The 115,343-nt window shown below is 34.1% G+C and carries 97 protein-coding genes, 2 tRNA genes and 1 other RNA gene (1 of these 100 running past the window's edge); 54 read left to right on the top strand and 46 right to left on the bottom strand.

From position 1 onward, the window contains the following. A protein-coding gene (locus V7S76_RS09320; protein WP_459509823.1) for an ammonium transporter crosses the window boundary here: on the bottom strand, positions 1–549 show its 5' portion. It extends 705 nt beyond the left edge of the window; only the first 549 of its 1,254 coding nucleotides appear in the window; it begins with the start codon at positions 547–549; its stop codon lies beyond the left edge, outside the window. Between the two features lie 113 nt (positions 550–662). Between V7S76_RS09320 and V7S76_RS09315 the strand changes: the two genes are divergently transcribed. The 3 genes from V7S76_RS09315 to V7S76_RS09305 all read left to right on the top strand — a co-directional run bounded on the left by V7S76_RS09315 (position 663) and on the right by V7S76_RS09305 (position 4,140). After that, a complete protein-coding gene (locus tag V7S76_RS09315; RefSeq protein WP_459509822.1) occupies positions 663–2,573 on the top strand; it encodes a beta-N-acetylhexosaminidase in 1,911 nt (636 codons plus the stop codon). A gap of 36 nt (positions 2,574–2,609) precedes the next feature. Then, complete coding sequence (locus V7S76_RS09310) at positions 2,610–3,386, top strand: carboxylesterase family protein (protein ID WP_459509821.1); 777 nt, start codon at positions 2,610–2,612, stop codon at positions 3,384–3,386. A gap of 103 nt (positions 3,387–3,489) precedes the next feature. Beyond that, on the top strand, positions 3,490–4,140 hold the full coding sequence (locus V7S76_RS09305) for a DNA/RNA non-specific endonuclease (protein ID WP_459509819.1): 651 nt from the start codon (positions 3,490–3,492) through the stop codon (positions 4,138–4,140). A 70-nt stretch (positions 4,141–4,210) separates the two neighbouring features. Here V7S76_RS09305 and V7S76_RS09300 read toward each other — a convergent pair whose 3' ends face one another. After that, the gene (locus V7S76_RS09300) at positions 4,211–6,097 is read right to left on the bottom strand and encodes a glycoside hydrolase family 88 protein (RefSeq protein WP_459509818.1); all 1,887 of its coding nucleotides are present in this window, start codon (positions 6,095–6,097) and stop codon (positions 4,211–4,213) included. Between the two features lies 1 nt (position 6,098). Continuing rightward, the gene (gene kduI, locus V7S76_RS09295; protein WP_459509817.1) at positions 6,099–6,929 is read right to left on the bottom strand and encodes a 5-dehydro-4-deoxy-D-glucuronate isomerase; all 831 of its coding nucleotides are present in this window, start codon (positions 6,927–6,929) and stop codon (positions 6,099–6,101) included. 74 nt (positions 6,930–7,003) lie between these two features. Here kduI and V7S76_RS09290 point away from each other — a divergent pair, with 74 nt between their 5' ends. The 9 genes from V7S76_RS09290 (at position 7,004) to V7S76_RS09250 (ending at position 15,998) form a co-directional block, all read left to right on the top strand. Then, complete coding sequence (locus V7S76_RS09290) at positions 7,004–7,852, top strand: hypothetical protein (RefSeq protein WP_459509816.1); 849 nt, start codon at positions 7,004–7,006, stop codon at positions 7,850–7,852. Beyond that, positions 7,849–8,613 carry a tRNA (adenosine(37)-N6)-dimethylallyltransferase gene (locus tag V7S76_RS09285; RefSeq protein ID WP_459509815.1) on the top strand — a complete coding sequence of 255 codons (765 nt, stop codon included), beginning with the start codon at positions 7,849–7,851 and terminating at the stop codon, positions 8,611–8,613. Before V7S76_RS09290 ends, V7S76_RS09285 begins: the two co-directional genes overlap by 4 nt. Positions 8,614–8,679: 66 nt before the next feature. After that, positions 8,680–8,764 (top strand) — tRNA-Ser (locus V7S76_RS09280). 669 nt (positions 8,765–9,433) lie between these two features. Beyond that, on the top strand, positions 9,434–10,105 hold the full coding sequence (rsmI, locus tag V7S76_RS09275) for a 16S rRNA (cytidine(1402)-2'-O)-methyltransferase (protein WP_459509814.1): 672 nt from the start codon (positions 9,434–9,436) through the stop codon (positions 10,103–10,105). Next, the gene (locus V7S76_RS09270; RefSeq protein ID WP_459509813.1) at positions 10,105–11,247 is read left to right on the top strand and encodes a lipoprotein N-acyltransferase Lnb domain-containing protein; all 1,143 of its coding nucleotides are present in this window, start codon (positions 10,105–10,107) and stop codon (positions 11,245–11,247) included. Before rsmI ends, V7S76_RS09270 begins: the two co-directional genes overlap by 1 nt. A 32-nt stretch (positions 11,248–11,279) precedes the next feature. Continuing rightward, complete coding sequence (locus tag V7S76_RS09265; protein WP_459509812.1) at positions 11,280–13,493, top strand: carbohydrate binding family 9 domain-containing protein; 2,214 nt, start codon at positions 11,280–11,282, stop codon at positions 13,491–13,493. A gap of 1 nt (position 13,494) precedes the next feature. Then, complete coding sequence (locus V7S76_RS09260; RefSeq protein WP_459509811.1) at positions 13,495–14,517, top strand: threonine aldolase family protein; 1,023 nt, start codon at positions 13,495–13,497, stop codon at positions 14,515–14,517. Positions 14,518–14,559: 42 nt separating this feature from the next. After that, the gene (gene rhaM, locus V7S76_RS09255) at positions 14,560–14,874 is read left to right on the top strand and encodes an L-rhamnose mutarotase (protein WP_459509810.1); all 315 of its coding nucleotides are present in this window, start codon (positions 14,560–14,562) and stop codon (positions 14,872–14,874) included. A 2-nt stretch (positions 14,875–14,876) separates the two neighbouring features. Then, the gene (locus tag V7S76_RS09250) at positions 14,877–15,998 is read left to right on the top strand and encodes a glycoside hydrolase family 88/105 protein (protein ID WP_459509869.1); all 1,122 of its coding nucleotides are present in this window, start codon (positions 14,877–14,879) and stop codon (positions 15,996–15,998) included. A gap of 588 nt (positions 15,999–16,586) precedes the next feature. Here the strand turns inward: V7S76_RS09250 and V7S76_RS09245 are convergent. Next, positions 16,587–17,552 carry a 3-keto-disaccharide hydrolase gene (locus tag V7S76_RS09245; RefSeq protein WP_459509809.1) on the bottom strand — a complete coding sequence of 322 codons (966 nt, stop codon included), beginning with the start codon at positions 17,550–17,552 and terminating at the stop codon, positions 16,587–16,589. Between the two features lie 239 nt (positions 17,553–17,791). On the opposite strand from V7S76_RS09245, the gene V7S76_RS09240 reads away from it, so the two are divergent. Continuing rightward, on the top strand, positions 17,792–18,556 hold the full coding sequence (locus tag V7S76_RS09240) for a hypothetical protein (protein WP_459509808.1): 765 nt from the start codon (positions 17,792–17,794) through the stop codon (positions 18,554–18,556). Between the two features lie 324 nt (positions 18,557–18,880). On the opposite strand, the gene ssrA is transcribed toward V7S76_RS09240, so the two are convergent. Together ssrA and V7S76_RS09230 are read right to left on the bottom strand one after the other, a co-directional pair. After that, positions 18,881–19,248, bottom strand: a transfer-messenger RNA (tmRNA) gene (ssrA, locus tag V7S76_RS09235). Positions 19,249–19,363: 115 nt separating this feature from the next. Then, on the bottom strand, positions 19,364–19,828 hold the full coding sequence (locus V7S76_RS09230) for an Lrp/AsnC family transcriptional regulator (RefSeq protein ID WP_459509807.1): 465 nt from the start codon (positions 19,826–19,828) through the stop codon (positions 19,364–19,366). Between the two features lie 225 nt (positions 19,829–20,053). Between V7S76_RS09230 and ald the strand changes: the two genes are divergently transcribed. Continuing rightward, complete coding sequence (ald, locus tag V7S76_RS09225) at positions 20,054–21,139, top strand: alanine dehydrogenase (RefSeq protein WP_459509806.1); 1,086 nt, start codon at positions 20,054–20,056, stop codon at positions 21,137–21,139. Positions 21,140–21,494: 355 nt separating this feature from the next. Here the strand turns inward: ald and V7S76_RS09220 are convergent, their stop codons facing one another. Genes V7S76_RS09220 through V7S76_RS09210 form a run of 3 tightly spaced genes read right to left on the bottom strand, consistent with a single transcriptional unit; the run spans position 21,495 to position 25,421 of the window. Further along, positions 21,495–22,802, bottom strand: coding sequence for a TolC family protein (locus V7S76_RS09220; protein WP_459509805.1), 1,308 nt, complete (start codon positions 22,800–22,802; stop codon positions 21,495–21,497). A gap of 2 nt (positions 22,803–22,804) precedes the next feature. After that, positions 22,805–24,388 (bottom strand): DHA2 family efflux MFS transporter permease subunit, encoded by a 1,584-nt coding sequence (locus V7S76_RS09215; RefSeq protein ID WP_459509804.1) that lies wholly within the window; start codon positions 24,386–24,388, stop codon positions 22,805–22,807. Between the two features lie 4 nt (positions 24,389–24,392). Further along, positions 24,393–25,421 carry an HlyD family secretion protein gene (locus tag V7S76_RS09210; protein WP_459509803.1) on the bottom strand — a complete coding sequence of 343 codons (1,029 nt, stop codon included), beginning with the start codon at positions 25,419–25,421 and terminating at the stop codon, positions 24,393–24,395. A 102-nt stretch (positions 25,422–25,523) separates the two neighbouring features. Between V7S76_RS09210 and V7S76_RS09205 the strand changes: the two genes are divergently transcribed. Further along, positions 25,524–26,018 (top strand): MarR family winged helix-turn-helix transcriptional regulator, encoded by a 495-nt coding sequence (locus V7S76_RS09205; protein WP_459509802.1) that lies wholly within the window; start codon positions 25,524–25,526, stop codon positions 26,016–26,018. Here V7S76_RS09205 and V7S76_RS09200 read toward each other — a convergent pair whose 3' ends face one another. The 4 genes from V7S76_RS09200 to alaS are packed head-to-tail and all read right to left on the bottom strand — an operon-like array spanning position 26,019 to position 31,684. Further along, positions 26,019–27,449 (bottom strand): ATP-dependent DNA helicase, encoded by a 1,431-nt coding sequence (locus V7S76_RS09200; protein ID WP_459509801.1) that lies wholly within the window; start codon positions 27,447–27,449, stop codon positions 26,019–26,021. Between the two features lie 18 nt (positions 27,450–27,467). Continuing rightward, positions 27,468–28,067, bottom strand: a complete 600-nt coding sequence (locus V7S76_RS09195; protein WP_459509800.1) for an aminotransferase class IV — start codon at positions 28,065–28,067, stop codon at positions 27,468–27,470. Position 28,068: 1 nt separating this feature from the next. Continuing rightward, positions 28,069–29,046: an aminodeoxychorismate synthase component I gene (locus tag V7S76_RS09190; protein WP_459509799.1), complete on the bottom strand. Its 978-nt coding sequence runs from the start codon at positions 29,044–29,046 to the stop codon at positions 28,069–28,071. 1 nt (position 29,047) lies between these two features. Further along, entirely contained in the window at positions 29,048–31,684 is a 2,637-nt protein-coding gene (gene alaS, locus V7S76_RS09185) for an alanine--tRNA ligase (RefSeq protein WP_459509798.1), read from the bottom strand. 126 nt (positions 31,685–31,810) lie between these two features. On the opposite strand from alaS, the gene V7S76_RS09180 reads away from it, so the two are divergent. Together V7S76_RS09180 and dprA are read left to right on the top strand one after the other, a co-directional pair. After that, the gene (locus tag V7S76_RS09180) at positions 31,811–32,137 is read left to right on the top strand and encodes a MerR family transcriptional regulator (protein WP_459509797.1); all 327 of its coding nucleotides are present in this window, start codon (positions 31,811–31,813) and stop codon (positions 32,135–32,137) included. A gap of 30 nt (positions 32,138–32,167) precedes the next feature. Further along, positions 32,168–33,280, top strand: coding sequence for a DNA-processing protein DprA (dprA, locus tag V7S76_RS09175; protein WP_459509796.1), 1,113 nt, complete (start codon positions 32,168–32,170; stop codon positions 33,278–33,280). Between the two features lies 1 nt (position 33,281). Here the strand turns inward: dprA and pyrE are convergent, their stop codons facing one another. Then, positions 33,282–33,920: an orotate phosphoribosyltransferase gene (gene pyrE / locus V7S76_RS09170; protein WP_459509795.1), complete on the bottom strand. Its 639-nt coding sequence runs from the start codon at positions 33,918–33,920 to the stop codon at positions 33,282–33,284. A gap of 99 nt (positions 33,921–34,019) precedes the next feature. Between pyrE and V7S76_RS09165 the strand changes: the two genes are divergently transcribed. After that, entirely contained in the window at positions 34,020–34,697 is a 678-nt protein-coding gene (locus tag V7S76_RS09165; protein WP_459509794.1) for an NUDIX hydrolase, read from the top strand. On the opposite strand, the gene coaD is transcribed toward V7S76_RS09165, so the two are convergent. Continuing rightward, positions 34,694–35,155 (bottom strand): pantetheine-phosphate adenylyltransferase, encoded by a 462-nt coding sequence (gene coaD / locus V7S76_RS09160; protein ID WP_459509793.1) that lies wholly within the window; start codon positions 35,153–35,155, stop codon positions 34,694–34,696. The genes V7S76_RS09165 and coaD overlap by 4 nt on opposite strands. Further along, positions 35,152–35,886, bottom strand: a complete 735-nt coding sequence (locus V7S76_RS09155) for a DUF3822 family protein (protein ID WP_459509792.1) — start codon at positions 35,884–35,886, stop codon at positions 35,152–35,154. Before V7S76_RS09155 ends, coaD begins: the two co-directional genes overlap by 4 nt. 124 nt (positions 35,887–36,010) lie before the next feature. On the opposite strand from V7S76_RS09155, the gene V7S76_RS09150 reads away from it, so the two are divergent. Beyond that, positions 36,011–37,627, top strand: coding sequence for an ABC-F family ATP-binding cassette domain-containing protein (locus tag V7S76_RS09150; RefSeq protein ID WP_459509791.1), 1,617 nt, complete (start codon positions 36,011–36,013; stop codon positions 37,625–37,627). Positions 37,628–37,749: 122 nt separating this feature from the next. Here V7S76_RS09150 and V7S76_RS09145 read toward each other — a convergent pair whose 3' ends face one another. From V7S76_RS09145 to queA, 7 genes are all read right to left on the bottom strand, one after another. Next, entirely contained in the window at positions 37,750–38,565 is an 816-nt protein-coding gene (locus V7S76_RS09145) for a M48 family metallopeptidase (RefSeq protein ID WP_459509790.1), read from the bottom strand. A 116-nt stretch (positions 38,566–38,681) separates the two neighbouring features. Then, a complete protein-coding gene (locus V7S76_RS09140) occupies positions 38,682–40,304 on the bottom strand; it encodes an NADP-dependent glyceraldehyde-3-phosphate dehydrogenase (protein WP_459509789.1) in 1,623 nt (540 codons plus the stop codon). Between the two features lie 114 nt (positions 40,305–40,418). Continuing rightward, on the bottom strand, positions 40,419–40,616 hold the full coding sequence (locus tag V7S76_RS09135; RefSeq protein ID WP_459509788.1) for a hypothetical protein: 198 nt from the start codon (positions 40,614–40,616) through the stop codon (positions 40,419–40,421). Continuing rightward, entirely contained in the window at positions 40,606–41,793 is a 1,188-nt protein-coding gene (locus V7S76_RS09130; RefSeq protein ID WP_459509787.1) for an MFS transporter, read from the bottom strand. Before V7S76_RS09130 ends, V7S76_RS09135 begins: the two co-directional genes overlap by 11 nt. A gap of 3 nt (positions 41,794–41,796) precedes the next feature. Further along, a complete protein-coding gene (locus V7S76_RS09125) occupies positions 41,797–44,163 on the bottom strand; it encodes an efflux RND transporter permease subunit (RefSeq protein WP_459509786.1) in 2,367 nt (788 codons plus the stop codon). 4 nt (positions 44,164–44,167) lie between these two features. Beyond that, positions 44,168–44,854: a 2-C-methyl-D-erythritol 4-phosphate cytidylyltransferase gene (locus tag V7S76_RS09120; RefSeq protein ID WP_459509785.1), complete on the bottom strand. Its 687-nt coding sequence runs from the start codon at positions 44,852–44,854 to the stop codon at positions 44,168–44,170. A 20-nt stretch (positions 44,855–44,874) separates the two neighbouring features. Then, on the bottom strand, positions 44,875–45,927 hold the full coding sequence (gene queA, locus V7S76_RS09115; RefSeq protein WP_459509784.1) for a tRNA preQ1(34) S-adenosylmethionine ribosyltransferase-isomerase QueA: 1,053 nt from the start codon (positions 45,925–45,927) through the stop codon (positions 44,875–44,877). Positions 45,928–46,103: 176 nt separating this feature from the next. Here queA and V7S76_RS09110 point away from each other — a divergent pair, with 176 nt between their 5' ends. Beyond that, the gene (locus V7S76_RS09110) at positions 46,104–47,405 is read left to right on the top strand and encodes a cryptochrome/photolyase family protein (protein ID WP_459509783.1); all 1,302 of its coding nucleotides are present in this window, start codon (positions 46,104–46,106) and stop codon (positions 47,403–47,405) included. Here the strand turns inward: V7S76_RS09110 and V7S76_RS09105 are convergent. Further along, positions 47,402–48,181, bottom strand: a complete 780-nt coding sequence (locus V7S76_RS09105; protein ID WP_459509782.1) for a DUF3108 domain-containing protein — start codon at positions 48,179–48,181, stop codon at positions 47,402–47,404. The genes V7S76_RS09110 and V7S76_RS09105 overlap by 4 nt on opposite strands. A 140-nt stretch (positions 48,182–48,321) precedes the next feature. Here V7S76_RS09105 and recA point away from each other — a divergent pair, with 140 nt between their 5' ends. Further along, a complete protein-coding gene (gene recA / locus V7S76_RS09100) occupies positions 48,322–49,383 on the top strand; it encodes a recombinase RecA (RefSeq protein WP_459509781.1) in 1,062 nt (353 codons plus the stop codon). Positions 49,384–49,428: 45 nt separating this feature from the next. On the opposite strand, the gene dnaA is transcribed toward recA, so the two are convergent. Beyond that, positions 49,429–50,844: a chromosomal replication initiator protein DnaA gene (gene dnaA / locus V7S76_RS09095; RefSeq protein WP_459509780.1), complete on the bottom strand. Its 1,416-nt coding sequence runs from the start codon at positions 50,842–50,844 to the stop codon at positions 49,429–49,431. Between the two features lie 424 nt (positions 50,845–51,268). After that, on the bottom strand, positions 51,269–52,123 hold the full coding sequence (locus V7S76_RS09090; protein ID WP_459509779.1) for a diacylglycerol/lipid kinase family protein: 855 nt from the start codon (positions 52,121–52,123) through the stop codon (positions 51,269–51,271). Between the two features lie 57 nt (positions 52,124–52,180). Here V7S76_RS09090 and V7S76_RS09085 point away from each other — a divergent pair, with 57 nt between their 5' ends. After that, positions 52,181–52,585, top strand: coding sequence for a MaoC family dehydratase (locus V7S76_RS09085; RefSeq protein WP_459509778.1), 405 nt, complete (start codon positions 52,181–52,183; stop codon positions 52,583–52,585). A 51-nt stretch (positions 52,586–52,636) separates the two neighbouring features. Here V7S76_RS09085 and V7S76_RS09080 read toward each other — a convergent pair whose 3' ends face one another. Then, positions 52,637–52,816, bottom strand: a complete 180-nt coding sequence (locus tag V7S76_RS09080; protein ID WP_459509777.1) for a histone H1 — start codon at positions 52,814–52,816, stop codon at positions 52,637–52,639. A 173-nt stretch (positions 52,817–52,989) separates the two neighbouring features. Further along, positions 52,990–54,228, bottom strand: coding sequence for an aminotransferase class I/II-fold pyridoxal phosphate-dependent enzyme (locus V7S76_RS09075; RefSeq protein WP_459509776.1), 1,239 nt, complete (start codon positions 54,226–54,228; stop codon positions 52,990–52,992). Positions 54,229–54,365: 137 nt separating this feature from the next. Here V7S76_RS09075 and ggt point away from each other — a divergent pair, with 137 nt between their 5' ends. After that, positions 54,366–56,057, top strand: coding sequence for a gamma-glutamyltransferase (ggt, locus tag V7S76_RS09070; RefSeq protein ID WP_459509775.1), 1,692 nt, complete (start codon positions 54,366–54,368; stop codon positions 56,055–56,057). Here ggt and V7S76_RS09065 read toward each other — a convergent pair. Together V7S76_RS09065 and V7S76_RS09060 are read right to left on the bottom strand one after the other, a co-directional pair. Then, positions 56,051–56,752, bottom strand: a complete 702-nt coding sequence (locus V7S76_RS09065; RefSeq protein ID WP_459509774.1) for a VIT1/CCC1 transporter family protein — start codon at positions 56,750–56,752, stop codon at positions 56,051–56,053. The genes ggt and V7S76_RS09065 overlap by 7 nt on opposite strands. A 6-nt stretch (positions 56,753–56,758) precedes the next feature. Continuing rightward, positions 56,759–58,345, bottom strand: coding sequence for a peptide MFS transporter (locus tag V7S76_RS09060; protein WP_459509773.1), 1,587 nt, complete (start codon positions 58,343–58,345; stop codon positions 56,759–56,761). A gap of 177 nt (positions 58,346–58,522) precedes the next feature. Between V7S76_RS09060 and V7S76_RS09055 the strand changes: the two genes are divergently transcribed. From V7S76_RS09055 to lepB, 6 genes are all read left to right on the top strand, one after another. Beyond that, a complete protein-coding gene (locus V7S76_RS09055) occupies positions 58,523–59,305 on the top strand; it encodes a ParA family protein (RefSeq protein ID WP_459509772.1) in 783 nt (260 codons plus the stop codon). A 9-nt stretch (positions 59,306–59,314) separates the two neighbouring features. Then, entirely contained in the window at positions 59,315–60,241 is a 927-nt protein-coding gene (locus V7S76_RS09050) for a ParB/RepB/Spo0J family partition protein (RefSeq protein ID WP_459509771.1), read from the top strand. A 119-nt stretch (positions 60,242–60,360) separates the two neighbouring features. Next, positions 60,361–60,921, top strand: a complete 561-nt coding sequence (locus V7S76_RS09045) for a DUF5683 domain-containing protein (RefSeq protein WP_459509770.1) — start codon at positions 60,361–60,363, stop codon at positions 60,919–60,921. Positions 60,922–60,924: 3 nt separating this feature from the next. Beyond that, positions 60,925–61,644, top strand: coding sequence for a 4-hydroxy-tetrahydrodipicolinate reductase (gene dapB, locus V7S76_RS09040; RefSeq protein WP_459509769.1), 720 nt, complete (start codon positions 60,925–60,927; stop codon positions 61,642–61,644). Positions 61,645–61,646: 2 nt separating this feature from the next. Further along, positions 61,647–62,438 carry a phytanoyl-CoA dioxygenase family protein gene (locus tag V7S76_RS09035; protein ID WP_459509768.1) on the top strand — a complete coding sequence of 264 codons (792 nt, stop codon included), beginning with the start codon at positions 61,647–61,649 and terminating at the stop codon, positions 62,436–62,438. Beyond that, positions 62,438–63,580: a signal peptidase I gene (gene lepB, locus V7S76_RS09030; protein ID WP_459509767.1), complete on the top strand. Its 1,143-nt coding sequence runs from the start codon at positions 62,438–62,440 to the stop codon at positions 63,578–63,580. The genes V7S76_RS09035 and lepB overlap by 1 nt, the downstream gene beginning before the upstream one ends. On the opposite strand, the gene V7S76_RS09025 is transcribed toward lepB, so the two are convergent. Both V7S76_RS09025 and V7S76_RS09020 read right to left on the bottom strand, forming a co-directional pair. Then, positions 63,577–64,758, bottom strand: a complete 1,182-nt coding sequence (locus tag V7S76_RS09025; protein ID WP_459509766.1) for a class I SAM-dependent rRNA methyltransferase — start codon at positions 64,756–64,758, stop codon at positions 63,577–63,579. The genes lepB and V7S76_RS09025 overlap by 4 nt on opposite strands. Before the next feature lie 18 nt (positions 64,759–64,776). Then, a complete protein-coding gene (locus tag V7S76_RS09020; protein ID WP_459509765.1) occupies positions 64,777–65,652 on the bottom strand; it encodes a zinc dependent phospholipase C family protein in 876 nt (291 codons plus the stop codon). An 87-nt stretch (positions 65,653–65,739) separates the two neighbouring features. Here V7S76_RS09020 and rpsT point away from each other — a divergent pair, with 87 nt between their 5' ends. Both rpsT and radC read left to right on the top strand, forming a co-directional pair. Next, positions 65,740–65,997, top strand: coding sequence for a 30S ribosomal protein S20 (rpsT, locus tag V7S76_RS09015; RefSeq protein ID WP_459509764.1), 258 nt, complete (start codon positions 65,740–65,742; stop codon positions 65,995–65,997). Between the two features lie 86 nt (positions 65,998–66,083). Then, positions 66,084–66,788: a RadC family protein gene (gene radC, locus V7S76_RS09010; RefSeq protein ID WP_459509763.1), complete on the top strand. Its 705-nt coding sequence runs from the start codon at positions 66,084–66,086 to the stop codon at positions 66,786–66,788. 153 nt (positions 66,789–66,941) lie between these two features. Here the strand turns inward: radC and hisB are convergent, their stop codons facing one another. Next, positions 66,942–68,054: a bifunctional histidinol-phosphatase/imidazoleglycerol-phosphate dehydratase HisB gene (hisB, locus tag V7S76_RS09005; RefSeq protein WP_459509762.1), complete on the bottom strand. Its 1,113-nt coding sequence runs from the start codon at positions 68,052–68,054 to the stop codon at positions 66,942–66,944. A gap of 111 nt (positions 68,055–68,165) precedes the next feature. On the opposite strand from hisB, the gene V7S76_RS09000 reads away from it, so the two are divergent. The 4 genes from V7S76_RS09000 (at position 68,166) to V7S76_RS08985 (ending at position 75,683) form a co-directional block, all read left to right on the top strand. Next, the gene (locus V7S76_RS09000; protein WP_459509761.1) at positions 68,166–69,413 is read left to right on the top strand and encodes a hypothetical protein; all 1,248 of its coding nucleotides are present in this window, start codon (positions 68,166–68,168) and stop codon (positions 69,411–69,413) included. Between the two features lie 191 nt (positions 69,414–69,604). Further along, a complete protein-coding gene (locus tag V7S76_RS08995) occupies positions 69,605–71,407 on the top strand; it encodes a DEAD/DEAH box helicase (protein WP_459509760.1) in 1,803 nt (600 codons plus the stop codon). Positions 71,408–71,509: 102 nt separating this feature from the next. Then, the gene (locus V7S76_RS08990; RefSeq protein WP_459509759.1) at positions 71,510–74,221 is read left to right on the top strand and encodes a PSD1 and planctomycete cytochrome C domain-containing protein; all 2,712 of its coding nucleotides are present in this window, start codon (positions 71,510–71,512) and stop codon (positions 74,219–74,221) included. 4 nt (positions 74,222–74,225) lie between these two features. Continuing rightward, positions 74,226–75,683 (top strand): DUF1501 domain-containing protein, encoded by a 1,458-nt coding sequence (locus V7S76_RS08985; RefSeq protein ID WP_459509758.1) that lies wholly within the window; start codon positions 74,226–74,228, stop codon positions 75,681–75,683. Here the strand turns inward: V7S76_RS08985 and V7S76_RS08980 are convergent. Further along, a complete protein-coding gene (locus tag V7S76_RS08980; protein ID WP_459509757.1) occupies positions 75,675–76,094 on the bottom strand; it encodes a hypothetical protein in 420 nt (139 codons plus the stop codon). The two genes, V7S76_RS08985 and V7S76_RS08980, sit on opposite strands and share 9 nt — an antisense overlap. Before the next feature lie 32 nt (positions 76,095–76,126). Next, positions 76,127–76,513, bottom strand: a complete 387-nt coding sequence (gene apaG, locus V7S76_RS08975; protein WP_459509756.1) for a Co2+/Mg2+ efflux protein ApaG — start codon at positions 76,511–76,513, stop codon at positions 76,127–76,129. Positions 76,514–76,540: 27 nt separating this feature from the next. Here apaG and ung point away from each other — a divergent pair, with 27 nt between their 5' ends. Further along, complete coding sequence (gene ung, locus V7S76_RS08970) at positions 76,541–77,224, top strand: uracil-DNA glycosylase (RefSeq protein WP_459509754.1); 684 nt, start codon at positions 76,541–76,543, stop codon at positions 77,222–77,224. Here ung and V7S76_RS08965 read toward each other — a convergent pair. Continuing rightward, positions 77,221–77,517 carry a DUF4286 family protein gene (locus V7S76_RS08965; RefSeq protein ID WP_459509753.1) on the bottom strand — a complete coding sequence of 99 codons (297 nt, stop codon included), beginning with the start codon at positions 77,515–77,517 and terminating at the stop codon, positions 77,221–77,223. The genes ung and V7S76_RS08965 overlap by 4 nt on opposite strands. Continuing rightward, positions 77,514–80,477 carry an FAD-binding and (Fe-S)-binding domain-containing protein gene (locus V7S76_RS08960; protein ID WP_459509752.1) on the bottom strand — a complete coding sequence of 988 codons (2,964 nt, stop codon included), beginning with the start codon at positions 80,475–80,477 and terminating at the stop codon, positions 77,514–77,516. Before V7S76_RS08960 ends, V7S76_RS08965 begins: the two co-directional genes overlap by 4 nt. 140 nt (positions 80,478–80,617) lie before the next feature. On the opposite strand from V7S76_RS08960, the gene V7S76_RS08955 reads away from it, so the two are divergent. After that, entirely contained in the window at positions 80,618–81,865 is a 1,248-nt protein-coding gene (locus tag V7S76_RS08955; protein ID WP_459509751.1) for an ABC transporter permease, read from the top strand. 54 nt (positions 81,866–81,919) lie between these two features. Here the strand turns inward: V7S76_RS08955 and mdh are convergent, their stop codons facing one another. After that, positions 81,920–82,855: a malate dehydrogenase gene (gene mdh, locus V7S76_RS08950; RefSeq protein WP_459509750.1), complete on the bottom strand. Its 936-nt coding sequence runs from the start codon at positions 82,853–82,855 to the stop codon at positions 81,920–81,922. A 158-nt stretch (positions 82,856–83,013) separates the two neighbouring features. Between mdh and V7S76_RS08945 the strand changes: the two genes are divergently transcribed. From V7S76_RS08945 to V7S76_RS08895, 11 genes are all read left to right on the top strand, one after another. Beyond that, positions 83,014–83,436 (top strand): YkvA family protein, encoded by a 423-nt coding sequence (locus V7S76_RS08945; RefSeq protein WP_459509749.1) that lies wholly within the window; start codon positions 83,014–83,016, stop codon positions 83,434–83,436. 58 nt (positions 83,437–83,494) lie between these two features. After that, positions 83,495–83,701 carry a Sec-independent protein translocase subunit TatA/TatB gene (locus V7S76_RS08940; protein WP_459509748.1) on the top strand — a complete coding sequence of 69 codons (207 nt, stop codon included), beginning with the start codon at positions 83,495–83,497 and terminating at the stop codon, positions 83,699–83,701. Positions 83,702–83,781: 80 nt separating this feature from the next. Beyond that, entirely contained in the window at positions 83,782–85,182 is a 1,401-nt protein-coding gene (gatA, locus tag V7S76_RS08935; RefSeq protein WP_459509747.1) for an Asp-tRNA(Asn)/Glu-tRNA(Gln) amidotransferase subunit GatA, read from the top strand. Between the two features lie 3 nt (positions 85,183–85,185). Continuing rightward, entirely contained in the window at positions 85,186–86,616 is a 1,431-nt protein-coding gene (locus V7S76_RS08930) for a lytic transglycosylase domain-containing protein (RefSeq protein ID WP_459509746.1), read from the top strand. Position 86,617: 1 nt separating this feature from the next. Then, the gene (gene ruvA, locus V7S76_RS08925) at positions 86,618–87,205 is read left to right on the top strand and encodes a Holliday junction branch migration protein RuvA (RefSeq protein WP_459509745.1); all 588 of its coding nucleotides are present in this window, start codon (positions 86,618–86,620) and stop codon (positions 87,203–87,205) included. A gap of 107 nt (positions 87,206–87,312) precedes the next feature. Beyond that, positions 87,313–94,389, top strand: a complete 7,077-nt coding sequence (sov, locus tag V7S76_RS08920; protein WP_459509744.1) for a T9SS outer membrane translocon Sov/SprA — start codon at positions 87,313–87,315, stop codon at positions 94,387–94,389. A gap of 71 nt (positions 94,390–94,460) precedes the next feature. Next, positions 94,461–94,841, top strand: coding sequence for a glycine cleavage system protein GcvH (gcvH, locus tag V7S76_RS08915; protein ID WP_459509743.1), 381 nt, complete (start codon positions 94,461–94,463; stop codon positions 94,839–94,841). Between the two features lie 50 nt (positions 94,842–94,891). Further along, positions 94,892–96,187 (top strand): dihydroorotase, encoded by a 1,296-nt coding sequence (locus V7S76_RS08910; RefSeq protein WP_459509742.1) that lies wholly within the window; start codon positions 94,892–94,894, stop codon positions 96,185–96,187. 5 nt (positions 96,188–96,192) lie between these two features. Then, entirely contained in the window at positions 96,193–96,708 is a 516-nt protein-coding gene (locus V7S76_RS08905) for a hypothetical protein (RefSeq protein ID WP_459509741.1), read from the top strand. Between the two features lie 2 nt (positions 96,709–96,710). After that, entirely contained in the window at positions 96,711–97,256 is a 546-nt protein-coding gene (locus V7S76_RS08900; protein WP_459509740.1) for a DUF4199 domain-containing protein, read from the top strand. A gap of 2 nt (positions 97,257–97,258) precedes the next feature. Further along, positions 97,259–97,972, top strand: a complete 714-nt coding sequence (locus tag V7S76_RS08895) for an ABC transporter permease (protein WP_459509739.1) — start codon at positions 97,259–97,261, stop codon at positions 97,970–97,972. Positions 97,973–97,976: 4 nt separating this feature from the next. Here V7S76_RS08895 and V7S76_RS08890 read toward each other — a convergent pair whose 3' ends face one another. The 8 genes from V7S76_RS08890 to V7S76_RS08855 all read right to left on the bottom strand — a co-directional run bounded on the left by V7S76_RS08890 (position 97,977) and on the right by V7S76_RS08855 (position 107,552). After that, entirely contained in the window at positions 97,977–98,591 is a 615-nt protein-coding gene (locus V7S76_RS08890; RefSeq protein WP_459509738.1) for an ABC transporter ATP-binding protein, read from the bottom strand. 6 nt (positions 98,592–98,597) lie between these two features. After that, entirely contained in the window at positions 98,598–99,368 is a 771-nt protein-coding gene (gene lpxA, locus V7S76_RS08885; RefSeq protein ID WP_459509737.1) for an acyl-ACP--UDP-N-acetylglucosamine O-acyltransferase, read from the bottom strand. A gap of 9 nt (positions 99,369–99,377) precedes the next feature. After that, on the bottom strand, positions 99,378–100,772 hold the full coding sequence (locus tag V7S76_RS08880) for a bifunctional UDP-3-O-[3-hydroxymyristoyl] N-acetylglucosamine deacetylase/3-hydroxyacyl-ACP dehydratase (RefSeq protein ID WP_459509736.1): 1,395 nt from the start codon (positions 100,770–100,772) through the stop codon (positions 99,378–99,380). 19 nt (positions 100,773–100,791) lie between these two features. Continuing rightward, the gene (gene lpxD, locus V7S76_RS08875) at positions 100,792–101,808 is read right to left on the bottom strand and encodes a UDP-3-O-(3-hydroxymyristoyl)glucosamine N-acyltransferase (RefSeq protein WP_459509735.1); all 1,017 of its coding nucleotides are present in this window, start codon (positions 101,806–101,808) and stop codon (positions 100,792–100,794) included. Between the two features lie 27 nt (positions 101,809–101,835). Further along, a complete protein-coding gene (locus tag V7S76_RS08870; RefSeq protein ID WP_459509734.1) occupies positions 101,836–103,095 on the bottom strand; it encodes an HD domain-containing protein in 1,260 nt (419 codons plus the stop codon). Between the two features lie 30 nt (positions 103,096–103,125). Further along, a complete protein-coding gene (locus V7S76_RS08865) occupies positions 103,126–104,556 on the bottom strand; it encodes a DUF1501 domain-containing protein (RefSeq protein ID WP_459509733.1) in 1,431 nt (476 codons plus the stop codon). 14 nt (positions 104,557–104,570) lie between these two features. After that, a complete protein-coding gene (locus V7S76_RS08860; protein ID WP_459509732.1) occupies positions 104,571–107,378 on the bottom strand; it encodes a DUF1549 domain-containing protein in 2,808 nt (935 codons plus the stop codon). Positions 107,379–107,478: 100 nt separating this feature from the next. Further along, positions 107,479–107,552, bottom strand: a tRNA-Ile gene (locus V7S76_RS08855). 386 nt (positions 107,553–107,938) lie between these two features. Here V7S76_RS08855 and rhaT point away from each other — a divergent pair. From rhaT to leuB, 6 genes are all read left to right on the top strand, one after another. After that, positions 107,939–108,991 carry an L-rhamnose/proton symporter RhaT gene (gene rhaT / locus V7S76_RS08850; protein WP_459509731.1) on the top strand — a complete coding sequence of 351 codons (1,053 nt, stop codon included), beginning with the start codon at positions 107,939–107,941 and terminating at the stop codon, positions 108,989–108,991. Then, on the top strand, positions 108,992–110,023 hold the full coding sequence (locus tag V7S76_RS08845; protein ID WP_459509730.1) for a GntR family transcriptional regulator: 1,032 nt from the start codon (positions 108,992–108,994) through the stop codon (positions 110,021–110,023). Between the two features lie 155 nt (positions 110,024–110,178). Next, on the top strand, positions 110,179–111,582 hold the full coding sequence (gene leuC, locus V7S76_RS08840) for a 3-isopropylmalate dehydratase large subunit (RefSeq protein WP_459509728.1): 1,404 nt from the start codon (positions 110,179–110,181) through the stop codon (positions 111,580–111,582). 21 nt (positions 111,583–111,603) lie between these two features. Beyond that, positions 111,604–112,194: a 3-isopropylmalate dehydratase small subunit gene (gene leuD, locus V7S76_RS08835; protein ID WP_459509727.1), complete on the top strand. Its 591-nt coding sequence runs from the start codon at positions 111,604–111,606 to the stop codon at positions 112,192–112,194. A 25-nt stretch (positions 112,195–112,219) separates the two neighbouring features. Further along, the gene (locus V7S76_RS08830) at positions 112,220–113,716 is read left to right on the top strand and encodes an alpha-isopropylmalate synthase regulatory domain-containing protein (RefSeq protein ID WP_459509726.1); all 1,497 of its coding nucleotides are present in this window, start codon (positions 112,220–112,222) and stop codon (positions 113,714–113,716) included. Positions 113,717–113,729: 13 nt separating this feature from the next. Continuing rightward, complete coding sequence (gene leuB, locus V7S76_RS08825) at positions 113,730–114,803, top strand: 3-isopropylmalate dehydrogenase (RefSeq protein WP_459509725.1); 1,074 nt, start codon at positions 113,730–113,732, stop codon at positions 114,801–114,803. Positions 114,804–115,343 lie beyond the last annotated feature (540 nt).

Below are 115,343 nucleotides of genomic sequence, written 5' to 3'. Positions count from 1 at the left end.
TAAAGCCGCAAAGCCACCCATGGCGTGAACAGCTGCAGAACCTGCAAAATCATTAAAACCTCTCATAGCTAACCAACCATGTGGATTCCATACCCAATTGGCTGCCAAAGGATACATGAATGCACAAAATATACAAACATAAACTGCGTAAGACCACATTTTCATTCGTTCTGCAACACCACCAGAAACGATGGAAATAGCTGCGATCGCAAATCCCATTTGAATGAACCAAAATAAAGAATTAGAAATGGTAAGGCCTAAACCTAAATCGCCTGACATGATACCTGTATCAAAGGCAAACCATCCATTGGATTGTCCATAGGCAATTCCAAATCCCACCATGTAAAAGGCAATTCCTCCAAACATGATATCAATCATTACTTTGGCTATAATACTTACAGCGTTTTTGGAACGGACAAATCCAGCTTCTAATAGGGCAAATCCACCTTCCATTTGAAAAATTAATGCGGCACAAAGCGCAACCCAGACAGTATCGATGGCATGGGTTAGTTCAGCTTGCTGGTTGGCAAGACTCAAAGACTCGTTCATGGTTTTGTTTCTTAAAGTATAAAAATGCTTTCAATCGCAAAAATAAGTAAGCATTTGGAATTTTTCACATTTTAATGGAACTTTAATTCGTTAACAAACTATTTAAATCTGAAATGAAACTTAAAAAACTATCTTTCCTTGGCTTATTATTGATTTCTACCTTCACATTTGCCCAAGAACCCGCTTTAATTCCTATTCCTGTTTCAGCAGAATATCCTTCAGGAACCTATACATTACCTAAAAGTCTCATAATTTCTGCACCTCAAAATAAAAATTTGGAGGCTGCTTATGAATTATTGAATCAAAAGTTGGGTACCAATGCTGGAATAAAAATACAATGGCTTTTGGGAGCAGGCAATCAAGCTCAACTTGCTAATATTAAGTTGGAATTAAACAATAAATCTTCCAATCAATTGGGAAAAGAAGGTTATCAATTGACAGTAAATGCTCAAGGTGTTCAAATTAAAGCGAATGAACCAGTAGGTTTATTTTATGGTATTCAAACACTAACTCAGTTACTACCCAAAGAATTAGGCAGTAAAACCATAAAAACGAAAATCGCTGTAAAAATTCCATTTGCTAAAATCACGGATTATCCAAAGTTTGTTTGGAGAGGAATGATGTTTGATGTTTCTCGTCACTTTTTTACCAAAGCTGAGGTAAAACAGTTCATTGATGAAATGGCAGAGTATAAATACAATATTTTGCATTTTCATTTAACGGATGATGAAGGCTGGCGTGTAGAAATTAAGGCTTTTCCCAATTTGACAAAAAAAGGAGCGTTTAATGTTAAAAAAGTTGGTCGTTTTACGGAATTTTCTAAACCAGAACCCAGTGAACCAAGAAATTATGGCGGTTTTTATACCCAAGAGGATTTAAAGGAATTGATTCAATATGCAAAAGCTCGGTTTATTGAAATAATGCCAGAGGTAGATGTTCCAGGACATTCCATGGCAGCCATCGCCTCCTATCCAGAATTATCTTGTACGCCAGAAGCAGTGAATTACCAAGTAATTTCCGGAGAACCATTTATTGATTGGTCTACTGATCATGCAATTGCCTTGCAAGACAATACATTATGCCCCGCCAATGAAAAAGTATATACTTTTTTAGATAAAGTATTTGGCGAAATAGCTGCCATTTTTCCTTTCGAATACATGCATATTGGTGGAGATGAATGTCCCAAAAATTATTGGGAGAAAAATCCTCAAATTTTAGCCATGATGAAACAAGAAGGTTTGAAAAATACACAAGAGGTTCAGGCTTTTTTCACCAGACGTTTATCTAAAATTGTGGCTTCCAAAGGGAAAAAAATGATGGGATGGGATGAGATTTTAGAAGGGGGAGGTTTACCACAGAGTACTGCTGTAATGTCTTGGAGAGGAGAGGTAGGTGGAATACAAGCTGCTAAAGATGGTCATGAAGTAGTTATGACTCCGAATAATCACGTATATGTTGATTTAATGCAAGGTGATATTGCCATAGAACCTCAAGTGTATAAAACAGTGCGGTTAAAGGATTCCTATGATTTTAATCCCACCCCTGCAGGCATCAATGAAAAATTTGTCAAAGGTGGACAGGCTAATTTATGGTCAGAACAATTATTTAACTATCGACATTTACAATACATGGTTTATCCACGTTCCTTTGCGATAGCTGAACGTTTATGGTCTCCTAGGGAAAGAACAGATTGGAATGGATTCATTGATCGTGTGGAATCTCATTTTGAGCGTTTTGATGCAGCAGAGAAAAAATATGCCCCAAGTATGTATGAGCCTAAAATATCCTTTAGTAAAAATGCTAATAATGAGATTTCTGTCGAATTGACTCCTGAAATATCAAATGTAACTTTCCATTACAGTTTTGATAATTCGTATCCTGACAAATTTTATCCCGCAGCAGTAGGAAAAGTTATTGTACCAAAAGATGCAGAGCGGATCCGAATCATTTCCATTAAAAATGGGAAACAAGTAGGTCGTTTCATTTCTGTCCCCCGAGCAGATATGATTCAAAGAAGTAAATAATATATTCCCTTTCAAAAGAATTTATTAATAGAAATCATGAAAAAGATATTTTTAGTTTTTGTTTTTAGTTTAATTACCATTTATTCTATGTGGGCTCAATTTGAAAAGAAAGAGTTTGTTACAAAAGAGGGAAATATATTGATGTATCAAATCCTTTATCCAGAGAATTACAACCCAAAGAACAAGTATCCCGTATTTTTATTATTACATGGTGCTGGAGAAAGGGGTAATGATAATGTTGCCCAATTGACTCATGGTTCAAAATTGTTTTTGAATGAAGATAATCGAAAGAAATATCCAGCGATTGTGATTTTTCCACAATGTCCAAAAGATAATTTTTGGGCAAGTATCAAGATTGATCGTGGTGTAAAATCACCATATTCGTTTGATTTTATTTACAATGAAAAGCTGAATTGGCCTACTCAGGCGGCAGTTGATTTGGTAAAAAGCTTGGTTAAAGAAAATAAAGCTGATAAAAAGCGATTGTACATTGCAGGTTTATCCATGGGAGGTATGGGAACCATGGAAGTGGTTTCTCGCTATCCTAAAATGTTTGCTGCAGCTGGTCCAATTTGTGGTGGTGCCGATTTGAATTTTGTTAATAAATATGCCCATAAGCTCCCTTTTTGGGTATTTCATGGAGATGCTGATATGGTGGTACCTGTGGAGAATTCTCGCAAATTAGTTGAAGCACTCCAACTAGCGAAAGGCGATGTCAAATATTCCGAATATCCTAAAGTCAATCATAACTCTTGGGACAATGCTTTTGCTGAGCCTGACTTTTTAGGATGGTTTTTTAGTAAGAAAAGGTAAGGAAAAGAGAAAAGAGGAGAGAGAAAAGAGAAAAGAGAAAAGAGAAAAGAGAAAAGAGAAAAGAGGAGAGAGAAAAGAGATAAATGCGATTAAATATTAAACCATGATTTTTCAATTTGTATTACTTTTATTCCTTCAAATTTTACCTTCAGGGATTAAAAATATTACAAGTGCTAGTACAGCATCAACTTCCAATTATTTAGTCGTAAAGAAAGGTTACGTTATGTCATATAATGGAAATGATGCTCGTGCGAATTGGGTAGGATGGACGCTTTCTTATTCAGATTTAGGTGGGGCAGAAAGAAGTAATCGTTTTAGGGAGGATAAAGATTTGCCGACATCATTTAAGAAATCGGATGCTGATGACTATCGTCAATCAGGTTATGATCGTGGTCATTTGTGTAATTCGGAAGATCGAAGTTCTAGTGATTATCTCAATGAAGAGACATTTTTAATGTCGAATATGCTTCCCCAGACTCCACAATTGAATCGTGGTCCTTGGAAAAGATTAGAAGAATACTGTAGAAAGTTGGCTAGGAGAGGTCAAAAATTAACCATCTATGCGGGAGGAATTGGGCGTTTGGGAAGAGGTGGGGAGGTAATTATACCATCTCACTGCTGGAAAGTGGTTATTTCAACAGAAAAAATGTGGTGTATTCTTATCCCCAATGAACATAATTTACATCCCAATTGGCAAACTTATTCCATCCCTTTGAAAGAATTGGAGAAGCTCATGGGAGGAAAGTTTTTGTAGGGTTGAACTATCCGATTTCTTCTCTCTTCTCTCTTCTCTCTTCTCTCTTCTCTCTTCTCTCTTCTCTCTTCTATTTCTTCAACATATAAATCGCTAATTTTTTAGCTGCAAGGAAGTTTTCATACTCCAATGGAGTTCTACGGTTATTGGTGTATTCATTATACAACCATGGATCACCCAATGCATATACTTTTCCTTTGCCTACCATCGCAACTGCCATAACGGAATGTCCTTGATGATTAACCAAAGATTTTGCTGAACCTGATAATTTTAATGTGGTAATTTCTTTGATATAAACTTTATTAATTGGCTCAAATACTTCATTGCCTTTTGGTATGAGTACTGTTCCTTGATCCCAATTTTTACCTTGTACAAAATTTAGATTCGGCGCCACAAATTCGATTCCAAATCGCTTAGCTAATTCATTGAATCGAGGTATTTCACAATTGGTTGTGTCATTAGCTAATAATATTAAATGCCCTCCATTTTTCACCCAAACTTCAATTTCATCAGCTGCCTTAGCTGTCATGTAATTTGGTTTACTTGTTTCTTTATAGGAATCTGGATCAACAATGATATAAACCGCTGCACCTTTTAAATTTTGTTGGGTTGGTGAGGATCCTAAGCTATCAATTTTCGCTCCTAATTGTTGCCATTGTTGTCCCCAAAGCCAAAAACCAGAATCTTTTCTATCTTCCCATGTATAATGAAATCTTTCGGATTTACCGTCTTTGGTTTTGCGATATTCATGATTGAAATAATAATCCAATACAACTTTTTTACCTTTACCGATGGATAATTCCTTTGCTATTTCCATTTCCAAAGATGCTAAAATATAAGGTCCAACACCTTTTAAATCATCTTTTTTTAAGGGTTCACTAAGGTAATATTCATAACTTCCATCTCGGTAAGGAGTACCACCCAATCCACCAACACTCACCGTTTTTTCCAAATGAATGTTGCCTTCAGCGTCTTTTGAAATAAATTCCTTGTTAATTCCTTGATATGCTTTTTGTGCGGCTAGTAGGAATTTTTGAGATAAATAACCTTTTCTTACTCCTTTGGCAAAGGAATAAACAAACATATTTGCACAAGAGGCCTCAAAATAATTGCCTTTTCTTCCTGGGAAATTGGGAACTTGATACCATAAACCCGTTTTCGCATCTTGGATTTTCAATAATGCTTCACTTAATCTATTTAATTGACTGATTAGAATGTTTCTTTTTGGATGGTTTTCTGGCATATAATCCAATACATCTACCAAAGCCATTTGATACCATCCCATGGATCTACCCCAGAAATTAGGCGAATGGCCATTTTCTTTGTTGGCCCAAGGTTGAACTTTTGCATAGTCAAAAGCATGGAACAATAAACCTGTTTTAGGCTCGATGCTACCTTTCCACATTAATTCAAATTGCTTTACTATGTCATCCCAATTATTTTCGTTGAAAATATTTCCATATTCAGCATAAAAAGGCTCAAGCATGTACAATCCATCCAACCACATTTGATTGGGATATCTATCTTTGTGCCAAAATCCACCTTCTTTCGTCCTTGGCTGAGTTTTAATTTGCTCTCTTAATTTTTGGGCCGCTAATTTATACTTTTCATCCGCTATTTCTTGATAAAGAAAAAGCAAGGCACGTCCTGTTGTAATATTATCAGAATTGAATTCCGATGCTTTATAAGTTCTGATATTCCCTTTATCATCCACAAACGTTTGGATGTTTTTCTTGATGTAATCAAAATATTTGGCATCACCTGTTCGAATATAAACCTGCTCCAATGCTTTCAAAAATAAACCTTGCTCGTAATCCCAATTCGCTGGTTTACCTGTTTTTACTTGGATAGAATCAGCATGGATTTTCATCATGGATTCTGCCATTAAAACAGAATTTTGTGCCGTGCAGATGGCAGATAAACATAATAGGTTTAGTAACAAGATGTATTTTTTCATTTTATCTTAATTCAGTGATTTCCGAAAATTCCATGTCAGTGTAATCTTTATTTTCTCCAGCCATTCCCCATATAAAGGAATAATTTTTTGTTCCACAACCGCTATGAACCGACCATGGTGGAGAAATAATCGCTTGGTGATTTTGCATCCAAATGTGTTTCGTTTCTTGAGGTTGGCCCATTAAATGCATAACACTATGCGCAGGATCTACATCAAAATATAAATAGGCTTCCATCCGTCTGTCGTGAACATGGGCTGGCATGGTGTTCCATACGGACCCTGGCTCTAAAATGGTTAATCCCATCACCAATTGGCATGATTGTATACCTTCATTATGAATATATTTATAAATGGTTCGGTGATTGGAAGTTTCTAAGCTACCTAATGTTACCGTGATAACATCTTTTTTGGCTAAATGCGTGTTTGGAAATTGGGCATGAGCAGGAGAGGATAAAATATAAAATAAAGCGGGATTTTCTTTGGATAAAGATTCAAATACTACTTTTTGAGTACCTTTTCCTAGATAAACGGCATCTAGTTTATCAACAATAAACTCCTCATTTTCAGTACTTATTTTTCCTTTTCCCCCTACATTGATAATCCCTATCTCTCTTCTTTCTAAGAAGTAATTGGCCTTTAATTTATCTGGATTGGGTAATTCTAAAGCTAAATTGACTGGCTTGGCCCCACCAATGATCATTCGATCGTAAATGGTATAAGTTAATTCAATGCTATCAGCATGAAAGATATTTTCAATTAAAAATTGATCTCTTATTTCTTGGTTAGTAAAAGTGGAAACCTCTCTGCTACTCGCCTCAAATCTATAATTCATATTCATATAATTTTTATTTTTAAAGATGAATAAATCCATTTTCTACTCATTAAAATTTATCTTTGAATCTATTTATGGAAATCAAAGAACACCCATTTTATCAGGTTTTGCATCAACAATTAGCAGAATTAGGATTTTATCCTTATCCTGATTCAATGGTATTTTTCCCTATTTGGTTCAATGAGGAAAAACAAATCTTTATTCAAGGTGTCGCTTTAAGTGATTTTTCCAATCGAAAAAATACACTTTCACCAGTTATTTGGCAGGAATTGATGTTAACGAATCGCCAAAAATTTTCCAAGTATATGTGTATTTGGGAGGACAACTGGCTCCATCGTAGAGATTTTATTAAAATGTATCTTCATCAATTATTGCACGGAACATTTTCCATTTTTGCACGTGATTTGAAAGTTGGAATTATCCCTCAGAATGTAGCGAATGAATTTTTAAATATGTCTCATATTTTAGGTGATGCTAAAGGTAAAACCTACTTGGGATTATTTGTTCCTCCACATCGTCAATTTCGAGGAATTAAAAGTTCGATTGAATTCGAGGGAAACCCATTGGTTGGAGTGGCTGTTTTTGGGAAAACATTGGTGATGAAGGACAAAAAATATGTAGGTCAACAATCAACCGAATTGGTTCGCTTCGCTTCATTGCCTGGCACTCGTATCGTGGGTGGTATTACCAAAGCTTTACGATTTTATCAAAAAGCTTTTTTGGTAGATAATATTATGACCTATGTGGATTTGGAATGGAATGATGGACATGGATTTTTAGGAATGGGATTTGAAATGGAATCCCTTACTAATCCATTGTTATTTAGCGTCAATGATTTGAAACATCGTAGTTTGGTTGAAAATTGGTATGTTGCCGATGCATGTAATGCAGGTAATTTGAAATTAAGGTATGAATTGAAATGAAGCAAAATCCATTGATTGTTATTCTAGGTCCTACTGCAAGCGGGAAAACAAATTTAGCTGTTCAATTGGCCCAACGATTGAACGGTGAAATTATATCTGCAGATTCGCGACAAATTTATCGAGGTTTAGATATTGGTACAGGTAAAGATTTACGGGAATATATGGTGAATGATTGCATCATCCAACATCATTTGATTGATATTTTAGATATTGGTCAACCTTATTCGGTAGCACATTTTAAGTCGGATGCCATTCAGGCCATTAATGCAGCGGCTCAAAAATCTAAATGGCCGATTCTCTGCGGTGGAACGGGATTATACATAGATGCACTTCTTTCCAATTATGAATTTTCTCATACACCTGATTTTTTAGAAGAAAATCAATCCCTAAATCGACCATTTCATGTTTTTGGTTTAAATCCTTCCGTAGAACTTCGAAGAGAAAAATGTTCGATTCGTTTGATGCAACGTATAGAAGAAGGTTTAATCAAAGAAGTTGAAGATTTATTAGTCCAAGGAGTGAGTGCCGAAGATTTAAAATGGTTGGGTTTGGAATATAAGTGGATTGTTAATTACCTAGAAGGTCAATATGGTTGGGATGAATTTAAAAATGGTTTGGAAATATCCATTCATCAATTCGCTAAAAGGCAAATGACATTTTTCAGGAAAATGGAAAGGTCGGGAATTGATATTCAGTGGGTTCCGTATGATTTAAGCCTTCAAGACCGATTGGATTGGCTCATTTCAAAAATTATTTTTTAAGGATTTTTACGCAAAAGGTTGCATAAAATGAAAAATCACCTTACTTTTGCAATCTCATTACGAGACAGAGAGTTGGCAGAGTGGTCGATTGCGGCAGTCTTGAAAACTGTTGACTGTTACAGGTCCGGGGGTTCGAATCCCTCACTCTCTACATAAGCGCATCATTCGATGCGCTTTTTTTGTTTAATCAAACTTAATCATTTTTTGTTGTTACCATTCCGTACTGATAATTGTTGCGATTTAAACGGACATTTGAGAACAGAAATCAAAAACATTGTGTAATGGTAATGATTAATGGATTAAGATATAATACATCGTGGATGGAATCCAGAAAATCAATTAAATGATATACTTTATCAGTTTCTTGTTTGGAAATTGGCCTTAGAATTTTTAGGGGAAGCAGATCCCTTTACCCCCTGCAATTTACCGATTTAGAAATTAAGTTTATTGATAAAATGAATCATGAACCCTTTGGTGTTTTTACAAGTATTTATGATCATTTTTGAAAAAAACTGAAAAATGCCATAAATTATTTTTAGATTTTTACTTCATAGGATCGATGTAATTTACTGATTCAAATATACATTGGCATATTTTTTACAAAAAAAGCAAATATTTATTTCATTTAATCCAAGGCAGTCGATCCATTGAACTATCCGTCCGATTTTTTAAGTTTTCAACTCTTTTCTCTAACTCTGAATCACTTCCTTTCTGCAAATGTTAAGGTTCCAAATTCAAGAACGATGATTTGGATATGGAAATTCGACAATTTAACTTTTGAATCTCATTAATAATTACTAATTAATAATTATTTTTGTTCATGAAGCTTTTCCTTGTTCCAACTCCAATCGGTAATTTAGAAGATATTACATTACGTGCTATTCGCATATTAGGAGAGGTGGACGCCGTTTTGGCTGAGGATACTCGCAATACAGGAAAACTATTGAAGCATTTAGAAATTTCTAAACCTTTGTATGCACATCATTCACACAATGAACATGCAGGAGTTCAAGGAGTTGTCAAAATGTTGGAAGCTGGAAAGAAATTAGCATTGGTTTCTGATGCGGGAACTCCAGGGATTTCTGATCCAGGATATTTATTGGTAAAAGCTTGTTTGGCGAAAGGCATTGAAATTGAAAGTTTACCGGGTCCAACAGCTTTTGTTCCTGCTTTAGTGAATTCGGGTTTTCCAACCGATAGATTTATATTTGAAGGTTTTTTACCTCACAAAAAAGGTCGTCAAACCCGATTTAAAAATTTGGCTGAAGAGGAGAGAACCATTGTTTTGTATGAATCTCCACATCGAATCATCAAAACCTTGGAACAAATCATCGAATTTATTGGTCCAGAAAGACAAGTTTTGGTAGCTAGAGAAATCACAAAATTGCACGAACAAATGCACAGAGGATCAGCAGAGGAAGTTTTAAAGCAATTTCAAACTCAACCAGATAAAGTTAGAGGTGAAATGGTGGTGGTAATTGAAGGGAAATAATGAAAAAAATCTATCTTTTTATTTTCTTGTTCATTCAAACAAGTTTTTTGTTTGCTCAATTGAGTGAACAGTCGAGTATTTCATTGGTAACCGTAGCGTCAGGAACTGAATTGTATAGCAAATTTGGTCACAGCATGATCCTGATTCAAGATCCAGTCTTAGGTGTAGATAAGGCCTATAGTTATGGTACGTTCGATTTTGCTACCGACAATTTTTATTGGAAATTTTTGAAGGGAACCTTGCCCTATACCATCTCATTTAACAAATTTGAAGATGTAGCCAATTATTATGCCAATTATGAGCAAAGAACTTTGGTTGCACAAAACTTAAATCTTAGTTTAACTCAAAAAAATAGTATCTATCAAAGGTTAGAAACCAATTTATTGCCACAAAATAAGGAGTATCAGTATAAGTTTTTTTATGATAATTGTTCTTCTCGAATCAGAGATGTCTTCGTCAAAGAAAAGTTGATTCATGTACCTTGGAACAAGTTGGATTCACTTCAGAATTTGTCTTACCGGCAATGGATGAATAAATATTTGCCAGCCAACAATTGGGTGACTTTTGGAATGAATCTAGCATTAGGAGCAAGGTCAGATGTAAAAGCGGATGCGAATCAATCTTGCTACCTTCCCGATAATTTATTTTATGCCTTAAATTTTGCTAAAAATGGTGAAACGCCTTTGGTTAATTCGGTAGACCCTATATACGATGCACCATTGCAAAATCATGCTTCCATAAACTTTAGTGGACCTGTATTTGTATTAGGGGTATTAATTTTATTGTTACTAGGACTTTCAATAATCAAATGGAGGTTTTTGCCCCTATTGGATTATGTCCTATTCTCCATTTATGGGGTATTTTCTTGGTTGATTTTCTTTTTGGCAACATGTACGAATCATGAAGTGATGTCATGGAATGCTTCCATTTTGATGCTTTTTCCATTGAATTTTCCTTTGGTATTCTGGTTTGCAAAAAACAAGGATTCATTAATTTGGAAGAGATATTTACGAATCATTTTTATTATATCATCCGTTGGGTTTGTTTTAGCAAGCTTCTTTTTTTGGGGATTGTTTTTGGTAGGAGCCCCCATTATGATTCGTTTGTATTTTCTTAGTATCTCTAAACCTGTTCATGGATAATCAGGTGTAATCTACTTTTTTTTTAATAAATAATGCTTCATTTCTTAAAATTTCCTCTTTTAGCCACTTTCTTTTTGTTTAGCTATTGTACTTTTAGTCAAGACGTGTTCGCACCTTTGAAAAATAAACCTGAAATTCAAATGACTCCAATCGAGAGTAGTTTAACAATTGATGGAAGAATGTCTGAAAGTGAATGGAACCTAGCAAAACCCATTTTGTTGAATTATCAGGTGGAACCTTTTCAGGGAAATAATGCAAGCTTCAAAACAGAGGTAAGGATATTGGGTAATAAGCAATATTTATATGTTTCCGCCATAAATTACGATACTATCGGTAAGAAAAAATTCCGATCTCCGAATTTAAAGCGCGATTATGATTTCGGCAGTAATGACCTTTTTGGAATAGCCATCGATGGATTTAAAGACAAAAGAAATGCGATTGTTTTGCAATCAAATGCCTATGGAGTCCAAAGGGATTTGTTATCTTTTGATGATCGCCAGTTTGATATCGATTGGGATGGTTTATACAAGGTTCGGACGCAACGAACGGATTCATCATGGGTAGTAGAATTTGCTATTCCTTGGCAAACTTTACGTTATCCTAAATCTAGTTCAAATTCTAATCAAGATTGGGGACTCAACTTTTTTAGATTAAGACGTTCTTCCAATGAATTAAGTGTTTGGTCGCCACATCCAAGAGCATTTAGTCCCTTAAGGATGGATTATGCCGGTGTTTTAAAGTCAATTAATCCTCCAAAAACATCTTCAACCAACCTTCGAATAGTTCCATATTCTATTTTATCGAGAGATAAAGACAATGGGAGCGAAGTAGGATTTAAGGAATTTTCTTCAATTAAGTTCGGTGGTGAAATTAAATGGGCAATCAATCCGAATAATATACTTGATTTGACTGTGAATACAGATTTTGCGCAAGCAGATGTCGACCTTCAGGTAAATAATGTTAGTAGATTCTCGGTTTTTTTTCCTGAAAGGAGACAATTTTTTTTAGAAAATGCGTCACTTTTTGGATCTGGACTTGAACCTGTTGATGAGGTGTTAGGCGGATCTATGGTTATTCAACCTTTTTTTAGTCGAACCATTGGTTTAGATGCCAATGTTCAACCCATTCAAATTAAAGGAGGTGCTCGATATGTACATCGATCTGATGCACAAAACTTTGGTGCTATTTTAGTTCAACAAGGGGCTGGAGATGGAGTTGATTATACCAATTTTGGTGTCGGAAGGTTTTCGCAAAATTTTGGAAAACAAAATCGTTTGGGTGGAATTTTAACCTATAAACAAAATCCTTTGCAAACTCAATCCACTTCTTCGATGGATGCATTCGTACGTTTTTCGGATGTACTTTCTTATTCTGGAATGGTTAGTCTTACCCAAGATTCTCAAACAGGAAATGCTGCATTGGCCCAATATAACCAGTTTTTTTATCGGACGAATCAATTAAACGCCTACTGGACGCAAACTACAGTAAACAAAGATTATCTGCCGGCCATGGGTTTTGTTTCTCGAACCAATATTTTGTCAAATTCTCAAGGCGGCTATTATAATCTCCGAAAAAATTGGTTTCCGAAATGGATAAGGAGTGTGGAACCTGGGGTTTATACGGAATTTTACCATAGTTTGACTTCCTCTCAATTAGTAGAACGTAAAATATTGTTTACTCCGTTTTGGTCAAATTTACAAAATGGCGGGATTATTGGAATTTATGGCGAGTCAAGTTTCCAAAACTTAGAAGAAAAATTTAGTCCTTTAAATATTCCTATTGAAAAAGGAGAGTACCATTATTTTAGACAAGGAATTGTTATTTCTACCGATCGAAGTAAGAAGTATTCCTTTTTAGGAACCTATGATTTTGGTGGTTTTTATAATGGATATTCTAATTATTATAATTTGAAATTCAATTTTGCACCTATTCCTCATGTGAATGTTGGATTTACCTACGATCGCAATGAATTTAAGGGCGTTGGAATACAAAAAGAAGATAAGAATGTAGATTTATTTATGATTGAATCTCGATTAGCATTGAATCCAAGGGTGCAATTAATTGGATTTTATCAGCAAAACACTTTGAACGATTTACATGTTTTAAATATTCGATTTTCTTATGAATATCAACCACTATCTTTTATTTATATTGTTTTTAATGAATCTGATTATTCGGGTTCCGATGCTACTTTGCAAAAACAAAGTCGCCTTTTAAGTAAAATATCCTTTCTAAAACAATTTTAATATGCAAACAATAGAACTTCGTAGTGACACCTTTACATTACCGACGCAAGGAATGAAAGAGGCGATGTTTTCTGCGCCTTTGGGTGATGATGTTTTTGGAGAAGATCCAAGTATTTTGGCTTTGGAAGAAAAAGTTGCCAAATTATTTGGGATGCAAGCAGCCTTGTTTTGTGCTTCAGGTACAATGACCAATCAAATAGCTATTTCAGTGCATGTCTCTAAGGGACAAGAAGTTATATGCGATGAATTATCGCATATTTATTTATATGAAGGAGGTGGTATCATGGCCAATTCAGGCGCCTCCGTTAAACTTCTAAAAGGTGATTTAGGACGATTAAGTAAATCGCAAATAGAAGCTGCTATTTCACCGGATGATATTCACGCATGCGAGAGTGCTTTGGTAAGTTTGGAAAATACAGTGAACAAAGGAGGAGGAAGTTATTATTCAAGTGAAACCTTAACAGAAATTTCGCAATTTTGTCGTTCTAAGATGATTCCTTTACATTTAGATGGCGCACGAATCTTTAATGCCATGGCGGAAAGTGGACAAACACCTTTGCAATTTGGGCAATGGTTTGATTCGATTTCCGTATGTTTATCCAAAGGTTTAGGCGCACCTGTGGGTTCAGTTTTATTGGGTTCAACCAGCTTTATCAAAAAAGCGAAACGTGTTCGGAAAAGATTTGGGGGTGGTTGGCGCCAAGCCGGATTATTGGCAGCTGCTGGAATATATGCCTTGGACCATCATGTTGTAAGGCTAAAAGAAGATCATATCCGCGCAAAAAAAATAGCTGAAATTTGTTCGACCTTAAATTGGGTAGATTCAATTTTACCCGTTTCTACCAATATTGTGATAATCCGTTTAAATGAGGGGATCAATGCAGTTGATCAAGTACAAAAATTGGCTCATCAAGGGATAAAATGTGCTCCGTTTGGTATTGGATATATTCGATTTGTGACTCATTTGAATTTTGATGATGAACAATTGGATGCTTTTGAAAAACAAATCCAATTTGTTGAATAGTAGAATAGTATGAAAAAATGCTTTTGTATAAAATTCTATTTTATGCAAAGGAAAGCGTTTAAAATGTTTCTTATTCCTGGAAACGAACAAGAATACGTACGTCGTCATGATGAAATTTGGCCTGAACTTTCCCAATTATTGAAGGAGGTAGGTATTTGTCATTATTCCATATTTCTCGATCGAGAAACCTCTATTTTATTTGCCTATTTGGAATCAGAGGATTTGTCGAAATTAGAAAAACTACCAGATCAAGAAGTGATGAAAAAGTGGTGGGCCTATATGAAAGACATCATGTTAGGCAATCCCGATAATTCACCTGTATCTGTTGATTTAGAAGATATGTTTTATTTAGCCTAATGATGAAGAAATTATATATACTCCTAATATTAGCACTTTCTTTGCCCGCTATGTTATCGGCTCAATTTGATAAAAATGGATCTTTAATAAAAATGCATTTGGCAAAAACATATTTTCAACAAAAATGGCCTGATGTAGGTAAAATGATTCCAAGACCTGACCGCATTAGACCTTCAAATATTTGGACAAGAGCGGTATTTTATGAAGGTTTAATGGAATTGTATAAAATTGATCCCAAATCGGAAGACTTAAATTACATGGTCGATTGGGGAGAATTCCATCATTGGGGTTTACGAGATGGAGCGATAAAAACCCGAAATGCCGATAATCAGGCATGCGGGCAAGTCTATTTGGATTTGTTTTTGATGCAAAAGGATTCTGTCAGGATTAAACCCATCAAGGATAATATTGATAATATGCTTTTAAGCGATAAAGCCAATGATTGGTCATGGGTTGATTGTTTACAAATGGCTATGCCTGTATTTTCACGTTTAGGGACATTATTTAATGATCCTCGTTATTACGAGAAAATGTATGATTTATATGCCTATACCAAGAATAAACATGGGGTAAATGGTTTATATAACGCAGCTGATGGTTTGTGGTGGAGAGACAAAGATTTTGTTCCACCATATAAAGAGCCCAATGGTCAAAATTGTTATTGGTCAAGAGGGAATGGTTGGGTGTATGCCGCTTTGGTGAGAACCTTAGAAACCATGCCGAAAGATGCTCCTCATAGAGCGGAGTATGTAGCGGATTATTTAGCTATGACCAATGCTTTAATTCCATTGCAAAGAAAAGATGGTTTTTGGAATGTCAGTTTGAAAGATGAATCCAATTATGGTGGTCCAGAAGTGACAGGAACCGCTTTGTTTGTTTACGGTATGGCATGGGGAGTCAACAATGGATTATTGCCTTCAAAGAAATATAAAAAGTTGATCAATAAAACTTGGGGAGCTTTACTAACAACGGTCCATGATAATGGATTCTTGGGCTTTGTACAAGGAACAGGTAAAGAACCTAAAGAATCTCAGCCTGTCACTTTTGATTCAGTTCCTGATTTTGAAGATTTTGGATTAGGTTGTTTCTTATTAGCAGGAGTGGAGACGGTAAGGATGAACTAAATAGGTAAAAGGTAATAGGTAAAAGGTAATAGTGTTTAGTTATTAGGTAAATTAAAAACTAAATACTAGTCACTAAACACTGATAACTGAACAGTAACAACTACACACTTCCATTATCGCATTGCCATTTATTGGCTAATTTATTTTTCATGGCATTTCTTTTTTTGAAAAAAAAGAAACAAAAAAATTATTAGTTGCAAGTTAATCCTAGACGAATCAATTTAATTATGAAGTATGAATTATGAATTATGAGCCTGTTTTAGAATTCATAACTCATAATTCATACCTCATAATTTCTTTCGTTTCTTTCGTCGGATTAACCGCAAATTCATTTATAGGACCTAAAAAGAATAATTAGCGTCCACCGATCTCGGTTACTGGACTTGGCGAAGTATTGAAGCTAAAAGCGGTAATTTAGAGATTAATAATTGGAAATTTCAACCCTTAATTCGCAATAATAGGTAAAAGGTTATACCTAATATCTAATACCTAATACCTATTACCTAATACCTTTTACCTTTTACCTATTACCTATTACCTTTTACCTTTTACCTATTACCTTTTACCTCTTACCTTTTACCTATAACCCTATTTCCCTGGTGTTAACACAATATTTCTGTACTCTACCGGTCCATGATCTCCTTGAATCATGATAGGACCTGGTTCTCCTTCATTACTGTCGATTGCGCCTCCGGTGATTCCTGGAATTTCTTGTTTGTTAATAATGGTAATGCCATTACAAACAACTGTAACCAAACGGCCAACCAATGTAATGTCATAACTTTGCCATTCGCCTGCTTTCTTCGCTGGATTTACCAAAGGCTTGATAAAACCGTATAATGCACCTAATTGATCTTTAACAGGTTCCATTCCATAGCTATCAGAAACTTGTACTTCATAACGGCCGCGTAAATAAACCCCACTGTTGCTATCTTCTGGGTAACGGAATTCAATGTGTAATTTAAAATCCTTGAAAGTATCGGTTGTACGAATATTAGACCCTGATTTTGGACTTGTTAATACGCCATCTTTAACTATCCATTGATTAGTAGTTCCCATCGCTTCCCAGCCTGTTAAATCTTTACCGTTGAATATTTTAACAGCTTTCCCCCAGGTTGGTTCGTTTAATGAAATTAATTTAGGTGAACGAACACCCACCCATGTCAAAGTTTGACCTCTAGGTGTAGTCATTGTTCCAGTTAATTGATCACCTGAAAGTGTTCCTTCTACTTTTAAATCTGTTTCAGAAGGTTCCCATTGTGGAGGAATAGAAAAGGATATTTTGTTATCAGTTACATTGATTTTAGAGATGGGTCTTGCACTTCCGCCATCTCCAACAAAATGACCCACAAATGTCTTTAAACCTGAATGACTAATTTCTAACCAAGATGGAGATTTTTTGGTCCCATTATTGATGGTGATATCCCAACGACCTTCCACAGGTTTAGGACCATATTTCTGTTGAGCATTTGCTGTAAAATTGGAGATCAAAAGGGAAGCAAATAAAAGAGTTGTTCCTTTTAAAATGGAATTGTTAAAGTAAGATTTTTTCATAATTAATTGATTTGATAATCTTCAAAGATAAATAAAACATTGAATTATGCTATGATGATTCGGGATTTCATTTTTTGAAAAAAAAACTCAAAGATTAACCTTTATAATTATTAAATCGAATTAGGCATATCAATTCACATAAATTTGATAAATTCAGAAGATATTATATTTTCTGGAATTCTAACTGATTTTTATGATTAACATAAAATGAAATATTATAAAAATTAAATTTTATATAAATGGCTAGGGTAGCGGTTCTATTAAGAGGACACTTTTTTAAAGTAAATTATTATTCAATAGGCTCATCTCCTGGTTATAGAATTGTTGATTCAAGAAGCAACCTGAGTTCAATTAAGAGAAATATAATTCTTCCTTTAGAATCATTTTATGAAATTGATTTATATGGCATTACATATCCAAGTTTTTTTTCTACTTATTTAGTCAAAAGTTTAACCTTTAAAAAATTAATATTCATCAATAAAAAATACAATCTAACACAGCAGGATAATATTTTAATGGGATTGGATCTAATAATAAATTCTGGAATTAATTACGATTTTATGGTTATTTCAAGATTTGATTTGAAATTAAAAAAAAGTATTTCAGATTTTAATTTAAATTATTCTAAAGTTAATCTTACATGGAGAGAAACTTTCGAATTATGGGAATCTCAAAAAAGAGTTGGAGATTGTTTTCATGTTGTTCCAGGTAAATATATTGAGTCTTTCAAAAATGCAATTCAGTTAGCTCCAAGTAAATCCGACTTTCATCAAATATTTATTGATTTATCTGATAGTATAGGTGCTTCAAACATTGAATTTATGGCTAATGGCTATCATGATTCCAATAGTGATAAAGTGGCAAATCCTATCTATGAATTAATTCGTGGTTCGAATAGCATTGTGATAAATCTTATTTCATTCATTTCTATAAAATTACTTTCATTCTTGAAATACATATATAGATTTTTTAGAAATTTATTCAAATCACTCGTGTCTAGTTAAATTAAGTTGATGTTCAATTGGATAGGATTTTTGTCTTTGACAGCTTGTTAAAAGGTGTTTTCAAAAAGCTATCCCTCCATTGATTTGATACAGAATATTTAGTGATTGATGAACAGGTCGAAATTGTATAAGAAGGTAAAATAGGTAAAATGTTGCAGATGGGTTATGTACCCCATTGCACATTAAAAACAATTTAACCAAATTTTATACCCCACTTGAAAAGAGACTTAAAATTGAGATAATTTCAGATTTATTATAAATGTATACTAATGCTAAATTAAAAAATCCTTAACTATTTGAAAATCAAAAGTTAAGGATTTGAATTGGTGGAGTCGGAGGGATTCGAACCCTCGTCCAAACCTAGCAACCAGCAGCTTTCTACACGTTTATTTGCTTTTAATTTTCGATCAAAATCAGGCCAGCAACCAGCCAAAATTTCAACTTATCCTCTGGGTACTAACAAGCAGTTAGAGAAATTCTACTTATCGACTCTGCATGTCGACGCTCAGATGCCCTCCTCGGCAGAGTTTGGAAGAGGCTGAACGATGGCACTTGGTTAGTCTATCAGACTAAGCAGCCATGGCATACGAAGTATTGCCAGTTGTGTTTCGAAGGTTTTTTTAACAGGAAATACCTACAACTCCCGACGTGCTTACAACCGATCTAATAAGCTGTCAAAACCGGTCGACCCCAAATAAAGTATGATTTATGAATTACGAGTTATGAATTTTCTTAAATTACTTACTCTCCTTACTATAAATCAAAAACAAAATTACAATACTTAACTCATAATTCATAACTCATAATTCATATCGGTAATTCCGTAGTCTGCTTAATTTCATCCATCACAAATAAACTGTTAATATGGGCGATTGATGGCAAAACAGCTAATTTTTCTTGGTAAAATCGATTGTAACTCTCAACATCCGCACTAAGAACATTTAAGTAATAATCAAAATTTCCTGAAACCAAATGACAAGAGATTACTTCCGGATATTCTTTAATAGCTTCTTCAAATGCTTTGAAATTTTGTCTATTTTGCTTTTCTAAGGTTACTTGGCAATGTACCAAAAGTCCTAAATTCAATTTCTTTCTGCTAAGTAAGGCAACTTGCCCTAAAATATATCCTTCTTGCTCCATATTACGTATTCTATCGTGTGTAGGGCTCAATGAAAGGTTAACTTTACTAGCAATTTCCTTTAGTGTAATCTGACTATTCGACTGTAGAATCTTTAAAATCTTATAATCAAGGCTATCTAAATGTAATTTCATGTCAATAATATTTTCGGATAATCAGTATTTAAATACCAATGATAAGAAAAATTTTCTGTTTTTTGTTATTTCATGCTCATATATTTCTTATTTATACCTTTATTACACTATTTTTTTTGGTTTAATACTATATTTGCAAAGTATTATACTTCATCAAAGGTAACGGCCAGCGAAATTTTTCGTTGGTCGTTCTTTTTTACACTCATCTAACAAACTTCTACTAATATGAAAATAGGTATCCCTAAAGAGATAAAAAATCTCGAATTCCGAGTAGGTATGACTCCAGCAGGTGTTGATTCTCTAATTAAAAATGGGCATCAAGTATTTGTTCAAAAAGACGCAGGTGTAGGATCAGGATTCTCGGATACGGTCTATCAAAGTGTCGGGGCTATCATTTTAGATTCTGCTAGTGAAGTTTATCAAAATGCAGATATGATCGTCAAGGTTAAAGAACCTTTGGCAGCAGAATTTGTATTTATTCGTCCTGGTCAAATTTTATTTACCTATTTTCATTTTGCTGCTTCGAAAGAATTGACAGAAGCCATGATTCAAACAAAAGCTGTTTGCATTGCTTATGAAACCGTAGAGCTGCCAGACCATTCTTTGCCCTTGCTGACGCCTATGTCGGAAGTAGCTGGTCGAATGGCCATTCAAGTGGGTGCCTATTATTTAGGAAAACCTCAAGGTGGTAAAGGCAAAATGTTGGGTGGAGTTCCTGGTGTTCGTCCTGCGAATGTATTAATTTTAGGTGGGGGAGTAGTTGGAACTCAGGCAGCTAAAATGGCCGCAGGTTTAGGTGCTAATGTAACTATTTTGGATACCAATTTAGCTCGATTACGGCATTTGAATGAAACCTTACCTTCCAATGTAACAACTCAATTTTCTACACAATTTGCTATTCAAGAGCATTTACCCACGACTGATTTAATCATTGGTGCTGTTTTATTACATGGAGCAAAGGCTCCTCATTTAATTAAGAAAGATGACCTTGTCAAAATGGCTCCCGGGACCGTGTTGGTAGATGTGGCAGTTGATCAAGGAGGTTGTATGGAAACTTGTCGACCAACCACCCACCAAGACCCTATCTTTTTCGTAGATAATGTTTTACATTACTGTGTAGCAAACATGCCTGGAGCCGTACCACAAACATCTACCGCAGCATTGACGCAAGCTACTTTGCCTTATGTTCAATTAATAGCGAATAAAGGTTGGGAATCGGCCTGTGAAAGCAATGCTTCGTTAAATAAAGGTCTTACAATTGAAAATGGCAGATTATTAGACACAAAATTAGCGGTAGAATTTAACTTGTAATGCGAATTAAGAGTTAGAACTTTTAATAAAATTTCTTTTCGTGCTGCTCTTTGTTACAGCCTTTAAAAACTTGGCTTCGTGAACCTCAGCCACTGTTTGTTATCACGAAAACGTTTATGCTGAAAGCTAAATAATTTCGACATTAACAGGTAGAAAATAAGTTTTTTTTTGTTTCTTTTTTTTCTAAAAAAAAGTAATACTATGGAAAAAGAATTAGCCAATAAATGGCAATAAAATATCGACTATTGAGATATTATCGCATATTATAACTCTTAATTCGCATTTCTAATTAATTACGATTTCCGGTATTTCAAAAGGCAATTGAAATTTTCAATTGCCTTTTTCTTGAAGTTTGTTACCAAATTTTGATGCCTTGAATTTTTAATATTTCTAATTGATTTATTTTCATTAGATATTCATATTGTGTCGCAATTAACTCCGCTTCTTCTACCGTATTTTGTACTTGATCCAATTCAATTTTACGAATAAAACCTTCTTTAAATTTATTCTCTGCTAATTTTAAGGCATATTTCGATTGCTCCACTACTTTTTTCTGACTTTCATATTTCTGTGAATTGGTCGAAAGAACTGTTTTGGCTTGCGAAAAGGAATTGCTTAATTTTTCCTGCGTGTCTTGTAATTGCAATTGTATTCGCTCTTGCTGAATTTTTGCTATACTAGTTTGTTTGGCTCCTCTTTTACCTGAATAAATGGGAATATTTAATTTTATTCCAAGCATGGAATTTAATTTAAAATCATCAGCAAAATCCGGGGTTTCACCATTGATTCTTGGGACAAATCCATTCCTAATTCCTAAGCTAGCAATTCCAGAAATGGAGGGTAAATTGGAACTTTGAGCTAATTCAATTTCTTTTTTAGAAATAGCTTCTTGTGCACTTAATTGTTCAATTTCTATATTATCATTTATCGATAATTCATTGTTTGTACTATTTCCCTTTAGAAACGATTGATTATTGTGCAAATAAGGAGCTGCATTTTGACCTAGTAGCGTACTTAAATAATCGGTTATTAGTTTAATTTGACTATCTACCTCTACTATTTTTATTTGTTGATTTTGAACACGTACCTGCTGACTAATTTGATCATATTCCAACGCAGCACCTAATTTTACTTGATTCGCAATGATACTAAACTGACTTTCAAATCGATTTAATTGAGATTTTTGAACGTCAAGAACTTTGTATAAGTATTGAATCTGATAGTATAACTGGGCAATTTGAAATCCTAAATTAAATTCTTGTTGTTCAATTTGTGCTTTGGTTAAATTGCTTTCTAACCTAGTTTTTTCTACAGCTAAAGCGTTTTTACCCCAATCATAAATGGTATGGCTTGCAACAAATTGGGAATTATAATTCATGTTTGGTTGAAACTGAAGGACGGATGTACCCGTTGGACTTGCAAAACTAGCTTTGGAAACAGGATCCATTCGTACAATTCCTATTTCGGCTCCAACGGTTGGCTTACCATACGATTCTTGAATTTGGGTTTTTAAATCTCCAATGGCAAGTAAGTTTTTCTGACTTTTTAGGCTAGGTGAATATTGTAGAATGCCTTTTATTAAATTCGACAATTCTTTGTTTTCTTGCGCTTTTAAGGTTAAAGTGCTGAAAACCAGTAAAATAAAAATGGTAAATTTATTCATAATTAATGAGCCTCTTCGGCTGCTTTATTTAATTTATCTAATTCTGCCTGACTTTTTTTAGGTGTTTTTATTAAAAATAAAAAGGGTAGGATTAATACGAAAATGATGGAAACCAATCTGAAGGTGTCCAAATAGGCCAAATAATAAGCTTGTTTGGTTACGGCCAAATCAATAGATTTAAATGCAGCCGCGCTTGCTTGATAGGCATCACCTGTTTTTTGCATGATGGTTTGACTAATTCCATTCCATCTCATTTGAAACAATGGATTTTCTGCTTGAACATTCGCTAATAAATCATTTCGATGTTGGGCCGCTCTTTGAGTAGCGTAATTATTGGCAACAGCGATTCCAAATGCTCCTCCGAGTTGACGGATCATATTGGTTAATGAAATGCCTGACGCAAATTCATTGGGTTTTAATCCGGCAACCGCTTGATTAATCAATGGCATTTGTAAAAATGCTACTCCAATAACTCGAAGCATTTGCATAGGGAAAAAATCCCAGCGCCCCATGTCTGTGGTCGATTGTCCACCAACAAATCCAAAAACGATATAGATCAATATTCCGGATGCCATAAATGGCAAAGGTTTTCCACCTTTGGATAGATATTTTCCAATCATTGGAAAGATTAATACCCCTAAAAAGGTAGGATACATTAAGGATAATCCGGTTTCTGTAGGAGTAAGGCCATTGATTCGTTGTACCATGATAGGATAAACAAACACTGAGGTAAATAATCCAAATCCTCCAACCAAGGTAAAAATAGAACTCATGGTGAAAGTTTGATTACCAAAAATTTTCAAGTTCACCACCGGATGTTCCGTTGTTAATTCTCGCCAAATAAAAAGGGCGGTACCAAGTACAAAACCTATGGCGCAAAGCGTAATTACCCTCGAGTCAAACCAATCTTCACTTTCCCCTTTCTCCAAAAAGTACTGCAAAGTTCCCACTGCCAAACTTAAAAGTATAATTCCTATGTAATCTATCTGTATCGATTTTCGATTGGTTCCTTCTCCTGGTTTTTTCTCAATGTACGCAATGGTTAATATCGTTGCGATGATACAAATGGGAATATTAACAAAAAAGATATCTGACCATTTGAAATTATCGACCAAGTAACCTCCTAAAACAGGTCCTAAGGAGGGTCCTAAAATGATTCCCATACCAAAAAAACCAGACGCCATAGGTCTTTCCTCTGGTTCAAATGCATCAAATAAAATGGCTTGTGAGGTAGATAATAAGGCACCTCCACCAATACCTTGCACAAATCGCCAAAAAACTAATTCCCATAATGTTTCACTGGTTCCACAAAAATAGGATGCAATGCCAAACAAAATCATCGAACCTAGATAGTAATTTTTTCTTCCAAAATACTCGCCTAAAAAGCCGGTCATTGGAATAATAATTACGTTGGCGATGGCATAAGATGTAATTACCCATGCGATATCCTCTATCGTGGCACCTAGGGAACCTGAAATTTGATTCAATGCAACATTGACAATCGTTGTATCTAGCAATTCCATTACTGCAGCAGTAATGGTGGTAATGACAATGATGAATTTTGCAAATCCTTTAGGACGAGACATTTTCTTAGTTTATCGGTGCGGAAACTTCTAATGATAAGCCGGCTTTTAATAAATGCTTCACTTTATCATAATTTAAGATTTCAATTTTTACTGGAATTCGCTGAGAAACCTTGACAAAATTTCCGGATGAATTATCAGGAGGTAATAAGGTAGTTTTAGCTCCGGTAGATTCCGAGATGGAAACAATTTTCCCTTCAAGTTTTTCGTTCGGAAATGCATCAATTTTGATTTCTACCATTCCTCCAATTTTCAATTTACCTACTTGAGTTTCTTTATAATTCGCTACAACCCAGTATTTGCTATCATCCACCAAGGTCATTAAAGGTTGTGAAATCTGTATAAATTGACCCGGTTCAACAGCCTTTTTGCCAATTTTCCCATTTTGTGGTGCCATGATGTTGGCATAACTTAATTTTAATTTTTGTTGCGCAATCTTTACATTTTTGACTTTGATAGTCGATTCAGCTCGATGTAAATTGGCTACTAAAATGGCCAATTTCGATTGATTACTAACTAAATCAGCCTCAGCTCCTTGTAATTTTATTTCTGCAAGTTCTGCCAAATCTTTGTTTTCAAGATATTGTTGGTGCGTTACCGCCTTTTCTTTTTCTAATTCTTGATAATGGGTTAAATCCCTCTGTGTTTTATCTTTCTGTTGGACAGCTGCTTTCACTTGCGATTTTTGAGCCAAAATACTTTTTTCAAAACTGATTAAATTGGCTTTTGCATTTTCAACATCTGTTTTAGCTTGCTCTAAATCTGCTTCCAACTCCTCTAAGGCTAATTTTCCTTCCTCCACATCTATTTCTACTAAAACTTGCCCTTTTTTTACTTCTTCATAGTCGTTGACATAAACATTTTTGACATAACCAGCAATTCTAGGAAGAACCGGAACAAAGTAAGCTTCTATTTGAGCATTATCTGTATCCTCATGGGTACTTGCGTATTTATATTTATTAAAGCCATAAAAAGCCCCGATGAGTAAGACTATTCCAAATATGATTTTAGGAAGGTGTTTTTTGGGTTGTGACATAGATTCATTTTTAGGATAGCAAAGAAACGAATGAATTCAAATAAAGTCAAGTAACTTGACTAATTTATTACAATGTTTTACATTTGTTTTTTATTTCTTTATATGGAAAGCTCAGAGTCAGAAAATATTAATTTCATTTTAGCTCGTTTAGTAGTTAAAACCTACCGAATTATACAAACCCTTAATGGCGGTTTTTTACGGGATAATGGGTATGATAATTTTAAAATTGGCCATATTGGTGTAATGATGCATGTGACTACTAATGGAACTACTGCGGCAGAATTATGTAAAATTGTAGGGATATCCAAGCAGGCGATGAGTGAATTAATAAAGGAATTAATCAAAAAGAATTTTTTAGAATTAAAATCAAATCCCAAAGACTTAAGGTCACATTTACTTCACAAGACAAAGCAAGGTGATGACTTTTTAGAAGTATTAATGCTAAGTAGAAAATTCATCGATCAAGAATTTTCGACTATTTTGACAGAGGATAAATTAATTCTATTGAAAGAATTATTATTCGAAGTGGTAGATCATTTTGATAAGCATTCCAATCATATAACCTTGAATGAATCAATCATTAAAGCAAAATTATAATTAGAAAAACCGTTCATGAAAATTGACTAAAAAGATTTCGTGAGTCGCGCGGGTAATGGCCGTATATAACCAACGAATGTATTCTTGATCAATTTGTTCTTCTTTCAGATAACCTTGGTCCACAAAAACCGCTTTCCATTGTCCACCTTGCGACTTGTGACAAGTCAAAGCATAAGCAAATTTCACTTGTAATGCATTTAGATAGGGATCTTTTTTGATCGCTTCCATGCGTTCTTTTTTCTTAGGAATATGTTGGTAATCTTCGCAAACTGAGTCGTATAATTTCTTATTGGACTCTTTATTCAATGCTGATTCACTCGAATGCAATGTTTCTAGTAATATTTTGGCTTCAATGGGAGGATGATCTTCGTAATCGCAGAGTCGAAGTGAAACCTGCATGAATCGGTGACCATGGATTTCTTCCTCTTTTTTAATTTTCATTACCTCAACAAAATCTCCATTGGCTAAAAATCCTGCTGGTGAATCTTCTTCCAGCCAATGATAATTATTTCTAACAATCATTAATAAATCGCCAGAAGAAATTTCATCCTCTTGGTAAAGAATATTTCTTCGAACAAATTCATTGAAAATAACGGCACTTTTATTCGATCTAGTTAGCAAAATGGTATCTTCTTTGCCAAATTTTCGATACGCATATTGCATTCCGTCCTCCACTTTTTCACCCGTCATTTTATAGAAATCTTTGAAGGATTTGGTATTGAATTTAATTTGATTGGAATTCGTCAAAAGTAAATTTCTCAACTGAGTGGCATTAAATAATATTCCAGAATGCAAATCCTGTCTCATTACATCAATTAATTCATGGTCTTTAACTTCGATGTGAAATTCTGAACTAATATAATCTTTGGACAAAGCAGGTGATAGGCTTTTGCCTACCGGAGGTAATTGTGCGGTATCACCAACAAAAATGATTTTGTTTCCAGTATGTCCATTTTCTGGATTCGTAAACACATATTCTATCAAATCGGTTAATAAACTATTTTGACCGAAATCGGCCTCATCCGTAATCATGGATGCTTCATCAATGATAAATATGGTGTTTGTCGCATAATTATTCATCCGCTGAAAGGCCAAACTTCCTGTATGTGGATTGTTAACTTGTCGGTAGATCTTTTTATGAATGGTTAAGGCCTTTTTCTTGGCATAATTGGCCATCACTTTAGCTGCTCGTCCAGTAGGAGCTAGTAATTGAGTTTTGTATCCAAAACTCGGTAATATTTTAATTAATGTAGAAATAACCGTTGTTTTACCCGTTCCAGCATATCCTTTGATCACAAAAACCAAAGGATCAAATTCATTGGTATTAATGATAAAATCATTTAATTTTTTGAAAAGTTCCACTTGAGAGGCGGTTGGCTCAAAAGGAAATTTTTGATGTAATAAAAAGGATGGACTTTTGGCTGGATTCATTGTTGTATTTAGCCAAAATTACAAAATTGACTCTGAAATCAATAGGGATTTTTCGAAGCTTAATGGCCTAAATACGTTAATCAAGCATATATGCGAATAGGAGGGTAAATCTTGTATAAAAATATCAAGTTCTTGGATTTTATTTTCATCAATTAACCTCCTACGTGTTGTCCCATTTAACATGGGTTGTTTAGGTGTAAACCAAATTGAATCTTTCAGAAATGCTAAATTTCCAATTGTACAATCTTTGATTAAACCATTTTGAGTAAAAATGACTTCATCTACCTCTTTATTTTGAATCAAAATTTCCGAAAAATAACTTCGATCCTCCCATTTATAGGTATAATCGTATTCACCTAATTCAACCGTTTTTAAGCGCTGTATGTTTTTTTCTTGATAAGGAAGTATTTCTGTTTTTAACCATTGATTTTCGTAAATGATTCTAGCCCTATATTTTCCAAAATTGGGTAAGTCCAAGTTAGAAAATAATTGATCAATTTGTAAAATAGGTTCATTGGTATAAAAATCTTCAAATACATCATTGATTCGCATTTGGTGGTATTCCAAATGTTGTGCTTGGCCATTTTCAATAAAGACTGTTTCTAGAAATGAAAACATATTAAAACGGTAAATAAACTTTTTGAATCAATTCCTGGTATTCTTTTTCTACTTCAGAAAATATGGTAATTCCACCTCCGGATTTAAAAACTAAATCTTGATCTTTTTTTTCAATCATCCGAATCATGACGCCAGAATCAAATTCCTTTCCATCAAAATAACCCATTATTCCGGTATAAAACCCACGTTTATAATCTTCCACATCTTCTATGATATTCAGAGTTTTGGCCTTAGGCGCTCCTGTAATCGACCCTGCTGGCAACAATTGATTCAAAATACTTCCAATTTTTCCTTCATATTCAGGTAAAAGTTTCCCAATAATAGCGGAAGACATTTGATATAAATCCCCATCATGTGTTTTGACGGTTTCGATGTATTTGTATTTTTCGACTTTTATAGGAAATGCTACACGACTAAGATCATTTCTGATTAAATCTACAATGGTGGCATGTTCCGCTTGCTCTTTGGCATCAGCTATTAATTCTTCTTTCGCGGATTCTGTAACCATTCGGGTTCCTTTCATCGGAAAAGAACTTATTTGATGGTTTTTATTAATTTTAATAAAACATTCTGGTGAAAAAACCACCATTGAATCAGGGATTAATAATTTGTAGCTGGCTTGGGCGTAGTCAAATAGTTGAATTAAACTTAAATTACAAGCTATCGGTGTTTCGGCAGTTAGGTTGACTAAGAAAGAATTTCCTCTTTTTAATTCAGATTGAACCTTTGAGAATTTTTCTTGATACTGATTGAATGGAAGGGGGAATTTATCAAACAAATAAGCTGGAGCTTTTTCCTCTTTAGTGGAAGAATTAAAAGCAACTTGAATGCCTAAATCTTGGGCTTCTGAAATACTTCCCGCCCACGCTTTTTCACCAGTATAGTCAATGAAACAAAGAAAGGATTTACCTGAAATTCCCCATTCATCCAACTGTGGATAGAGCTTTTCAAAGCTAATGAAAGGAATTTCAGGATTCATTTTAGATATAATTTTTGGCCAACTCCAACACTGTTGGTAATCCTTTTGGATTTTGACCTCCGGCTGTTGCCAAAAATGCTTGTCCACCTCCACCACCTTGAACAACTTTAGCTAAATCTCGAATGATTTGTCCAGCATTTAATCCTTTTTCATCCACTAAATTTTTCGAAATAGCTAAAGCTAAACTAGCTTTTCCATCGATTTCGGATACGAGTAAACAAAACATGCTGTCTTGTGAATTTTGCAAATCAAAGGTTAAATTCTTCAACAAATCCGCCGATGGTACTTCTACTTGCTCTATTAAGAAGTTTATTCCATGTTGTAATTGAATTTTACTTGACAATTCATCTTTTAAGGCATTGATTTCTTTGGCCTGATACGCAGCAATATTTTTTTGAAGGCTGGAATTCGATTCTATTAAAGTTGAAATCGCTTTTACTACATCTTTCGGTGATTTTAGCAATTCATTGATTTGATTCAATAAATCTTCTTGTTCACTTAATAATTGATAAGCTCGTTGGGAGGTAATTGCCTCAATTCTTCGTACACCTGTCGCTACTGAACTTTCTGAAATTATTTTGAACAATCCGATTTCTCCGGTCGATGGCACATGAGTACCTCCGCAAAGTTCAACTGAAAAATCTTTATCAAATGTGATAACACGAACAAAATCGCCATATTTTTCACCAAATAATGCCATAGCACCTTTTTCTTTTGCTTGTGCAATGGGTACATTTCTTTCTTCTAATAAAGGAATATTGGCAGCAATCTTTTGATTAACAATTTGCTCGATTTGCTTTAATTCTTCATTGCTTACTTTCTGAAAATGAGAAAAATCAAAGCGAAGAATTTCCTCATTGACCAAACTTCCTTTTTGAGCTACATGCGAACCTAACACTTCTTGTAACGCTGCTTGCATCAAGTGTGTTGAACTATGATTATGGGTAATCGTCCTTCTTCTTTCTTGGTTAATGCTTGCAACAATTTCCTCTTCATCTGCTACATTTTCAATTTGAGCATCAGTCACCCAATGAACAATCAAATCGTTTTCTTTTTTTGTATCTGTTATTTGAATTGAAATACCAGATTGTTTAAAATATAAAATACCTGTATCACCCACTTGTCCTCCCGATTCTGCATAAAAAGGAGTTGTTTCCAAGACAACTTTATATTGAATACCAGCTTTATTTTGAACTTTTTGATATTTTGTAATTTGTGTAAGACTTTGGTTTTCATCGTAACCTACAAATTTCACCTCATCACTTTCCCTTACAATGACCCAATCTTCTGCGCTGGCGCCTGCATCTTTTCTTGAACGAGTTTTTTGAGCTAATAAGGCTTTATTAAATCCTGGTTCATCGATATCCATGCCATTTTCTCGGGCAATTAAAGCGGTTAAATCGATTGGGAATCCATAAGTGTCATTTAACTCAAAAACATCATCACCGGAAAGAATTAATTCATTTTTTGATTTTGTAGCTTCCATTAATTTATCCAAGCGAATTAAACCGGTGGATAATGTTCTTAGGAATGATACTTCTTCTTCGTAAATAACTTTTGCGACAAAAGCTTCTTGAGAAATTAGTTCATCAAAAACACCTTTAAATTGTTGTGCTAAAAGCGGTACAATGCTGTGTAAAAATGGTTCTTTAAATCCTAAATAAGTATATCCATACCTGACTGCGCGGCGTAAAATTCTGCGGATAACATAACCTGCTTTTGCATTAGATGGTAATTGTCCATCTGCAATACAGAACGCAATAGCACGAATATGGTCAGCAATAACTCGTAAGGAAATATCTGCCCATTTGTCATCTCCGTATTTTTTACCACATTTTTCTGCAATGAATTGAATCGTTCCTTGGAAAACATCGGTGTCATAGTTGGATTGTTTGCCTTGTATAGCCATACAAAGTCGCTCAAAACCCATTCCGGTATCCACGTGCTTGGAGGGCAATGGAACCAATGAACCATCCGCCATACGTTCAAATTGCATGAAAACATTGTTCCAAATTTCCACAACTTGCGGGTGATCGGCATTCACCAATGATTTACCTGATATTCGATCTACTTCTTCTTGATTTCTTAAGTCAATATGAATTTCAGAACATGGACCACATGGCCCAGTTTCTCCCATTTCCCAGAAATTATCTTTTTTGTTACCAAAAATGATTCTTTCTTCTCCAACTATATTTTTCCAAATATCAAATGCTTCTTGATCGAACGGAACTCCATCTTGTTCATTTCCTTCAAATACAGACACATAGATTCGATCTTTGGGTAATTGAAAAACCTCCGTTAATAGTTCCCAAGACCAGTTCAAAGCTTCTTTTTTGAAATAATCGCCAAATGACCAGTTTCCCAACATTTCGAACATCGTATGATGATAGGTATCGAAACCTACATCTTCTAAATCGTTGTGTTTTCCCGAAACTCTTAAACATTTTTGCGTGTCAGCGATTCGATTGGATGGAGGTGTACCATTGCCTAAGAAAAAATCCTTAAACTGAGCCATACCTGAATTATTAAATAATAGGGTAGGGTCATTTTTTGCCACTAATGGAGCGGAAGGTACGATAAGGTGTCCTTTGGATTTGAAAAAATCTAAAAACTTCTGGCGGATCTCCGGTGAGGTCATTGTGTAATGTTTGAAAAAATGGGTAAATTCGATAGTTCCTATCCATTTTTGAGCAATAGGATTACAAAATTAGTTTATTTTATCCGAATTCTTGATTTTAGCGGCTTTCAAAATTTATTTTCTTGTATGGAATTTGACAAACAATATTATTTAATTTCTGAAGTAGCGAATCTATTTCATATCAAGACTTCTAAAATTCGTTATTGGGAAACCCAATTTCCCCACTTAGCTCCTAAAAGACGTTCCAGTGGTATTCGGAAATATACGCCATCCGATATTGAGAAATTACAAATTGTCTATGATTTAATCGACAAAAAAGGTTTGACCATTGAAGGTGCTAAATTAGCTATCAACAACAAAGGGGTACCCAAAAATGAAAATTCGGAGTTGATTTATCAGTTAACTGAAATTCGTGATTTTTTACAAGTTATTCGCAATGATTTAACTGAATAATGTGATAGATTCGGGCATTAAATTCTAACGATGCCTTCCACTGATCAAAACAAAATTTTACAAATTGCTTTAACATTAATTCCACAATTAGGAGATGTTACCGCTCGTCGATTAATTTCCTATGTAGGTTCTCCAGAGGAAATATTTAAAACTTCTTCTCGATTACTACAAAAAATTCCAAACATTGGAGAAATTTTAAGTAGAGAAATTAAGCAAAAGGAATATTTATGCAGGGCTGAAGAAATTTATACGGATTGTATAAAGAACAAGGTTTTTGTTAATTTTTATCAGGATTATTCCTATCCAGTGCGACTCAAACATTTGTATGATTCTCCTTTACTTTTATACGTAAAAGGAATAAACGACTTGAATCAAGATAAATTGTTGGCTATTGTCGGTACCAGAAAAGCAACAGATTATGGAAAGAAAATCACTAAAGATATTGTTGTCGAATCCATAGGGCAAGATGTGACATTTATATCAGGTTTAGCATATGGAATTGACATTTGTATGCATCAGATATGTATCGATAATCATATACCCAATATTGCTATTCTAGCTGGTGGTTTTGATTTTATTTATCCGTTTGCCCATAAAAAGTATATTCAACAAATCATGGAAAATGGAGCTATTGTATCCGAACATCCGATTCATCAAAAACCAGACTCAAGGTATTTTCCGTTAAGAAATCGAATCATTGCAGGTATGTCGGACGCAACAATTGTGGTGGAAGCTGCCAAAAAAGGGGGTGCACTAATAACGGCAGAATATGCCAATAACTACCACAGAGAGGTTTATGCAGTGCCAGGAAATTTAGATAAATGTTTTTCAGAAGGTTGTAATATGTTGATTTCCAAGCATCAAGCGAATATTTATACGAATTGGAATGATTTATCGCTTAATTTAAATTGGAAATTAGCTAATAACGCTTCCATCCAAAAAAACTTACTTTTAAACTATGACCGATTTACAGAGTTGGAATCCTCTATATTGGCTCAATTGCATCAAAATAATGAATTACCATTGGATGAATTGGCATGGAAAGTGCAAAAATCAGTGTCTGAAATAGCTGTAATTTTGTTGAACTTGGAATTTCAAGGTGTCGTTAAAGCTATTCCAGGACATCGTTATCGATTGAATTGATTTATTTTTTCCATTCAGATGGATTAATTCTCCAATCTTGAAGTGTAACTAATTGAGTTTCGGTGACATAATTTAATTTAACCGCTTCTTCAATTAAGGAATCATAATTGCTAAGTGTATAGAATGGAATATTGGCTTTTTTGAAATTTTCATCTGCTATTTCAAATCCGTATGAAAAGATAGCCACCATGCCTAATACTTCGATTCCTTCATTTATTAAAGCTTCTGCAGCCTTTAAGGAGCTTCCACCAGTGCTAATTAAATCCTCAATTAGAACAACTTTTTGTCCTTTGTTCACTTTTCCTTCAATTTGATTACCCATCCCATGTTTTTTGGGTTCAGGACGAACGTAGCAAAAGGGTAAATCGAGGTAATCTGCAACTAATGCGCCTTGTGCGATGCCGGCTGTTGCTACTCCCGCAATACAATCCACTTGTGGAAAATAGGCTTTTACTGCAGCCGACAAACAATTTTTGATATAGGTTCTAACTTCAGGAAAAGATAGTGAAATACGATTGTCACAATAAATGGGTGAGTTCCAGCCAGATGCCCATTTGAAAGGTTCATCAGGTCTTAATTGTATTGCTTTAATATTTAATAAATGGTTCGCAACCTCTTGTGATATTGAAATATTTTCCATGAACATCTAATTGTTAATTTATCTTCACAAAAATAGTCTATTCAGTTTATCTTTCATTATTTAATTCTATTTTTGCCTACTTTTATTGAAAATTCACCCATGGTATTATTTATAGACGATCGTCCAATTCGATTTATTAGCGTTTCAAAGAAAAAACCTTTATCCCATGATGAAGATTTTGATTTGATTCTAGATGCTCGTCTTGACGTAGTCAAGGTGGAAAATTTCAAAGGTCATACTTGTTTACTCAATATCAATCTCGATCAAATTGAAAAATTGATCAATCATTTACATACCAAAAAGGATTTGAAATTTAACTCCTTGTATGTTTTGGTGAAAGATAAAAAGGATTTTAAAGACAAAATTTGTAGTCTATATTCTGTTATTGAAGCTGCAGGTGGGGTTGTTGTCAATCCAGATAAAAAAGTACTTTGGATTTATCGCTTGGGAAAATGGGATTTACCAAAAGGTAAATTGGAAAAATTGGAAAAATTCAAAAAGGCTGCTGTTCGAGAAGTTGAAGAAGAATGCAATGTTAAAGCCGAATTAATTCAAAAACTTTGTACCACATTTCATACCTACACACATAAGAATCAACGAATTTTAAAGAAGACCAAATGGTATTTGATGAACTCAAATGCTGTTGAAACTTTAATTCCACAAAAAGAGGAGGGAATCGAAAAAGTCGAATGGTTGTCTAAATCTGAAATGAATAAAGCTCTTACTAATACGTATAGCTCTATTCGGCATGTCATTCAAAATTTCGAATTACTTTAAATCTCTAATTGGTAAGGTAAATATTCATCAATACTCGTTCCATATCGATGTAAATCGCGTATGATGGTCGAACTAATAGGAGCTAAATGAGGTGAAGTTATTAAAAATACCGTTTCTAATTCGTTATTAATGTGCCTATTTACTTGTGAAATAGAGTTTTCATATTCAAAATCGGTTGTATTTCTCAATCCTCTGATGATAAATTTGGCTCCTACTTCTTTGGCAACGGTTGCTGTCAAATTTTGATAAGTAACTACCTGAACAGGCATTCCTTCAAACGTTTTTTCGATGCTTTTTTTCATTTTGTCCAAAGAAAAATAGCGAGCCTTACTGGAATTCTGACCAATTCCAATGATTATCTCATCAAATAAGGGCAATGCTCTTAGAACAATGTCTTCATGTCCTTTGGTAAATGGATCAAATGAGCCTGGGAAAAAGGCTGTTTTTTTTGCTTTCATTTCAATGAAATTGGAATCTTTAAATCGATTAAAGATTGAATTAAAGTGTTGTTTTTACAATCAGGTCCAGAAATTTGAAGTAAATCATTGGTCCAAACTAATTCAAAGGCTTCTCTGACGGAATGTAGATAAAAGGCTAATTCGATAGATGAATGATATGCGAAAATATTTGCTATTTGAAGCTTGCCATTTTTACGACAAATGATAAAGGCAAACTTTTGATGAATCAGGTAAATGTTTAATTGGCTTCTCAAGAATCGATTGTGACTATTGATTAGATTGGCCAAAATATGTTGATAGTTTATTTTTGCCAAAGGAAACCTAAATGCAAAAAAATCTTTCCATCGACTGTCAACTAAAAACACAAAATCAGATTCCTCTTTTTTGCATTCTTGCGAATGGACTTCTTTTCCAATTAATTCTTTTGATCCTATGGCTTTTTCTAAATAGCTCATTCGGAAAAGGTCTGAATTGTATTCAGAAGGAATTAATAAAAAATACGAGTGGATTACCTCGATATGTATTTCAACTATATTTTTTTTTGATATGTTATTTTTAATCAGAAATTGATCAAAATCTTGTAGTTGATTCCATAATAATGTTGCAGGATTTATTTCAATTTGCTCTTGCCATTGGGTAGAATTATTCACAATGGAAATGCCATCATTTGTAACTTGCAGGAACAAATGAGCACTATTTGGATGATCTAATTTAGGATTTTCTTCTTCCAATTTAATTTGAATAATTTCTCTAGAGCTCGAATTTGCAAAAAAAATGTGGTAAAGGAATATATTTTTTGATTTTTTTCTAGCGCCAAATTGAGTAATTTTGCACCTTAAATTTTAAAATACGTTTATGCTGCAGGTTTCAAATGTTTCCCTTCGCTTTGGTAAGAGAGTTTTGTTCGAGGAAGTAAATATCAAATTTACAGAAGGAAATTGTTATGGTTTGATTGGAGCGAATGGAGCTGGTAAATCAACATTTTTAAAGATCCTTTCTGGTGAAATAGAATCTCAAACAGGTTCAGTTTCCATGAATCCGGGTGAAAGGATGTCTATTTTGAAGCAAAATCATTTTGAATTTGAAGATTTTCCGGTTTTACAAACAGTCATTATGGGCAATAAACGTCTGTATGATTTAATGTTGGAAAAGGACGCCATCTACATGAAGGAGGATTTTACGGAGGAGGATGGAAATAAAGCCGCGGATCTTGAAGCTGAATTTGCAGAATTAAATGGTTGGGAAGCTGAATCTGAAGCTGCTACGCTCTTGAGTGGATTAGGTATCAAAGAAGATACCCATTACACTTTACTAAAAGATCTAAACGGTTCAGAGAAAGTGAAAGTACTTTTAGCTCAAGCATTATTTGGTAGTCCGGATATTTTATTGTTAGATGAGCCAACCAATAACTTGGATATTGATTCCATTTTATGGTTAGAAGGATATTTACAGAATTTTAAAAATACGGTTATTGTTGTATCTCACGATAGACATTTCTTGGATAACGTTTGTACGCATATTGCGGATTTAGATTTTGGTAAAATTCAATTGTACGGTGGTACGTACACTTTTTGGTATGAGTCATCTCAGTTGGCTGCTAGACAAAGATCTGATCAGAATAAAAAAACAGACGAAAAACGAAAAGAATTGGAAGAGTTTATTCGCCGTTTTTCTGCTAACGTGGCGAAATCCAAACAAGCAACTTCTCGTCAAAAAATGTTGGATAAATTACAAGTGGAGGATATTAAACCTTCTTCTAGAAAATACCCATTCATTAATTTTAAGCCCGAACGAGAAGCAGGTGATCAATTGTTGAGTGTAGAAAATTTATCAGCATCCACCGATGAAGGAGTGGTCCTTTTTTCTAATTTATCGTTTACAATTAATAAAGGAGATAAAGTGGCATTTTTAGCGAAGGATTCCTTAGCAATTACAGCTTTATTTGATATTTTGATGGGAGAAAGAAAGTCTAATTCTGGTGAATTTAAATGGGGAGTAACTACCACCCAAACCTATTTGCCGAATGATAATGCATCTTATTTTGAAGATGCGTCTTTGAATTTAGTGGATTGGTTGAGACAATATTCAACAGAAAAAGACGAGAGTTTTATTCGTGGATTTTTAGGCCGAATGTTATTTTCAGGTGATGAAGCATTGAAAAAATGTACAGTTATTTCAGGAGGAGAAAAGCAACGTTGTATGTTTTCAAGAATGATGCTTTCCGGTGCTAATGTGTTGTTGTTTGATGAACCAACCAATCACTTGGACTTGGAATCTATCACAGCCTTAAATAATGGAATGATTGAATTCAATGGCACTATGTTATTTACCTGCCATGATCATCAATTAACCAATACAGTGGCTAATCGTGTCATTGAATTAGGTTCTAAATCCAATTTGGATAAATTAATGACCTATGATGAGTTTATTACTGATTCTTCGGTTAAAAGTCAACGATTAGCATTGAAGTAAAAATATTTGGACTGAAGTCATTAAAAAGAGGTAAATGAAACGAGTACTAACTCTCATCATTTACCTCTTTTACCTAATACCTAATACCTATTACCTATTACCTATTACCCATTACCTTTTACCTATTTCAAATTAATTCCTAATTTCTTAGCCTCTTCTCTCGCTTGAGGAATTAATGCTTTAATGTTGCTAATCCGAGTTTCATGCGAAGGGTGGGTGCTTAAAAATTCGGGAGGTGCTTGTTCATTGGCACTACCCTTATTCATCCTTTCCCAAAATGAAACCGCTTCGTCCGGATTATATCCTGCTACCGCTAATAAAGTTAGTCCAATTTTATCAGCCTCCGATTCATGACTTCTGCTGAATGGCAACATTATTCCAATATTGGTACCGATTCCATAATATTCTTGCCACGTTTTTTGTGTAGTGGTGTCTTTGCTGGCAGTCGCTAGGCCAATTGCCATAGCACCATATTGTTGGTAGGTACTCGCTTTCATTCTTTGTCCACCATGGTTAGCTAGTGCATGTGCAATTTCGTGACCCATTACGGTTGCAATACCAGCCTCATTTTGGCAAATAGGAAGAATCCCTGTGTAAAAAACAATTTTTCCTCCTGGCATGCACCATGCATTCACAGACTTGTCATCTACTAATTTACTTTCCCATTTATATTCTTTTAGGTAATCCGGATGCCCGTGTTTACTCAACCATAATTGAGCAGCATTGACTAATTTTTCTCTCACTTTATCTATTGACTTAGACTCCTTTGTGTTTTTGATAACTTTTGCTTCGGATAGAAATTTATCGTATTCTTGAAAAGTGAGTGGGAATAGATCTTGATTGTTTACCCCTAAGGTTTTTTGTCCGGTAAATGGATTTAAAGTGGTACATGCACTAATGGTTAGTAATATAATTACTGTTTTTAATATGGTTTTCATTATGATTGGGTTATAATTGATGATAACACAAAATTACACTTTTACCCTTTAAAAGAAAAAGGTTCCAATTCAATTAATTGAAATTGGAACCTTTGTTGGGTAATTTGTTAAGCTAATTACAAAATAAAGCGTGTCGATAAGAAATTAGATTGTTGATTTTCAACAATTTGATTTACGATATCTTTATTTAATTGGTTAGCTTTCGTTGCTACGACTGTTCTGATTGAGAATGATCTTAATGCTGCCGTCACACTCAATGTGCCTTCTGCTGAATCTTTTCTTCCTGTAAAAGGGAAGGAGTCAGGTCCTCTTTGACATTGTGCATTGATATTTACCCTTGAAACTTGATTTACCGTTTCATCAATCAATTCGGATATTTGATTCACATCTGTTCCAAAAATGGCAACTTGTTGTCCATGAGAAGATTCGTGGATATAATCAATTGGAGTTGAAATGTCGTCGAAAGGTACAACGGGTACTACTGGTCCAAATTGCTCCTCTGACCAAACTTTCATTTTGCTAGATACCGGATATAATAAGGCAGGGAAGAAGATGGATTTAAAATTCTCGCCACCATGTTTATTGATGACATTGGCTCCATGTAATTTTGCATCTTCAATTAATTCCTTCAAATAGGCAGGTTTGTTAGGTTCTGGTAAAGGCGTAATTTGAACACCAGATTCCCAAACCATTCCAAGCTTTAAGGCTTCAATTTTTTCAGCCAAACCTTTATTGAACGCCTCCGCTAAGCTTTTATGCACAAAAATTATTTTGATGGCAGTACATCTTTGTCCATTAAATGATAAAGAACCCAATAAACATTCATTAATAGCTACATCTAATTGAGCACTTTCGGTGACGATAGCGGCATTTTTGGCATCCAATCCTAAAATGGCTCTTAATCTATTTACTTTTGGGTGCATTTTTTTCAATTTGTCTGCCACTTTGGAAGACCCAATTAAAGTCAAAACATCTATTTTACCAGATTCCATTAATTGTGGAATGATGCTATTGCCTCTACCATATAAAGTGTTTATTACCCCTGCAGGAAATGAATCACGGAATGCTTCTAGTAATGGATAGTGTAATAATGTACCGTGTTTCGGGGGTTTGAATAAAACGGTATTACCCATAATCAAAGCAGGAATTAGTGTGGTGAATGTTTCATTTAAAGGATAATTGAATGGACCCATACACAAAACAACTCCTAAGGGTGAGCGTCTGATTTGACCGATGATTCCTTCTTCAATCACAAATGTTGAAGATGTTCGATCGATGTCTTTTAAAGCTCCAATGGTGTCGTATATATATTGAACAGTACGATCAAATTCTTTTTGAGAATCAGTTAAGGATTTACCGATTTCCCACATCAATAATTTAACGACCTCGTCTCTTTTTTGAATCATTTTCTGTGTGAATTTTTCCACACATTCTATTCGTTGGGATACGCTCATCGATGGCCACTCGCCACGTCCGTTCGAATAAGCTTTTACACCTGCATACAAAACTTCCATTGCATCTGTCGCATCTGTTATCGGATAAGATCCAATTCTTTTTTGCTCTAAACCATTTTCAGTTCTGACATAAATAGGAGACCAAACGTCCTGGGTTTTTCCTGCCCATTGTCTAAGTTCACCATTGACTAAATATTCTTTTTGTTCAATGGGTTTTGTTAAATCATATTCCTTCGGAATGTCTCCCGCATTTGGAAATAATTTTTCTAATTCACTTGATTGCATCTGATTAAAAATTTTGAATTGCAAATTTCAAGAATTTGAATATTTCTTAGAAAACATTGTTTGTATTATTTAAATAGTTATATAAAAAATACATAAAGTATAAATTTTATACGATTAAAGTCCAATGTTTTCGGTTGAAGCCAAAGTGTATTTCCTTCGAATTTTATTAATTTGAAATTTTTTTTGATCCGTGAAACTAGTTTCATGCATCATTTCAAATTCAATTTTCCAAACGTTATACCTATCTAATTCTTTCTCTTTGAAAGACGATGCATCTATTTTTTTACTTGCTAAATAATTGTCAAATTCCATTTTGAGTCCAGTTGTTTCGTTTGGAAGCTAATAAAATAAAAGCAAAAAATGCCAACATGCCAGATATGAAAAATGGTACAGGAATGTTAGCAGATTTACCTTGATAAATAAAACCGGCGACTAAAGCACCAATGCCAATTCCTGCTTCCAATGCGATATACATCGTTGCCATTGCTCTTCCCATATGATTCACATGTCCTAAATCATTTGTCCAAGCTGCAAGTGTTGGTGTATTAAAACCCCACGCAATGCCAAATAAAATGGCAGAAATGACAAGTGTGTAGGTATTGGGATGTAAGACAAGAATAAACATTGAAATTGCTAAAATTAAACAGGAATATTGAATAACAGGCAATCGACCAACTCTATCAGATAGTTTTGAAAAGAAAAACCGTACCACAATAGATGCAATGGTATAGATAGAAAAATAAAGTCCTTTATTTGTCCAACCAATGTATTTAGAGGTATCTGGTAAAAGAGTCACTACAACTCCTGAAGCAAATGATACCAATAACATCACACCAAATACAGGTAAAACCTTTGGCTCAAAAACATCCTTCCAGCCAATCTTAAATAAGCTCAATGAAAATTGGCTTTTCATTGATTTCGGAAGCGTTTCTTTCAATTTCATTAAGATTAAAATCGAGGCTAAGGCGAATATCGAGGATATGTAAAACATCATATCTAATCCAAAAATATCTGCTAAATAACTACCAATGGCTGGTCCGATTGACATACCTGTTGCCGTAAATATTCCTAAACTACCTTGGGCTTCTCCTCTTCTGTTTTCAGGAATAATGTCAGCCACATAGGCTGCTGTAGCCGTTGGTTTGGTACCAGTAGACATTCCATGAATGAGTCTTAGAAAAAGAAATCCTTGTACTGTGTGAATTAATGGGTAGAGTCCTCCACAAATAAAACATACAATAGAGCCAAAGGCCATAACTGGTACTCTTCCAATATGATCTGTCAGTTTGCCAGAAAATGGCCGACTTAATCCTGCAGTAAGGGTGAATAATGCAATTGTATACCCAATGTATTCTTTACCTCCTAAACTAGCCAGATAATCAGGTAATTCAGGGATAATCATGGAAAAACTAGCAGAAAATAAAAAGTTGCTTAGGCATAATAACCAAAAAGAAATCGTATAAATAGAATTTTCGGTCTTATTATCCATTTATTAATCTTCTAAAATGAGTTTCGATTCTTTTTCATTCAAAGCCATTAAAAAGGCCGGCAATAAAATTAAGTTACATATCATTGCCATGAGTAAGGTTACTGACACCAATACACCCAAGGCTTGGGTTCCTTTAAACGTGGATGCTGTAAAAATAAAGAAACCAAAGAATAAAATTAACGCGGTATAAAACATTGAAACTCCTGTTTTTTGGATAGTAATTTGGACAGCCTTTTGAATGTTGTAATTGTTTTTTGCCCATTCTTCTTTATACCTCGTTAAAAAATAAATGGTTCCATCACTTGAAATGCCGAAAGCAATGGAAAATATCAAAATGGTGCTTGGTTTCAGGGCAATCCCAAAATAACCCATCAATCCAGCTGTTATAATCAATGGAATTAAACTGGGTAATGTGGAAATGAAAACCATTTTCCAACTTCTAAAAAGTAAAGCCATTAATATACAGATTAAAATAATAGCTGTAATAGTGCTTTCAATTAGATTAATTTGTAAATACTCTGTTTGAAAAGCATAAATAACCGAATTCCCTGTTACTTGCGCTTTGTAGGTTCCTGTTGAGCCTTCTTTTAGAATTTCACCTGTTTCAGCATCCGTTCGGAAGATAGAATCTATTTTAGGTTGAATTTCTTCGAATAAGGTTTTGGTGCGTACTGTGCCAGCGTCTTGCATTTGGAAACTCAATCTGGTAAATCTTTTGTCAGCATCAATAAATCCAGCAAATAAATTACCTTTTCCATTTAAGCTACTTTGGAAATCTTTCAGTTTCGATAATTCATCAATACCAGGAAGTTTATAGTATTTAGGATCGCCTCCCCGATAAACTTGATACAAATATTTGGTTGCGCTCAAAATAGATAATCCAGTAGTGAATTCGGGGTATTGTTCGAATAATTTCTCCGTTCGTTTTATTTTGGACAATATTTCTGGACTTAATGCTTTTCCTTTTTCATAGGCATCAATGGAAATTTCAAACGGCATAACTCCATGGAAATGTTTTTCGATAAATTTCAAATCCTTGTAGATCGCATTATCTTGAGGCAAGTCATCAACGATATATCCAATAGCTTGGATCTTGGTTATTCCATAAATAGAAATACCAAGTAATAGAACGACAAAAGAATAAATGAATTTACGATGCGTAAATACCCATTTTTCAATTTTGGAAAGAATTAAATTAACTTTTTTGGATTCAAAATGAGCTAAATCTTTTCGGTTTGGAGGTGCCAAGTAACTGAAAAATATGGGAATTAATGCCAATGAAACTACAAAAGTCAACATAACATTAATAGAAGCAACCACTCCAAATTCTACCAACAAAGCGGAACCTGTAAATGCAAAAACACCAAAGCCTATGGATGTTGTTAAGTTGGCTAGGAATAATGTTCTTCCAACTTTTGAAGCACTTTCTTTTAAAGAAAACTCTTTGTCACCAGTTGCAATATAAGTCTCATGGTATTTATTCAGTAGAAATATGACATTGGGTACGCCAATAACTACAATGAGTGGAGGTATTAAGCCGGATAATAATGTGATTTTAAATCCAAAAAGAACGATCGTTGCTAAAGAAGCAATGATTCCAATCAAAATGATAATTAAAGCAAAAAATACTACTTGAAAAGACCGAAAGAAATAAAACAGAATGAACGAAGTAACAAGTATCGCTAAACCTAAGAAGATAAATAATTCATTTGTTACTTGGGCAGTCATTTCGGTACGAATAAATGGCATCCCCGAATAATGTACCTCATGGCCTGATAATTTTGAATATTGATCACCTAGTCCTTTGATTTCTCGAACAAGTTTAATTCTATTTTTATTATTGATGGTTTTTTGGTCCAATGAAATAAGCATTAAATGAACCTTTAAATCTGGAGTGTACAACATGCCAGAATAGATAGGTAATCGAGATAATTTTGTTTTTAATGAATCAAGATTTTCCTGATTTACTTGCTTATTTTTTGGGAAAATGGGTCTCGTTGAAAATTTCTTTTGAATAGAATCTAAATAAATCTCAGGAATGTTGCTGACAGAAATGGTATTTTTTATTCCTTCCTTACTATTGATTGATTCGTTTAATTGACGCCAGTATTGAAATTCTTTGGGTGTAAATAGGGTAGGATTGTCAATTCCAATAACCATAATACTACCATCTTCTCCATATTTCTTTTTGAAAGTCTCATATAATTGAAAACGTTCATCTGATTTGGGTAAAATTTTAGCTAATTCATAACTCAATTGAATTTTACTAGCAATCAATCCTAAACCTACGGAAAGGGCTAATAAGGTTATTAAAATGGATATTTTGTATTTTAAGATACTATTGCTTACCCAATTCCAAAAATGATTCATACATTTATTTTCTTAAAAAACTTTCAGCTATCACTAAATCTTCAGGCGTAGTGATTTTTATATTTTCATTATTACCTTCAATGAGGTGAATTTTTTCGCCCATTTTTTCGACAACACTTGCATCATCAGTGAATAATTCCGAATAGGATTGTTGGAAGGCGGTATTCAGACTACTCAATCGGAAAACTTGTGGTGTTTGAATGATTTTTATATCATTCCGATTGACTGATTCAAATTCTTGCTTGTCAGAATTCCAAATTCGAATGGAATCTTTGGATGAAATAGCCAAAACAGCATTTTGACCATTCTCACATTGTTTATAAGCTTCTTGAATACATTGAATGGACACAAATGGTCTTACACCATCATGGATACCAACAATTGATTCGTTCTTTTCTGTTATGAATTGAATTCCGTTTTGACTTGAGTGAAAACGAGTTTGACCTCCTTCTATGATTTCATGTGGTATTTCTTGATTGAAATCTTCAAATTCTAGACAAATATTTTTCCAAACAGTTATTTGATCTTTAGGCAAGACCACAATTAATTGAATGTCTGGTATCGCAATTTTGAATTGCTTTAACGTATAATATAAAAGAGGTTTGTTTTGAATTCGCAAAAATTGTTTCGGAATGGTACTATTCATTCTTTGCCCAGAACCTCCCGCGACAATTATTACATATTTTCTCAAAACAAACCTCTTTAAAAATTTTAAATGATCAACATAACATCACCATAGCTAAAGAAACGATATTTCTCCTTTATAGCTTGTTTATATGCTTCTTGAATCAATTCATGACCTCCAAAAGCAGAAGTCATCATTAATAAAATTGACTCAGGTAAATGAAAATTAGTTAATAACGCTGTTGGAATTTTAAATTCGTACGGAGGAAAGATGAATTTATCTGTCCAACTATTGATGGGTTTTAAATGACCGCTTGCAGAAACAGATGACTCTAATGCTTTCATAACAGTGGTTCCGATTGCTAATACTTGCTTTTTGTTATCAATCGCATTATTGACATAACCACAGGTCGAATTATCTATGATAAAATGTTCAGAATCTGTTTTATGTTTGGTTAAATCTTCAACGTCAACTTGTCTAAAAGTTCCTAGTCCTACGTGTAGTGTAATTGGGCTAAATTGAGCACCATTTAATTCTAAACGTTTCATAATTATTTTAGAAAAATGTAAACCGGCAGTGGGTGCTGCAACAGCCCCTACATGCTCCGCATAGATAGTTTGAAAACGATCACGATCTTCTTCTGTAGCTTTTCTTTTGAAACGAATTTCGTCTGGAAGTGGCGTTTCTCCCAATTCATGAATAGCATTCATAAGCGCATCATGATCTCCATCATATAAAAATCGAATTGTTCTTCCTCTTGAGGTTGTATTATCTATAACTTCAGCAACTAAATCTGAATCTCCAAAGTATAATTTATTACCAACACGGATTTTTCTAGCAGGATCAACTAATACATCCCATAACCGATGTTCTCTATTTAATTCTCTTAAAAGGAATACCTCAATTTGAGCACCTGTTTTTTCTTTGTTTCCGTACAATCTCGCAGGGAAAACTTTTGTATTATTCGTAACTAAAACATCACCATCTCCAAAATACTCGATGATGTCTGTAAATTTTTTGTGTTCAATCGTTTTTTCTTTACGATTAACTACCATCATTCGTGCATCTTCACGATTTTCAGTAGGATTAAGTGCAATTAAACTTTGAGGTAAATCAAATCTGAATTCAGATAATTTCATTTGATTGGGGGTTGAAATTTTAGATTAAAACGAAATAATTCTAATCAAAAAACTAATTTTAACTATTATATTTTTTTGCAAGCTACAAATATACACTTTTAGGGGGGGGCTTGTCAAGTTTATTTTTAAACAATTGAAATTCTACATGGTTAAATTGTAAATAAAATGAAAGGAAGATGGAAAAAGTAAGCATATTTTGGTTTAGACGCGATTTAAGAATTGAAGATAATGTGGGTTTATATCATGCCTTACATGCCTCCGAACCCGTATTACCTATCTTTATCTTTGATCCAGGGATTTTAGATAAATTATCTAACAAAAATGATGCTAGAGTACAGTTTATTTATCAAGCCTTGATTTCACTTTCTGAAAAGTTGCAACTTAAATCAGGTAATATTCAAGTATTTTTTGATAACCCACTTCAAATATTTGAAAAACTTCATGCGACTTACGAAATAATAAATATCTACTCTAGCCATGACTATGAGAAATATGCACTTACTAGAGATACTCAAATAGAAAATTGGTCAAAAGAAAGAGGAATTAACTTTTTGCAATTTAAAGATCAAGTAATATTTGAAAAAAATGAGGTTCTTTCGGGTCAAAATACTCCTTATACTGTATTTACACCTTATTCTAGAAAGTGGAAAGAGAAATTATCTCAAAATCCAATCAAAACCTTTCCTTCAGAAGAAATTTCCAATTATGTACAAGTTGCGACATCGATACCAAATTATCAAAGTTTGGGATTTGTAGAAAATGAATTGGTTTTTCCTAAACCAAACGTCTCTACAGAGTTGATTCAAAATTATGGAGAGTGTAGAGATTTTCCGGCTAAATCAGCAACTTCTAAATTATCTGTTCATTTACGTTTTGGTACAATATCCATTCGTAGTTTGGTTGTTAAGGCTTTAGGTAAATCAGAAATATGGTTAAATGAATTAATATGGCGCGATTTCTATTTCAATATTCTTTATCATTTTCCTCATATTAGCGAAGGCCATGCTTTTAGAAAGGAATATGATATGATTCAATGGCGGAATAATGAGTCAGAATTTGAAGCATGGAAAACGGGTAATACGGGTTATCCAATCGTTGACGCAGGAATGCGTGAATTGAACTCGACAGGATTTATGCATAACCGTGTTCGAATGATTGTAGCTAGTTTTTTAATCAAACATTTGTTAATCGATTGGCGTTGGGGAGAAGCGTATTTTGCAGAGAAATTGTTGGATTATGATTTTTCAGCTAATAATGGAGGTTGGCAATGGGCATCAGGATCCGGATGTGATGCAGCACCCTATTTTCGAGTATTTAATCCCTATTTACAAACAGAAAAGTTTGATAAACAATTACTTTATGTCAAGAAATGGGTACCAGAATTTCTTGAATTTTCCTATCCTAAACCAATTGTTGACCATGATTTTGCTAGAAAAAGAGTTTTAGAAGTTTATAAAAAAGCTTTGAGTAGAGATTAGTAAACTCTTTTACCCATGATATTGTACTCCTCTAAATCGATTCCTAAGAATCCGATTTTTAAACTTACTTCCATTTTGATAGGTATTTGATAATCATCTTGGCTAATCCATAAACGAATAGCATCTTTATCTTCAAATAGATTATTTTTGGGCATTACCAAGGATGTTCGAATGCAATTTCTCTTGCCAAATTTGGTATCAATTTTTTCAAAATCTTTGACAATAAACCATACTTCATAAATAGTACCTTCTACCAAAATTTTGGCATTTAATTTTTGCCCAATTTTCATATCGCTAAGTACTTTATTTCGTAGGTAATAATATCCTCCAATCAAGTCGACCGTACCTTTAGGTATGGATACCGTTTTCTCATTTGGATCATTTTGTTTTGAGTAAATTTTGGCTGTATTATTTTCAGTATTAAAATACACATTTTCTTCTTTTCGGTATTTTCCTTCAATTTTTTTCAGTTCTGTTTTTATAGGCAGTAAAGTACTTACATCTAAACTTGCCGACCAATAATCGACCAATGGGCTTAAATAATGTAATAAACCTATTGTTTTACCCTCTATTTCTACTTTTCTGCTTGGGATTTGATTGACTTGGACTTGACTAAAACTTGTTTTGATGGTAGCTTCAGCGGCATTGATGAAACCAAGATGTATTCGGTATTTTAAAAATTCACCAGCTCTTAATGCATTCGATTCTTGTGCATATGACCCAAATAAATTTAAGAATATCAATAAAATTATTTTGGCTAAAATGTGCTTTTTCAAATGACTTAGGGATTATTTTAAATATAGTTTTCTAAATTAAATATTTAGTTGTTAGATTATCAATTTATTTGTTAAAATATTACTTTCTATTCCTTATTTTTGTTAGGCTTTAAAAGCAAAACTATTTTTAATATAATATTATGGCGAAACAATCAGGTGAAGAGCAGGGATTTGCTTCTGAAAAATTAAAAGCATTACAAACAACCTTAGAAAAATTGGATAAAGCATATGGTAAAGGTACCGTAATGCGTTTGTCAGATAGTAAAGTAATGGATGTACCTGTGATTTCGACGGGTTCGTTGGGTTTGGATTTAGCTTTAGGAATTGGTGGCGTCCCAAGAGGTAGAGTAGTAGAAATCTATGGACCTGAATCTTCTGGTAAAACAACCCTAACAATGCATTGTATAGCTGAAGCACAAAAAGCAGGTGGTTTAGCCGCATTTATTGATGCGGAACATGCATTTGATAAATCTTATGCCGAAAAATTGGGAATTGATACAAAGAATTTATTGATTTCACAGCCGGATAATGGTGAGCAAGCTTTGGAAATTGCTGAACACTTAATTAGTTCTGGAGCAATTGATATTATTGTCATCGACTCTGTTGCAGCCTTGGTTCCTAAAGCCGAAATAGAAGGAGAGATGGGCGATTCTAAAATGGGTTTACAAGCTCGATTAATGTCTCAAGCCTTAAGAAAATTAACAGGAACCATTAATAAAACAGGTTGCTGCTGTATTTTTATTAATCAATTAAGAGATAAGATAGGAGTAATGTTTGGTAGTCCTGAAACAACGACAGGTGGTAATGCACTTAAATTCTATGCTTCTGTTCGTTTAGATATCAGACGTGCTGGACAAATTAAGGAAAGTGCTGATTCTATAACTGGTAACAGAACTCGTGTTAAGGTTGTTAAGAATAAATTAGCTCCACCCTTCAAAGTAGTTGAGTTTGATATCATGTATGGAGAAGGTATATCCAAAGCAGGGGAAATACTTGATTTAGGAGTTGATTTGGGAGTTATAGATAAATCAGGTTCATGGTTTTCGTATAGTGGAAATCGTTTGGGTCAGGGAAGAGATGCCGTGAAAGATTTGATTAAGGACAATCCTGAATTAATGGAAGATTTAGAAATGAAAATAAAAGAAAAAATCAAAGGAGATGATTCTGTTTTATTAGACAAAGATGGTGCTAAGGAAGAATAAAATCGTTGATTTTGTAATTAAAAAAAGCCTCATTTGAGGCTTTTTTTAATTATGAGCAATATTGAATTTATTGAAAAGCTTTTTGACCGTTTTTTCAACAGATTTGTCTGATTCGATGGCTTCTGATATGGATTGAACTGCATGGATGACCGTGCTATGATCTCTACCTCCAAAATGATAACCAATGGATTTTAAGGGTAAATTGGTTAATTCTTTTAACATAAACATTGCTACTTGCCTTGGAAATACATTTTCTTTTTTTCTGCATTTCCCTTTTAAGGTATCTAGATTTACGTCAAAATGATTAGTAACCGCATCTAAAATATTTTCAACACTTAACTCTTTTTCTTGATCGTTAACGATACTTTTCAAAGTTGATTTAGCTAATTCTATGTCAATTTCTTTTCGAGTTAGAGAAGCTTGTGCCATTAATGAGATAATAACACCCTCCAATTCACGAACGTTCGTTTGAATAGAATGTGCTAGATATTCTAAAACATCCAAATTGATCTGAATACCGTCATCTTGCAGTTTTTTCTGAATAATTGCAATTCGAGTTTCAAAATCAGGTTGCTGTAAATCTGCTGTCAATCCCCACTTAAATCTACTTAATAACCGATCCTCCATTCCAACCAAATCCCTAGGCGCTCTATCGGAAGACAATATAATTTGTTTACCAGATTGATGTAAATGGTTGAAAATATTAAAGAAGGTTTCTTGAGTTTTTTCTTTACCAGATAAAAATTGTACGTCGTCGATGATTAATACATCGACTTGTAGATAAAAATTAGTGAAAGCTTCAATGGAATTATTTCTAATCGCGTTGACAAACTGATTGGTGAATTTTTCTGTCGAAACATAAAGAATAAACTTTTCAGGGTATTGTTCTTTAATTTGATTCCCAATGGCTTGTATCAAGTGTGTTTTTCCTAATCCAACCCCACCATAAATCATTAAAGGGTTGAAGGAGGTTAAACCAGGCTTATTGGCAACTGCCAGACCTGCTGCTCTACCTAATCTATTACAATCTCCTTCGATAAATTTATCGAAAGTATATTTAGGAATTAAATAGGAATCTAATTCCAATGAATCTAAATCTTTGAATTGAAAGGGACTTCTAGCTGGAGAATTATTATCCTCTTTTTTCGAATTTTGTTGATTAAATGTAGGTAAATTGAAGGTTAAAGGAGGGTTTTTACGATCTCCTTTGTCTACAATAATGGAATATTCCAGTCTACCTTGTCTTCCAATTGCGAAATCGATTGCCTTTCGTAAAACAGAAACATAGTTTTCTTCCAACCATTCATAAAAAAATTGGGAAGGCACCTGTATTGTTAAGGTATTATTGGCAAATTTTAGAGGAACTATCGGTGCAAACCAGGTTGTGTAACTTTGTTCAGATAAATCACTTTTGATGATCATCAAACATTTATTCCACAATTCATTTAATTCAGTTTGCATTTAATAATATAATTTTGAGTCAATAATTCCCTGACATTCTTGCAAAGTAATTTTGCCAGATTGTTTATATAGTTAAAAATTCTATAAGACTTTGTTGTAAAGAAATTAGAAGTTTTTTCTTTAGTGGGGAGACAAAAATAGTAAAATTCGAGGTCGTTCCAAATTTAAAAATGAATATTTTTTATCTTTTTTTTTGAAAAAAAATGATAAAAAATTTGGAACTAAAAATTGTTCAATTTATTTGATGTTTTTATCATGATTGACTAAGAATAGTAATAGAATTTTTTTTTAAATTATTTTAAGAAAAATATTTCTTTAAATTGATTCAAATGAATGTATATGTAATAACAAATTGTTTAATATTCTGATAATCAGTTTGTTATCATTAAGTATATGTTATTTGATTTTTTTTGAAATTATTTTATCAAATAATTATCTGAATGGCTTTTGCTTTTATTTGAATAGAATTAAATTCACTTTCTACAAATAAATTTTCTCCATCTAAATGCATTGGTGTTCCAATTTTGACCTTAAAATTGAATTCTTTTCTGGTCAAAATTTGCACATTTTTATGTGAAAATATTTTCTTAAAAAATAGTCTAATTCCAAGGTTGATTAATTCTAAATAATTGACAGGTTGGATTTTAACTACTTCGAATGTGCCGTCTTGTAAATTTGAATTTGGAGAAATGAATGCATTGTTGCCAAACTGATTCGCATTGGCAAAGGTGATTGAAAATAGATGTTCAGGTATGTCCGAATTTGAATCATTCATTTCTATGGATTTGTACTTAATAATGGATTGCAAGGTGGATAGAATATAATTCAAAAACCCACGATTCTCGCTTTTTGCAAATTTATGAGCTACTATGGCATCAAATCCGAGTCCAGCCGTACAAAAAAATGGTTTTTCATTAAAGTAAACTGCATCAATTTCAATGATACGGCCTTGTAAGCTTTTTTGTAATGCTTTATTAAAATTTAATGGAATATGTAAATGTCTAGCTAAGCCATTTCCTGATCCCATTGGAATTATCCCCAAAGGTATATTTTTATCTATTAATGTGGAAGCAACTTCATTTATTGTACCATCTCCACCTATCACTATAATTCGTTCTGCTTTAGCAGAAATAGCTTGTTTGGTTAATTCAATGGAATGCAACCTTCTTTCAGTTATATGTAAAATTGATTTGGGTATTAGTTGTAAGTCATGAATTATTTTTTCTTTAAATTTTGGATTTTTGCTTCCAGATTTTGGGTTGAAAATTATATGAATCATGATCTTTTTGCAATTTTACTGTAAATTTAGATTCATTATTTTAATTAAATAAATTATATGCTAAAAATTGGAGATACCTTTTCTATAGAGTTTTCATTTACACAAGATCAAGTAAATGATTTTTGTCGAATTTCTGGCGATTTTAATCCTTTACATTGGGATGCCGATTTTGCGGCTAATACGCCCTTTAAAAAGCCGATTGTACATGGAGCATTGATTTCTAGTATTTTTTCGAAAGTTATGGGAATGGATTTTCCAGGGAAAGGAAGCGTATATTTGAAACAAATTTCGGAATTTAAAAGACCATTATATGTTGAATTAAATTATAAGGCATACTTTGAAATTGTATCTATAAATAATCAAAAGCATACTGCCGAAATAAAAACTCAAGTGATTGAGCTAGAGAGGGGGAAATTAATGGTAGATGGTATGGCCTCAGTTATGAATTCAGAATTATTTTAAACCAAAAAAGCCCGAAATTTCGGGCCTTTTTATCAATAAAATAGTAAAATACTATTTTGTTGCGTTTTTCTTGTTTTGTACTTCAGTACGAATGTCTTGTGCCAAAGTTTTCAATTGTTGTAATCCACCTCTAACGCGTGTTCCAGCTGCCTGGTTTCCTTTATCGTAGAATTTTTCGAAATCTGATTCTAAAGATAAAATTAGGTCTTTTACTTCTGCAAATCTGCTCATAATAATTTGAATTTTTAGGTTTTAAAAAAATTAGATTGTCTTTTTTCGCTGCTTGAAGCGTTTATAAAACGAAATTTAGTAAAAAACTTAACGCTCACAAATTATTTAACATAAAAAAGATAAAAAAATGTTAAAAAAGTGAAAAAAAACATAGTTTTTGTCTAAAATCAGTATTATTGCTTATAATAACCCGCTTTTAATCTTTTTTGAACTTCTGCAAAACACTCTGTCGTATAATTAATATCCTCAATAGTATGGGAAGAAGTAGGAATGATTCTTAACATGATTTGACCTTTAGGTACAACTGGATAAACGACAATGCTACAGAAAATTCCCATATTTTCTCTAAGATCTCTAACGAGTGCTGTTACAGCTGCAATATCATAATCTCCATGTAAAAATACAGGCGTGACAGGTGATGTAGTTTCTCCAATATCAAATCCCTTTGCAATCAAACCAGCTTGCAATGCTTTTACATTAGCCCAAAGCTTTTCTCTTAATTCTGGATGTTTTTTGATTAATTCCAAACGCTTCATACCACCAATGACAAATGGCATAGGCAAAGCCTTCGCATAGGTTTGAGAACGCATATTGTATTTTAAATACATGATAATATCCTTCGGGGCTGCTACAAATGCGCCAATTGCTGCCATAGATTTAGCGAAAGTTGAAAAATACAAATCGATACCTTCCGTACAATTTAAATGTTCACCCACACCACGACCATTTTCTCCCATAGTTCCAAAGCCATGAGCATCATCTACCAATAAACGGAAATTGAAATCTTTTTTCATTTCCACAATCTTGTCTAATGAACCCACCTTACCTGACATTCCAAAAACTCCTTCTGTAATGACTAATATTCCTCCACCTGTCTCTTCTGTTCTTTTGGTGGCTCTTTCTAAATTCTTTTTTAAAGAATCCATGTTATTGTGATTAAATTTATAGTAATCACCCATTTTAGCTTTATGTAAGCGGATTCCATCGATTAAACAAGCATGCGATTCAGCATCATAAACAATGATATCGCGATGATCAACCATACATTCAATGATTGACATTACACCTTGATAACCATAATTTAAAAGAAATGCATCTTCTTTGCCAACAAATTCAGCTAATTGTCTTTCAAATTCCTCATGTTCATCGGTATTTCCAGACATCATTCGTGCACCCATGGGATATGCCAAACCATACTTGGCTGTAGCATCCGCATCGGCTTTTCTTACTTCTGGATGATTGGCTAATCCTAAATAGTTGTTTAAGGACCAGTTTAGCATTTCTTTTCCCATGAAAGTCATTCTTGGGCCTAATTCACCAGTAAGTTTTGGAAATGAAAAATAATGATGTGAGTAATGTGCATGTGCCCCAATTGGCCCCATGTTTTTAACTACTTTCTCGAAAATGTCCACTGCAATGATTTGTTTTAAATGAAAAATCTTAAAATAATTACAAAGTTAATTTATATTTTTTGGATAGCAAAGTGTGATTATCAAGTATATATTTTACTTTTGAAAATACATTCATCTATTAACCAAACTGATCTTTTATGAAGATATTTATCTATCTATTATTTCCATTAATTTTTATATCAACCACTACTTTAGTTGCTCAGAATACATTAAAACCACTCATCGAATCTGATCATGGAATGGTTGTATCTACACACCCTTTGGCCAGTCAAATTGGTTTAAATGTGTTACAAAGAGGTGGAAATGCCATTGATGCTGCTGTCGCAGTCAATTTTGCCCTTGCTGTTTGTCATCCAGCTGCTGGAAATATTGGTGGCGGTGGATTTTTAGTTTATCGGAATTCGAAAGGAAAAACCTTATCATTGGATTTTCGTGAAAAAGCTCCATTATCCGCATCTAAAGATATGTATTTGGACGAAAATAAAACAATCATTCCCAATAAAAGTCAAGCAGGTATTTTCTCCGTTGGCGTCCCTGGTACGGTGGATGGAATGTTTCGGATGCATAAAAAGTTAGGTAAACTTCCTTGGAATTCATTGATTCAGCCTGCCATAGATTTGGCAAGGAATGGTGTTATTTTAACAGAGAAAGAAGCTAAAGGTTTGAATAGACAAAGAGCAGATTTTCTTATCCATAATGTAGGCAAAAATTATATGCTTAAAGATTCAGATTGGATCAAAGGCGATACATTATTTCAGGCTGATTTAGCTCAATCATTGTTACGAATAGCATTATTTAAACGAAAGGGATTTTATAATGGTCAAACTGCCGATCTAATTTTGGCTGAAATGAAGAATAAAAATGGATTGATTTCTCAAAAGGATTTGAATAAATACCGTTCCAAATGGAGAAAACCGATAAAGTCGACTTACAAAGAATACTCCATCATAGGAATGCCTCCACCATCTAGCGGTGGAATTGCCTTGGGACAATTGCTAAAAATGGTCGAACCATTTCCTTTAAATAAATGGGGCGTTAAATCTGATTCAACTATTCAAACGATCATTGAAGCAGAAAGAAGAGTATATGCAGATCGATCCAAATGGTTGGGTGACCCTGATTTTGTAAAAGTGCCTGTAAATGAACTGTTGGATGATCTATATTTGAAAAGTCGAATGCAAGATTTTAGTTTGGAAAAAGCTACCCCGAGTTCAACGATCTTGCCTGGAGCATTTTCAGGTTATGAAAGTCCTGAGACAACGCATTATTCCATAGTAGATTCTGAAGGAAATGCTGTATCAATTACTACTACCTTAAATAATTCATATGGAAGTAAGGTTTTTGTCGGTGGTGCAGGATTTTTGTTAAACGATGAAATGGATGATTTTTCTGCAAAACCCGGTTTTCCTAATTTATATGGCCTAATCGGTTCCAAGGCAAATGAAATTCAACCTCAAAAAAGAATGTTGTCTAGTATGACTCCAACCATTATTGAAGAAAAAGGAAAATTGAAAATGGTAGTAGGAACACCTGGAGGTTCAACAATTATTACCAGTGTTTTTCAAGTTGTTTTAAATGTATTGGAGTTTGGAATGAATATGCAACAAGCCGTTGAATTTCCAAGATTTCATCATCAATGGCAGCCCGATAAAACGAATTTTGAAACGAATCGTTTTTCGAAGGAACAATTAGATCGATTAAACTTGAAATTATATGAATTTAATCCAGTAGGCGGAATAGGCTTGGTGGAAGGGATTTTGGTACTACCAAGTAACAAACTTCAGGGTGGTGCCGACTCTCGAGGAGACGACACCGTGAAAGGCTATTGAAATAATTTGGCAACTAAAAACGCTGCACCTGCCGCAGCAGCACCGATTGATGTTACTTTAATTGCTCCTTTGATAGGATTTTGACCTGTTATTTTACTTTTAAAATATCCAAAGACAAAAAGAGCGATTAAAGTAATACCAGCCGAGTTAATTAATCCATCAACCGGATTTTCAACAATAAAATAGGGACATAAGGGGATAAAACCACCAACGACATAGGATAATCCAATGGTTAATGCAGAATTTCGAGCTCGATTGGGATTCGGTTTTTCTAGTCCTAATTCAAACCGCATCATAAAATCAACCCATTTGTCTTTATCTTTTGAGATACATTCAACTACAATTTCTTGTGCTTCTGGACTTAAGCCATAATCTTCAAAGACTTCTCTAATTTCATCTTTTTCTCTTTCCGGGACGCGATCCACTTCTTCGTATTCTCGTTTTAATTCCGCTTCATAATGTTCTTTTTCGGTCATTCCTGCTAAATAGCCACCTAAACCCATCGCGATGGAACCTGCAACAATTTCTGCAATTCCTGCTGTTGTAACTATATTAGCTGACTCAACAGCACCAGATAATCCAGCTGCAAGAGCAAAGGGAACAGTTAAACCATCGGACATCCCGATAACAATATCAGTCAGAAAATCAGAGCTTTTTAGATGTTTCTCGTGTAAATGATGATCAGGTCCGTTCATATTTAATTATCTGATGCCATGCATCATTCTTTTTAAGGGTCCAATGGATAAGAAATATAAAAGTACTGCTGCTATTCCTGCCAACGTTACAAATAACATAAAGAAATCATAAAGATTATGGATTTCGAAACCAAGAAAGCTAGGGAATTCTGTTTGACCAGGTATATTTTCTGGTAACAATGCACCCAAGGTACCTGCCAAAGCGTAACCCGCTGCATTGGCTAAAAACCAAACGCCCATTAAGAGAGATGAAAATCTTTTTGGTGCTAATTTGGCCACTAATGACAATCCAATAGGAGATAAACATAATTCACCCATCGTTTGAAAAAGGTAAAGAATGATAAGCCAAATAACATTTAATTTATTAGTTCCTAAATCTTTTACTTGAGAAGCTATAATCCAATATCCAATTGCCAAAAGCAATAAGCCAATAGCTTGTTTGCCTGGCGAATTCGGTTCAATTCCTCTTTTTTGTAAATTAATCCATAAAAAACTAAATGGAAATGCTAAAAGTATAATAAAAAAAGAATTAGCATTTTGTACTGAACTAGGAGGGAGTTCAAAACCAAATAAATGTAAATCAGTTTGTTGATCTGCAATAAAAGTCAAGGATGATCCCGCTTGTTCAAATGCCGACCAAAAGAAAATAACAAAAAAGGAGATAATGTACATAACTAAAATACGATCCCTTTCAATCGGTGTGATTGTTTTATCTGTCATAATCAAAAATGCCAAACTAATACCTGAAGAATAAATAACTGGATAAATCCAATCCTTTATGATATTGGCATGCTCATCTTGAAAAATTAAGTGAAATGTAAAAATTAGACCAACAAATATTGCTATGGTTATCCTAATAGATAAAGGAGTGAAAATGGCTTTTTCAGTTTCATCAGAAAGGTTGACTTCTTTTGTGAATTCAGGTTTTTTACCAATGTCTTCTCCATTTGGATTTTTTAAAAATTTATTTTTTAAAATTAGAAAACTGATGGTTCCAATGAGCATAGCCGTTCCAGCGGCCATAAAACCCCATTTAAATGCTTCAACTACGCGTTCGCCATTGGATAATTTTACATCTCCTAAAATTGGACAAATCAGCATTCCTAATAAAGCTCCAGTGTTAATGCCCATGTAAAAAATGGTAAAGGCAGAATCCAATCGATTATCGCCTTTCGCATACAATTGTCCAACCATGGACGAAATATTGGGTTTGAAAAATCCATTGCCCAGTATTAAGAACAACAATCCAATCCACATCAGTATACTAGCAAAATCGATATTAGTCTGAAAAGTACTGGCGGAAGAAAATAGAAATAATTGTCCTAATGCCATGACAAAACCTCCTAAAATAATACAATTTCTATTACCTAAATATCGATCTGAAATATAACCACCAAACATAGGGGTTAAATAGCTTAATCCAAGAAATCCGCCATATAAGAGGGATGCATCATTTTGTTTAAATGCTAGTGCATTTACTAAAAATAGTGATAATAAGGCGCGCATTCCATAGAAATTGAATCGCTCCCACATTTCAGTTGAATAAAGAAAGTATAATCCTTTAGGGTGGGTATTGGAAATAGTATTTGTCATAAAAGGTTTGTTGAATAATGGCACAATATACCAATTTGTACGTGATTTTTTTCTACAAAATTTGGAAAATATTGTGTTAAAAAATTCTATTCATGGTGCCTTTTTTACTAATAGATGTGAAACATATTTTGTATGTTTGTTAATTAATTTCCTTGACTGAAAAATAATAGTAATCCTATGGGCAAGATTATTGCAATTGCGAATCAAAAAGGTGGTGTGGGTAAAACTACAACAGCCATCAATCTAGCTGCAAGCTTAGCTGCTCTTGAATTTAAAACTCTTTTGATTGACGCTGATCCTCAAGCTAATTCAACTTCTGGATTAGGTTTTAATCCCAAAGAAGTCAATCATAGTATATATGAATGCATGGTTGGAATTGCTACTGTGGATGAAAGTATCCTTCCAACAGAGGTTCCCTTTTTAGATATTATTCCTTCTCATATCGATTTAGTAGGTGCAGAAATTGAAATGATTAATTTAACCAACAGAGAAGGTAAAATGCGTGAGGCTTTAAGTACAATTAAAGATAAATACGATTTTATTATTATGGATTGTTCGCCATCTTTAGGCTTAATTACCATTAATAGTCTTACTGCAGCAGATTCGGTTATCATTCCTGTACAATGCGAATATTATGCATTAGAAGGTTTAGGGAAATTATTAAATACCATTAAAATTATTCAGTCTCGTTTGAATACTCAATTGGTTATTGAAGGGATATTGTTAACCATGTACGATTTAAGATTACGATTATCTAATCAAGTAGTCAATGAAGTGAATTTACATTTTAAAAATATGGTTTTTGAAACAATTATTCCACGGAATATTCGTTTGTCAGAATCACCAAGTTTCGGAATACCTGCCATTCTGCACGATGCTGAAAGTAAAGGGTCAATTAGTTATTTAAACTTAGCCAAAGAAATTATTACTAAAAACGGTTTATTACAAACAGTTTTTTAATTTTTAATTATGTCAGTAAAGCAAGAATCAAATTCGAAAAAACGTATTGGTTTAGGTAGAGGATTAGGGGCTCTTTTAGAGGATTCTGAAAAGGTACAATCGCATCATGCTTCCGATTATGCAGGAAGTCTAGATACCGTTAATTTAATGGAGGAAATTCCTTTGAATTTTATTGAAACTAATCCTTATCAACCTCGAGAATATTTTGATAATGACGCTTTAAATGATTTAGCAGAATCTATTCGAATACAAGGGATTATTCAACCCATCACAGTTAGAAAAGTTGCTCCTAGGAAGTTTCAGTTAATTTCTGGTGAAAGAAGGTTACAGGCTTCAAAAATTGCTGGTTTATCTAAAATTCCAGCCTATGTTCGAACAGCGGATGATCAGCAAATGATCGAAATGGCTCTCATAGAAAATATTCAGAGAGAGAACTTAAATGCCATTGAGATTGCTCTTTCCTACAAGCGTTTAATGGAGGAGTGTGATTTGAAACAAGAAGAATTAGGTGCTCGGGTAGGGAAAAATAGATCAACAGTAACCAATTACATGCGATTGCTTAAATTGCCTCCAGCTATTCAAGTAGCTATTCGAGATAACAAATTATCCATGGGACATGCACGATGTTTAATTCCGGTTGATGATTTGGAAGTTCAAAATGCTTTGTTTTTGAAGGCAATTTCAGAAGAATGGTCTGTTCGGAAATTAGAAGACGCTGTACGACAATCTGCTAATTTAGATAAGTTGGGCAAAAATCCAAAAGCAGATCAATCGGTTGATTCTTCTGAATTAAAGAATTACATGACCGCTTTTTCAAATTTCTTTCAATCACCCGTAAGTTTGAAGGTTAATTCCGAAGGAAAAGGAGAAGTGAAATTAACTTTCAAATCGAAAGAAGAGTTATTGAAACTAATCAAGGTGTTGCAGAAATCGTAAATATGTTGATTCATCGATTTAAATTAATCAAGCTTATTTTTTTACTACTATTATTTGGTTTGAGTTTTGTTTCTCAAGCCAGAACATATACTGATTCGCTTCAATTAAAATCAATTGAAATGACCCAGGATTCTGTGAATAGTAATTCCAGTAAAATAGAAAAAAATAAAAGTAAGATTCCTTATAAAATTATTCCACGAGTGGCCACAATGCACTCTTTAATGATTCCAGGTTGGGGACAATTATATAATCGACAGTATTGGAAGTTGCCTTTGGTAGTGGGAGCTTTTGTTACCTTGGGATTAATAGCGAACTACAATCATACTCGTTATATGAAATATAGAGACTATTATTACATTGTTTCTCCCCACACAGATGATCCAAAGTATGTTCCTCCCGCTACAGTAGCGGTCCCTTACGAAGATGGAGTTATACGTGATTTAGATGTAAATCAACTAAAGCGAATCAATGATGGGTTTCGTAGAAATAGAGATTATACCTACATTGGTATTGTTATTGCCTGGGCATTTAATGTGGTGGATGCAAATGTGAGTGCCCATTTAAAGACTTTTGATGTTTCTGATGATATTAGTTTAAAAATTAAACCAGCGTTGGATTTTAATCCAATTAATAATAGTTTAGTTTCTGGATTGACTTTATCTTTTAATTTTAAAAAATAAAATATGAGAATCGTATTAATTGGATATGGTAAAATGGGTAAAGAGATAGAAAAGATTGCTATATCCAGAGGTCATGAAATTGTAGCAAAAATAGACATCGATAATAATAGTGATTTAGATTCACTTTCAAAAAATCAGGTGGATGTAGCCATTGAATTTTCAAATCCGTCCTCTGCTTACCAAAATATTATCAAATGTATCGAAAAACAAATTCCAATTGTTTGCGGTACAACGGGCTGGTTGGAAAAGAAATCTGAGGTAGAAGAATTAACTCAAAAGCATGAATCGACATTTTTTTATGCTTCAAATTACTCCATAGGAGTAAATTTGTTTTTCCAATTGAATAAATATTTGGCAAAATTGATGAATCCACATCATCAATATGATATCTATACCAATGAAATTCATCATTTGGAAAAAAAGGATGCACCTAGTGGAACTGCTATTACTTTGGCAGAGGGTATTTTAAGTGAGTATCCAGAAAAAAAAGCTTGGGTAAATAATCAAATTCCTAATCCAGAAGAAATTGCGATTTGGTCTCAAAGAGAATCAACCATTCCCGGTACACATACTGTTAAATATATTTCTAAAGTGGATCAAATAGAAATGACACATGAAGCATTTAGTCGCGAAGGCTTTGCTCTTGGAGCCGTAATAGCTGCAGAATGGGTGAAGGATAAAAAAGGTGTGCTAGGTATGGATGATTTATTGAAATTGACTTAGTTATGAAATACGATATTGAACATATCAAACTTGAATTAGAACAAAATGGTTTGGCAATTATTCCAGGGTTTTTCGATGAAAAATTAATCGAAAAATTGCATGAATCAGCTAAAGAAATTTTCCAAATTCAATTTGATCATTTTCAGATTGAAGGCGATTTCTTAACTCAAATGCAAACATTGTTCAATGAGCATTTAGAGGTGTTTATTTCGTGTGGGAAAATGATTCAACAAGGTTTGGTTGAATTATACCAACTAGGCTTTCATCCTGATTTAGTTGATCTTATGAGGCAAATTGGGATGGATTTACCTACTATGTGTACTAGACCAGTTTTGTTTTTTAATCATCCAAGCTTAGCGAAATCGGAACACTTTTATAAAACCCCATTGCATCAGGATTGGGGTTCTATGTTATCTTCCTCTGATTCAGTAGTTATTTGGTTACCTTTGATTGATGTTGATCCTGAATATGGTTCAGTCATTTTTTATCCTGGTTCCCATAAATTAGGACCTTTGAAAAATAATTTTGGTAATGGTTTCGCAGAAGTTGATTTTGATCGAAATAGCTATCCTATGGTTCAGCCAAGTTTGAAAAAAGGAGATATTGTGGTTTTTTCAACGATGTTAGTCCACGAATCAGGTGAAATAAAAAACAATAAAATTCGTTGGTCTTGTCATTTCAGATATACGAATATGAAGGATGAAGTATTTGTTGAAAATGGATACCCTCATCCATATGTATACAAACCATCACAAGAATTGATTGACAATTATTTACTTAAAATAAAATATTAATGAAACAAGAAGAAAAAAAAATCAAACAAAAGTCGGCATTTAGAGAATGGTTAGATTCAGTCATGTTTGCCGTTGTTGCAGCTACGCTTATCCGTTTCTTTTTGTTTGAAGCCTACACCATTCCTACACCATCGATGGAAAGTTCATTGATGGTTGGCGATTTTCTATTTGTTAGTAAATTGCATTATGGTGTAAGAACACCTAAAACGCCTCTGCAAATTCCTCTAACTCATCAAAAAATTTGGTTTACTAATTTACCATCTTATTTACGTTGGTTAGATTTACCTACATACCGTTTACCTGGTTTTTCCTCTGTTACGAGGGGGGATGCAGTCGTATTCAATGTTCCCAATTTTGAGGAAGATGGAGATGCTCCCGTAGATTTACGTACATTTTATGTAAAAAGATGCATTGGTACACCAGGTGATTTATTAGAGGTTAGAGACCAACAGGTATTCATTAATAATAAGCCAATTGAAAATCCATCTCGTATGCAACATCCTGTGTATATGAAAAGTACAGAGGAGTTGGATGATGCTTTTTTTGACAATTATGGGATTAGAAATTCACCTGATGCCAGTTTTGAATCAGCAGATTGGTTACCTTTAGCAGATTCTAGTAATAAATTGGTTGGATATAAGATCAATACAAGTAAAAAGGTCATTGATGAAATTAACGCATTACCTTTCAAGAAAACATTTGATTATAATTCATTTAAAGATCCTAAAGGTTTGACATTCATTGATATTTTCCCTCATGATACGACCATGTTTAAATACAATAGGGATTTTTGGGGACCAATTAAAGTTCCTGCTAAGGGTATGACTATCAATTTGGATGCCAAAAATGTGACAATTTATTCAGAGGCAATACAGAAATACGAAAGTAATGATGGTATTACAGTGGAAGGTAAAAAGCTGTTCAAAGATGGAAAGCAATTAACTTCTTATACCTTCAAACAAGATTATTACTTTATGATGGGGGATAATCGACATAATTCTGCCGATTCTCGTTTCTGGGGTTTTGTCCCAGCAGATCATATCGTTGGAAAAGCGGTCTTTGTGTGGATGTCATTAGATCCCAATAAAGGACTTTTCTCAGGTAAAATCCGCTGGAACAGAATATTTAGATTTGTTGATTAACTAATCTTTAATACAAATCCTTTTAGGTAATTACTTTCTGGGTGAAATAAATTAATAGGATGGTCGGGTGATTGAGTCATTTGATGAATGACTTGAATTTCCCGGCCAACCGAAATTCCAGCTGCTACCAGCATATTATAAAACAAATCTCTTGTGATTACTTGTGAACAGGAAAAGGTATAAAGAAGACCATTCTTTTTTATTTTTCTCATCGCTAACTCATTTATTTTCTGATAACCTTGTAGGGCTTTATGTTTGGTGCTCACCGATTTAGCAAAAGCTGGTGGATCAAGTACGATGATATCAAATTCTTCTTCTGAGTTTTTTAAATATGGTAATGTCTCCCCAACTATGGCTTGATGATTAGCCTTTTCAAGACCGTTTATTTTGATGTTCTCATTAACTAAATCAATAGCTTTTGCAGATGCATCTAAACTAACTACTTTATTTGCTCCCTCTAACAGAGCATAGATGGAAAATCCTCCCGAATAACAGAAGGTATTAAGAATGTTTTTTCCTTGGGCAAATTGAGATAAATGATAACGATTTTCTCTTTGGTCAATGAAAAAACCTGTTTTTTGCCCTGTTACCCAATTAACGGAAAATTTTACTCCATTTTCAAGAACATCATGCGGAACAATGGCTTCACCATAAACATACTCATTCGTACAATTTTGCGCATATTCACTTGGAAGTGTTTCTTTACTTTTATTGTAAATAGCTTTTAATACGGGTCCAAAAACCGTTTTTAGTGCCTCCGTAATGTCATCAATGCATTTGTGCATTCCAATGGTGTGGGCTTGTATAACAATGACATTATCATAGACATCAACGATTAGTCCTGGACAAAAGTCTCCTTCACCGTGAATCAAACGATATGCATTTGTATTCTTTAAATTCAATTGTTTTCTCAATTCTAAGGCATTCTGGAATTTATTAATCCAAAAGTTATTTAATTCATCAATTGGTAGAAAGGATAAAATTTTAACTGCAATACTACCATTGTGAAAATGACCGCAACCTAAATATTCATTTTTAGCATTGACAACGTTTACCCAATCTCCATCGGACAGACTTTTATCTTGTTTATGAATTGCTCCTGAAAATACCCAAGGATGAAATCTTTTTATGGGTGCATCTTTACCATGCTTTAATTGTATTTCTTTTTCTATGTTCATTTTACAAAATTGCAAATTTTATTTCAAAGTAGGTTGTCCCGCCTCTAACCATGCACTGTACCATAAATCACCAATATGCTTAATGGATAGCCTGAATCTATTTTCAACCTGTAAATTTAAGGCATTATGATAGGCTTTGGCGTATTTTATGCTGTAGTTTTTGACAATTGTATTTCCTTTTTGCTCGAAACTGTATTTTTCTTTTGGTTTAAATTTCTCGGATAATTCTTTCTCAATTTGTAGCAAAGGTTCTACATATTGGTTGCTAGACAGTACCCATGACCAAACTATGTGTTGAATATTGGGTATGAATTCTGCTGGTCCAATCCAATCCTCCAGTTCGGTTTTATATATTTCTGGAATTCTCGATTCCCAAAAACCATGTAGACCGGTTTGTCCAGTTTTTTGACCATCATAATTGGACGTTGTATGTAAGGGTACATGCGCATCTGCTACGTAATGACCTAATTCTGCAGCTAGTTTTATGATCGATAGGGTATCTTTTTTGATGAAGGCAAATACCAATTTTTTATAAGCTTTAGGAATATGCCAAACCACTATTCCATGCTTTTGAAGGGAGTCAATAGGAAGCTTTACAGATATTTCTTCCCAATTCGTATTTTTTATGTTGGCTATCGTGTAATGATCAAGATCAATGTAATGTCTTGCTGCCTCCTCATCCATGATATACCTTCTTTGGTCAGGTAGAACAGCCAACTCTTCTATCTCATGCATATGCCTTCGGAAAAATAGATTAATGGGACTTGGTAATGTAAATATGGCTAATGAATTAATTTTTTTGTGGGCATAAAAACCCCAAGGATGAAGTCTGTGATGATAGTTATTTCCAATTGCAGGATTATTAAATGAGGTAACAATTATCAATATTGTCATTATTTTTTTTGGGTAGGTATTGTTAATATTAATCATATTAGTTATTTTTGCATTTCAATTTAAAAGAAAGAGTAATTATTTAACATAATGGCAAATCATAAATCAGCAATCAAACGTATTAGAGCAAATGAAACAAAACGTTTGCGTAATCGTTACCAACACAAATCTACTCGTACCTTAATTAAGAAATTAAGATTAAGTACAGATAAGGCTTTAGTGTCAGATTTATTCAAACAAGTTTCATCTGCATTGGATAAGCTTGCAAAAAAGAATATCATTCATAAAAATAAAGCAGCCAATCAAAAATCAAAATTAGCAAAGTTTGTTAATAAGGTTGCTGCTTAAAATACGATTATAAAGTAGTTGATAAAACCCCGTTTATGACGGGGTTTTTTGTTAGATATCGTTTATGTTTGTGAAAATTAAATTTCATGAATTACCAAACCTCTAATAGAAAAATATCAAATATTCGTGTAGAAGATCGCCCTAGAGAAAGATTACATTTGAAAGGTCGAGAATCATTAGCCATTGAAGAATTATTAGCCATTTTGATTGGTTCAGGCATCCCTAATAAATCGGCGATAGAATTGGCTAATGAAATGTTAGCATCCATAGACGGGAATCTTAATCAATTATCCCGTTTCAATCAATTTGACTTCATGAAATTCAAAGGAATAGGCAAAGCCAAGGCTTCTTTGTTGGTAGCTGCTTTGGAATTGGGTAGGAGAAAGGTTGATTTTGATACGAGCGTTGAAATTGATTCAATTAAAAGCTCAAAAGATGCATTTCGTATTTTACAGCCTCGTTTAGGAGATTTAAATCATGAGGAGTTTTGGATCATTCATATGAATCGAGCTGCAAAAATCATCAAACTAGAAAGTCTTAGTAAAGGGGGCGTGGCGGGTACTGCAGTGGATTTAAAATTATTATTTAAATCAGCTATTGAACAAATTTCATCATCTTTGATTCTAGCGCACAATCATCCTTCGGGTCAAATACAACCAAGTCAAGCGGATAAAATTTTAACGAATAAAATTATAGAGATAGGTAAATTATTAGATATCCAAGTTTTGGATCATTTGATAGTCACTGCTAATAACTATTTCAGTTTTACCGATGAGGGAATAATGCTGTAAAAAAAAAGAGGGAATTATTTCCCTCTCTCTTTGTAAATTTTTTGAAGTTTTGAACCTACCACAAATGCAATGGCAAATAAAATAATAAAAAATGCTGCTCCTGAATATCCCATTTTATTTGAATTTTAATTTTGACAAAATTACGTAATTTTATTAAAGTAATCCTTTTGTACTAGGTAAAGAATCTAAATTTTTTTGATCTCTGGTAATGGCCATTCTGATTGCTTTTGCAAACGCCTTAAAAATGGCCTCAATTTTATGGTGTTCATTTTCGCCTTCAGCCTTAATATTCAGATTGGATTTGGATGTATCAGAGAATGATTTGAAAAAATGCGAAAACATTTCGGTTGGCATTTCTCCAATTTTTTCTCTTTTGAATGAGGCATCCCATACTAACCAGTTTCTACCAGAAAAATCGATGGCTACTTGCGCCAAACAATCATCCATCGGTAATAAGAAGCCATATCTATGAATGCCTTTTTTATTGCCTAAGGCAGTTAGAAAAGCTTCTCCAAGAGCTATACCTGTATCTTCAATAGTATGATGTTCATCTATATGTAGGTCTCCATCCACTGTAATGGCAAGATCCATGTTTCCATGTTTGGCTATTTGGTCTAACATATGATCAAAAAATGCAATTCCAGTATGATTATTAGCCAAACCTTTACCATCCAAATTTAATTCAATATGAATTTTGGTTTCATTGGTGTTTCTTTCATGTACGACTTTTCTTTCGGGAAGTCGTAGAAAAGTATAAATGCTATCCCAATTGTCGCATTGCAGTGCCAAGGAATCATTTAAATCTGAAGGAATTTGGATATCATTGAGGAAAATAGCTTTTGCTCCTAAATTCTTAGCCAATTCGATATCTGTCAAACGATCCCCAATGACCAAGGAATTAGTTAAATCGTATTCATCGGAAAAATACTTGCTTAACATGCCAATTCCAGGCTTTCTAGTTGGTAAATTATCGCTTGGGAAACTTTTATCAATATGAATGTCTGAAAAAGAAATACCTTCGGATGCTAAAATTTGTAACATTTTATGTTGAGCTGGCCAAAATGTTTCTTCAGGAAAAGAACTGGTTCCTAAACCATCTTGATTGGTTACGATGACCAATTCATAATTCGTCTCTTGATGAATTTTTTTCAAATTGGAAATAACATTTGGAAGGAACTCCAATTTTTCCAAACTGTCAACTTGCTGATCAATGAGGGGTTCTATAATTAGCGTACCATCTCTATCTATAAATAATACTTTTTTCATTTTGCAAATGTACAAAATCCACGATTGTAGTTTGAGAAAAATAAAAAATAAGATGTGATTCATGCGAATAATTGTATTAATCGCAGTAGTTTTGTATTTGATTTTGATAATATGAACGACAATTTTGATATACTGAAAGAAGAGGAAAAAGCACTTGTAATAACTAATTTGAGTTCTTTACTAGGGCAAGAGGAAGATTTGATTCGTCAGTTATATCCTATTTGGAATTCGATCGCCTTAGCTAGTATTTTAAAATTATCTCGAAATCGAATTCGATATTCTGCCCTTCAGAATTACATCCTTAAAAACACATTGCCTAAAAATGATTTGGAATTATTTATTCATAGTCAAGGCAATAAATTTTCATCTGAATCAATCTGCAATTACGGAGAATCTTTGATGGGAATTCTAATTCCCGATAAAAAAAGTGCCTTAGCCAATGCGATGTCCAATGATTTACATTGTAGAAGTTCACTCATTTTAAAGGGTTTATCGGTTGTTTATGCTCTATATGGCCAATTTTTAACAATTGATGGTACAGAATTATTGGATGATTGGAAATCTTTTGTTGAGTATTTTGGTGATTTTAAAAATAATCTTTTTGATTCAACAGTTCCTCATCGTGTACAGAAATCCATTTCTGAAATTCTACTACTATCGGAAATATATAAAGAATCAACCCTATTGGGTATTTCGGAAGATAATGATCTTCCTTTGACACCTCTCGTAAAGAAAGAAAATATATTTGTTCGTAGCAAATGGGCAATTGTTGCAGTGCTTAGTATTTTAGTCTTATCTGGTCTTACTTATTTCATGGTAAATAAAAATGCTGATGTAGAAATTGTAAACAGTGATATTGACGAGGTGATTCCGATTGATTCTTTGAATCGTTTAAATGATAGTTTGACGAAAGCGGTTTTGGATTCCACTCAACTAAAAAAGGATTCTCTTATCACGTTGACTTGGCCTAAAGGCAAAGAGTTTCAGATACCTTCAAGTTCAACTTTAGTAGATATTCACAGTTATTTATCTGATTCTACGAAATTAGAAGGTATTAAATTACCCTGCTTTGAAATATCTTTTGATGATAATACGGATCAAATTGTTTCTAGAAATGAATATATTTTCAAAAGGCTTGCTGAAGGATTAAATCGTTATAATAAGGTTAATCTAATCATCTATACTTTTTCCGACAATGGTGCTGAATCTGCATTAAAAAGAGGTTTTTATCTGAAAAATCGTTTAGTAGGGGAAGGTGTATCACCTAAAAGGTTGGAAGTGAAAACGGGAAAATCAGGAGTCGAAAATGATAATTCCAGAGCTTCAAAAGATCAAATTATTTTGGAGTTTAAAAAGTAGAGATTATTGAAATAATACAATTAATTTGTTTTATGTTTTTTAATAGGGTATCTTTGTAGTTAATAAGTACAAATACATCCTCACAACTCTTTTTACATATATTGTAAAAATTCCTTTCCTTTATTTAATAGGGGGCTATCGGCAAGAGTTAATTATGGATGTGTTCGGGCATCATAATTAAAAATAAAAAAATGAGTCAACAAATTCGCTTTGATTCTCTTCCATTGTCGGAAGGGATACAAGAAGCTGTAAAAGAAATGGGTTTTGAATTCGCTTCACCCATTCAATCTGAAGCTATTCCATTCGTATTAGAGGGCCGTGATGTTATCGGTCAAGCTCAAACAGGAACAGGTAAAACTGCTGCGTTTGGGATTCCAATGATCGAACACATTGTTCCTTTCGAAAAATATGTTCAAGCGATCATTTTATGTCCAACTAGAGAGTTGGCACTTCAGGTAACTGAAGAAATGAAAAAACTATCAAAATTTACTAAAGGTGTATGGGTGACCACTGTTTACGGTGGTGATTCCATTGAGCGTCAAATTAAATCCTTAAAAGCTGGTGCCAACATTGTAGTAGGTACTCCAGGTCGTGTCATTGATTTAATTGAACGTCGTGCCTTGAAGTTAAATCAAGCGGCGATGGTTGTTCTTGATGAAGCTGATGAAATGTTAGATATGGGTTTCAGAGAAGATATCGAAAGTATCTTGGAAGAACTTCCCAATGAACGTCAAACCGTTTTGTTTTCGGCTACTATGTCGAAGCCTATCATGGCTTTAACTTCCCGTTTTTTACAAAATCCTAAATTGGTGAAAGTTGTAAAAAATGAAATCACCAATGTTAACATTGAACAATTATACTTCGATGTGAAAGGACGTGCTAAAATGGAGGTGACTACTCGTTTAATTGATTTTTACGGACTTAAGTTGATGTTGATTTTCTGTAATCAGAAAAAACGTGTTGATGAAGTTGTAGAAGAATTAGTATTGCGTGGTTATTCGGCAGAAGGTTTGCATGGTGATTTGAGACAAACTCAAAGAACTCAAGTAATGAATCGTTTTAGATCGGGTGCTGTCAGTATACTCGTTGCAACAGACGTTGCAGCACGTGGTTTGGATGTGGATAATGTAGATGCTGTTATCAATTATGATATTCCATTAGATGAGGAATATTATGTACACAGAATTGGTCGTACTGGTAGAGCAGGTAAATTTGGTAAAGCATTTACCATGGTGGTTGGTTCAGAAAGAAATCGTTTGCGCGAGATTATGAATTATACCAAAGTTAAAATTGACAAAGGTGTTATTCCTTCTTTTTCAGATGTAGTTGGTGTTAAAAAGGGCATGTTTATCGAACGTGTTTCTTCGGCCATTCAAGCAGGTGATTTAGAGATGTTTGATGATGTTTTACAGTCGTTGCAACATGCAGGTTACTCAACTGAACATGTTGTTGCAGCCCTTGTTAAAATGAATATGGGTGTTCAGAAGAATGAATTTGCTGATGAAAACCTAGATGGAGAATTTGAACGTCAATCTAGAAAGTTTGGTCGTGAAGAAAGAGGCGGAGGATTTCGTGGTGAAAGAGATGATCGTAACTCTAGAAGAGGCGGTGGCCGTTTTGAAAGAGAATCATCTGGTGGCCGTTTTGGAGATCGCGATCGCGGAGGAAGAGACAGAGATCGTGGAGGAGATCGTGATAGAGGACCACGTGGACCAAGAATGGACCGTGAAGGAAAACCATATCGTTCGGATGAAAACATGGTTAGAATGTTTGTCAACATTGGTTTCAACGAAAAAATTTCTCCTTCTAATATCGTAGGCGCCTTTGCTGGCGAATCAGGTATTCCAGGAAACGTTTTGGGCCAGATTCAAATTGAAAATAAACATACCTATGTGGATGTGCCTAAAGAATATGCGAATGTTGTCTTAGAAAAGATGTCAGGAGCGCAAATTAAAGGAAAACGAGTTATGGTAGAAATTGCCAAGCCTGTCTAAATTCTTTGCAATAATTAGAGCGACAAGAAATTGTCGCTTTTTTTATGCCTTATTCAGTAATTTTTTCGTTAATTTTCCTTTTTGGTATAGTTTATATATTCGATGCGTAAAGGAAATATTTATTGGTTGATAGTTGTATTAATTCCCACCGTTATTGGGGGAATTTTTATTTCCTCATCGGATAAGGGGCAATCTTTAAGTTATTCAAACGATGTTAAACCAATTATCAATAAACATTGTATCTCTTGCCATGGAGGTGTAAAGAAACAAGGTAAATTTAGTTTATTGTTTCAAGAGGAATCTCTTCAAATTACAGCTTCGGGAAAACCTTCTATCATTCCATTTCATCCTGAAAAATCGGAGTTTATCAGTCGATTACACTCAAAAGACATGGATGAAAGGATGCCGTTGAATAAAGAACCCTTGTCTAAGGATGAAATTGAAATTTTAACTCGATGGGTAAAAGAAGGAGCAAAATGGGAAACACATTGGGCCTATTTGCCCGTTACCAAGCCTAATATACCTTCCGTTAAGAGTTTATGGGATCGAATAGCCTTTTGGAAAGATTCCCCCGTAAAAAATAATATTGATGAATTTATTGTTGAAAATTTAAAGAAAGAGGGACTTTCGCCTAGTCCGATGGCAGATAAACACCTTTTGGTACGTCGACTTTCTTTGGATTTACTTGGTTTGCCTCCCACAGAACAAATGGTGGTAGATTTTGATTTAGTGACCAACCAAAGTGAGTATGAAAAATTTGTTGATCAACTGCTTTTATCTCCCGCATTCGGTGAAAAGTGGGCTTCTGTATGGTTGGATTTAGCAAGGTATTCGGATAGTAGAGGATACCAAAAAGATAATGGACGTACCATTTGGCCATACCGCGATTGGGTGATCAAATCATTTAATCAAAATTTGTCATTTAGAGATTTTATTCAAAAACAGTTGGCCGGGGACTTGATGAAAAACCCCAGTGATGATGATTACATAGCCACCAGTTTTCATCGAAATACCATGAATAATGATGAAACAGGAACGGTTGATGAAGAATTTAGGGTTGCAGCCGTCATTGATCGGGTGAATACAACTTGGGATGCTTTTCACGGTACATCCTTTTCTTGTGTTCAATGTCATAGTCATCCTTATGATCCTATTCGACATGATGAGTATTATAAATTCATGGCTTTTTTGAATAATACACGGGATGAAGATACAGGAGATGAGGCTCCTAATATTCGTCAATTTAAATCGGAAGATCAAACTAAATTAAAGGATTTTCAACATCAAATAGATCATATACCTGCTAAGGAAAAGCTTTATTTAAACCGATTTGTTAAATTTTTAGAACCTAGATTTCATGCGCATTATGCAGATAATTTTGTTAACGGGGCATTATTAGGGGGTGTTCAAATTGGTTTACGTAACATGGGTACCTGTCGTGTTCCCAATATTAAGACTGACTCAGTCAGTCAAATGTTAATTCAATATACTTCTAAAAATCCAGGTGGCATACTTCGGATTAGAGAAGGATCTGTCCAAGGAAAATTGATTTTTCAGACCAAGTTGGATACTTGTTCTAAGTCCAGATTTTTGACCATCAAATGGCCAAAATCAAATGGAAGAAAAGATTATTATTTGGAAGCTGTTAACCAGCGCTTAGCTGGTCAAGCAGAAGATGTTTTTCGTATTTCTTGGTTCGCATTTATGCCAAGCTTATCACTTAGCAAGGAATCGTACGGACAATTTTTGGACTTGCTAATGACTAAAACCGATAATTTTCCCATTTATTTAGAAATGCCTAAGGATTATCAACGAAAAACGAAGGTATTTACTCGCGGAAATTGGCTAATGTTAGGTAAAGAAGTGGATCCAGATGTTCCTGCTTTTATGCATAAATTTAAAAATGAATGGCCGAAAAATCGTTTAGGTTTGGCCAAATGGATAACCGATTCAAATAATCCTTTATTTGCTAGAAACGTAGCTAATCGATTTTGGGAACAAATTTTTGGCTTGGGAATTGTGGAAACCTTGGAAGATTTCGGTTCACAAGGGTCAAAACCTTCTCACCAAGAGCTTTTAAATTACTTAGCATATCAATTTATGTTTAAATATGATATGAAACCTAAGGAGTTGATCAAAGAAATTGTCTGTTCAGGGACCTATCAACAATCATCCAAAGTTTCTAATAAACTTCTTCAAATGGATCCTCAAAATAAATTTTTAGCCAGAGGACCTAGATTTCGATTGTCAGCAGAGCAGGTAAGGGATCAAGCTTTGGCCATTGCCGGGATGTTAAATAAAAAAATGTATGGCAAACCCATTATGCCGTATCAACCGGAAGGTGTTTGGCAGGCTGTAAATAGTAGTCTAAAATGGAAACAAGATTCGACAGATCAACAATATCGACGAGCTATCTATATTTTTACTCGTAGAACGGGTCCTTATCCTAGTCAATTTACCTTTGATTCTCCCAGCAGAGAAGTTTGTATGGTAAGAAGAATAAGAACGAATACTCCTTTGCAAGCCTTGGTTTTATTGAATGATCCTGTATTTGTTGAGATTTCCAATCGACTAGCAAGACAAATGCGAAATATGACTCAAAAAACGTTGGAACAAAAAATTGAAAGCTTGTATGTAAAAATGTTTTGGCATTCAATGGATAGTAAAGATTTAACTACCTTGGTGCGTTTGTATCATTCAGGCTTTGATCATTATAAAAAGATTCCCAAATTTAAGCAAGAAGCTGATTTAAAATCTTTAGAGATTGTCGCCAGCGCGATGTTGAATTTAGATGAATTTGTGACAAAACTGTAGAAGGATGGAAAAGGAATTAGAAAAACGAGCATTGGATTACTTAACTAGGCGTCATTTTCTTAGAACTTGTTCGACAGGTATGGGGATGATGGCTTTAGGTTCCATGTTGGGTTCATGCGAAAATACGGCTGAATCTTCCAATCAGGATGTATTAACAAAAATCTCTGAAATATTACCTAAAGCAAAACGCGTTATTTATATTCATAAAGCAGGTTCGCCTTCTCAATTAGAGCTTTTTGATTATAAACCTGAATTGGTTAAATGGCATGGAAAAGATTGTCCGGCTGAATTATTAAAAGGAAAAACGTTTGCCTTTATTCGTGGAGTTCCTAAAATGTTAGGTCCTCAAGGGAAATTTAATCAGTTCGGTGAATCAGGAGCTTGGGTTTCCGATTATTTACCTCATTTTCAAACGGTTGTGGATGAAGTATGTTTCTTAAAAGCCATGTACACCGACCAGTTCAATCATGCACCTGCACAATTGTTTATGCAAACAGGTAGTGCGAGATTGGGAAGACCAGGAATGGGTTCTTGGGCTGTTTATGGATTAGGTTCTGAAAATGCTAATTTACCCGGTTTTATCGTTCTGACTTCCGGTAATAAATATCCAGAAGCAGGGAAAAGTATATGGGGGAGTGGATTTTTACCATCTATTTATCAAGGAGTACATTGTCGATCGACAGGTGAACCCGTATTGTTCGTAGAAAATCCAACAGATGTTTCGCGTGACATCCGAAAAAATACCATTGATGCAATCAATGAAATTAATCATCGAGAATACGAAGAATATCAAGATCCTGAGATTTTAACGCGTATTTCTCAATATGAAATGGCATTTAGAATGCAGGCAGAAGTCCCTGAAGTGATGGATATTGCGGATGAACCGGCATATATTCATAATTTATATGGCACCACCATTGGACAGCCTTCTTTTGCGAACAATTGTTTATTGGCTAGAAAATTAGCGGAAAATGGGGTTCGTTTTATTCAGCTGTATGATTGGGGTTGGGATACGCATGGTTCAAATGCTTCGGAGGCTTTAGAAATTGGCTTGAGAGATAAATGCAAACAAACGGATCAAGGTATGAGTGCTTTGTTATTTGATTTAAAACAAAGAGGGTTATTAGAGGAAACATTGGTGGTTTGGAGTGGAGAGTTTGGTCGGACACCCATGCAAGAAAATAGAGATAATAAACCAGCTCCTTTCATGGGTCGCGATCACCACCCAGACGCGTTTACTATTTGGATGGCTGGTGCAGGAGTGAAGAAAGGATTTACCTATGGCGCTACGGATGAAATTGGTTATTCAGGAGTAGAAGGACGTGCCCATATTCACGATTTACAAGCTACCATTCTGCATATTTTAGGATTAGATCATGAAAAATTAACCTATCCATTTCAAGGTCGTAATTTCCGATTAACAGATGTAGCTGGCAAGTTGATAAAACCTATCTTAGCTTAATTTTTTTAAGTAAAAATGCTGTTTGGGTGCTATTTTGTCTATTGTTAAAATTCCTAAATCAAAAATATCGATACTGAAATTGATATTTGAATGATTAATCAATTTATCCCACTTAGCTTCAGATTTTAGATGTGGTTGGTAAATCAAAATAATACTTCCTGAAAATTGACTCCAATTTTCAGTTAATTTCAATGAAAATAATTCAAGGTCATTTTGGTCTAAGAGAATTAATTGATTTTTGTAATCAATGCTCGTTGACGAAAAATGGAAAGGAGCTAGATGATAATAAGCACTTATCTCAATGATTATTTTTTGATAGTCAAATCCATTCAACAAATGTGGATTTAATACATCAGAATAAAGTTTGAAGACAAAGGGGGAATGCAAACCATGTGCGGTTTGTGCTTTCAAATTGAACTTGAGTCGTTTGAAAAAAGGTGTCATCAGTTAAGCGCAAACGTTGGAATTAATTCAAAAGGAGGGATGATCACTTTGAAGGATGATTTAGTATCTAAATTTAAAAAATTATAGTGACCACTCATTTGACCGAAATTACTGATTAATGGACACCCCGAACTGTAGGTGAATGACATTCCAGGTTCAATGACAGGTTGCAAGCCAACAACGCCCAATCCATTGACATTTTCTGTATTACCTGCTCCATCAACTATTTTCCAAAATCGACTGATTAACTGGGCAGGTTGCTCACTAAGATTTTTGATTGTAATTTGGTAAGAGAAATAGAATTGATAAGGGCGCTGAATTTCATAATCCAATATTTGTGTGGTTTTAACTGACACGAAAAATCCATTATAAATTGATTCAGGCATTTTTGAAATGTTAAAAAATAAATTGATATGGGTGTAAATTTACCTGAATTATTATTAAATGATTGGAAATTTGAATTGAAAAATCAGTTTACCAAGGAATATTTTATTAATCTTCAAAATTCAATTGATATAGAGTTTAAACAAGAAACGGTTTATCCACCTTTGGAATTCGTTTTCAATGCCTTTAATTTAACATCTTTTGCCGACACAAAGGTCATTATTATTGGACAAGATCCATACCATGGGGCAGGGCAAGCACATGGTCTTTGTTTTTCTGTTCCAAACCACCTCGCCATTCCGCCTTCTTTAAAAAATATTTACAAAGAATTAGCGATAGAATATAATCATGTTTTTCAAAATTTCAATGGTAATTTAAGTTCCTGGGCTTCACAAGGTGTTTTCTTATTGAATGCTATTTTGACAGTCAGAGCAAATCAAGCAGGTTCTCACAGTCATTTGGGTTGGCAAAATTTAACTGAGCAGATCATTCATTTATTAAATACAGAAAAAGAAAATTTGGTTTTTATGCTTTGGGGGAATTTTGCTCAAAAATTAGGAAAGCAAATCGATAGAAACAAACATTTGGTTTTGGAAGCACATCATCCTTCACCACTTTCTGCCAATAAAGGAGGATGGTTTGGACACAATCATTTTATTAAGGCCAATCAATATTTAGTCCAAAATGGAATACAACCCATTGATTGGATTTAGATTTTTTTTAATTGGCTGGGAAAATAGACATATTGATTCGCAAATTCTTGTAGGAAAAATTCTGAAATAATGGATTCAATATATACTTTTTGAGCCTCATCAAAATTGGGTAACCAAAATTGTAAGCTAAATCCTTTTGAATCCGGTTCTTGGTGCGATTCAATTTCAAATAAATAGACATTTTCAATAAAATTCTGCTTAATCAAGGTAGGCAAAATGATTTGTTTCAAAGCAACAATGGCTTTTTCTTCGATCGATTTTTCAACAAAAAGGGATACGTTAAATTGAATCATGATTGGAATTTTTTGTTTAGTAAAGCATCATATAAGATTTCTGCTGTATGATATGAATTGTGTTCAATTCCATCTTTAATTTGATGCCTGCAAGAAGTACCATTGCTCGCCACGGTTTTTGTACCTTTTGCCTCGAGTATTTTAGGAAATAGGACAAGATTGGCTATTTTATTCGACATGTCAAATTTATTCTTTTCGTATCCGAATGATCCTGCCATGCCGCAACATCCGGTTGGCATTAATTCAACCTGGTAATTTTCTGGTAACGATAAGGCAATTCTGGTGGATGTTAATCCAGCAATTGCTTTTTGATGGCAATGACCATGAAGAAGAATTTTCATTTCCATTGATGTGAATTGAGCAGAAGTTATTTTTTTGCCTTTTATTTCATTGGCAAGGAATTCATCCAACAACAAACAATTGGGTTTGATTTTTAAGGCTGCTGGTTTTAATTCATCATCGACCAAAACTGGTATTTCATCTCTAAAGCTTAATAGAGCACTTGGCTCTATTCCAATGAGCGGTGTCTCTTGGTTTATGATATCTTGTAAAATACTTATATTCTGATTAGCTAATTCTTTAGCCTCTGCTAACATACCTTTGGAGATATAACTTCTTCCACTAATAATTTCTCGAGGTATTCTCACTCCATACCCTAATTCATTTAATAAAAGAATCGTTTTTTTTCCAATTTCGACATCATTGTAATTGGTAAATTCATCTACAAAAACATAAACAAAACCATTTGTGAAATTTTCCTGATTATGTTTTTTAACATATTTATCAAACCAATTTTCGACACTAGTAAAATGAACTCTTGGTAAACTTCTTTGCCAAGCAAAACCAAGTATGGATTTAATAGGCCAACTGGTTAATGGAAAAGATATGATGAAATTATAGAATGGCGCAAATTTACTAGCTAATTTTTGCGTATCAGGAAATTGTCCGACTAATCGAGTTCTGAAGGGGATGCCAGATTTTAGATAGGTTTGTTGAAGTGTTTCAGCTTTTATTTTTGCTATATCTACACCAGATGGACATTCTGTTTGGCAGGCCTTACAAGAAAGGCATAAATCAAGGACTTCTTGTAGTTCCGGATGGCTATAATTTGATTCATCATGGCTAAGTACTTGTCTAATTATATTCGCACGGGCTCTAGTACTATCTTTTTCTTCTAAATTAGCCATGTAACTTGGGCACATGGTACCTCCGCTTAAATGACTTTTCTTGCAATCACCAGATCCTGAACATTTTTCTGCCAATGCAAGTGGCGATTTTATTTCTCCATAATTGAAAAACAAGGATGATTTCGAGGTTTCTTTTATTCCAATGGCATGACGGAACTGTTGATCCATTGGTGGGGAATCAACGATTTTTCCAGGATTGAAAATATGTTGTGGGTCAAATAAATTCTTTAACTCTTTGAAAATCTGATACAATTCTTTTCCCATGATCATAGGAATAAATTCTCCTCTCAATCTTCCATCACCATGTTCTCCACTCAAAGATCCTTTGTATTTTTTTAAAATTTCAACCGTTTCTGTTAAAATTGTTCTAAACAATCGAACACCTTCTTCCGATTTTAAATTAATAAATGGTTCTATGTGTAATTCGCCTGCACCTGCATGTGCATAATAAGCTGCTTTGACCTGATATTTATTTAATAACTCTTCAATTTCTGCGACATAATTGGGTAAGTCGGCAGGATCAACGGCACAATCTTCAATTAAATTAACCGCTTGTTCATTACCAATTAAATTTCTGATTAACCCCAAACCTGCCTTTCGAATATTCCATCCTTTGTTGATATCATCTTGAAATAAGGTTGGATGCGCATAAGAAAAATGATTGGCTTTTAATTTATCGACAAATAATTCCAACTTTTGATATAAATCTTTAATACCATCCGCTCTAAATTCGACCATTAAGATAGCGGCTGGTTTTCCAACGATAAAGCTTCTATCTTCATTAAATTGAGGATGTCCTTCTGTAAAGGACAAAATAAAATCATCCACTAATTCGGAAGCTGTTGGATGACATTCCAAAGCCAATAAATTAACCAAGAGAGCTTCATTTAAACTATTGCAATGAACACAAACTAATGCCACCTCTTTTTCAGGCAAGTCCATAAGATTTAATTTCATCGAATGGACTATCGCTAATGTACCTTCGGAACCAGTTAACAAAGCTGATAAATTAAATGGCTTTCCTTCCGGATTAAAAGGTTGCATGTCAATCAATGCATCCAGCGCATAACCAGTATTTCGGCGTTTTACGCTAGCTTTAGGGAAATTATGTTTAATTAATTGACGAATTTCATCATTATTTAAGAGTCGATGTAATTCTTTATAAATCTTGCCTTCCAGATTATTTAAAGCTGTTTTTTTGTAAAATTCTTCATTGGTTAATGGATGCGTATGAATTTCACTTCCATCAGATAAAAAAGCTCTCGTCTCTAGTAAATGATCACGAACATTTCCCCAAACAATTGAATGAAGTCCACAGGAATTATTCCCCAACATTCCACCTAATAATGCCCGATTAGATGTAGAGGTTTCAGGGCCAAAAAATAAATTAGCATGAGCGATTTGTTTATTCAAATCATCTCTAATTATCCCAGGTTCAACCCAAATGGATTTTTCTTTTTTATTTAGGGAAATTATTTTTGATAAATCAGCTGATAATTCTAATACTATACCATTTCCAACCACTTGACCTGCCAAGGAAGTACCTGCACCTCTAGGAATAAGACTTGTTTTCATTTTGTGTGCAAAATGAATTAGGCGTTTGATATCTTTTGTTGACTTTGGAATTGCTACCGCACTAGGTTCCACCTGGTAAACAGAGGCATCAGTAGCGTAGATTTTTTTTATCAAATTAGATGTTGGAGAATCATTGAAATACAATTTTCCTTCAAACAAAAGGGATAAATTTTTTATATCTGAATTATTCCAAGTCATGTTAATTTTTAAATCAGGTTAAAGTTACTAAAATCCAATCTTACCACCATATTACCATTCACGGATTAATGTTTCAAATTGTAAATTAAATAAGCATTCTTTGTAAGTTGATTGAGTATTTTTAATTAATAAAATTATTTATGAAATTTTTGCGACAAGTTATTGAAAGTTTAATTTTTGCCTATCAAGCTTTGCGTTCGAATATCCTTCGGACAACCTTGTCTCTACTAGGGGTTAGTATTGGTATTTTTGCGATTGTGGCTGTTTTTACGGCTGTTGATTCATTGAATAGTAAAATTCGTTCTGAAATTGATTCATTTGCTGGTACCGGTGTTTTATATGTCGGAAAATGGCCTTGGATTATGGCCGACAATTATCCTTGGTGGAAATACCTCAATCGACCTGAGATGAAATTGTCAGAATTCAAATATTTGAAAGAGAATATGAAATCGGCAGAAGCTATTGTAATTATAGACAATGGTAGAACCGTAACCCTTAGCAAAGGTAGTAATAGTATGGATGCGAATGTTACAGGTGCTAGTTACGAATACAATCAAATTTCAACAATCTCTATTGCTGACGGTCGATATTTTCTTCCAATTGAATCAGAAAATGCAGTTAATGCTGTTATTATTGGCTCAAAAGTGGCCGAGAATTTAATGCCGGAAGGTGGAAGTGCCGTTGGGCAAATTATTAAGGTAAGTGGTTTTAAGTTTAATGTTATTGGAGTGATAGAAAAGAAGGGGAATGATATGTTGAATTTTGGAGGTAGTCCCGATGAAAAAGTAATTATACCCTATTCAACATTTTCTGCGATGTTTCAAAAAGATAAACCTGCACCTGATATAGCGATCAAAGCATTTGATTCAGATAAAAACCAAGAAATATTGGAAGGGGAAATAAAAGGTTTAATGCGTAGTTTAAGATCCATCAAACCGAAGGAGGAAGATGATTTCTCTATTAATCGATTGGATGGATTACAAAGTTTTTTTGATACAGTATTCTCCGCGTTAAATATTGCAGGTTCATTGATTGCAGGTTTTTCCTTATTGGTAGGAGGTTTTGGAATTGCCAACATTATGTTTGTTTCTGTAAAGGAAAGAACTAATATTATTGGTATACAAAAATCATTAGGCGCAAAAAATTATTTTATATTATTTCAATTTTTATTTGAAGCTGTTTTTTTAAGTTTGATAGGAGGGATCGTAGGTATTGGTTTGGTGGTATTGATCACCTTAATTCCTCAAGAATCTCTTCCACTTACCTTATCAGTTAATAATATTTTAACAGGTTTGTTTATTTCTAGTTTTATAGGGATTTTATCTGGTATCATTCCAGCATGGGTAGCTGCTAAAATGGATCCTGTAACAGCCATTCGATCGAAATAAAAAAAAAGGTGACTGAAAAAACAGTCACCTTTTTTTTGGAATTTAATACTGAAATTATAAGCTCAATGTGCTTAAAACAGCATTCATATTTCTAACGGCCTCAGCTGATTTGTTGAATGCAGCTTGCTCTTCCTCGTTTAATTGATAATCGACAATTTTTTCCCAACCGTTTTTACCTAAAACAACAGGTACGCCTAGGCAAATATCTGATTGACCATATTCTCCTTCTAATGAAACACAGCAAGACATGATTTTTTTCTCATCTCTTACAATTGCTTCAACTAACGCTGCTCCAGCTGCACCCGGTGCATACCATGCTGAAGTTCCTAATAAACCAGTTAAAGTCGCTCCACCAACCATGGTGTCTGCAGCTACTTTATCTAGCGTTTCTGAGTCTAAAAATTGGCTCACTGGAACACCATTGTAAGTAGCAAGTCTTTTCAAAGGAATCATTGTTGTATCACCATGACCTCCAATGACTGTACCATGGATATCATTGATGGATACATCCATTGCTTTTGATAAATAACATTTGAAACGTGCTGAATCCAAAGTTCCTCCCATTCCAATGATGCGATGTTTATCTAAACCAGAAATAGATTTAGCTAAATAAGTCATGGTATCCATTGGATTAGAAATAATCACAATGATCGGGTTTTTAGAGAATTTTAAAATGTTTTCAACAACACTTTTTACAATTCCTGCATTTACACCAATTAACTCTTCACGAGTCATCCCTGGTTTTCTAGGTAAACCTGAGGTAATAACGACAACATCTGAATTAGCAGTTTTTGAATAATCATTTGTTGAACCCACTAATTTGGTGTCAAAACCTAATAAAGAAGCAGTTTGAAACATATCCAATGTTTTTCCTTCTGCAATTCCTTCTTTAATGTCTAGCAATACTAATTCATCAGCTAATTCTTTACGAGCGATGTTATCAGCAGTAGTTGCACCTACAGCTCCAGCTCCTACAACAGTAATTTTCATTATTTAAATTTTTAGGAATGTTTTATAAATCTACAAAACACAAAAATAATACAAATCAGCAAATAATTGTCTCCGATATACGTTCATACGAATAAATAAGGATAGAAATAAAAAATAATACTTTCTATTTTGTATATTTAAAGGAAAAAATAGAGCTAATGGACAAGCAAGAGTCGTTTCTAAATAAAATTTTATCATCCAGTTTTTTTCAAAAATCTTTGGAACAAGGTGAAAAAGTGTTGAAAAATAATAAGTTAGGTTTGTTAAATCTAATCAAAGAATCTTTAATAAAAGTAAATCAATTGGCAACTACCCATAATATATCAGTTGTTAAATTAATGAACCATTATGTCTATACATTTAGTTTAATGATAAAAGCATATGTAAAAGGAGAATATAAAAAGATTCCCGTTAAAACGTTGGTAAAAATGGCCGCAGTTTTATTTTATTTTGTATCTCCTTTCGATTTTATTCCTGATTTTCTTCCGTTTATTGGTTTCGCAGATGATTTAGCTTTGTTACTTTGGGTTGCTAAATCCATTAAAACGGAGTTGGATGAATTTGATAAACTTATACACTAAAACAAGGATTTTTAACTAGTATTGAATATATTTACAAAATTTTAAAAATTTAAAAAAAATGAGCACAGCAACGATATTTTTGTTTTTAAGTAATTTAGGTGGTGGTGAGATGCTTCTTATCGGTTTAGCTATTTTATTGTTTTTTGGAGGAAAGAAATTGCCTGAATTAATGAGAGGTTTAGGAAAAGGTATTCGTGAGTTTCAAGATGCTAAAAACGAGGTTAAAGATCAAATTACAAAAGAATTAGACGAGGATAAAAAATAGTTTTTTCTTCATTTTCTTATTTTGCATAGTTGAATAGTTTTTCAACTATGCTTTTCTGTTTTATTGAATCCGTATTTTTAATGAATAATTTATCCATTCCTTATCACATTTTAAGGGGAAAATTACTGTCAGGTGAAACCACTTGTATTGATATTGTTAACTACCACCTTGCGAAAATTGAAGAATTTAATGGTGAATTAAATGCATTTTTAGAAGTATATTCAGAAGAAGCAATCAGTCGTGCCATTGAAATTGACAAGAAAATCACTAATCAAACTGCTGGAAAATTAGCGGGTATGGTAGTAGGAATTAAAGATTTACTTTGCTACCAAGATCATCATTCCTTTGCTGGAAGTAAAATTTTAAAGAATTTCAAATCTTCATTTACTGCTACAGCAATACAACGATTGTTGGATGAAGATGCCATTATTATTGGCCGTCAGAACTGTGATGAGTTTGGTATGGGTTCTACCAATGAAAATTCTGCTTTTGGGCCTGTATTAAATTTTATTAATAATAAGCATGTTTCAGGAGGTAGTTCTGGAGGTTCTGCGGTAGCCGTACAAGCAGATATGTGCCAGGTTTCTCTAGGGACAGATACAGGTGGTTCCGTAAGAATGCCTGCATCCTTTTGTGGTATTGTTGGATTAAAACCTACTTATGGACGTGTTTCCAGATGGGGATTGATTGCATATGCATCTTCTTTTGATACCATTGGACCCATGTCCAAGCACATAGATGATGTTGAATTAGTACTCAGTATTATTTCTGGAAATGATGGACAGGATAGTACTTTAATGGATGATTTGGAGGTAAATTATCCCAAACATCTTAAAATTGCTTACATCAAGGAAATTGTTGAACATCCTAGTTTGCAAAAAGAAATTCGTGATGCTTTTTTTGAAAAAGTTGAGAAATTGAAATCACAAGGATATCAAGTTGAGTCGGTAGATTTTCCCTATTTGGCTCAATTATTGCCTACTTATTATGTATTAACTACTGCTGAATCAAGTTCTAATCTTTCTCGTTTTGATGGTGTTAAATATGGTTACCGAACTGAGAATCCTAAAGACTTGATCGATATGTATAAGCGTACTAGAAATGAGGCATTTGGAGAAGAAGTGAAAAGACGAATCATGTTAGGAACATTTGTTCTTAGTGCTGATTATTATGATGCTTATTACACCAAAGCTCAAAAGGTGAGGCGTTTAGTGAAAGAATTTACCGAAAATGTTTTGGTGAATTATGATTTTATGATTTCTCCTACAACTTCCTCCACGGCCTATGAGATAGGTGAAAAAACGCTAGATCCCATTCAAATGTATTTGGGAGATTTATTTACCGTTCAAGCAAATATTACGGGTTTGCCTGCCATTTCCGTACCGATGGGAGTAGATCAACATAATTTGCCAATGGGTTTTCAAGTAATCGGTAAATATTTGGATGAAAATCGAATGTTAGAATTTGCAAGATTGATATAATTGATGAAATTTAAAGGATTTGTTTTTGTTGGTTTTCTTTTTATTAGTCTTTTCAAGATTACAAACTCCTATTGCCAAAATACTTCTAGTTTTATTCCTTCCTCGGATAGTCGAGACATCGATTCCTTGGCGCAAGTTGAACAAGGTTCTCCGGTTGTATGGACGATCGATTCATGGTTAATTGAGAGTCGTTTAAAGTCCTTAGAGAAACAAATTCCATTAAAATATAATTTTTTTACTCATCAATTTGTTGAATATTTTGCTTTTAAAAAGGCTGATTTTACTCAAAGAATGCTGGAAAAAAGGGATATGTATTTCCCCATTTATGAAAAGTATTTAAAACAGTATAATTTACCTGATGAATTAAAATATTTATCACTGATTGAATCGGGATTGGATCCCAAGGCATTATCCAATAAAGGAGCAGGGGGATTATGGCAATTTATGCCATACACCGCGCGTGGTGATTTTGGCCTACGAGTTGATCCCATCATCGATGAACGATTTGATCCTGAAAGGGCGACAGAGGCGGCATGTAAATACATGCGACAACTATATAAAATATTTGGTGATTGGCATTTGGTTTTAGCTGCTTATAATACCGGTCCAGGTAATGTGAAGCGAGCTATTCGGAATTGTCGTGGTAAAAATGATTTCTGGGGTATTTATAACTGTTTACCCAAACAAACAAGAGCTTACGTTCCACAATTCATTGCAATTACCTATATGATGAATTATCATTGGGACCATGCTATTCACGCAGAAAAATGGGTTAAAAGCATTCCTTCTGATACGATTTTAGTGAATGGGTATTTGAATTTGAATACATTTTCCAAGATGTCTCAGTTTTCTTTGGATACCTTAAAGCATTTAAATCCACATATTTTATTGGATTTCGTGCCTAAAGATTCAAAGAATTTTATCTTAAAAATACCTAGTAAAAATTTCAATTATTTTACCACGAATCGAGAGGCAATATTAGACTCATCTCGACGTTTTTTCTTAGCTTTCAATGAAAAACTTGATTCTTTAGCGAATTTAAAATCGTTGACTTTGGTGAAATCAAGGTACAAAGTAAAAAGAGGGGAGAGTATTTATGATATTGCTCGTAAATTTGAAGTTTCAGTTTTTGAAATTAAACGCTTAAATCATTTAAAATCCAATCGGTTAAAACGAGGGAAATTAATTTGGGTATTGGAAAAAAAATGGATTGCCGCTGATGTTTTTACTTTAAAGCAAAAAAATATTTCTGCTGTGGTAGTTAAAGAAACCACTAAGAAAAAAATTAAGCAGAAGTATTATAAGGTTAAATCTGGGGATACACTTTCTGATATTGCAGCAAAGTATGAAGGATTGACCACTTCTAAATTGAAAAAGTTAAATCGTATGCGTTCCATGCAAATTAAACCTGGAATGCGTTTAAGAATATCGTAATATGATAGCCTATTTGAATGGTAAATTAGCACATAAAGATCGAGCCCATGTCATTATTGATGTGAATGGAGTGGGTTATGAAGTGAAGATTTCTTTGCAAACATATGAAGCTCTTTCGGATTCAGGAGAATCTTGTAAATTATTTACGCATTTACAAATTAAGGAAGACTCACATACCTTGGTTGGATTTTATGAGTTTGATGAAAAATTACTTTTTTTAGATTTAATTAGTGTTTCAGGTATAGGATTAAGTACTGCGTTGGTTATGTTGTCTTCATTTTCATCCAGTGAAATTAGGGCTGCTATTATGAATGAAAATTTAGGTTTGATTCAATCCATCAAAGGAATTGGTTCTAAAACTGCACAAAGGGTTATTTTAGAATTAAAAGATAAGTGTAAAAAAGATACACTTTTTGTTGAGGCAAAGTCGTCAGGTGCCGATCAAACTTTTAATGTGAAAACAGAAGCTTTGGCTGCTTTGGTAACCCTTGGAATTCCAAGAGTTGCTGCAGAAAAAAGTTTGGATCAAATTTTAAAATCAAATCCCAATGCAAGTATTGAACAATTAATTAAATTAGCTTTGCGTTAGTTTTAAATATATACAATTTTATTCAGGTGTCTAAAGAAAATCACAACCACGGTCTCTCTTTTAAATTTATACTAAATTTAATAATCTTCTATTTATTTAGTTTTAGTTTGTATTCGCAAGCTATTGTAAATGATACGGTTATAAATAAAACCGGTAAAAAACCACGTTATATTTTCAGGAAATCGAGTTCTCTTTTTAAATCAAAAAAGTCCAAATCTCCGTTTTCTTATGATCAATTAAATGGTTTAAAAACTGAAACAACAGTTAATGGTCCCAATGAACTAACTCAATCATATAAGTTAGATAAATTGGAACTTTCGAATGCTCAAAATTTATCTTTTAGCGATTTTTCTCAAAATCAAAATCAACAGATCAATCGTTCGTTTTGGAACAATTATTCCAAAAGTTTGGATGGAAGTAGTTCAACTAAATCGCGTGGTTTATTTCCCAAAATTGAACTTCCGCCTTCCATTGACCGAATTTTTGGGGGGAGTGAAATTTCGATTAAACCCAATGGAAGTCTTTTGTTGGATGTGGGTTATATGGGTCAATTTGTGGATAATCCAGCCATTCCTGTCCAACTTCGTTATGTAGGTAATTTGTATTTTAATGAACAAGCTCAAATCAACTTTCAAGGTAAAATTGGTGATAAGCTTAATTTAAATACCAATTTTGATACCAAGGCAAGTTTTAATTTTCAAAATCAATTAAAGTTAAATTGGAAAACACAAGAAGAGGATATTTTACAAAGTATCGAGGCTGGTAATACCTCTTGGACTTTGAATTCTCAATTAATTCCAGGCGTACAAAATCTTTTTGGTTTAAAAACCCTCCTGCGTTTTGGTAATTTAGATGTAACATTGATTGCCGCTCAGCAACGTTCAAAACAAGATTGTATAACCTTGAGAGGCGGAAGTCAAGGTAGAAATTTTGAAATCAGAGCTGATCAATACGATGAAAATAGGCACTTTTTCTTATCAACTTTTTTTAGAAATAATTATGAAAAAGCCTTAAAGAATTTGCCCGTTATTACTAGTGGAATTACCATTACTCGTTTAGAAGTGTATGTGACCAACAGAACCCAAAATACAGAAACATTAAGAAATTTGGTAGCCTTATCTGATTTAGGAGAACAATTACCTGCTCGAGCTGAACCTGTAAAAAACGACAATAATCCGCTTTATAAAAATATCACTAGTGACGTAAATATTAGAAAAGCAAATGAGGCTGCCAATTTATTAGAGACTCAATATTCCTTAAAACCTGGTACAGATTTTGATATTTTAAAAGGTGCGAAACGATTAAATGATCGTGAATTTAAATTTAATGCGCAATTAGGATATATTTCTTTAGTTGCTCCTTTACGGAATGATGAGGTATTAGCTGTATCTTATGAATATACTTTTAACGGTCGAAAATATAAGGTTGGGGAGTTAACAGAGGATTATCAGGCTCGTCAGGATGATGAGGTTTTAGTTTTAAAAATGTTAAAATCCTCTACTATTCGGAATCATTTAGATCATCCCATGTGGAATTTAATGATGAAAAATATTTATTCATTGAATACCAATGCCTTATCTAAGCAGAATTTCCAATTTAAAATTGTTTATAAAGATGATGCAACCGGGATAGATAATACCAATATTTTGGAAGGCGAGAAAAAAAATATTCCTTTTGTTATTGCCTTGGGTCTTGATAAATTAAATTTTGCTGGAGATCCTCAACCTGATGGAAATTTTGACTTTGTGGAAGATATCACCGTTGATGTAAAAAATGGAAAGATTATATTTCCTGTACTAGAACCATTTGGAAAAACACTTAGTCAAAATATTTTTACAACACCTGAACTTCAATCTAAATATTTATTTGAAGAATTATATACCAAAACTCAAACCGATGCGGTTCAATTAGCTAGTAAAAATAAATTTTTCTTAAAAGGATCTTTTCAAGCTGGTTCTGGAGGTGATATTTCTCTGCCTTTTGGTGTGGATCCAAAATCGGTTACCGTTACAGCTGGTGGCCAAAGTTTAAACTTAGGAACAGATTTTATTATCGAGGGCCAATCAGGTCGAGTTAGGATCGTCAATGAAAGTATTTTTTCTTCTGGGCGTGAGTTAAAAGTTTGTTATGAAAAACCTGATATTTTTTCCAATCAAGTTCGAACCTTATTAGGGACAAGGCTAGATTATAATTTGAGTCCGGATGTACATTTAGGTGCAACAGTACAAAGTATGAGTGAAACACCGCCCGCATTTTTTAGACGTGTTGCCATTGGTAATGAACCGGTTAATAATACTTTGATTGGCCTAGATGCCGCTTTTACTAAAAAATCGAACGGTATTACACGTTTCTTGGATAAATTACCCTTAATTTCTACCAAAGAATCCTCTGCAATTGATTTTCAAGGTGAGGTAGCCAAATTATTTCCGAATGTCAATGATCGGGTACAAGGAAATGCGTTTATTGATGATTTTGAGGCTGCTCGGGTTATTTATAACATGTCTGGACAAGCAACATTATGGCGACCTGGTGCAATTCCTACAACGTTAGTAAAAGGTGCACTTTCTTCAAGTTTGCAAGCCAATTATAAAAGAGCTAAAATTTCTGCTTATACCGTGGATGCCAGTATTTATGGGCAGGGTAATTTTGCATTTGATGTACCAGGTTTAGACCCTAATGATGTGAATTCGTATGCGTATGAAAGGGTTGTTACTCCTAAAGGATTATTTCCGAATAAAGATTTTGCCAATAATATTACCAATTTACCCATCGGCGTTCTTGATATAGCTTATTTTCCACATGAGAGAGGTTTATATAATTTTAATCCTAATTTAAATTCATTGGGCTTATTTGACAAACCTGAAGAAAACTTTGGCGCTATTACCCGTGCTATAACGTCTGATACTGATTTTGACAATTCGAATGTTGAACAATTAGAGTTTTGGTTAATGGACCCTTTTATTGATGCCAAAAGTGGTGGAACTATAAGGGATGGTATCATCAATGGTAGTAATAATACAGGTGGTATTTTAAAATTTCATTTAGGAGATGTTTCAGAAGATTTTATACCTGATGGATTCTCCAATTTTGAAAATGGTATTCCTGCTGGTGAAAGAATTACTAAAAAGGATCCTCAAAAGCGCCAGCCGAATGTTGAAGACACAGATTGGGGATTGGCGCCAAAAAGACAATTTGTCATCAATGCATTTGATAATCAAGGTGGTAGAAGCGTACAAGATATTGGTTTAGATGGTTTAGCCAACAAAACAACTGATGGATCGGAATTCTCTGAAGAAATTAAATTTAAAGAATATTTGTCAGCTATTCAATCAAAAGTAACGAATGCAAAGGCTCTACAAACTATACAAAATGATCCTGCGGGTGACGATTTTGTGTATTATTTAAATGAGAAATTCAATACAACGGGAAGTGTCATTGAGCGTTATAAGAATTTTATGGGATTGGAAAACAATTCACCTACCACCGATAATCCGACGAATACCAACTTTACTCAGGCAAATAGTATCATGCCCGATCGAGAAGATTTAAATAATGATAACACAGTAAATGAAGTGGAATCTTATTTTGAATATGAAATTCCATTAAAGAAAAACGACTTGGCCATTGGCAAAGGTTTTGTTGTTGATAAAATTAATGAAGGAGGAGTGGATTGGTATTTGTTTCGTATTCCTATTAAAGATAAAGACAATATAAAGCGGAAGGAAGTTGGATCACCTAATTTCAAATCCATTCGCTTTTTCAGAATGGTATTGAGCGAATTCAAACAACCCGTTGTTTTGAGATTTGCTCAATTACAGTTGTCTGGTTATTCTTATCGCAAATTCATCGGGGACTTAGATCTAAAAAATGGTCAAGAAATACCAGAGAAAAATCCAGATACGAAATTCACTGTATCTAGTGTGAATATAGAAGAAAATGGTCCTGCTGGAGGTAAATCTATTCCGTATGTGGTTCCACCAGGTTTTGTTCGAGATCAGGATATTACGACCATTAACAATGCGCGATTGAATGAGCAGTCATTGAGTCTTTGTGTAGAAAATTTAAAATCTGGAGATTCTAGAGCCGTATTTAAAAATACGATGGTTGATTTTATCAATTATAAACGCTTAAAAATGTTTATTTCCATGCAAGGAGAGGAGCAGAATTTGAGCGGTAAGGTGAATGCATTTATTCGTATTGGAACTGATTTGACTGATAACTATTATGAGGTTCAAGCATTGGATGGATTGGTTCAAACCTTGAAAGGTTCATCAACAGAAGATTTAATTTGGCCAAATTCCAATGAATTGGACATCGAATTAGATTTATTGAAATCAGTTAAAGTAGATCGTGATCGTGCCAATCATCCCTTGACATCCCGTTTCTTCCAAGATGTTGTAAGCAGTACTGGCAAAAAATACCGCATTTATGTGATGGGTAGACCGGATCAAAGCGCTACAATGACTGTTATGATTGGTGTAAAAAATATTTCTACGGATTTAAGTGGTAAGTCATTTTGTGTGTGGGTGAATGAATTAAGGGCGAGTGGATTTGATCAAACATCTGGAGAAGCTGCCATTGGTAAATTAGGATTGAAATTAGCTGACATTGGTACCGTTACTATGAACGGAAGTTTTAAAAATTATGGTTTTGGAGGAGTTCAATCGAAGATATCTGAACGATCAAGAGAAAATTTCTTAGAGTATGGTATAACGGCCAATTTGAATTTAGATAAATTCTTGCCAACCAGTTGGGGTTTCAAAATTCCATTTTACATCACGTATGATCGAAGAAACATTTCACCTCAGTTTGATCCACTCGATCCTGACATTTTGATGGCTAATTCGCTGGGTAGATTTACCACAGGTAAAGAAAGAGACGCCTATGTAAAGTTAGTTGAGGATAATACAGAAAGAAGGGGCTTTAACTTCACAAATGTACGTAAATCAAAAAGTGCTTTAGCCAAACATGCTTACCTATGGGATTTATCTAATTTCACTTTCTCTTATGCTTATTCGGAAATGTTACGGACAAGTACTTTGATTGATGAATATAAACAATTCAGCCATCGAGGAAGTATTTTATATTCATTTTCAAGCAATTCAGGTTTTTGGGAGCCATTTGCTAAAATGCAATCCAATTCCAATTTTGCACCATTGATCAAAGACTTCAATTTGAATTTAATTCCTTCTTCTATTACTGTCAGAATGGAAATGGATAGAAGTTTTGTTAAAACTCAATTGAGAAATAGTAGTTTGACGACCGAAGGAGTGAATCCTCAGTTTGAAAAATATTGGTATTTCAATAGGCAATATGCATTGAATTGGAATTTAACCAAGAGTGTCATTCTTAATTACAATGCGATGGTGAATTCCATCATAGATGAGCCTTTTGGTGATTTAGATACACAAGCCAAAAAGGATTCGGTCATGGGTAATATTCTTTCATTTGGTCGTGCGAAGAATTTTGATCAACAAGCTGGTTTAATTTGGAGATTACCACTTCAAAAAATGCCATTAACTGATTGGATGAACGCTGAGTATTCCCATAAAATTGGATATAATTTTTATGCAAATTCTTATAACATCATGGATGATGATGGATATTTATTTGGAAATATTATCAAAAATTCACGCGAGAGGGCCATCAATGGTAAAGTAGACTTTGTTTCATTGTATAACAGGATCAGAGCATTGCGGTGGGCAAATTCCCCGAATTTAACGGGAAAGAATGTAGCTAGAAATCCAGGTGATGATGAGGATATCATTATTCCTCAAAAGGTAGCTGCCAAATCCTTAACCCGTTTACTTTTGACTTTGCGTGGTATTCAGGTAAATTATTCGATTAATGAAGCAACCACCTTACCAGGTTTTTTACCGAATCCTGGACTATTGGGTATGAATGGTAATTTTGGAGCACCTGGATTGGATTTTGTAACGGGTAGTCAGGATGACAATATTCGTTTCATTGCAGCTAAAAATAATTGGTTAACCAGAAGTATCATCCAGAATATTCCTTTTACCCAAACTAGACAACAAAAATTCTCTTATGTTTTAAATTTAGAACCTAACAAGAACCTTCGAATCTTTATCGATGGTAACTATAATAAAGGAGATAATTACCAAGAGTTTTTCCGTCCTGATTCATTGAGAAGAGATTTTGTGAGTCAAAGCCCTGTTCGTTCAGGTAATTATTCAATGTCATTTTTATCATTTATGACAGCCTTTAAGGATCCTGCGGAAGTTTTCGATGAATTTAGAGCGAATCGTTCTGTATTGTTGGAAAGATTGAATACTACCTATCGACAAACGAATCAGGGAGAAAGAGGTGCCTATAATATCAATTCACAAGATGTATTGATTCCTTCCTTTTTTGCTGCATATGCTGGATTGTCTGCTAAGGATGTTAAATATTCTCCTTTTTATAATATTCCTTTACCGAATTGGAAAGTGGATTTCAATGCACTCAACTTATTGCCTGTCATAACCAAGAAATTCTCTTCATTTACCATCAATCATATGTATTCAAGTACGTATAATGTAGGTAATTTCGTTTCATCTTTGGAATATGGACAGTTTTATACAGATTATTTGAATCTAACGTTAAACAGTTTGTTGTATCCGCTTTCGTCACGTTTTGAAACTAAGAAAATGGCAGATGGTACAGAAATCAATTCATTGATTCCCGTATATGTAATGAGTACGATTTCATTTACGGAACGTTTTTCTCCTTTAATTGGGATCAATGCGATTACGAAATCAAGAGTATCTTTAAGAGTAGAATATAATCAAGATCGTAATGTAGGTTTAAATTTAGCTAATTCGCAAGTGGCAGAATTATCCAATAAAGATGTTACATTTTCTATTGGATTTACGAAAGCGAATATGTTGATTCCAATTAAAATAAACGGAAAAGCTTTACGACTACCCAATGATTTTAGATTCAATGTTAACTTAACAATCAGAGATACTCGAACTTTACAAAGAAAATTGGATGCTGAAACGATCATAACACAAGGTTTTATTAATTTCCAGTTTAGGCCTCAAATTTCTTATGCCGTTAGTAACAAACTGACTGTAACGGCCTATTTCGATAAAATGTTTAATAATCCTTTGGTATCCAATTCGTTTTATCGTTCTACTATCGCAGGAGGTTTTCAAATCAGGTATAGTATATCGGATTAATTTGATTAATAATTTAAAAGCGTTTGCAAAAAATCAGAACTTTAATGACCTTTGCATCAAAATAATTTTATATGAATTTTCCAAGTGATTTAAAATATACTCAAGAACACGAGTGGATAAAAGTTGATGGCGATTTAGCGATTGTTGGTATTACAGATTTTGCTCAAAGTGAATTAGGTGATATTGTCTATATCGAAGTTGAAACAGTCGGTCAATCCATTGCTAAAGATGGAGTTTTTGGGACAGTAGAAGCTGTTAAAACAGTGTCAGATTTATTTCTTCCGGTAGCTGCTGAGGTAGTAGAATTCAATACTAATTTGAATAATAGTCCAGAAATGGTAAATTCTGATCCATATGGAGAAGGATGGATTGTAAAAATTAAAGTACAAGATATTGCTGATTTAGATCAGTTGATGAATGTAGATACTTATAAAACCTTTATAGGTCATTGATTTAATCCTAACCCTGATAATCAGGGTTTTTTTTTACTTTGAAAAAAAACATGCGGGTCTTAATTAAGTCTGTTTTAGTTCTAGATAGCCAATCTAGCTTATTTAATCAAAAGATTGATTTGTTATTGTTTAACGGTCAATTAATAGAAGCGAAAGAGGATATTGCTGATGAGGGTATTGACCATATTGTCAAAGGAAATAATTTGACTTGGTTTCCTTCCATCATCGATTGTAGAGTCCACCATTCTTTACCCGGAGGAGAATACCTAGAAGATTGGGAATCGTTAAGTAAGTCAGCAAATAAAGGGGGAGTTTTAGATGTATTATTATTGCCAACTGCTCAAACAATTCCTCAAACCGCTGAATCCATTCAATATATTGCTCAAAAGTCAAATTCTTACCATGTTAATTTTTATCCTTGTGGTCCATTAACCATCGATAACAAGGGCGAAAATTTCTCTGAATTATTGGATTTACATCAATCAGGGGCATCTTGGTTTAGTCATGGGGCTTCATCTTTAGGGAATACCGATTTAATGTTGAAATCCTTGCAATATTTATTACCCTTAGATGTATGTGTCATTTCTCAGCCTAATACAGCTTCATTGTCATTATTTGGACAAGTACACGAAGGATTACAGAGTACTTTGCTTGGACTTAAAGGTATTCCGAGTTTATCTGAAACGCTTTCTATCAAACGAGATTTAGATTTATTAAGATACGTTTTGGCTAATTCATTCGAATTGGCAAGTAATCAATTTAAATTGCATTTTTCCTGCATTTCAACTGCCGAATCTGTTCAATTAATTCAATCAGCCAAAGCAGAAGGATTACCTGTAAGTTGTGATGTTTCTGTTCATCATTTAATTTTTAATGAAGAGGCCATTTCAGAATTTTCAAGTTACCATAAAGTTTTCCCTCCATATCGAACTGAAAATGACCGATTGGCCCTTTGGGAAGGTTTGAAAAGTAAAACCATCGATTTTGTTGTATCTGATCACCATCCTGTGGAATCAGAGTTGAAGGAAATTGAATTTGACCATGCAAGTTTTGGAACAGTAGGCTTAGAAACTTTATTAATTGCCTTGTTGAATGAGGCGAAAAAACGTCATTTTACAGCGATTGATCAAGTATTGTCGTACCAACCAGCCAAATTTTTGAATATAAAAAAGGAACCATTAGAAGTTGGGCACCTAGTAAAAGGAGTGGTAATTTGTGATGATTTGAATAGAAATTTCCAGGCTAATCAGTTAGTCGGGAAATCCAAGAATTCAACATTTATTGGGCATGATTTTCATCATAAAGTTTTAGCTGTTTTTAATCAGGCCGAAACTAACATTTATTGATTCTTATGAAAAATTGGAATTTTACATTAATGTTGAAACTTAGCCTAATGGTTATGATAGGTTTTATTGCTTATCATATAATTTTATATCAATTCGGCATAATTCCTTTAGGAGGTAAAAAAGCGCCTAGCTTTATTCTGTTGTTAATAGCACAATGGTATTTGGCTCATAATCGTTTCAAAAACTCCAACGGGCAATCCATTCATTTTTTGAACTTATTCGCCAATCAATATGTATTTGTTGTTTTGGTCGGAATTTTGAGTGCCGTCGGTATTTATTATTTTTATCAACAACCTATGGGCATTCGCGTTTTGAATGAATTTATTTCTTTGAGTGTGAATGAGCTTAATCAATACAAAAGCCAAATTCTGTTACAGGAGGATATTCGTTTTTTCGAACAATTATTGGAAGGGGTTAGAAGTATTGATGCGAATAGTATTGCAAAAGATGATTTTTCACAAAAAATAGCCTTAGCTTTTTTGCCGAATTTATTGATTTCTCTTTATTATAAACAAAATTAACCATGGAAATTTCCGAAAATCAAGCACCATCTTCCAGTATCATTGCATTAAAATGGGGTATTATAGGAGCTGTAGCCAGCTTCATAGTGACAGTGGTGATGAAGTATTCAGGCTTAGTGGATCAATTCAATGAAACCTTAGGTTGGGTTTCCACCATTCTAAGTTTAGTCATTACTATTTCTATTATATTTTTTGCGCTCATTGAATTTAGAGCTCAAAATAATGATACCATTTCTTATGGAAAAGGATTGGGGATATCTACTTTATTAGGTGCCATCATGGGACTCATTTCCGCAGCGTTTAATTACATCTATTTAGAATTTATTGATAATGGCAGTATTATCAAACAATTAGAAATAGCACGTGAAAAAATGGAAGATCAAGGTTTGTCAGAAAGTCAAATACAAGAAGCTGAAAAAATAACTAAAATGATGTTAGGACCAGGTGTTCAGTTTGTCATCATTATTATTGCTTCCATTTTTATGACCTTTTTATTATCGTTAATTATTTCTGCTATAGTAAGAAGAGAAAAATCGATTTTCGAATAATTATGTGGACAATTACAAAAAAAGAATACATCGCTTTTTTTAGTTCATTCGTGGGGTTAGGTTTATTAACCTTATTTTTTACTTCCATGGGTTTATATTCATGGTATTTTGAAGGTAATATTTTCGATTTTGGATTTGCAGAATTAAGTACTTTTTTTGAGCTTTCCCCCTGGTTTTTTATGTTTTTTACACCTGCTTTGTGTATGAAACTATTTTCCGAGGAATATGAACTCAAGACTTTTGGCTTGCTCAAATCATTACCTATTTCTACACATGGAATCATTTTAGGCAAATTATTGGGTGTTTTGTTGGTGGTTTTATCGAGTCTATTACCCACTTTCCTTTATGTATTTTCCATTGGTCGATTAGGTAGCCCTCGATTTAATTATGATCATTCTTTAATTTTGGGAGGGTATTTGTCCATCCTATTTATCACTTCAACCTTTCTGCTACTTTCTTCTTTGGCCTCTTCATTGACTTCCCGTCAACCTTTAGCTTTTTTATTAGGGGTGTTTTTTAATTTTCTAATATGGCAGATTCCAGAAGAAGTTAAATCATTGCCAATTTTAGAATTTCTTAGTCTAGATGTCAATAGCCTGAAGTTTCATTTTTTAAATATGAGCAAAGGTGTCATTGATCTAAAAGATATATCTTTTTTGGTGGGTATTGATTTGGTAATTTACAGCATGCTCTATGTTCAAGTCAAGCGAAAATAATCCCCTATTTATAATCTAAAATATTGATTTGCGTTTCACAAAGATCAATTTCATTGTGTTCGTTGGAGGCAATGATAATGGATTTAGAATCGATTGTTTGAATCTTTTCTTTGAACCAATCTTTAGCTTTTGTATCCAAATTGCTGGTGGGTTCGTCGAGAAATAACAACGGTCGATTGCTTAATAGGGCAGTGCCTAATTTTACCTTTTGCCGCATTCCTGAGCTATAATTTTTGATTAGTTTGTCTTTGCTTGGAGATAGCTCAATATATTGCTCAAATTCGTTTATGGAGATTTTTTCTGGTAAATAATCGACAGATTGTAAAAAGGAAATTAGTTCAATAAGTGAATATTCTTCAATTAAATCAACATAAGGAGCAACAAAACTTACCGATTTAAACGCTTTATCCTCTGAGACAATTTCTCCTTGACGTTGGTAACTTATTAGACCCTGCGTGGGTAAAGAATATTGAGCTAATATCTTTAATAATGTAGATTTACCAGATCCATTATGGCCTAAGATGGCCACTTTTTGATTCAATTTGATTTCAAAAGAGAAATTACGGATGACAAATTCTTGCCTGAATTTTTTATTGATATTTGTTGCAAGAATTTCCATACCTAATTATCCTTTCATAATACCTCTTTCGGAAGATCGAATAAATTCCAAAATTTCATCTCTTTCAGGAGATGCTGACATATTTGCTTCAACTTGCAATAAAGCTTCGTTGATATTTAACCCTCTTTGATAGATGTATCGATAAATTTCTTGTACCTCTGCAATTCGTTCATCGCTAAAGTTTCTTCTTCTTAAACCGACAGAATTGATACCTGCATAGCTCAAAGGTTCTCTACCTGACTTCGTAAATGGTGGAACATCTTTTCGAACCAATGAACCTCCTGAAATCATGACATGTTGTCCAATTTTCGCAAATTGATGAATAGCACTCGAACCTCCAATAATCGCATAATCACCAACGATTACATGGCCCGCCATTTGAACAGAATTGGCAATGATACAATTATTTCCTACGATGCAATCATGAGCAATATGTACGTAGGCCATGATTAGACAATTTTTACCAATAACAGTTCTATTTCTATCGCTTGTACCTCTATTCAAAGTGGCACATTCACGAATAGTTGTATGATCGCCAATTTCTAAAGTGGTTTTTTCTCCACCAAATTTCAAATCTTGAGGTATAGCGGAAATAACGGCTCCTGGGAATATTCGCACATTCTTACCAATTCTTGCCCCAGGAAAAATTGTTACATTGGATCCAATCCATGAACCTTCACCGATTTCTACATCTTCATGTATGACAGTGAACGGATCAACTTTTACATTGTCAGCTAATTTGGCTAATGGAGAAATAAAGGTTAATGGATGGGTCATAGGATTCAATTATGATTTTCTTACTAAACTAGCTGTCATTTCAGCTTCACACACTACTTGCCCAGCTACATAAGCTTTACCAATCATTTTAGCAATGCCTCTTCTAATGGGAGCAGTTAATTCGCATTTAAAAATGACAGTATCTCCAGGAATAACACTTTTTCTAAAACGACAATTTTCTATACCCACCAAATATGGCCAATAATTTTCTGGATCAGGAACGGAACTTAACACTAAGATTCCACCTGTTTGTGCCATCGCTTCTACTTGCATAACTCCTGGCATAACAGGATTGTTTGGGAAATGACCCATGAAATAATTTTCATTCATGGTTACATTTTTTACACCTACAACAGAACTGTCATCTAAATAAATGATTTTATCAATCATCTGAAATGGATAACGATGGGGTAGTAGCTCGTATATTCTTTCGTGAGAACAAATAGGTGGCTGTTTGGGATCATAAACAGGCACTTTGTTTTTCTCAGCTTCTAACATTAATTTCTTGATCTTTCTCGCCAATTCAACATTGGATGCGTGACCAGGACGGGATGCCAAAATTTGTGCTTTGATAGGTCGACCCACTAAAGCTAAATCACCCATTAAATCCAATAATTTATGACGAGCCATTTCATTATTGAAATGCAAGTTTGTATTGTTTAGTATACCGACTTCTTTGGAAACACTTACTTTAGGCTTGCCTAATACCTCCGACAAATGCGCCAATTCAGCTTCAGAATAATCTTTGTCAGCAATTACAATGGCATTATTTAAATCTCCACCTTTGATTAAGCCTGCCTTGTATAAGAGTTCTAATTCATGCACGAAACAAAAGGTGCGACACATCGAAAAGTTTTTCTCAAATTGAGAAATATGGCTCAAATTAGCGTGCTGACTGGATAAAAATTTCGAATTATAGTCGACCATTACCGCTAAACGATAATCATTCAATGGCAAAGCGGCTAATTCAATATCTTTTTCTAAATCCTTGAAACGAACTTCGGTAGGTAATTCAAAGAATTTACGATGCGCTTCTTGTTCCAATGGAATCGCATCTTTGATAGCTTCAACAAATTTAATGGAACTACCATCCATAATGGGTGGTTCAGGACCATCCAATTGTATCAAAATATTGTCAATCTCTAAGCCGACCAATGCTGCTAACACATGCTCAACAGTATTGATTCTTGCTCCATTTTGTTCTATGGTTGTTCCTCTTGAAGTATCAACCACATTATCCACATCAGCATCCGCAATTGGTTGACCAGGTAAATCTACTCGTTGAAATTTGATGCCATGATTAGCAGGAGCGGGTAAAAAGGTCATATTAGCTTTTACGCCCGTATGTAAACCTACTCCACTTAATGTAACCGACTTGGTAATTGTATGTTGCTTATTATTCATAAGATTCTATTCTACCTACTTATTTTTCTAATTGATTAAATTTTTCGAAAATTTCAGGTAGTTTTCTAATTAATGCATTTCTTTTTAAATATTCTGAGTTAGTAGAAGCAGGTGTACCACCTAAAATCAATCCACTATTTTTAACAGACTTTGTAACCCCCGATTGAGCTGTTACAACAGTATTGGGAGCAATACTTATATGTCCTGCTACTCCAACTTGTCCACCTATCATACAGTTTTCACCTACTTTGGTGGAACCAGATATCCCTGTTTGAGCTGCTATGACGGTATTTGCGCCAATTTCAACATTGTGTGCGATTTGAACCAAATTGTCAATTTTTACTCCTTTACCAATTTTTGTCGATCCCATAGTAGCTCGGTCAATCGTAGTATTGGAACCCACACTGACAAAATCTTCTAAAATTACATTTCCTAACTGAGGAATTGCGGAATAAGTTCCATCTGCTTTAGGAGCGAAGCCAAATCCATCCGATCCGATGACCGCATTAGCATGTAAAACGCAATGATTACCGATAATGGTATCTGAGTAAATCACAACACCCGGAAAAATGACACAATTGTTGCCAATTTTTACATTTTTTCCAATACTAACTTTCGAATGAATTTTGGTATTATCTCCAATGTTGGAATGTATATCAATTTCAGAAAATGCCCCAATAAGTACATTTTCGCCTATTTCTACGCCATTGGCAAGATATGATTGTGGATGTATGCCACTTTCATTTGACGCAATCAATTCTTGGTATTTTTGCAACAATAAGGTAAACGCCAAATAAGGTTCATCTACTCGTATGAGCGATGCTTTGGGTTGACTTTTTAATGTTAAATCCTTGGCGACAATGATGGCTGTAGCTTCAGAATCATATAAATAGGACTCATATTTGGGATTAGCTAGAAAGGAGATGCTTTCTGGAGTTCCTTCTTCTATTTTGTTAAACTTAGAAATAATCGCAGTCTTATTACCTTCAACAGTACCATTTATGATTTGCGCTATTTGTTCAACGGTAAATTTCATGCAAGGATGAATAAGGTAATTAATGAATTAAAAGTCTAAAGGCCTAATTAAATTGCCATGCAAATATACGCTCTTTGGACAACAAAAATAGTATTTTTTTACAATCTTACTCAATGCTTGTATGGTCGGTAAATCAGAAGCCTCAACTAACTCGACCATCTGGCCTTGTTTATCGACGATCTTGATCGTGTTATCGCCTTGTACATAGGCAGCATTGCTCGTAGAGCCTTCTATGAAAAAATATTTCAGATCTTCTGAAGAAATACCCAAATCTTTCATAATCAATTGCTCTATTTCCGTCTTTTTTGCTTTGGAAATAGGTTGAGAACCTAGTTTACATGTATAAAGCTTTCTTTGAAGAAAGTTGGTACAAAGTACACTTAGAATGACATCTTTGCTATTTTTCCAATTTTTAATGGCTGCCCAAATGTCATGATCATCTAAATCAATAAAATTATTTAATAGTTCAGCTTGGGTCGAAAATTCTTCCCAGGTAAACGATTTGGATAAAAATAGGAGTAAGGGTTCCGAACAATTTATTTGTTCACCTTTTTGAATTAAATCTTTGGCCCGATTCAAAATTTGAATCAGCATTGATTCCGCAGCGATGGCAGTTTTGTGTAAATACACTTGCCAATACATCAATCTGCGTGCCATTAAAAAATTCTCAATGGAATAAATCCCTTTTTCTTCCAAGACCAATTGTTCATTTACTAAATCCAACATACTGAGAAGTCGTTCCGAACCAATAAATCCTTCTCTAACCCCAGTATAAAAGGAATCTCTACTCAAATAATCCAATCGATCGACATCCAATTGGGAAGAGATTAATTGATGGAAAAATTTTCTTGGGTATTTATCTGAAAACATCTGAATGGCCAAATCTAATTTCCCATCAAAATACGCATTCAGTTTTTCCATGATCAAATTGGATACCTGTTCATGATGAACATCATTTAGCAAGGTAAATTCCAAAACATGTGAAAAAGGCCCGTGACCAATATCATGTAACAATATGGCAATTTCTGCCGCTTCTCTTTCAGCCTCCGAAATTGGATAGCCTTTTGCTTGAAGATTATTCAAGGCTTCATCCATCAAATGCATCGCCCCTAAGGCATGGTGAAAACGCGTATGATGAGCACCTGGATAAACAAATTCGGCTAATCCCAACTGCTTGATTCTCTTTAATCGCTGAAAATATGGATGGTCTATCAACTTCAACAAAAATGGATTGTTGATTTTGATAAATCCATAAATAGGATCATTGATGATTTTAGTTGGGTACATTTTAGTAATTAAACAACAAAAATACCAAAATTAAATGAATAATTCTTTCACAGGTTTACCTTTTCCATCGGGAGTGGTATAAAATGGCCTCTTTTCAATTTCGTAGTGTGTATCGGGTTGAATACCTAAAGCATGGTAAATGGATTGGTGGATTCCATCAATTTTTATCGGATTTTCAATGGTTTTACAAGGTCTCTCATCCGACGTTTTACCATAAACATATCCTTTTTTTATCCCTCCGCCAAACATCAAAACCGAACATCCATCTGTAAAATGTCGATGCATGCCATAAAATTTGATATCATTTAATATATCAGGTTGATTCACTTGCTCTTTTACTTTAGCATCAGGTCTTCCTTCTACCATCATGTCCCGACTAAATTCCGATGCAATCACAATCAAGGTTTTATCCAACCGTCCAGATTGGTCCAAATCTTTGATTAATTGGGCGATAGGACTATCAATTAGCTTTTTCATTCCTGCCATTCTCGTATGACCATTTTCATGGGTATCAAAACCTACGAAGGGTTCATATTCGGTTGTTACTGAGATAAAACGAGCTCCATTTTCAATTAACCTTTTTGCTAACAAACAACCTAGACCAAATCTTCCAGTATTGTATTTATCATAAACTTCCTTGGGTTCATCGCTTAAATTAAACGCTTTCGATTCAGGTGAATTTAACAGAATATAAGCTTGCTCCATGGATCTTTTTAGCGATTCTTTTTGGTATTCACTTCCATAATCTTGCCAAGGACTCTTTTGGATCAGTTCCTTGTATAGTTTATTTCTACTTTCAAATCTTTTTAAACTCATGCCAACCGGCGGACGAACGCTTTCGAGTCCTTGACTAGGATCAGGAATAAAAAAAGGTCCAAATTCATTTCCTAAAAAGCCTGCAGTATGAAATGCTTTTAATTCTTCTGCTTCACCAACCGTAAATCGTTGGCCAATATCTATAAAAGCCGGTATTACAGGGTTTTTAGGCCCTAATTCTTTGGCTATCCAAGCACCAATGTGTGGCGCGGCAACTGTTTGTGGGGGCTCATAACAGGTATGCCAATTGTATTGATGACGAGAATGTAAAATATGTCCTAAATCGGCAGCCACATACGAACGAATCAACGTTCCTTTATCCATCACATTCCCAATGGATTCTAAACCTTCTGAAAAATGGATTCCATCTAGTTTTGTCGGCACAGATGGGAAGGTACTTAACACTCGATTTCCTTCCATACCTTTTTCATAAGGCGTATATTTTTTTGGATCAAATGTTTCTGTATGCGCCATGCCTCCAGCCATCCAAAGTAAAATAACCGAATCGGCTGTGGGTGCTATTTTGGCTAAGGTTTGTTCAGGTTGGGTCAACAGATGTTTAACGGGCGAATGATATCCCATGGCAGCCAATGTAGCCAAACTGGTATTCTGCAAAAATTCTCTACGATTCCATTCTTTGTTCATATGGCATTGCTTAACTAAATGATTAATTGGAATTCAGGTAATAAGGTAATAACCCAAGCTAAATCTTGAATTCCTTCAATCGTTGTTTTTTGACCTATAAACTGTAAGGCTGTCCTTTTCTCTCTTTGGGTGGGTAATCGACCTAAGGCATTTAAATAAAGCTGATCAATCAATTTCGAACTTGATGGAAATTTTTGAGTTAATTCTTGGGCGCCTTTGTTCAAGGTTTGATTAAATAGTGAACCATTGGTTAATTCCAGCGCTTGCAATAAATTAGCTTGTGTAGTTCTGGAAGTGCTGACTGTTTCTCGATTGGGTCGCCCTAACGCAGTTAAAAAAGCATCATTTTTGACCAAACTAGCTCTAACAAATGGTATTTCTTTGCTGATTTCATCAGGTAATGCTTTTTTCTCCAAAGCTTCAGTTTTGTAAAGTGGAAAAAAACTTTGACTAACCGCATCGGAGAATTGTTCCGCGCTTAATCTACGCTTAAGCATACCTTTGAAAATAAAATTTGAGGAAGTTAAAATCTGAGGATCCTTGATCCCAAAACTTGGTTGTTGATAAATCTTGGAGGTGACAATTTGATAAATTAATTGTTTGATATTCCCATTGGAATTGGAAAAATCGTAAGCCAAGTAATCCAATAAATCTTGACTCCATGGTTCATTATCCATGGCATCCAATGGCTCTACAATTCCTCTACCCATTAATTGTGCCCAAATTCGATTGACAAAAGTTCGATAAAAACGACCATTTTTCTTTTGAACAATGATGTCGGCTAGTTGAATTAATCTTTCGGAAGAAATCGGACTATCTTTTAATTCACCTAATTCCTTGCTATACAGAACTTTTCGCTTCGCCATTTTGCCAGTTGGTAAATCACATCGATGAATTTCTAAGTTATTTTCAGAAAAAATATTGGCAAAGTTATAGGCATCTTCCAATTTCCAATCATTGATAAAACTATCATGACAAGAAGCACATTTGAGATTTAAACCAAAAAATACCTGCGATACATTTTGAGCGGCTTGCATTTCAGTGCTTTGACTCGAGTTAATGGTTCCTCTCCAGGCAATACCTTTGATAAATCCTTGTGAATCTTTGCTTGGATTGATTAATTCTTTGGCTATTTGATTATAGGATTTGTTCGTTTTCAAGGAATTATACAACCATTTGCTGATTCCAAAACGCCCGTTCGTGATATAACCTGTCCCTGAATAATCATTTCTCAATAAATCGTTCCAAAAGCTGAGCCAATGCTGACTATAATCATTGGATTGCTGGATTAATTTTTGGGCTAAGATTTCTCTTTTTTTCGGGTTGCTGTTATTTTTAAAAGTCTGTATTTCTTCTGGTTTGGGTAGCAATCCGATGATATCCAAATAGATACGGCGAATATAAATATCATCGCTTACAGGTTTTTGCCAAAGGATGTGTTGCTTTTTAAAATAATCATTGACCAATAAATCGATAGGGGATACCAAGGTACCGGTCGCCTTTGGAATGTTGGGTAATCTTGGCGCCATTTCGGCTACTCTGTACAAGCTTTTATCGGGACCTTCAGGCCATAAAGCACCGTTTTTAATCCAAAATGATAAAAGCTCAATTTCTTCTCTACTAACACGCTTTCCTTTTGTTGGCATCGCATCTTCATCCTCGGCGGGAAGTTTAATGCGTCGAATGATTTCACTTTGTTCAGGTTTTCCAGGAATGACTACCGGGCCATTTTTACCACCTTTGAAAATAAATTCTTTTTTATCGAAACGTAATCCGCCTTTGGCTTTTTGACCATCGTGGCAACTGTAACAATTATGCGCCAAAATGGTCCGCACTTGGATGTTTAATTCGGCAATTTGATTGACTGATAATTGTTCTTGATTGTCGAGTAAATGTGGTTCATGAGTTGATGGTCCTTTATTGACAATCGTATTTTGTGGGATTTGATGGAAATCATCTAATCCTTTTGTTGGTAAAGTTTCTTTTGTAGAGAAATTTGCTGGTTGATTCTTATGGGGCCAAATTGCACCGTTTTTAATCCAGGATTTTAATACAAGAGTTTCATTCTTATTCAATCGTTTCCCTTTTGTAGGCATGGCATCCTCGTCATCAGCAGGTAATAAAATCCGCCGAATCAGTTCACTTTTTTCGGGATGCCCTTTCACCAAAACCGGCCCATTTTCACCACCTTTTAAAAGATTATTTTCTGAATCTAGCCTTAATTTTCCTTTGATTTTTTTGCTTCCATGGCAATCCACGCAAGTATTTTGTAAAATTTCAACCGCCTGAATGGCAATTTTTTCTTCTTGGCTAATTGGTTTTACGAAATCAATTTGTTTTTGACTGGAGGTATCAAGAATAGTTAGGGATGAATCTTGAATTGTTTTTTTAGATGATAGTTGTAAATAATTATCTCCGTGGGTTAATAAAGCACCATAATGTCCGGTAATGCTGACTGCCAAAACACTAATGATTAAGGTGATTTGAAAGGATTTTTTCTCTTTAAAATGGTGGGCCAAAAGACTAATAATGGTCATTAAAGTTGTAAAAATGCCCAACCATTGATGAATAATGACATTATTGCTAGTATATTCCTCTTGGTTGATTAAAATGAATCCCAAAATAGCAGAGATCAGGGATGAAATTCCAGAAATAGGTAAGATATACGCAATGGCTAATCGGTGAGGATCATTTTTTTGTTTTATGGATATCAATTCAAATACCAATGCCAACCAAAGCAAACTAATGGGAAGGTGCACCAACATTGGGTGGCATCTACCTAGTAATCCTAGAAAATCAAGTTGACTTGAAATAGGAGACATTCAAAGAGGGTATAGTTGATAGGTTTAAAAATGAAATTTACTGAAAAATTTGTAAAAAAAAACACTTACCTAAATTCATAAGTAAGTGTTTTTTTCATTGTGGACCAGCATGGGCTCGAACCATGGACCCCCTGATTATGAGTCAGGTGCTCTAACCAGCTGAGCTACAAGTCCTCATTAGATTGAACTAATGTGGTGCAAAAATAAGCAAAATCAATGTTTTAAGAAAGTATTTCCATAAAATTATTCCTAAATCATTATTAATCGAGTTGAAAATCTTTGTGTCACATGTGTAACATTATTTAATTTGACACTTACTCAAAGTTTTTTTTACTCTTTTTTCTCTTGTTATACCACTTTTGGCTTCGACTTTTCTCTGCCAATGCTTCATCATTCACAAGACATTATTCAAACTAGATGGTCTATTTTTCTTGTAACTATCCTTATCACTTAAATAATAGTTGACATTGTTTGTTTCTTTATTTTTGGTTGAATATTTTTAAAATAAGTAAACAATACCTTATTTAATCTTTACATTTAATAAAATCTATTTAATCAATATGGGAGCAATCTTAGGTTTACTTTTTCACAGTCTGGGTGGATTCGCATCCGGGAGTTTTTACATTCCTTATCGAAAAATTCAAGTTTGGTCCTGGGAAAGCGCCTGGATTGTGGGTGGTGTTTTTTCTTGGATTTTAGTTCCCTATGTAGCGGCTTATCTAACCATTCCTAATTTCATGCAAATTATTCAACAAACGGATAGCGATATTTTATTTTGGACATATGCTTTTGGAGTACTTTGGGGAATTGGTGGTCTAACTTTTGGACTAGCTATGAGATACCTAGGTATGTCATTAGGTATGTCAATTGCACTTAGTTTATGCAGTATTTTCGGTTCATTGGTTCCACCCATTTATCGAGAAATTACTGGAATGGAAGGCGATACCATTTCAGCGATTGTTGGTAGCACTGGTGGGAGATGGGTATTGTTTGGAATATTGGTATGCTTGTTAGGGATTTATCTGTGTGGCAAAGCTGGCATGATGAAAGAAAAGGAATTGTCGGATGAGCAAAAAAAGTTGAGTATCAAAGAATTTAGTTTAAGTAAAGGATTGATAGTGGCGACTATCTCAGGCCTTTTGAGTGCATGTTTTAACTTCGGACTAGAAGCTGGCAAATTAATGGCAGATGGTGCTATTGCCAATGGATGTGATCCTTTATTTCAAAACAATGTCATTTTTATCGTGGTGCTTTGGGGAGGATTTACAACCAATTTCATCTGGTGCATGTACCTAAATTTTTCGAATAAAACCTTCGGTGATTATGCCAATCCCAAATCACCTTTAAAAATGAATTATTTATTTGCTGCCGTTGCTGGAACCACCTGGTTTTTACAATTCTTTTTTTACGGTATGGGCGAGAGTAAATTAGGAAATGGAGCTAGTTCTTGGATATTACACATGGCTACCATTATTTTAACCTCCAACGTGTGGGGACTTTATTTTAAAGAATGGCAAGGTGTGTCTAAAAGCACTATGAGGACGATTTTAGGCGGAATTGCTGTTATTTTGATTTCAGTGTTAATTGTAGGTTTTGGTAATTCATTAAACTAAATGAGCGAAAATAATCTTTTCCATATTTTACAAATAGATGCATTTTCATCTACTCCTAAATACCTGCAAATTGCCAATTCGGTGATTGAAGGAATTCGGACAAAGAAAATTAAGAAAGGCGATGTATTGCCTTCCATCAATGAATTGAGTTTTGAAAATTATATTTCCAGAATCACTGTTGAGAAATCTTATAATTATCTGAAATCAAAGGGTATAATTGCATCTGTAAGAGGGAAAGGTTTTTATATTCTTGTTGATAATTTATCTTTTGATTTGCGCGTGTTTCTTCTTTTTAATAAATTAAGTGAACACAAAAAAATCATTTATGATTCTTTTGTAGAAGAGTTAGGGGAGAATGCGAGTGTGGATTTTTTTATTTACAACAATGATTTTAATCTATTTAAGAAAATCATTCAATCCCGAGATCGAGATTATTCGCATATTGTGATTATCCCCCATTTTCTAGATGGAGAGGAAAATGCCCGTGAATTAATCAACCACTTACCCAAAGAAAAACTTTATTTAGTGGATAAATTACTTCCAGGGATTCAAGGCAATTTCGGAGCTGTTTACGAGAATTTTGAAAAAGATATTTTTAATGCTTTAAGTCAAATTTCGGAATCATTAAAAAAGTACCACACATTAAAAATCATCTTTCCCAATACCAGTTATTATCCCTTGGAAATCGTCAATGGATTCATGCGTTTTTGTCAGCATTATGGGTATGAACGTGAAATATTGTCCTCCGCCAAAGATATCACCCCAAAAAATGGAGAACTTTATATCTGTGTCATGGAAAATGATTTGATCCTACTTTTGGACAAAATTTTAGAATCCAAACTCGAATTAGGACAAGATGTTGGAATTATTTCTTACAATGAAACACCTTTAAAACGCTTACTTTTTAGAGGCATTACCACAGTTTCAACAGATTTTATCAATTTAGGAACCAGTGTAGCGCAATTAATCAAGGCCAATTCCAAAGAGCAAATCGAAAATCCATTTCAAGTGATTGCTCGTGATTCTATTTAATGGATATTTGGGGTAATAATTTAGAACAATTGAACAAGAAAAATCTTTTTTTCTATGCCTTTGAATCACTTAAATATTGTTTTTTTCGTAAAAAAATAGCATTTTTGTTGCTTAATTCTTTAGTATAGTGCTTAATAAATAATAAAATTATAAAAATGAGTAACTCTCCAAAAACCTTATTCGACAAAGTCTGGGACTCGCATGTAGTTCGAAATATTGAAGATGGTCCAGATGTTTTTTTTATAGATCGCCATTTTATCCATGAAGTAACAAGTCCTGTGGCTTTTTTAGGCTTAGAAGAAAGAGGGATTGGTGTCATGTTTCCTGAATATACATTTGCCACTGCCGATCATAACACACCTACCATCAATCAGCATTTACCTGTAGAGGATCCTTTGTCTGCGAATCAATTGAAGCAATTGGAAACTAATACCGCCAAATACGGTATTTCTCATTGGGGTTTAGGTGATCCGAAAAATGGGATTGTTCACGTAGTGGGACCTGAAAATGGTATTACTTTACCTGGTATGACCATTGTTTGTGGAGATTCACATACCTCAACGCACGGTGCATTTGGAGCAATTGCTTTTGGTATTGGTACATCAGAGGTGGAGATGGTATTGTCTTCTCAATGTATCATGCAGCCTAAACCAAAGAAAATGCGCATCAATGTTAATGGCGAATTAGGAAAAGGCGTGACGCCCAAAGATGTGGCGTTATACATCATTTCTAAATTATCGACTTCTGGTGCAACGGGTTATTTTGTGGAGTACGCTGGGGATGTTTTTGAAAATATGTCCATGGAAGGACGTATGACGGTTTGTAATTTAAGTATTGAAATGGGTGCTCGTGGTGGAATGATTGCACCAGACCAAACCACTTTCGATTACATAGATGGCCGTGAATTAGCGCCTAAAGGTGCTGATTGGGATAAACAATTAGCCTATTGGAAAACTTTGAAAACAGATGATGGAGCAGAATTTGATTCAGAAATCAATTTCAGTGCATCAGATATTGAACCTATGATTACCTATGGTACCAATCCAGGAATGGGTATCGGTATTTCCAAACATATTCCTAAATCTGGTGAAGTAGAAGGAGGAGCTGCAACTTATGAAAAATCATTGCAATACATGGGCTTCTCAGAAGACGATAGCATGATTGGCAAAAAAGTAGATTATGTTTTTATTGGTTCTTGTACCAATGGACGAATCGAAGATTTTCGTGCATTTGCTTCCATTATCAAAGGACGCAAAAAAGCGGATCATGTGACTGCTTGGGTAGTTCCTGGTTCTCATGTGGTTGAAAAACAAATCAAAGATGAAGGAATTTATGATATCTTAATTGATGCAGGTTTCCTATTACGTCAACCGGGTTGCTCCGCTTGTTTAGCGATGAATGATGACAAAATTCCAGCAGGTAAATATGCAGTGAGTACTTCAAATAGAAATTTTGAAGGTCGTCAAGGACCAGGTTCTAGAACCTTATTAGCGAGTCCATTGGTTGCTGCTGCTGCTGCCATCAGTGGTGTAGTTACAGATCCTAGAGAATTCTTATAATAATTTTAATATACGCTAGACATGGCTTACGATAAATTTACAATTTTAAAAAGTTCTGCAGTACCCTTGCCAATTGAAAATGTGGATACTGATCAAATAATTCCTGCTCGTTTCTTAAAAGCAACTAAACGAGAAGGTTTCGGTGATAATCTTTTCAGAGACTGGAGATACAATGGAGACAATACTCCAAAAACAGATTTTGTATTAAACAATCCAACCTACACTGGAAAAATTCTAGTAGGTGGAAAAAACTTTGGTTCAGGTTCCTCCCGTGAACACGCTGCTTGGGCAGTTTACGATTACGGTTTCAGAGCTGTAGTATCAAGTTTCTTTGCAGATATTTTTAAAGGAAATTGCTTGAATATTGGTGTACTTCCTGTTCAAGTAAGTCCAGAATTTGCTGATACTATTTTCAGTGCCATCGCCGCTGATCCTAACACCGAATTAGAAATCAATTTACCGGATCAAACGATTACTTTATTGGCCACCGGTCAAAGTGAATCTTTTGCTATCAATGGATATAAAAAGAACAATATGATCAATGGTTTTGATGATATTGATTACCTTCAAGCGATGAAAGGGGAAATCCAAACATTTGCATCCAATCGATAATCCTTTGAAAAGACATATTGAAATAATGGACACGACTCTCCGCGATGGTGAACAAACCAGCGGCGTGTCTTTTTCTGCTTCAGAAAAATTAACCATTGCACAATTATTATTGACAGAATTAAAAGTTGATCGAATTGAAATAGCTTCAGCTCGTGTTTCAGATGGTGAATTTCTAGCTGTCAAGAAAATTACGGAATGGGCTGCTTTAAACGGCTTTTTAGGTAAGGTAGAGGTTTTGACATTTGTTGATGGAGGGACTTCGGTCAATTGGATGTTGGAATCAGGAGCCAAAGTAATGAATTTGTTAACCAAGGGTTCATTAAATCATTTAAAGCATCAGTTGAAGAAAACACCTGAGCAACACTTTAAAGAAATTCAGGAAACCATTGAATTAGCTACTTCCAAAGGACTGGAAGTCAATGTGTACCTAGAAGATTGGTCGAATGGAATGCGGAATAGCAAAGATTATGTCATCAGCTATTTGGATTTTTTAAAAGACCAACCCATCAAACGAGTTCTTTTACCAGATACCTTAGGAATTTTGATTCCTTCAGAGGTTAGATTATTTATTTCGGAATTAGTTGCTTTATATCCGAACCTTCATTTCGATTTCCATGCACATAATGATTATGATTTAGCCACGGCTAATGCCATTGAAGCTGTATCAAGCGGCTGTCATGGCCTTCATTTAACGGTCAATGGAATGGGTGAAAGGGCAGGAAATGCTCCTTTGGCCAGTGTAATAGCTGTATTGAATGATTATATGAAAGAGGTGCAAACCTCAGTTGTCGAAAAATCATTGTATACCGTCAGTAAATTAGTTGAAACATTTTCTGGTTTTAGAATTCCTGTAAATAACCCAGTCGTTGGGGAAAATGTATTTACCCAAACAGCCGGAATTCACGCTGATGGAGATAAAAAGAATAATTTATACCACAATGATTTGATGCCAGAAAGATTTGGTAGAGAGCGTAAATATGCTTTAGGCAAAACCAGTGGCAAAGCAAATATTGAAAACAATTTATTGCAATTAGGAATTCAATTGTCTGATGCCGACTTGAAAAAAGTCACTCAGCGTATCATTGAACTAGGAGATAAAAAGGAGGTCGTAACTCAAAATGATTTGCCTTATATTATTTCAGATGTGTTAGATAGTAATACGATCAATGAACGTGTTCAAATTATCAATTATGTTTTAACTCATTCGAAAGAATTGCGTCCGTCGGTGACATTGAAAATATCGATAGACGGAGAATATTACGAAGAACATGCGCAAGGAGATGGTCAATACGATGCATTCATGAAAGCTTTGCAAATTGTTTTTCAAAAGTATGGCAAAGTATTACCGCAATTAAAAGATTATGCTGTTCGGATTCCCCCAGGAGGGGAGTCAGATGCTCTTTGTGAAACCATTATCACTTGGCATACAGGTTCCAAAGAATTGATTACAAGAGGTTTAGATTGTGATCAAACAGTTTCTGCCATCAAGGCAACTCAAAAAATGTTAAATTTGATTTTTTAAATACATACAATTAATGGCAAAAAAGCATATATTAATCGTCCCTGGTGACGGAATTGGACAAGAAGTAACAGCTGTAGGTAAACAAGTTTTAGATAAGATTGCAGCAAGATTTAATCATGATTTTACTTATGATGAAGCATTAATCGGTCACGTAGCAATTGAGGCGACTGGTGATCCACTTCCAGCTGAGTCATTGGAAAAAATGAAAAATTCAGATGCTGTTTTATTTGGTGCTGTAGGTCATCCAAAATATGATAATGACCCTTCTGCTAAAGTTCGTCCGGAACAAGGTTTATTGAAAATGCGTAAAGAATTGGGTTTATATGCCAATTTACGCCCGATTAAATTATTCGATGAATTGTTAAGTGCTTCTTCCATTAAGCCTGAAATTTTGAAAGGTGCTGATATTTTGTTTTTCCGCGAGTTAACCGGAGATATTTATTTTGGCGAAAAAGGTAGAAAGAATGATGGTAATACAGCCTACGATGTAGCTGAATACAGTCGTTATGAAGTAGAAAGAATTGGTCGTAAGGCTTTCGAAGCTGCACGAACTCGTAGAAAAAAATTAGTTTCTGTCGATAAGGCAAATGTATTAGAATCTTCACGTTTATGGAGAGAAGAAATTCAAAAATTAGCTTTAGAGTATCCTGACGTAGAAGTTGAATATCAATTTGTGGATGCTACGGCTATGCTTTTGATCAAAGATCCTAAACGTTTTGATGTAGTAGTTACCGCGAATTTATTTGGAGATATTTTGACCGATGAAGCTTCGCAAATTGCGGGTTCCATGGGTATGTTAGCCTCGGCATCGATTGGAGATGGTACGGGTGTTTATGAGCCAATTCATGGATCTGCTCATGATATCACAGGTAAAGGTTTAGCTAATCCGATGGCTTCTGTTTTATCTGCTGCATTATTGTTGGACATTTCTTTTGGGATGAAAGAAGAATCAGAAGTAGTTATAAACGCGGTAGATCAGGTCTTGAAAAAAGGATTTAGAACTCGCGACATTGCTGATTCCACAACGGATCCTTCTATGATTTTAGGAACAGATGCAATTGGGGAAGAAATTTTAAAATTGATTTAATGTTCATAAACTTATTATTAAATGCTCTGAGATTCTTCTCCGAGCATTTTTTATGCATAAAGTATTTTAGTTAGTACCTTAACCATCAAATTTTATTCTTTCAACATGAAAATTTATCTACTCTTATTTATCCTATTCCTTGGATTTTTTACAAGAGCTCAGAATTCATTATCCATTCCAATTGAAGTAACTGATTTAATGAAATTTAGAAATGTTGGCTAACTTCAACTTTCACCCAATGGTCTTCAGGTTTTATTTACTGAAATGGAAATTTTGGAATAAAATGAAAAGAAAGTAGAATTCAATTATGTCATCCACTTACATGGGTGATTTAATATGTAAAAATAACCGTCAAAGAATTGATCAAATGCTTCGTACCTATGAATTTTTTAGTCGGTATTTGAAATTAAAATGACACTATCCCATAAACTGTGTAAGTAAAAAACAGGGGCTTCGGATTTGCTTTTAAATTCGGAGCCTTTTTTCAAATATAGCCAAAAATTGATTCAAAATAATTCCCCAGTTGTGAATTGGCATACC

This window comes from Aquirufa sp. ROCK2-A2, assembly GCF_054558485.1.
Note: the sequence above shows the minus strand (reverse complement) of the source record. Positions and strands in the feature narration are given on the sequence as shown.

Excerpts from the sequence above, each read along its gene's own strand:
- dprA (WP_459509796.1), top strand. The coding sequence starts at position 32,168 with ATGCCTTCCACTGATCAAAACAAAATTTTACAAATTGCTTTAACATTA.
- V7S76_RS09000 (WP_459509761.1), top strand. The coding sequence starts at position 68,166 with ATGAACGACAATTTTGATATACTGAAAGAAGAGGAAAAAGCACTTGTA.
- apaG (WP_459509756.1), bottom strand. The coding sequence starts at position 76,513 with ATGCCTGAATCAATTTATAATGGATTTTTCGTGTCAGTTAAAACCACA.
- coaD (WP_459509793.1), bottom strand. The coding sequence starts at position 35,155 with ATGAAAGCAAAAAAAACAGCCTTTTTCCCAGGCTCATTTGATCCATTT.
- V7S76_RS08940 (WP_459509748.1), top strand. The coding sequence starts at position 83,495 with ATGAGCACAGCAACGATATTTTTGTTTTTAAGTAATTTAGGTGGTGGT.
- V7S76_RS09265 (WP_459509812.1), top strand. The coding sequence starts at position 11,280 with ATGCTTCATTTCTTAAAATTTCCTCTTTTAGCCACTTTCTTTTTGTTT.
- V7S76_RS08870 (WP_459509734.1), bottom strand. The coding sequence starts at position 103,095 with ATGTACCCAACTAAAATCATCAATGATCCTATTTATGGATTTATCAAA.
- ung (WP_459509754.1), top strand. The coding sequence starts at position 76,541 with ATGGGTGTAAATTTACCTGAATTATTATTAAATGATTGGAAATTTGAA.
- gatA (WP_459509747.1), top strand. The coding sequence starts at position 83,782 with ATGAATAATTTATCCATTCCTTATCACATTTTAAGGGGAAAATTACTG.
- V7S76_RS08910 (WP_459509742.1), top strand. The coding sequence starts at position 94,892 with ATGCGGGTCTTAATTAAGTCTGTTTTAGTTCTAGATAGCCAATCTAGC.
- V7S76_RS09250 (WP_459509869.1), top strand. The coding sequence starts at position 14,877 with ATGAAGAAATTATATATACTCCTAATATTAGCACTTTCTTTGCCCGCT.
- V7S76_RS08865 (WP_459509733.1), bottom strand. The coding sequence starts at position 104,556 with ATGAACAAAGAATGGAATCGTAGAGAATTTTTGCAGAATACCAGTTTG.
- V7S76_RS09240 (WP_459509808.1), top strand. The coding sequence starts at position 17,792 with ATGGCTAGGGTAGCGGTTCTATTAAGAGGACACTTTTTTAAAGTAAAT.
- V7S76_RS08890 (WP_459509738.1), bottom strand. The coding sequence starts at position 98,591 with ATGGAAATTCTTGCAACAAATATCAATAAAAAATTCAGGCAAGAATTT.
- dnaA (WP_459509780.1), bottom strand. The coding sequence starts at position 50,844 with ATGCAAACTGAATTAAATGAATTGTGGAATAAATGTTTGATGATCATC.
- V7S76_RS09130 (WP_459509787.1), bottom strand. The coding sequence starts at position 41,793 with ATGGATAATAAGACCGAAAATTCTATTTATACGATTTCTTTTTGGTTA.
- radC (WP_459509763.1), top strand. The coding sequence starts at position 66,084 with ATGAATTACCAAACCTCTAATAGAAAAATATCAAATATTCGTGTAGAA.
- V7S76_RS09125 (WP_459509786.1), bottom strand. The coding sequence starts at position 44,163 with ATGAATCATTTTTGGAATTGGGTAAGCAATAGTATCTTAAAATACAAA.
- mdh (WP_459509750.1), bottom strand. The coding sequence starts at position 82,855 with ATGAAAATTACTGTTGTAGGAGCTGGAGCTGTAGGTGCAACTACTGCT.
- V7S76_RS09245 (WP_459509809.1), bottom strand. The coding sequence starts at position 17,552 with ATGAAAAAATCTTACTTTAACAATTCCATTTTAAAAGGAACAACTCTT.
- V7S76_RS08895 (WP_459509739.1), top strand. The coding sequence starts at position 97,259 with ATGTGGACAATTACAAAAAAAGAATACATCGCTTTTTTTAGTTCATTC.
- V7S76_RS09200 (WP_459509801.1), bottom strand. The coding sequence starts at position 27,449 with ATGAATCCAGCCAAAAGTCCATCCTTTTTATTACATCAAAAATTTCCT.
- V7S76_RS09210 (WP_459509803.1), bottom strand. The coding sequence starts at position 25,421 with ATGTCACAACCCAAAAAACACCTTCCTAAAATCATATTTGGAATAGTC.
- V7S76_RS08830 (WP_459509726.1), top strand. The coding sequence starts at position 112,220 with ATGGACACGACTCTCCGCGATGGTGAACAAACCAGCGGCGTGTCTTTT.
- V7S76_RS09270 (WP_459509813.1), top strand. The coding sequence starts at position 10,105 with ATGAAAAAAATCTATCTTTTTATTTTCTTGTTCATTCAAACAAGTTTT.
- V7S76_RS08945 (WP_459509749.1), top strand. The coding sequence starts at position 83,014 with ATGGACAAGCAAGAGTCGTTTCTAAATAAAATTTTATCATCCAGTTTT.
- V7S76_RS08985 (WP_459509758.1), top strand. The coding sequence starts at position 74,226 with ATGGAAAAGGAATTAGAAAAACGAGCATTGGATTACTTAACTAGGCGT.
- V7S76_RS09300 (WP_459509818.1), bottom strand. The coding sequence starts at position 6,097 with ATGAAAAAATACATCTTGTTACTAAACCTATTATGTTTATCTGCCATC.
- V7S76_RS09180 (WP_459509797.1), top strand. The coding sequence starts at position 31,811 with ATGGAATTTGACAAACAATATTATTTAATTTCTGAAGTAGCGAATCTA.
- V7S76_RS09290 (WP_459509816.1), top strand. The coding sequence starts at position 7,004 with ATGGAAATCAAAGAACACCCATTTTATCAGGTTTTGCATCAACAATTA.
- V7S76_RS09110 (WP_459509783.1), top strand. The coding sequence starts at position 46,104 with ATGGAAAAAGTAAGCATATTTTGGTTTAGACGCGATTTAAGAATTGAA.
- V7S76_RS09145 (WP_459509790.1), bottom strand. The coding sequence starts at position 38,565 with ATGAAAACCATATTAAAAACAGTAATTATATTACTAACCATTAGTGCA.
- dapB (WP_459509769.1), top strand. The coding sequence starts at position 60,925 with ATGAGAATCGTATTAATTGGATATGGTAAAATGGGTAAAGAGATAGAA.
- rhaT (WP_459509731.1), top strand. The coding sequence starts at position 107,939 with ATGGGAGCAATCTTAGGTTTACTTTTTCACAGTCTGGGTGGATTCGCA.
- leuB (WP_459509725.1), top strand. The coding sequence starts at position 113,730 with ATGGCAAAAAAGCATATATTAATCGTCCCTGGTGACGGAATTGGACAA.
- V7S76_RS08990 (WP_459509759.1), top strand. The coding sequence starts at position 71,510 with ATGCGTAAAGGAAATATTTATTGGTTGATAGTTGTATTAATTCCCACC.
- lpxD (WP_459509735.1), bottom strand. The coding sequence starts at position 101,808 with ATGAAATTTACCGTTGAACAAATAGCGCAAATCATAAATGGTACTGTT.
- V7S76_RS09150 (WP_459509791.1), top strand. The coding sequence starts at position 36,011 with ATGCTGCAGGTTTCAAATGTTTCCCTTCGCTTTGGTAAGAGAGTTTTG.
- V7S76_RS08880 (WP_459509736.1), bottom strand. The coding sequence starts at position 100,772 with ATGAATAATAAGCAACATACAATTACCAAGTCGGTTACATTAAGTGGA.
- V7S76_RS09035 (WP_459509768.1), top strand. The coding sequence starts at position 61,647 with ATGAAATACGATATTGAACATATCAAACTTGAATTAGAACAAAATGGT.
- V7S76_RS08965 (WP_459509753.1), bottom strand. The coding sequence starts at position 77,517 with ATGATTCAATTTAACGTATCCCTTTTTGTTGAAAAATCGATCGAAGAA.
- kduI (WP_459509817.1), bottom strand. The coding sequence starts at position 6,929 with ATGAATTATAGATTTGAGGCGAGTAGCAGAGAGGTTTCCACTTTTACT.
- rpsT (WP_459509764.1), top strand. The coding sequence starts at position 65,740 with ATGGCAAATCATAAATCAGCAATCAAACGTATTAGAGCAAATGAAACA.
- V7S76_RS09260 (WP_459509811.1), top strand. The coding sequence starts at position 13,495 with ATGCAAACAATAGAACTTCGTAGTGACACCTTTACATTACCGACGCAA.
- rhaM (WP_459509810.1), top strand. The coding sequence starts at position 14,560 with ATGCAAAGGAAAGCGTTTAAAATGTTTCTTATTCCTGGAAACGAACAA.
- V7S76_RS08995 (WP_459509760.1), top strand. The coding sequence starts at position 69,605 with ATGAGTCAACAAATTCGCTTTGATTCTCTTCCATTGTCGGAAGGGATA.
- leuD (WP_459509727.1), top strand. The coding sequence starts at position 111,604 with ATGGCTTACGATAAATTTACAATTTTAAAAAGTTCTGCAGTACCCTTG.
- ald (WP_459509806.1), top strand. The coding sequence starts at position 20,054 with ATGAAAATAGGTATCCCTAAAGAGATAAAAAATCTCGAATTCCGAGTA.
- V7S76_RS09305 (WP_459509819.1), top strand. The coding sequence starts at position 3,490 with ATGATTTTTCAATTTGTATTACTTTTATTCCTTCAAATTTTACCTTCA.
- V7S76_RS09220 (WP_459509805.1), bottom strand. The coding sequence starts at position 22,802 with ATGAATAAATTTACCATTTTTATTTTACTGGTTTTCAGCACTTTAACC.
- V7S76_RS09195 (WP_459509800.1), bottom strand. The coding sequence starts at position 28,067 with ATGTTTTCATTTCTAGAAACAGTCTTTATTGAAAATGGCCAAGCACAA.
- V7S76_RS09085 (WP_459509778.1), top strand. The coding sequence starts at position 52,181 with ATGCTAAAAATTGGAGATACCTTTTCTATAGAGTTTTCATTTACACAA.
- queA (WP_459509784.1), bottom strand. The coding sequence starts at position 45,927 with ATGAAATTATCTGAATTCAGATTTGATTTACCTCAAAGTTTAATTGCA.
- V7S76_RS09140 (WP_459509789.1), bottom strand. The coding sequence starts at position 40,304 with ATGCAATCAAGTGAATTAGAAAAATTATTTCCAAATGCGGGAGACATT.
- V7S76_RS09050 (WP_459509771.1), top strand. The coding sequence starts at position 59,315 with ATGTCAGTAAAGCAAGAATCAAATTCGAAAAAACGTATTGGTTTAGGT.
- V7S76_RS08955 (WP_459509751.1), top strand. The coding sequence starts at position 80,618 with ATGAAATTTTTGCGACAAGTTATTGAAAGTTTAATTTTTGCCTATCAA.
- V7S76_RS09310 (WP_459509821.1), top strand. The coding sequence starts at position 2,610 with ATGAAAAAGATATTTTTAGTTTTTGTTTTTAGTTTAATTACCATTTAT.
- V7S76_RS08900 (WP_459509740.1), top strand. The coding sequence starts at position 96,711 with ATGGAAATTTCCGAAAATCAAGCACCATCTTCCAGTATCATTGCATTA.
- V7S76_RS09055 (WP_459509772.1), top strand. The coding sequence starts at position 58,523 with ATGGGCAAGATTATTGCAATTGCGAATCAAAAAGGTGGTGTGGGTAAA.
- V7S76_RS09285 (WP_459509815.1), top strand. The coding sequence starts at position 7,849 with ATGAAGCAAAATCCATTGATTGTTATTCTAGGTCCTACTGCAAGCGGG.
- V7S76_RS09230 (WP_459509807.1), bottom strand. The coding sequence starts at position 19,828 with ATGAAATTACATTTAGATAGCCTTGATTATAAGATTTTAAAGATTCTA.
- V7S76_RS09090 (WP_459509779.1), bottom strand. The coding sequence starts at position 52,123 with ATGATTCATATAATTTTCAACCCAAAATCTGGAAGCAAAAATCCAAAA.
- rsmI (WP_459509814.1), top strand. The coding sequence starts at position 9,434 with ATGAAGCTTTTCCTTGTTCCAACTCCAATCGGTAATTTAGAAGATATT.
- pyrE (WP_459509795.1), bottom strand. The coding sequence starts at position 33,920 with ATGGAAAATATTTCAATATCACAAGAGGTTGCGAACCATTTATTAAAT.
- V7S76_RS09045 (WP_459509770.1), top strand. The coding sequence starts at position 60,361 with ATGACCCAGGATTCTGTGAATAGTAATTCCAGTAAAATAGAAAAAAAT.
- V7S76_RS09135 (WP_459509788.1), bottom strand. The coding sequence starts at position 40,616 with ATGGAATTTGACAATTATTTAGCAAGTAAAAAAATAGATGCATCGTCT.
- V7S76_RS09190 (WP_459509799.1), bottom strand. The coding sequence starts at position 29,046 with ATGAATCCTGAAATTCCTTTCATTAGCTTTGAAAAGCTCTATCCACAG.
- alaS (WP_459509798.1), bottom strand. The coding sequence starts at position 31,684 with ATGACCTCACCGGAGATCCGCCAGAAGTTTTTAGATTTTTTCAAATCC.
- V7S76_RS09165 (WP_459509794.1), top strand. The coding sequence starts at position 34,020 with ATGGTATTATTTATAGACGATCGTCCAATTCGATTTATTAGCGTTTCA.
- V7S76_RS08845 (WP_459509730.1), top strand. The coding sequence starts at position 108,992 with ATGAGCGAAAATAATCTTTTCCATATTTTACAAATAGATGCATTTTCA.
- V7S76_RS09065 (WP_459509774.1), bottom strand. The coding sequence starts at position 56,752 with ATGAACGGACCTGATCATCATTTACACGAGAAACATCTAAAAAGCTCT.
- V7S76_RS09215 (WP_459509804.1), bottom strand. The coding sequence starts at position 24,388 with ATGTCTCGTCCTAAAGGATTTGCAAAATTCATCATTGTCATTACCACC.
- lepB (WP_459509767.1), top strand. The coding sequence starts at position 62,438 with ATGAAACAAGAAGAAAAAAAAATCAAACAAAAGTCGGCATTTAGAGAA.
- hisB (WP_459509762.1), bottom strand. The coding sequence starts at position 68,054 with ATGAAAAAAGTATTATTTATAGATAGAGATGGTACGCTAATTATAGAA.
- V7S76_RS08860 (WP_459509732.1), bottom strand. The coding sequence starts at position 107,378 with ATGTCTCCTATTTCAAGTCAACTTGATTTTCTAGGATTACTAGGTAGA.
- V7S76_RS09020 (WP_459509765.1), bottom strand. The coding sequence starts at position 65,652 with ATGACAATATTGATAATTGTTACCTCATTTAATAATCCTGCAATTGGA.
- V7S76_RS08930 (WP_459509746.1), top strand. The coding sequence starts at position 85,186 with ATGAAATTTAAAGGATTTGTTTTTGTTGGTTTTCTTTTTATTAGTCTT.
- V7S76_RS09060 (WP_459509773.1), bottom strand. The coding sequence starts at position 58,345 with ATGACAAATACTATTTCCAATACCCACCCTAAAGGATTATACTTTCTT.
- V7S76_RS09025 (WP_459509766.1), bottom strand. The coding sequence starts at position 64,758 with ATGAACATAGAAAAAGAAATACAATTAAAGCATGGTAAAGATGCACCC.
- leuC (WP_459509728.1), top strand. The coding sequence starts at position 110,179 with ATGAGTAACTCTCCAAAAACCTTATTCGACAAAGTCTGGGACTCGCAT.
- V7S76_RS09080 (WP_459509777.1), bottom strand. The coding sequence starts at position 52,816 with ATGAGCAGATTTGCAGAAGTAAAAGACCTAATTTTATCTTTAGAATCA.
- ruvA (WP_459509745.1), top strand. The coding sequence starts at position 86,618 with ATGATAGCCTATTTGAATGGTAAATTAGCACATAAAGATCGAGCCCAT.
- recA (WP_459509781.1), top strand. The coding sequence starts at position 48,322 with ATGGCGAAACAATCAGGTGAAGAGCAGGGATTTGCTTCTGAAAAATTA.
- ggt (WP_459509775.1), top strand. The coding sequence starts at position 54,366 with ATGAAGATATTTATCTATCTATTATTTCCATTAATTTTTATATCAACC.
- V7S76_RS09315 (WP_459509822.1), top strand. The coding sequence starts at position 663 with ATGAAACTTAAAAAACTATCTTTCCTTGGCTTATTATTGATTTCTACC.
- V7S76_RS08960 (WP_459509752.1), bottom strand. The coding sequence starts at position 80,477 with ATGACTTGGAATAATTCAGATATAAAAAATTTATCCCTTTTGTTTGAA.
- V7S76_RS09205 (WP_459509802.1), top strand. The coding sequence starts at position 25,524 with ATGGAAAGCTCAGAGTCAGAAAATATTAATTTCATTTTAGCTCGTTTA.
- gcvH (WP_459509743.1), top strand. The coding sequence starts at position 94,461 with ATGAATTTTCCAAGTGATTTAAAATATACTCAAGAACACGAGTGGATA.
- lpxA (WP_459509737.1), bottom strand. The coding sequence starts at position 99,368 with ATGACCCATCCATTAACCTTTATTTCTCCATTAGCCAAATTAGCTGAC.
- V7S76_RS08905 (WP_459509741.1), top strand. The coding sequence starts at position 96,193 with ATGAAAAATTGGAATTTTACATTAATGTTGAAACTTAGCCTAATGGTT.